Source organism: Ferrimonas sediminum (assembly GCF_900100175.1).
GTDB lineage: Bacteria > Pseudomonadota > Gammaproteobacteria > Enterobacterales > Shewanellaceae > Ferrimonas > Ferrimonas sediminum.
The window spans coordinates 1-113033 of record NZ_FNEM01000011.1; the positions used below are offsets into that span (position 1 = coordinate 1).

A 113033-nucleotide genomic window follows, 5' to 3' on the forward strand; every position below is an offset into this window, starting at 1 on the left:
ACCCTGCCCTGTCACCTCAACGATTACCTGGAACTGGTGGAGTTCACCGGCCGCGCCATCAGAAACGATAAAAGGGCAGCCATCCCGGCGTCCAGCGACACACTCCTGCAACGGCTCGACATCGATTTAGACAGTTGGTTGGAGCTCACCGAAGGCTTTGAGTACCAGTTTTGCCACCTGGCAGGCCGGCTTCACAGCCTGCAGCACTGCCGACAGACCGATGGTATGCATCGAATCCGGGGCTCGGGCAACGCCAGGCGCTTACTGGGTGCCTAGCCGCTACTTTTCACACCATAAAACCCAACGATTCTGACTCTGTTGGAAGAGTGCGGATGTTCTGCATTACAAAAAAGGGGGCTGTAAAAGCACCGATACTCAAATTTCACAACATCGCCATAGTCCAGCGTGCTCCATTGTTCACTTTGCCTTAGTGTTTGACCTTCACGTTAATCTGAACTTTTAATCTGGGTGTCTGTTTAATTGACGTGGGTGTCTGTTTAATTGGTCTGATTAATTGCTGTTTCTGGCGGTTGTATCGTTACCCGCTCTGGGGCATGGCCCCGGCCGGAGCATCGATGATATAGTGTCGGCAAGATTCACCGATGAGAACGCCGATGGCCGTAATCCCTAAAAACTATGCCTCGCTGGAGCAAGGCTACCGCGACAAAGCCCTGAAACTGTTTCCCTGGGTCTGTGGCCGCTGTGCCCGTGAGTTTGTGTACTCCAACCTGCGTGAACTGACCGTTCACCATATCGACCACGACCACACCAACAACCCCAACGACGGCTCCAACTGGGAACTGCTGTGTTTGTATTGCCACGATCATGAGCACTCCAAATACACCGACGCGGCTCAATACGGTTCGACTGTTGAAGCCGGAGCCGATCTCAAACACGAGGCGGCTACCAGCAACCCCTTCGCCAACCTCAAAGCGATGATGGAAAAGAAAAACGGTTAATGTGCCGTTACCGCGGCGCGTTCAGTGGAACGCGCCCGTTGCCGCACCGCAATCGCCGGGACGCCAGCGACTGACCGATGTCGTTACCGTTTTTCGCTGCTACCTAGCCCGGAGTTAATCGAACGTGCCCCGAACCGGGTAGTTTTTATCGCGGATAAAATCGATGCCGCTTAACAGCACATCGATCTCAGGCCGGGCGAAGGGGCCATTGGAGATGTCCAAAATCTGAACCTCATTGCGGTCGTTAATAATGAACACACCAGGCTCGGAATAGAAGTGATTGGTCTCGCCAACCGAGAGAGGGCGAGAGATATATAGCCCGAGCTCCCGCATCATCTCTACGGTTAAACCGTAGGTCACCGGGTAGTTGACTTTCAGCTGCATGAAGTGTTCCAGCGCCTGTGTTTCGTTGTCGGCAGAGGTGGCGACAATATCCACGCCCAGCTTTGCAAAGGCTGCCTTGGCCTCGCCGATTTTCCTCAGGTACCGGGTACACATCGGACAGTGGCCGCCACGATAAACCACGACCATTTTCCAATTGGTCTTCTTTTCCGGAACACCCAGGTTGATTCTACCGCCACCCAGTTTTGGCAGTTCGATAGAGGGAAACTGAGACCCGCCTCTGACCTTGTTTGACATCATCACCTCGTCTTTCCCCCTGATTTACCAGTGATGAAATCACCTTGGTTTCATCACTGTTCGATCATTCGCAGCATCCAAAACACCACCGCTCAGGGCAGCGATGCCGGGTGATGTGCGAGCTTTCCACCTCCACACTCTGATGACAGTGCAGCCGATGCCAGAACCCCATCAGGGTTGAAGCTGAAACAGCTCGAATTGTAGGGCGATAACAGAAACCATAATAGATACAAAAGTGGCGTATTTATGCATAACAGATGATACCTGGAACTGTTATGATCGCGGTTACCCGCGTAAAAGTGTTGATGAGAGGCTGATCTCCGTGAAAAAGTACGAGGAGCTCATAGAGCAGATCCGCAGGCAGATCCAAAATGAGATCTGGCAAACCGGAGAGAAGCTCCCCTCCCTTAGGAAGCAAGCCGAACTGTCGGGAATGAGCCTGATGACGGTGGTGCACGCCTATCAGGTTCTGGAGAGCCAGGGGTGGATAGTGTCCCGGGCGCGATCTGGCTATGTGGTCGCCCCAAAGATTGAAAACAGTGACTCGACGCCCGCGAATGAACCGGTTCAGCAAACGGAGTCGGTCGACATCAACGACTTTGTATTTGAAGTGCTGCAAGCCAGTCGTACCCCCAACATCACCGATTTTGGCAAGGTGTACCCGGACCCAACGCTCTACCCGCGTCAACATGTAAACAAGTCTCTGATCAGTACCGCACGCAGCCTGTCCGCCTCCAGTGCAATGGATAACCTGCCACCCGGGAACCTGGAGCTGAGGCAGCACATCGCCAAGCGCTATGCCGCTCAAGGAATGACGGTGCACCCAGATGAGATTGTGATCACCACCGGCGCGCTCGAGGCGCTGAATCTGAGCCTGCAATCGGTTACCCAACCGGGCGACTGGGTGGTCGTGGAATCTCCCACGTTTTACGGCGCACTGCAGTCACTGCAAAGACTGAACCTGAGGGCGCTGTCGGTAAGAACGCACCCAACCGACGGCATTGATCTGGAGTCCCTTGAGAATGCCCTGCAATCCCACCCGGTTAAAGCATGCTGGTTAATGACCAATCACCAGAATCCCTTGGGATTCACTCTGTCGGTGGACAAGAAACAGCGTTTAATGGCCTTGCTGGCCAAGTATGACGTCTACCTCATTGAAGACGATGTCTACAACGAGCTCCATTTCGGCAGCGATAAGCCTCTACCGGCAAAAGCCTTTGATAGCCACGGCAAGGCGCTGCACTGCTCATCGTTTTCCAAGTCGTTAGTGGCGGGGTTTCGTATCGGTTGGGTCGCAGCGGGTAAGATGGCCGTGCCCATTCAGAAACTGCAGATGATGAGCACCCTCTCCACCAGTGCGCCGATCCAGATGACGCTGGCCTCCTACCTTTCCACTCGCAACTACGAAAGGCATCTGCGTCAGCTACGCAGAACCCTGGAACAGAGAAAATTTGCCACCTGGCAGGCTCTGCGAAATCACCTGCCTGCACAGGTGAACATCAATTGCTCCGACGGCGGCTACTTCCTTTGGCTTGAGTTACCCGGAGGGCTAGATGCTACCGAACTCTACCGACGTGCGTTGCAACAACACATCTGCATTACTCCCGGCAAAATGTTTTCTGCCGGCGATTTTCATAATCACTGTTTTCGTTTAAATGTCTCTTTCGAGCTCACAGACTCAAGGTTGAACGCGATTAAAACCTTGGGCGAACTCATTAGAATCATGGTAACGACGCTTCCCCAGACCGCCAGAGATCCCGGTAACGCTCCAACCCCATAAGGGGAGAAAAAAAAGCAGGACGACCCAAATGGATCATCCTGCAAAATGGCGGGTTTCCGATTTTGAGCAGTAGGAAATCAGCCCGAGAGACCGCCCCTAACAGGGCGTAAAAAAAAGCGTGAGAGAGTTAGATTAGAATTCCACTTTGATAGGCCACTCCTTCTGTACGCGCTCCTCCAGGAAGGTTTTCTTCTGTGCATCGAGTTTGGCTTTATCCAGACCCACCAGCACCTGAGCTTTTGCTTTGGTTGAGAAGTCAGGGAAGCTCACTTTGGCCACGCCATGCTTCGACAGAACAGTCTTGAGTGCCGCGCGGGCGTCTTTACCAATCTTCTTGGCTTTGGCCAGCTCTGTCAGGGCAAGCTCCGGGTTGTGAGCATGGATGCCGTGAGAGGCAATGGCGTAGTCCCAGTACCACTGGGCGTGACGGATAAGCTTCAGAGCGCCCTTCATTTCCGCTTCGGTCGCCCCGGCCTTCCAGGCTTCACCGGCTTCGAAGTGCGCCTTTACGATGACCTCTTCAGCAGCCAGCTGAGCCTTGTGAACCGCTTTTTTGTTCATGGCAATGGTGTCAACCAGCTCGGCCTTGGTGTCGTGGCAGTTGGAGCAGGTCTGGTCGAAGTTGTCGATGGCGTTGCCAACGTTGTGCTTGGTGAACTCTTTACCGGACGCACTTTCAACCTTAGGCATGTGGCAATCGATACAGGTCACGTCCATCTCGGCGTGTACCGTTGGCTGCCAGGTTTCCCACTCAGGGTGCTGAGCTTTCAACATCGGAGCTTTGGAGATCTTATGAGTCCAGTCCTTAAAGTTCAGGGCATCGTAGTAGGCCAGCATGGCATCGGGGTTCTGACCGCCATCCCATGGGAACTTCACTTTCTTATGGTCGGTACCATCGAAGTAGTATTCCACGTGGCACTGAGCACAGGTCATGGCTGCCTGAATGTTCGGCTCCTGGTCTTCAAACTTTTGCCCCGCAGCAGCGAAACCCCGCATGGCAAAAGGACGGGCGGGAGTGGGCTTGCCGGTGTCGGCGTCATGGCAATCGGCACAGCCTACGTTGTTACCAATCTCGTGACCGGTGGCGCCCCATTTCTTATCGGAGAAGTTGCCTTCGCCAATCTTATCGTACATACGACCGAGATCCGGTGTCTTACAACCCCAGCAAGAGGCTGGCATCGGCCCCTCAGAATCGGTCATTGGGCCGCCGGTACGCAGGCTGCGAGTCAAATCAGCCACAGCGAACTGGTGACCACGAGGCTTGTTGTAGTCCTTGGCAAAACCATAACCGCCATAAAGAATCACGATCATCGGATCGTGTTCCAGAATGTCGCCCTGCTCCGTGGACTCAATGGTGGATGCCCAAGACGCATACTGCTCGGGATATTTCTCCTTCCAGGTGATGTTGTTGGCATCTTCAGGGGCGTTTTTAGCCAACGCCGAACCACTAATAACGGCGATGGCAACGGCTACAGCGAGTTTATTCAGTTGTTTCATATCATCCTCTCCGAGGTTTTTTTTATCTTTCGGCAAGAATCATAGGGAGGGGTTTGAATCGCATGCATACCCCTTTGGGGGTATTGGCCGGGAAACCGATTTAGGATCACTGTATAGGCCATTTTTTGCTGAAATTAGTTTGAGTTTTTGAAAATGTTTACCGCCACCAAGCAAAAAGTTAGATGAGAGGGTGTGACGACTTTAGGGGGCCATACTTATCAAAAATTTGAATAAAAAGACGCTCTTGCCGGCAGGTGCGCTAAACCGTATTGCAAGACCATTGCCAAGGTCTTGCCGCGGTTCGGGGGCAGAATCTTACGCCACTTCAATGTTCGTTTAACTGGTGCCATACGCCACCGTTACCGCGGCGCGTTCAGCGGAACACGAACGCGCCCGTTGCCGCACAGCAGCCGGCGTGACGCCAGCAACAGCGTCACCGCCGTCGAGACCGACACCATCACCAAAATCGCCACCATAATGACAATCTGGTATTTGATCGCCACCATGGGGTCGGTTCCGCCCAAAATCTGACCGGTCATCATGCCCGGCAGTGATACCAGACCGGTGGTGCTGATGGTCGCCAGCAACGGCGCCATCGCCTGGCTGAGGGCCGATTGTAAGAACGGTTGCACCGCCTGCGGTGGGGTTGCCCCCAGCACCAAGGCCCCCTGATACTCTCCCTGACGCTCGCTCAGCGCGGTCAAGAAGCGCTGCAAGGCCATGATGTTGCCACTGAGGCTGTTGCCCAGCAACATCCCGGCCATGGGGATCAGATACTGGGCGTTGTAAAACGGCTGCGGCCTTACCAGCCCCACCACCATCAGAAACAGCACCGGCGCCAACGCCAGCCCCAGGCCCAGCACCACCGGCATCAGCACCAATGAGCGTGGCAGATGGGTCTTGCTGACCACCGAAGAGGCCCCAATGAGCACCATCGCCAGCAACCACAACAGGTTCAGGAGCAGGCTATCGAGGTCAAACAAATACTGCAGGTACAGGCCCACCAGAATCAGTTGAGCCACCATACGCGCCACCGCCCATGTGCCCTCCGGGCCAAGTGACAACCGGAAGTGACGATTGATCCACAGCGGCACCAATAAAATGGAGAGAAACAGCAGCAGTTGCCACCAGGCAATGTCGATAACGCCGGCCATGAAAACGCGTTCCTGTACGTATAAAGGAGCATGATATGGGAAGGTATGCCCTATTGAAGCAGCTACACCTCGTAAAAAGCAATTGAATTTACGCCAGTCTGACCCAAGATTAATAAAGCAGTGACAGTAATTTAGTGAAACCCTGCGGTGACAGCACCGGTCTGTATTTACAGTAATAGCGCCTTTCTCTTACACAGGAACGAGGAGTTGCCATGACCCGAGACTACTCCATACTGCAGAGCATCAAGATCAGCGTATTGTTCATTGCCGCTTTATGGGGAGTGCTGGTTCTGGACAGCGTGTTTACCCTGCATCTGGGCCACCTCGGGGTCTACCCCAGGGTCGAGATTGGACTGATAGGCATCGTAATGGCACCGCTGATCCATGGTCATGCGGAACATCTGGCGGCCAACAGCCTGGGACTGCTGGTGCTGGGTTCGGCGCTTATCTATGGCTACCCGAAATCACGCTGGCCGGTCATCATCATCATCTGGCTGGCGTCAGGGTTCGGGGTCTGGCTGTTTGGCCGTTCCAGCTTTCACTTTGGCGCCAGTGGCCTCACCCACGGTCTGTTTTTTTATCTGTTTTTTATCAGCCTGCTCAGACGGGATCGGCGCTCCATCGCTCTAATGATGATCGCCTTCTTCATGTTTGGCGGCATGTTGATGAGCATCTTCCCCAGGGATCCGGAGATTTCGTTCGAATACCACCTGTTTGGTGGCCTTGCCGGCCTCGGCTGTGCCCTGGCATTTCGCCACTGGGATCCGCTACCCGAGGCGAAAAGCTACTCCTGGGAGAAAGAGACCGACAGCAACGAACACGATGCCATCGGTGATCTGTGGCAGCAGTCGCCCGAGGACGCCGCAACCCGGCAGGGCAAACCCGGCGAGCCGGGCCAGAAGCCGTAATCAGGCAGGCTCTGCGACGGCATCGACTGCCGTATCTCCCGACTCGACACCGGCACCGTCCAGCCACTCCACCACCAGGCTGGTAAAGCGTTCTGGCTCCTCGGCCATCACCCAGTGGCCGGTGGGGAAGGCTTCGACCCGATTTCCCACCTTCGCCGCCATCTCGGCCTCCCATTTACGGGAGTGGAAAGTGACCTTCTTATCGGCGCCATAGATAAACAGCAGCGGACACTCCACCTTTAGAGGCAATATCCCCAGCGGCTTTTTGGCAAAGGTGTGACTCCACTTCCACCAATAGGAGTAAGTCATGCCGCTGTGAATGCTGGACGGCTCCCCCGGGGCCTTCAGAATCGACGCCATCTTGCGGGTCATGGCATCACCGATGCCGCCGCCGATGTTCCAGGCGGTAGCCAACCACAGCTGGTAGCCGGCAATAAACAGCTTGGCTTTGGTAGGGATCTCGTGATCCCGGGAGCCCGCATCACCGATGTCTACCGCGACAATGCGCTTCACCCTTGTGGGGTGACGAAGGTAGTACTGATAGCCAAAGACGCAGCCCCAGTCATGAATCAGCAGCGTTACCGGCTTTTCCGGGCTGACCGCATCGACAATGGCCGCGATCTGGTCGATCAGCGCCTGCAGGTCATACATCTTACGAACATGGCCGCGGTCGTAACCCGGCAGCGTGAAGCGAATGCAGCGGTGATTCTGCTCCAGCGCCTCCACCTGACGGTCCCACAACCTGTGGGTATCCGGCCAGCCGTGAATCATCACCACGGTGTCGTCACCCTGCCCCTGTTCCAGCACCTCAATGCCATTCACGTTAATTCGTTTTTCCATCATTCCATTCCCTGTGACACATTAGAGTTATTACTCTAATTCCATTCCGACCACCAAACCTTGATCTGGATTCGATTCGACCTTTAAAAAAACACAACCAATATCAAAGCCTTAAGCCGGATACAAAAAAGGCGGCCCGTGGCCGCCTGTTCGCATCACTCCGCCTCAGCGGGTCAAGAACCACTCAAAATGGCTGTGGCTCTTGAGGGCCTTGGTCGAGCCTTTCAGGCTGAACGGGTAGCCGCACAACGTAAAGCTGCCTCGACGAGCGATCTGCCGAATCAATATCTCGGTATCCATGGGCGAAAAGGCCGCCAGATAAAAGCCGTCCGCTTCCACATCCACCCGGTAGGGCCGATAAGCGCTGTCGTCATTGAATACCAGCTCGGCGCAGCTGGTGTCGCCTTTGGCCGTTTCCAGCGACCACAGCTCGCCAAGGGGTGCCTCGTCCCCCTGCCAGCGCACGCTCAAGGTTCCATTGTCCAACCACAGCCAGTATTGATCCGGCATCTCCAGTATCGCTTCGGCTCTGGGCTTGATCACTTCAGGCTCCGGCGCAACCTCCGGCTGGGTGGCGGTGTCGCTGGCCGGCGTCGATTCCCAGCTCAGCTGACCGGCCCAGGGGACCAGCATCGCGGTGATCAACAGCAAGGCCATGGCTGCTTTCAGTGCCAGCGGCAACCCGACCAACGCAGTCAGGGAGCGGCGCCACAGCGTCAGATAGAGTTGATGGGCGTCCGGCAATTCATCCTGAACGGCGGCAGAAACAGACGGTGGTGTTTCCAGCGCCTCCCCGCCGAGCAGTGACGGTTCGACCCGGCGGGAGTACAGGGCGTCGCCGCGATCATCGGCCATCATTGGTCCGTGATAGCCGCCCATCATGGGCTCACTGCCGCCCTTACCCGGGCGCAACGCCAGCTGCACGGTGGCCAGCAGCCACACCAGCGCCATAGTAATGAATACCGTCATGGTCAGATAGGGCATGGCGACTATCAGCACCAGCGAGGTAGCAACCGGTATAACCACCGGCCAGCCCGTCAATTCTGCATCACGGCCCCGGCGCCAGGCGGATTCCTTAAGCACGGGGTACAGTGACAGGGCCACCAGCAACGCCACATAGGGCGCTACAAGAGGCAATGCCAGAAACAGGCTGATGATCACCAGAGAGGCAAACAGGCCGCCAGCCTGAATGGCGACGAACCGAAGCGGGTTGTCCTGACCCTGGTGGCAAAAAAGAGTTTTCAATGAGGTTCCCAAAACACTGTCCAAACTACCCTTACAAGGGTACCGAAATCTGGCAATACTGTCAGTGTAATTTGTCACCAGTCAAATCCTTCGGCCACCGGGGCCGCCGCCTGACACCGGTAACTCGACAATTGGCGCCGGTATGGTTTCTGCAACTACACTTACAACTTATTGCTTCATTGAGGGATTATATGATCAGAGCCTGGCTTTTGACGCTGGTTATGGTGACCAGCCCCATCGCTGCCGATCCCCAGGTCGCCCCACTGCCGGCCACCCCCAGCGACGACACCTTTGCCGATGTCTGGCCCATCATGGCATCCCCGATGACCGGTGATCTCGATGCCATGATCGCCCGGGGGGAGATTCGAATCCTTACCACGTTCAGCCTCGGCTGGTACTACATAGACGGTGGCCACCCCATGGGCATCACCTACGAGAATGGACGCAATTTCGAGGCGTTTGCGCGGCGCATCCTAGGAGCACCGGCCAAACTGCTTAAAGTCACTCTGATCCCGGTGCGGCGTGATCAGCTCATCCCCTACCTGGTGCAGGGGTACGGCGACCTGATCTTTGCCAACCTCACCGTGACCGAGCGCCGTCAGGGCCAGATTGCGTTTTCGGCGCCGATCAGCGACGACACCCAGGAGCTGATCGTTACCACCGCAGAGTTTGGTGAGGTCACTTCCCTGCACCAACTGGCCGGCAAACAGGTCACCGTGCGCCGCGAGTCCAGCTATTATGACAGCCTGATGACCATGAACGAGAGACTGAAACGCAAGGGACGCACCGAAATACAGATCGATGTCGCCGACCCCAGGCTGGAAGATGAAGATCTGCTTAAATTTGTCAGCAGCGGTGTGTTCCAGGCAACAGTCGTCGACAAACACAAGCTGCCGGTATGGCTAAAACGCTACCCCAACCTAATCACCCTCGACGCCGTACCGATTCGCACAGACGCCCAGGTGGCCTACGGCCTGAGGCAGCACAGTCCGCAACTGCAATCACTAATGGACCGTTATGCCACCACCTACCGAACTGGCGGCCACACGGTCAACGTACTGCACCACCGCTTTTTACAGGACGATCGCTGGCTGACCCACGCCCGCTCCTCCAATAACCTCGACACACTGGCCCAGTTGCAGCAGTGGTTTCAAACCTACGCCGAACAGTATCAGTTCGACTGGGTGCTGCTGGCCTCCTTTGCCTACCAGGAATCAAAGTTCAAGCAAACCGCCCGCAGCAGCGCCGGTGCCGTGGGCATCATGCAGGTACTGCCCTCCACCGCCGCCGACAAACAGGTGGCCATCAAGGACATACATAAACCGGAAAACAACATCCATGCTGGCACCAAATATCTATCGGTGATCCGCAGCCGCTACTTCGACGATGAGGCCCTGAGCCCCTTTGACCAGATGATCTTCAGTATCGCCGCCTACAACGCCGGCCCCAACCGCATCAACCGGCTAAGGCAACAGGCGTCGCAGCGGGGGCTGGATCCCAACCGTTGGTTTGGTAATGTTGAGTATCTGGCCGCCGCCCGAATTGGATCCGAAACCGTCAACTACGTGGCCAACATCTATCGCTATTACATTGTTTACAAACGGGGCCTGAGTGAACTGGGGCAGAAGCGTCAGTTGCAGCGGGCGATGGAGGGAGGGGGCAACAGCGGCAGTTTGCCCTAAACTGAAAAGGATCATCACTAACAACAATAGTGAATGGAATCAATAAGGAGTGAGTTTGAATTCAATTTGGGACCACAGAAAAGCATCGACCAGGTTGTGGGCTGTCATGCCCGCCTTGGTGCTTGTGTGTCCCGCCGCCGTCGCCTCCTCCGTTAACCCCAACCAGTGCCAGCCCGAACAGGTGGTGATCACCACCAACAATGTATTTGAACAGGAAGAGAGTGGCTTCACCTGGATGCACGAATGGGCCAACTGGCTGCACCTGGTCACCCGTCCCGTTACTGTCGAAGACCAGATTCAGGGATTCGAACTGTGCAGCGCCGATGAAGATCTCTACGAGGTTGAACGTCACCTGAGGGAGCTGAGCTACCTGCGCAGCGCCACCGTCACTCGTAAAATGGACGCCGGCGAGGAGCGGTTGGTGGTGGAAACCTGGGACACCTGGTCACTGCTGCCCAAATTCGACTTCTCACGCCAGGGGGGCGAGTCCAAGTTCGGCATCGGCATCATTGAGTCGAACCTGCTGGGGTTCGGCGCCCAGACCGAGTTGGCCTACTTCTCTGAAACCGACCGCACCGGCTACATCTTTGATCTGCAAACCGGTCTGTTTCAGGGCAACCACCTGTCGACTCGAATCACCCTTATCGACTCCGACGATGGCGAGCGCAAGTTCCTGCAACTGAAACGGCCGTTCTACTCCATGGACAGCCGCTGGGCCGCTCACCTGTCTCTGGATCAGGATCAGCGAGAGAACCAAGTCAAGCAGGGCGGCAACACCATCAACGAGTTTGCCGTGGAGTTAGACAACCACGACGTTTCAATGGGCTGGTCCAATGGCCGAATCGGCGACCATACCCTGCGCTGGCAAATGGGATTCCACTACTGGGATCAGCGGTTTGAGGCCATCGAAGAGACCACCTTGGTGCCCGAGGACCGCAAACAGCAGCAGCTGTGGCTGCAGCTGGGGTTGCTGGAGGATCACTACGCCGAGGTGTACAACCTGTACCTGATCAACAAGGTCGAAGACGTTAATTTCGGCATCAACAGCTGGCTCAGGCTGGGATGGGATTTTGAACACGACGCCCCGGCATTGACCACCGGCTTTCAGCGCGGCCATCAGATAAATGGTCACCAACGCTGGTTTTACTCCCTGTACCTGCAAACCAGCCCCATCGACAACCACAGCTACCGAACTCTGGCCAGTGCCCGAACCGAGTGGTTTTATGCCCTGGCCGACCAGTGGGCCTGGTTTAATAAAGTGGAGGTGGTGGCCAGCCACAATCAATACCTGGACGAACCGGTGGCATTGGGCGGAGATACGGATCTACGGGGCTATCCGGTACAGTTTCAACACGGCGACCATACCGCGTTGATGACCAACGAGGTGCGCTATTATCCTGGCATCACCTGGTATCAACTGCTGGAGGTCGGTGGAGTGGTGTTCTGGGATCTGGGGCGCACCTTTGGCAACACCCCCTATCAACCTGAGAACAGTGAGCTGCTGCAGAGTGTCGGTATCGGCATGCGCCTGTACTCCTCCCACTCCAGCGACAACGTCATTCACATGGACCTGAGCCACCCCATTACCGACCAGCAGGGGGTCGACAACATCGAATGGCGACTGCAGGTCCGCAGCTACTTCTAGTTCAGACTGGCCACCACCTCGGCGGCCTGACGAATAGCGCGCTTGGCATCCAGTTCTGCCGCCAGTTCAGCGCCGCCCACCAGGATGTAGGGAATCTGCGCCGCTTCCAGCTCCGGTACCAGGCCACGATTGGATTCCTGGCCGGTACAGAGCACCACATGATCCACCTCCAGCACCTTATCCTGACCATCGTGATGAATGTGCAGCCCCTGATCATCCACCTTCAGGTACTCCACCCCGGACATCATGGTCACGCCGCGATCCTTAAGGACGGTACGGTGAATCCAGCCGGTGGTCTTGCCCAAGCCTTTGCCCGGCTTGGTGGTTTTACGCTGTAACAGGGTGATCTGCCGAGCCGACTCAAAGGCGGTGCTGTCGCGCTCGGTCAGGCCGCCCCCCTGGGTGTATTCCGGATCGACACCCCACTGCTTCAACCACACCTTGGGGTGCAGGGTGGCGGACTCATGAGCTTCGGACAGGAATTCACCCATATCGAAACCGATGCCACCGGCACCCATTAAGGCCACCCGCTGGCCCACTTCCACCTCGCCACCGAGTACCTGCTGATAGGTGACCACCTTTTTATGATCCACTCCATCGAGTTTCGGCACCCGCGGCGTCACCCCGGTGGCCAGCAACACATGATCAAACGCCTTCAGGGTGTCGGCGTCGGCACAGCAGCCGAGCTTGACCTCGACTCCGAGGCGATTCAGGCGCTGACGGAAATAGTCCAGCGACGCCTTAAACTCCTCTTTACCCGGGATCTTACTGGCCAGATTAAACTGACCACCCAGGGTATCGCTCTGTTCAAACAGGGTGACGCTAAAACCGCGCTCGGCGGCGTAACAGGCGCTGGACATGCCTGCGGGGCCCGCGCCCACCACCGCCACCCGCTTGCCGGAAGCCGTGGGCTCCAGTTTCAGTTCGGTTTCGTAACAGGCAAAGGGGTTCACCAGACAGGTGGCCCGCTTCAGTGAGAAGGTGTGATCCAGGCAGCCCTGATTGCACCCGATACAGATGTTGATGTCTTCGCCTTCTCCCCGTGCCGCCTTGTTGACGAACTCCGCATCCGCCAGCAGCGGCCGGGCCATGGAGACCATGTCCGCCTGACCACTGGCGAGAATCCCCTCGGCCACCTCCGGGGTATTGATTCGGTTGGTCGCCACCAGCGGCACGCTCACCTCCTTGCGCATCCGCTCGGTGATGAAGGCAAACGCCGCCCGGGGCACACTGGTGGCGATGGTGGGGATGCGCGCTTCGTGCCAGCCAATACCGGTATTGATGATGGTGACGCCGGCTTGCTCCAGCCATTTCGCCAACTGCACCACCTCCTGCCAGTCATTGCCGCCTTCCACCAGATCCAGCATCGACAAGCGGAAGATGATGATGAATTCCGGGCCGACGACCTCACGAATCGCCCGCACCACCTCCAGGGGAAACTTGGCGCGCGCCTCAATCTCCCCGCCGTACTCATCGGTGCGCTTGTTGGTGCGATTGCACAAGAACTGGTTCAGCAGATAACCCTCTGACCCCATCACCTCGACGCCGTCATAACCGGCTTTCTGAGCCAGTTTGGCCGAGCTTGCGTAATCTTTTACTGTGCCCTTGATCTGGCGAACGCTGAGCTTGCTCGGCTTGAACGGGTTGATGGGGGCCTTAATCTTGCTGGCGGAGACACTGAAGGGGTGGTAGCCATAGCGGCCGGCGTGCAGTAACTGCATGCAGATTTTGCCGCCCTCGTGATGGACCGCATCGGTGATTTTCCGATGTCGGGACACCTGCCAGGGGAACGACAACTGACTGGAGTGAGGGGCCAGACGGCCGCGGAAGTTTGGAGAGATCCCCCCGGTAACAATCAGGCCTACGCCGCCTCGCGCCCGTTCTGCAAAGAAGGCAGCCAGTTTATCGAAACCGCCCTTCTCCTCCTCCAGTCCGGTGTGCATGGAGCCCATTAAGACGCGGTTTTTCAATGTGGTGAAGCCCAAATCCAGAGGCTCTAACATGTGCGGGTAAGACATCGCTCTACCTTTAAACATCCATTTAAAACAGGTGTCCAGATTACCTTGGGGTGATCAAGATCACAACAGTTGTATAGGTGTTTGAATAAAAAGGGTTACAATTGAGTAATGCAACTCACGGAAGGGTTTTGTAACATAGACAATGATGCTATTAGAACATTGTTCCACCTGCCGGCGGTCAAATCGGCCCACCGCAGGCGCAGCACAAAACCGGTCAGCACCACTTTACTGACCGTATTATAGAAAAGGATTGCGACACCTATGTCTCAAAAACGACCGCTGTTGGTAAGAATATTCCGTTTTATCTGGTCCGCCTTTAACGGCATTCGCCGAACCATCATCAACATTGTGTTCTTCGGCCTGCTTGCGGCCATCATTATCAGTATGAGCCAGGATAAGGCTCCGACCGTTCCGGAAGGCGCCGCATTGGTGCTGAACCTGAATGGCAATCTGGTTGAGCAGAAAAAAAATCTCGACCCGATGGAACTGCTGGCCCGCCAGGACGACGATAAAGAGCAGGAGATCCTGCTCGACGATCTGCTGATGACCATTGACCAAGCGGCCAGTGACGATCGCATCTCAGCCATCGTACTGCGTCCCGGAGGCGTGTCCGGTGGCATCGCCAAGCTGCAACAGGTCGGCGAGGCCCTGCAGGCCTTCAGTGCCAGTGGCAAACCGGTCATCGCCCAGTCCGGGTGGTATAGCCAGAACCCCTACTTCCTGGCCAGCTACGCCGATGAAATCCAGCTCAACCGCAGTGGCATGGTGTCCATCGAAGGCATGGGCATGTACCGCCTGTTCTACAAAGAGTTGCTGGACAAGATTGGCGTGAAAACCCACCTGTTCCGGGTCGGGAAATACAAGTCATTTGCCGAGAGTTACACCCTGACCGAAATGTCAGAGCCGGCCAAAGAGGCCAACCGTGCCCTGCTCGGCGACATCTGGGGCCACTATAAGTCCACCATTCACGCCAATCGCGACCTGGAAGATGGCCTGTTTGACCGCGACCTTAAGCAACTGGAAACCGCCCTGAAAGCCTCAGGTGGTGACTTCAGCCAGTACGCTTACGACAACGGCCTGGTGGACTCACTGATGACCTCGGTGGAGATGCGCGATGCTCTGATTGAGCGTTTCGGCACCCTGGCGGAAGACGACAGCAAATTTAACGGCATCGGCTGGCAGGACTACCTGAGTCAAATTCCGCCCAAACTGGATCTGTTGACCAGCGATACCCAGGTGGCAGTGGTGGTCGCCCAGGGCACCATTTTGCCGGGCAATCAACCCCCGGGAACCGTTGGCGGCAACTCCATGGCCAAACTGCTGCGTGAAGCCCGCGAAGACAACGCCATCAAAGCCGTGGTGATTCGGGTTGACAGCCCTGGTGGCAGTGTGTTTGCTTCGGAGCAGATCCGCCAGGAGATTCTGGCCCTGAAAGCCGCCGGCAAAACCGTGGTGTCCTCCATGAGCTCGGTGGCGGCCTCCGGTGGCTACTGGATCTCCGCCAACACCGACCGCATCTATGCCATGCCGTCGACGGTTACCGGCTCCATCGGCATCATCGGCATGATTCAGACCTTTGAAGACACCGCCGCCACCGTTGGCGTCAACATGGACGGCGTCGGCACCACCGAAATGTCTGGTCTGAACGTATTCTCACCGCTTCCGGAGCAGTTCAAGTCCATCATGCAGATGAACCTGGACAAGGGCTACCGCGACTTCATCGAGCTGGTCTCCTCGGCCCGGGGCCTGGATCTGTATCAGGTTGAAGCACTGGCCCAAGGCCGGGTCTGGAGCGGCATCGCCGCCAAAGAGCTGGGCCTGGTGGATGAACTGGGCGATCTGGACGACGCCATTGCCGGCGCCGCCGAAATCGCCGGACTGGAGAGTTATGATACCGTGGTGATCGAGCAACCCGTCAGCCCGGAGCAGGAGTTCCTGCGCGAGTTTCTCGGCAGTGCCGGCATCGAACTGCCCAGCAGCGGCACCCCCCTGCTGTCTCAGTTGAAGCACCAGCTACTGGATCCCCTGGAGCAGCGTCTGTCGCTAAGCGACCCGGCCAACACCTACCTGCTTTGCCTGGAGTGCGGCGAGCTGTAACAGCCCGGGATCCGCGCGAGAAAGGCCTCCATTCGGGGGCCTTTTTGCTATCTTGAAAAGGCGCGTTATAATCCGCCCATTCTCGCTAAGGCCTCTGACAATAATGACAAAAAAACGAATCTACATCGCCTACACCGGCGGTACCATCGGCATGCAGAAAACCGACCAGGGCTATGCGCCAACCGCCGGTTTTCTGACCCAGCGAGTCAAGGCCAACCCGGAATTTCAGCGCCCGGAGATGCCGGAGTTTGCCATCACCGAATACTCGGATCTGATGGACTCGGCCAATATGACGCCCCAGGACTGGCAAACCATCGCCGACGACATTCGCGACCACTACGACGACTTCGACGGTTTTGTGATTCTGCATGGTACCGACACCATGGCTTTCACCGCCTCGGCCCTCTCCTTTATGCTGGAGGGACTGACCAAGCCGGTGGTGGTGACCGGTTCACAGATCCCCTTTGCCGAGCTGCGCTCCGACGGCCAGCATAACCTGCTGAACGCCCTGTACCTGGCCGCCAGCCACCCGGTTGGCGAAGTGTGCCTGTTCTTCAACAACAAACTGTTTCGGGGTAACCGCACCACCAAGGTACACGCCGACGGCTTCGATGCCTTTGCCAGCCCCAACCTGCCGCCGCTGCTGGAAGCGGGGATTCACATCAAGCCCAGCCCCGGCGTCCAGGCGCTGTCCGCCAGCGGTCCCCTCAAGGTCCACCCCATTACTCCGCAACCCATCGGCGTGGTTACCCTGTACCCAGGCATCGACTCGACTGTGATTGGAAACATCCTCAAACAGCCGGTCAAAGCGCTGATTTTGCTCTCTTTTGGCGTGGGTAATGCGCCACAGCGACCGGAACTGCTGCAGCTGTTTCAGGATGCCCGGAATCGGGAGGTGATCGTGGTGAACCTGACCCAGTGTCTGCAGGGCAAGGTCAATATGGCTGGCTACGCCACCGGCAATGCCCTGTCCCGGGCCGGGGTGATCAGTGGCTTTGATATGACCACTGAAGCCGCCCTGGCTAAATTGCACTTCCTGCTAAGCCAGCCGCTGAGCTTTCAACAGCGACTGGAGGCGATGGAACAGAGCCTACGGGGCGAGCTAAGCAACTGACCCCTACCCCGGCCTCATTCTCGAGTGAACCCATCGACTTGAGGGGCGCGGTAGGGGACGCCATGGCGCCTCTATGGTCTCCGGAGGGAAGACTCTTCGAAAAATCCGGCTCATTGACCACCGGCGCCCGCCGGTGACTCAATGGGATGGAGGGTCAATTCATCGCGAAACCGGCCGGGGTTGTCGCTCTTAACACAGCTTTGTTAACGCCACCGCAGTCAGTACAAACAGGGGGATGTTGGAGAGTACAAAAACCGCAAACCGCACCTCGATGCGGTTGCCCAGCGACTGCACCAGGCTGTGAACCACCCGCAAAACCACATAGCTCCAGGCCATGGCCAGCACCAGCGCACCGCCATCACCGAGACGCTCCAGCACCAGTACCAGCGCATAGAACAGCAGCGGCTGTTCCAGAAGGTGATTGTAATTGTCCGCTTTCCATCGCACCGGCGGCGGAAGTTCGGCCATCTGCTGACCAGTGGGGGCCTGAGGATCCAGTCGCATCCTGGCCCGAAAAATGGCCGGGATTCGAGTGGCGTACATCCACAGCCACATAATCAGCGTCCAGGCGACCAGTACCACAAGTGGCAGCAGCAGCGACGAGTGACTCTCCATGAAACCTCCCTGTCAGTATTGAATAAGACGTATCCTGCGCCTAGCTGAGCAGCTCATATTTTGGCCGCCGAAATCAAGCCTGAGACCACAAAAAGCCTGCAATTGCAGGCCTTTCATCGTGGAGGAACTCCGGACTCAGGATCACTCTTTATCGATAAACGCCAGCCACTGCTCCAAAGCCTCGATCAACATTCGACGCTCGAACCGACACACCTCATCGCTAAACAAGTTCTCCAGCACGGCGTCATCGCCGTCCAGTAGCAGGCAGTGGGCATTGCCACTGACCTCTCCTACCGAGTGATCCGCCAACGCCAGCAACTCTTTGGTGGCCGCCACATCCGCCTGAACATCACTGGTAAGAAACTCCGCCAGCATCACAGGTTCATTCTCGACTTCGGCCCGGGCCATCCCCTGTTGATCTCGATACAGCTTCATGACCACCCTCTACTGATAAATGGGGTACGCAGTGTTAATGTTGCCTTTGGGACAATGACTTTGCCCTTGATTACACATATAGCCCTCAATGGTGATCCCATCCACTGTGCCGGACCATTTTCCATACTCTGGTTGATCCGACGCACGATAGGCCTTAATGATGGCGTCGACCACCTGGTCGTGGCTCCAGCTATCGGGGTAAAAGGTGCTGTTGGCCCGTTTATCGGTCCAACCCTGCCCGTTGCACAGCGCCACCTGGCCCCGATAGATCCCCTTGCTGTTGGGCTGCGCCGTCACCCTGATCAGCCTGGCACCCTGAGGATCCTTACCGCCGCTGCGGCTATGGAACCCCACTGCCCGGCCCTTTTTATTGATCTCGCCGGTAATCACATGGCCAATATTGACCGCAGGCCGGGTGTCACTCCAGCGGGTGTGATTCTGCTGGCAGTCGTCGGCCAGGGCCGGTTGCCACCCCAGTACCACCCATGCCATCAGCCCGATGAACCATCCCTGTCTCATCCCGTCTCTCCTGTGCTGGGAACACTCTTGCCTTTAAGAATGGAGCCGGATTGCCATCGACGCCACTGGCAAATGTCCGGTGGCAGTGTCAGCTTTTCCACCTGTGGCGCCGGACAATCACACTGCCACAGAGCGGGATCAAAAAGGCGTGCCCGAAGACACGCCTTTGCCATTGCGTCTGGTTCAGCTTCCTAGCCTGCCGGTGCGACAAACGCCTCGGTGCCCCACAGTGGCACCGTCGACAGGCTGTGTTTGTAACTGCCCTTGGTTTCCTTAGTGCTGTAGGCGATGTACAGCAGAGTCTGGGTCTTCTGATCCAGGATGCGGCGGATTTTCAACGTCTTAAACAGGACGCTCTTCGACTTCTTAAATACCACCTCACCGGACTTGCCGGTGTCGATCTGACTCAGCATGGCCGCGGTAATGGGGCCGGTCTGACGACAGGCGATGCCCATGTCACTGGGATCGGCAAAATCCAGGTCGGCTTCGATGTTGGAGATGTGACAGGTGACGCCGGTAACCACCGGATCCTGCAACACTTCAACCTTAATGTCTTTGGTGGTGAACAGGCCCAGGGACACGTCGCCCACTTCGTTGTTATCGCAGCCACTTAACAGCAGGGTCGCGGCCAGGGCCGCCCAAACTGGTTTCATCGGTTACTCCGGTTTGATTCGGGCGATCTGCTGGTCATCAAACTGATGCTTCAGCACGTCTTTAGGCAGGTGGTTGATCTCGCCGTCTTTACCGACGGTCAGATGCTGATTCTCGGTATTGTGATTGGATTGCCACACGATCAGTGCCTGCATCGCCGCTTCCCGCTGGGCGTCGCTGACCAATGCGCCATCGGGCCATTTGCCAATCTCAACCGCCGTTTGCAGCCGCGAGGCCAGCTCGTCGTTCATGCCGGCGGCCAGTTGTTGCCACTCCATGCCTTAACTCCTCTTATCCAGTGCCAGGCGTACCCGGGTAACCAGGTAGCCCACAAACCCTGCCGCCATCAGACCGATGCCGGTGGGCTGGCGCCAGTTGGCAGCCGCTTCTCCGCCCCAGAACCACAGTGCAAAGCCGCCAACGAACGCCAGCAGGGCCACAAAGCTGTGATTCATCAATTGGGTGCGTTTATTGATGGCGGAGATACGTTGAGCCGATTCAATGGATTCGGTGTCTGCGGTCAGATCCACCTTGCAGTGGGTGCAGCTTTTGGCCTTATCGGAGATTCGTTTACCACAGGCGGGACAATCAATTAATGCCATTTCCACTCCTTTGTGTCTAAGTTTACGGCAATGGCATAACAGGGGGTGAGCCGTAAACAGCAGTGCGCCGCCTACTATTACAGAGGCGGCGCACAAGGTAAAGCCCTGTGGCAGCAGATTCCGGCCTAGTCGTTGGCCGACTTGGCCTCTGCGTCCCCATGCTTCACATCCGGCGAGGTACGCCAGTAATCAGCCACGGTTTGCTTCATCTCTTTGGACAACAGCAGCAAGCCCACCAGGTTCGGTAGCGTCATCAGCACAATGGACACCGCTGCCAGGTTCCAGACAACGGTGGTATCGGCCACCGCGGCCACCATGAAGCCAGTCACATAAAATACCCGGTAGGTAAGAATCCAGCGACTTCCGAACAGGTAGGTCACCGCCCGATCGCCATAATAGGACCAGGCGATGGCGGTGGAGAAAGCGAACAGCAACAGACCGATGGACACCACATACTGGCCGTAGTCACCGAAGTACCCCCGGGTAAAGGCCTTGGTGGTCAGTTCGGCAGAGTGGATCAGCGACCGCCCCTCAATGCTGACATCCAGATCCAGTGGCTTGCCCTGGCTGATCTCCAGGTTGCCACTGAACGGGAACCCCTTCACCGTATAGCGCACATCCTCGGCCACAGAGCGGGCCGCAATCAGAGTAAAGTCCTGATTCACAGCTTCGCCATCACGAATCACGATGACTCCATTGTAAGCGTTCACCTCGCTGTCCGCGCCGGTCAGGTAGTGGAACAGTTCGGTCTTGTCCACATCGCTGCTGTCGCTGTAGTGGCCACTGATGTACTCGATGTCGGCGGTCTGGAAGCTGTTGTAGTGCTTCTCGGTCCACACGCCGGAGGAGAGAATCACCATCCCGGTCAGGGTACAGACGATGATGGTATCGATAAAGGGCTCAAGAATTGACACCATCCCTTCGGAGACCGGCTCATCGGCGCGGGCGGAGGCGTGGGCAATGGGCGCACTACCCTGACCCGCTTCGTTGGAGAACAGGCCACGGTTAACCCCGCGGTTAAAGGCATACGCAAAGGTGGCGCCCAGGAAGCCGCCGGTGGCGGCAGAGCCGGTAAAGGCATCGGCGAATACCGACAGGAATGACGGCACCAGGTTGTCGATATTGAAGAAGATCACCGACAGCGCGCCGAGGACATACAGCACCGACATCGCCGGAACCAGGGTCGAGGTCACCTTGGCGATACGGCTGATGCCGCCGAGAATCACCAGCGCCAGCAGCACCGACAACACCCCACCGGTCATCACCGGCGCAATGCCGAAGGTGGCTTCCATGCTGACGGCGATGTTATTGACCTGGGGCATATTGCCGGTACCAAAGGAGCTGACGATGGTCGCCAGGGCGAAGATCACCCCCAACCACTTCATGTTCAGCGCCTTGTCCATGAAATACATCGGGCCGCCGGCCATGGTGCCGTCGTCGGTCTGCTCCCGGTATTTGTGTGACAGAGTCACCTCGACGAACTTGGTGGTCATGCCCAGAAAGGCGGTCATCCACATCCAGAACAGCGCCGCCGGGCCACCGAGGAAGATCGCCAGCCCTACGCCACCGATATTACCGGTACCGACGGTGCCGGACAGGGCCGTCGACAGCGCCTGAAAGTGGCTAGTGTCACCAGGCGCACGCTTATGATCGTGCTTACCCGCGACAATCTGCCAGGCCCGGCGGAAGTAACGGATCTGCGGAAAGCCCAGGTACAGCGTAAAGAACAGACCGACACCCAGCAGCACCCAGGGAAACCACGGGGCTGATCCCAGAATGCCATCAAGAGACAGCAGAAAGTTGTTGATTGCCTGCAAAACGAATTCCTTATTATTGTGTTCGGCCACTCCAGGCCAGCAAAAGCTACGTCGATTTTCGGGCTATCTCGGACAAAGGTTCTGGTTGTCCTTAGGGCAAAACGATCGAATGCCGCCTTATTTGCCAATAGAAACACCCTGTTACGGAGCTGTTAAGGTTCTACACTATCAACAACAAATGGGCAGACTCAAGAAACGACCGCCGCGGTGGGGCTGGGCATTGTGCCAGACTACCGCCAGCAGACAGCAGGTAGTGCTGACACTTGGGCCACAGGCCCGGAATCCCTCGCTAAAGCCGAACAAATGGCGGGGTTTGCTCCAATTGCGACAATCTCAATTTTCCTGTTCCAACGAGGCGTTTTCCGCCGCCGCCTGCAGAGTAAAGCCACCGGCCGGCGTGGTGTGGCTCAACTTTGCCGCCACCTCGAGAATGCCGTCCAGCAACGGGCTGTCCTTACGGTAGGCCAGATACACCGGCCTCTCGATCAGGCTGTTGGCGACCACAAGGTGCAATTGACCACTGTCGAGAAACGGCTGGGCCATGGAGAGTGGCAGGTAGGCGGCGCCGCCCCGGCTCAGCAACACATCCAGCGCGATGCGGGCCCCAGACGTGCGCATCGATGGTGCCCTTAGGTTCGGGTGCAGACGGGCATGTTCCTGGGAGAACTCCAGCCCCCAATCCAGATAGACGTAGTCCTGACTCACAGCCTGTTCAGCGGCCTGACTGCGGGTACTGACCAGCACCAACGGCAATTGCGCCATCTGCCGACACTCCAGCAACTCCGATTTAACCGGCTCAAACAGGATTCCCATGTCCAGGGTTCTCTGCAATAAGGCCCGGTTAAGCTGATCCTGACTCAAGGTCTCAGCGCAAAATGCGTACCCGGTCAGGGTCTCGGTGATCACCCCCAGGCAATGCTGCAGATAGGCATCCCAGATATTGGGGGTTCCGGCGATGGTGAGCTGAGCCTGCTCCTGACGAGTCAATTTCAAATCATCTCTGGCCTGCTGCAGGGTGCTGACCATCACCTCGGCGTAACGAACCAGTCGTTCTCCCGATGAGGTCAGGTGAATGTTGTTACGCTGGCGTACAAACAACGTGGTATCGAAATACTCCTCCAGCTGTTTGATGCGGGCACTGACCGCAGCCTGGGTAATGTTAAGCCGATCCGCCGCCCGGCCGAAGTGGCGTTCTCTGGCCACTTCCAGAAAGGTTGTGAACCCTTTTACGTCCATTTTTTACCTCACTCAATAATAGCGAAATAGTAACAACGGAATTTTGTCGTGACGATAGAAATATATCGTTTTTCTTTTCTCCCTCAGCGCCCTATCTTGCGCCCATTCTCCACTTAGGAGTAGCCCATTCCCCTTTGAAAGGGCTTCATTCAGATAGGGTCTGACTATGTATGACAGTGAATTCAGAGCTGGCGTGCGCGACTTTGTCGACACTCGTCGCTTTGGCCGAGGTTTTCACCGCAGTGGTGATTTCACCATTAAAGAGAGCGAACTGCTCACCCGCTATGGCCACACCATGGTCCAGCTGGCCAGTGGGGCGTTGATGCCAGAAGGCGAGCAGGAACATCGATTTGTGACCGTGGTGGCCGGTCTGCGTTCGCCCACCTCGGCACTGGAGAGGGTATGGTTGAAATACCTCCGGCTGAGTGGCTGCCGCCGGCGCCTGTTCAGTCTGCAGGACAGTCGGCCCGTGCCACCGCCCTCAGACCCGAATCTGTTTTTTGACGACTGAATTGAGTAACCCATGAATATCTGTTTTTTGATGTACCCCTGGAACCGTATCGATCCAGCCTTTGACTCAACCCTGCGCCTGATCCACGAGTGCGTAGTTCGCGGCCACACGGTGGCAGTGACTACCCCCAACAGCCTGACCATGCGCGAGTCCACCGTCTATGGCTTTTGTGACGTGATCACCAATGGCAAAGGGGTATCCGACAAACCGGAGCGGTTTTACGCTCAAGCCCAGCTTAAACGGGCAAAACTGCCAATGGCAGGGTTTGACTGCATCTTTATGCGTGCCAATCCGCCACTGGACACACTGGCGCTCAATTTCCTGGACTCGGTGAAACAAGACACCCTGATCATCAATGATCTGGAGGGGCTTCGCATCGCCAACAATAAGCTCTATACCGCCGGCTGGAACGGCGCTGCGGGTCAGTATATTCCCACCACTCACGTGTCAAAGAACAAAGAGTATCTGCAACAGGTTCTGACGGAAAACCAGGCCGACAAGATGATTCTTAAGCCACTGAATGGCTTTGGCGGCGAGGGCGTGATCGTCATTGAAAAGCGGGCCCAGCAAAGCATCAGTTCCCTGCTGGATTTCTACATTGGCAGTGGCGACCGCACCCATTACGTGATTCTGCAGGATTACATCGAGGGCGCCGAAGAGGGGGACAAACGGATCCTGATGCTTAACGGCGAGCCCATCGGAGCCATGCGCCGGGTGCCCGCCGCCAACGACGTGCGATCCAACATTCACGCCGGTGGCAAGGAGGTAAAGCACAGCCTGACCAAAGAGGAGAAGCGACTGTGTGCCACCGTCGGTCCGCAACTGGTTCGTGACGGCCTCTATTTTGTCGGTCTGGACGTTATCGGTGACAAATTGCTGGAGGTCAACGTGTTGAGCCCCGGTGGCATTACCCGAATTAACAAACTGAATCGCACCCGACTGCAACGTCAGGTCATCGACTGGATGGAAAACATCGTCCACAGCCGGGAGTTATTGTTACAACGTAAGACCATTTACCGCCAGGCCATTAATGATGCAAACGTTATCGCTGTCTGAGGCACTGAGCCTGATTGAGCGCCGCCAGCCCTTCCATGCCGAGGTCGAGGGCGTGGCACAGCTGAAAATTGAGGCCTACCTGCCAATAGTCAGCTGTGCCATCCATGCCGGGCACAGGTTGAGCCCGGCGCTGGCCAGCCAGTGTCTACTGACCGATGAAGAACGCCGTTTCGAAGAAGATCCGGCCACCGATACCCTAATCTCCGCCCAGCCCATCACTCTGGTGGGCTGTGATTCCCGGTTCGAGTACGACCTGAACCGGGCCCAGGCGCTGTCGACCTATTTTAAGTCGGCCTGGAGCAAACCGGTATGGCGGCGGCCGCTGTCGGCACAGAAACGAAGCCAGTGCCAACAGAAACACCGGCGCTTCTATCAACTGTACGACGGCCTTATTGCGTCTTTGGAGAAGCAGTTCAGCCATGTTCTGGTGTTTGACCTGCACAGCTATAACTACCAGCGGATTGAGCGCAAAGTTCCGGTATTTAACATCGGTACCGGCCAGATCGACATGGAGCGCTGGGGAACGGTGGTGCAAAGATTTAACCGGGAGCTGGGGCGGGTTCGACTGCCGAACCTGAGCGTCGAGTCCAAGCTGGACGACGTGTTTCAGGGGCGAGGCTACCTGATTGCCCATACCACCGCCCGCTTTGACCGCACCCTGGTGCTGCCGACCGAAGTCAAAAAGGTGTTTATGGATGAGCACTCCGGCGAGCTGTACCCTCAGGTGATGGAAGCGCTGGCCCTGGGGTTGAAAGAGGCGTTTACTCAGACCTCGGCTCTGTTTGAGCGTCAGTTTAATCGTCGTCGCCACGCCAGCAAACATCAGATGCTGGCTACGCGAATCGACCCTAAGGTGGTGGCTCTGGACAAAGCCCTGTACCAACTGGCCAAAGGCATGGAAACCCTGCCTTACATTAATCCGGTGAACCTGCAGCAGGAGAAGCAACGCTACCTGGCGAACCCAAAAGGCTATTGCCCCAGGTTCCGGTACCGGCAGCAGCGCCTGAATCCGTTTGAGTTTCGGGAACAACTGTACCGGTTGCCGTTCGACAGCATCAGTGATGCGGGCGTACGCCAACTGTATCAACAGGTGGCCGACAATCTGTCGATGCGGGTGGAGTTGCTCACCTCGGTGGGCAGTGACCAGTTTCGTTACAACAGCCTGAGGTATTACGGCAAGCCCGATGAGCGCACCCTGAAACAGGCGGGATTTCTGTTACAGGCCGCGGCAAAGCCAGAGGCCGACGAGCCAAGGTTAACGGTGCAGCAGGTGTGTGAGCAGCTTCGGGGTCATGCTCAGCAGCTCGGTATCGCCTGCCGGGTTCAGGCCAGCGGCACTCTGGCCGCTAAGGCGATGGTAATGAGTGAAAAAGCCAGCCTGATGATCAACCGGCACGCCCAGTTTACCGAGCGTGAAGCGCAGGCGTTGGCCCATCATGAACTTGGGGTTCACATGACCACCACCATCAATGGCCGGGCGCAGCCACTTAAACTGCTGTCACTGGGGTTGCCGGGCTTTACCGAAACTCAGGAGGGACTGGCGATACTGGCGGAATACCACAGCGGCTGCCTGACGCTGGGCCGGTTAAAGCTGTTGGCGGCACGAGTGATGGCGGTGGACTCCATGCTTAGGGACGATCATCTGCCGACCACAGTCAACCGTCTAATGGAGGAAGCCGGACTGGCTCAGGACGATGCATTCATCGCGGCGGCCCGCGCCTATCGCGGCGGAGGCCTCACCAAGGACTATCAGTATCTGAGCGGATTTTGCACCATGCTGACACTGCGTCAGCAGCGGGATTTGAGTCCTCTCTATACTGGAAAATGCGCACTGGCCTATCTGGAGATTCTGGAGGAGCTGTGTCAGCGGGGTTGGCTGCATTCGGCGATGCCGGTGACGCCCACCTCCCCGGCTCAGCGCGAGCCGGTCATGGCCTTTGTGCTCGACAGCCTGACCCAGGCGGCCTGATACATCAATCCCCGCTTTCGGGCGGGGATTCACTGGGCTTACCCCGGCGACTTAGTTATCATTCGGGTATGACTGATATTAAGGCTCCGCACATGATTATTAAGGATAACACCGTCGTTTCCATCGCTTACACCCTGTATCTGGAAGATGGCCAGAAGGTCGACGTAGTGTCCGCCGACGACCCGGTGATCTATACCCACGGCAGTGGCATTCTGGCCGAAGGCCTGGAGCAGGTGCTGCTGGGTCACAAAAAGGGCGATGAACTTAAGGTAACCCTGACCCCGGATCTGGCCTTTGGCGATCACGATCCGCAGATGGTGCAGACGGTGCCTGCCGACATCATCAAAGGGGCCGACGAACTGAAAGTGGGGATGCAGATCGCCGCCGACACCGATCAGGGACCGATGGAGCTGACCCTGACCGCCGTGGAGGGAGACACCATCACTCTGGACGCCAACCATCCGCTGGCCGGTAAAACCGTCATCTTTGACGTCAAGGTGTGCGATGTGCAACCGGCACAAGAGGACGACAGCGCCCCACTGCAATAAACACCGCAAGACCGAAGTGAAGCGGGTCTCAGGACCCGCTTTTTTCGTCTGCTGTGCCATGGTAACGACTACACTGATAGTGTTCCGTCCTCACACAGGAGGTGACCCATGGGTGTCGCTATCAGTGTCATTGATTATCTCGAAGAGCTGGGGGTGCAATACCAACTGGTTCCTCACGCTCACAGCCAATCTTCCATTCAATCTGCCCTGTCTGCCGGGGTCTCAGCCAGGCAAACGGCCAAGTCCGTGATGCTGGAAGACAACGAAGGCCGGCGGGTGATGGCGGTGATTCCCGCCGCCAACCGGGTAGTGATTCAGCAATTGAGCCAACAACTGAAGCGGGAGCTGCATCTGATCCCCGAGTCCAAATTGAAGGGCCAATTTGACGATTGCGAACTGGGTGCCCTGCCCGGCGTCGGCGACCCTTACAACGTACTGGCGGTGTACGACGACGCCCTCGAAGGTGAAGATCATGTCTATCTGGAAGCCGGCGATCATGAACACCTGATCCGCATCAGCAACCAAGGCATGAAAGCATTGATGGCCGATCATCCCCACGGCCGTTTCAGCGCCACCGCGGTCTACAATGAAAAACCCAGACGAGCCTGGGACTGGCAGTAATCCGTGACGGGGCGGTGGTCGCCGCCCCACTTGCCTCCATGGAGTCAGCCCGCAGTGGCTCAGTTACGCTCAGAGGGATTGCAGCGTGTCAGTAAAGACTCGAAAAACTCGCTGCCCTTTCGACGGGCAAAGGCGATATTGCGCTCCGGAATCGACTCGGGCTCCTCATAGCTTTCAAGGGCCTTCTCCATGCTGGCTTCCCGAATCAGATGGATCAGCGGCAGCGGAGAACGGTTGGTATAGTTAGACGGGTCGTCTTGAGGCTCGCCATCGAAGCAGTAGTCCGGATGAAAGCTGGCCAGCTGGTAGTGACCTTCGTAACCCTGCTCTACCAGCAGCTCCGACGCCAGTGCCACCAGATCCAGGTAGGCATAGAAGCCCTCGAAGCCCCGAGGCAGGATGCACAGGGTGGTCTCGGTGTCGGGGTGGGAATCCAGATACTCGCATTCCGCCACCAGGTTGGCCAGCACCGCCTTTACCTTGGTCTGCTCAAACACCGCATAGCGAATGCTGTTTCGCTCCACTTCTCGACGGGCAAAAGGGCACAGGTTGTACTTCATGATCACCCGCTCTACCCAACGCCGTGTGGCAACAATCGACTCTGTCTCTGGCACCCTTAACTCCCTGTGGCTCTTTGCGGCAGTCAGGCTGCCCAATCAGCGCCAGCATACCACAGCAGGGTGATCCGGATCACACCCTCACAGCAACAGCATGCCACCATGGCTGACCACCGCCACCGAGGTCAGGCTCAGCCGCAGCGTCCGGTAACCCGGCGGTTGCCGGCCAATCCAGCGATCGGCGGCCAGCATTACTGCAAACGCCAGCGCCAGGACGCCTAGCGCCACCGGGACCGGCGCCAGTACTAACGCCAACCAACCGACAATGCTGGGCCACATGGAAAAGTGAATTTGCCAATTGCCGGATCCCAGCAGCAGCCCCTGGTACCAGTGAATGCCACCAAGAAACGACAGAATGATGGCGCTGTACTGCAAAAAACCAGTCTGCGCCTGAACGGAATCAATGACCCCGGTCATCAGCAGCAGTGGCAATGTAACGAAGGGAGTCAGCCCGGCGATTCCGAGCCAGAGAGCATGGCGAGACATAAGCGGCTCCAGATGGCAGTGTCGCTTATCAGTACGAACGCCCCTTAGACCCGGATCTGTGTTACTGGGTTACCATTTTGGCGATCGCCTCGGCTTTTTCTTCGTCGGTCATCTGCGACGGTGGCGGCGTCAAAATCCCCTTCTGGTAACCCGGCCGAGCAGCCAACTCCTCCATCCAGCGCTGCAGATGCACCAGGCCGTCTATCTCAATGCCACTCCACTCATGAGTCCTCACCCAGGGCCAGGTGGCCATATCGGCGATGCTGTACTCTCCCGCAAGATAGGGCGTCTTCGCCAGTTGACTGTCCATCACCTCGAACAAGCGACGCCCCTCCTTTTGATAACGCTCGATGGCCGCCGAAATGGTTTGCGGAAAATAGCGATAAAACACATTGGCCTGCCCCATCATCGGCCCCACGCCCCCCATCTGAAACATCAACCACTGCATCACGACCGAACGCTGCTTGGCATCGCTGGGCAGAAACCGGCCGCTTTTCTCAGCCAGGTATAACAGGATGGCGCCGGATTCAAACACCGCAAAATCATCGTTGCTGCGATCGATGATGGCGGGAATCCGACCATTGGGGTTGATGGCCAGAAACGCCGGCTGCTTCTGATCCAGGGCACTCAGATCCAAAGCATGCACCCGGTAATCCAGCCCCATCTCCTCAAGGGCGATGGAGATTTTATGGCCGTTGGGGGTGGCGGCAGTATAAAGCTCAATCATGACAACTCCTGGTTAACTGAATGCGGGACGGGCGGCCACCAGAGAACGCCAGCGGTCAATGTTGGGGTAGGGCTGCGCCAGGGCAAACTTGACTCTCTCCATGAAAGCGAAGAGCGCCCAGGCGGTAATGTCGGCTACGGTGAAGCGCTCACCAGCCAGGTAGGTGCTCTCTCCAAGGCGCTGTTCCAACTTGGGCAGAAACTCATCCAGTCGCTTTCTGGACTCCTCACCCCAGGCCTCAACACAGCGCTCTCTGTCTGCGTAGACACCGCTGAGATTACGAAACGCCTGAAACGCCGGAACCAGGCCCTGGTGTTCAACGATTCGGGTCCACATCTCCACCTGCCCCTTCTCCAGCGGTGTGGTGCCAAATAATGAGTGATCGCCAGGATGCAGCGCATCGAAGTAGCGGCAGATGGCGATGCTCTCACACAGGGTGGTGCCGTCATCCAGCTCCAGTACCGGAATCCGGCCGTTGGGGCTGAGTGCCAGAAACGCGTCGGACAGATTCTCTCCACCCCGCACGTCCACCTGCACCCTTTCGATATCCAAATTCATCTCTGCCAGGAACAGGCTGACCCGCTGGGCACTGGGTGTCATCGAGGCCTCATAGATTTTCATTGCAGAACCTTTATCTGAACGTTCGTTTAGATTAAAATCTATCCATTACAGAACGAACGGTCAACTATTAATTTCAGCGGAGGAGCCGTGGCCAGACAGTGTCAATTCGATCATCATCAGGTGCTGGAGCAGGCGATGCAGCTGTTCTGGAAACAGGGGTACGAAGCCACTTCGGTGGCCGACCTGGTCACCCAGTTACAGATCAACCGGTTCAGCCTGTACAACAGTTTTGGCGATAAGCAGCAGTTGTACCACCTGTCGCTGCAGCACTACCTGGATCAACACTCCCTGCCCCGACTTAAGCCACTGTTCCAACCGAATGCGGATCTGTCGACCCTGACCGACTTCATCAACCAGATGGCTGCCGATCCTGACAATGCCTGTCTCGGTTGCTATATCCAGGCGGCACTACTGGAGCGCCGACACCTGGATCCTCATGTCAAAGAGCTCGCTGACCAGCTGTTTGCCGCTGTGAGGGAGGGATTCGAACACTGTCTGCTGCAGGCACAGCAACAAGGACAGATCGCCGCAGGCCGTCACATAGCTGAGCTCTCGGCCTGGCTGCTGCTGCAGATACAAGGGATTCGAGTGCTGCTGCGGGCGGGTCAGCATGACACCCTGGCGTCGGCAGTGAAGCAAATTGTTACGTTTTTAACCCGCCCCTGAATCGAGTCATTCAGGTGCAGTTAAGCGGCTCCCGGTCTATCCTGTTAACCAACTGATTCCGTACAAGGAACTCCCTACTATGCGAAACACTCTGCTCGTCGGCGCCGTCGCGCTGACCGCCACCCTGGCCGGCTGCGCCACCGCCCCGGAGACTCACACCCTCGACGGTGAAGTGTTCTATCGGGAGCGGATTGCCATTCCCCAGGACTCGGTGGTTAAAGTTGCCCTGCAGGACACCTCAAAGATGGATGTGGCCGCCGAAACCCTGGCCAACACCCAGTTCAAGGCGCAAGGAGGCCCTCCTTACGCCTTCTCACTAAGCTACCCGGCCAAAGCCATCAAAGAGGGGATGCGCTACACCATCAGCGCCCGAATCGAGTCACCGGACGGCCAGTTGATGTTCATCAATACCCAGTCGGTACCGGCCTTTGACACCCAGCCCCTAAGTGTATTGGTGAGCAAAGTGGCCGCCCCCGCAACCACCGCCCTGACCCAGACCCAGTGGCAACTGACCGACATCAATGGCCAACCTGCCGATCTCGGCATGGGCGATAAGGCGGTGAGCCTGATGCTCAGCGACGATGGTATCGCCTCTGGTTTTGCCGGCTGCAATCGCTATCAGGGTCGATTCGAGTCCGGGTCCGAGGGCATTCAGGCCGGTCCGTTCGCCGTGACCCAGATGGCCTGCCCCTCCGGTATGGAGCTGGAGCACCAATTTCTGACCACCCTGGATAAGGCCGATTCCACCAAGGTGGTGGGCGATACCCTGTTGCTACTGGACAGCGGTGGCAAGGTGTTGATGAGTTTTAGCGCCCGCTAACCCGTTTCGTCATTGCTGCCGCCGTTCCACTGCCTGGCGGCAGCAGTGACCTTTTCCTCCACAACCACACCGTTTTCCTTCCTGTAGCCCGTATACTGATCACTCCAAAATGATCCAGCATGGAGTGCTAGGATGACCCTCTCTACCCTTGAAGGTGGTTGCCTGTGCGGCGCCATTCGCTACCGTACCTCGGCCGCGCCTTTTGCCGCGGAGTATTGCCATTGCAGCCAGTGCCGAAAGGCCGTCGGCGGGGTCGCTGTGGCCTGGATGGACTTTAATCGCAATCAGGTTCGCTGGCAGAAGCAGATCCCGACCGAGTTCGCCTCGTCGGAGCACGTATTTCGGGGGTTTTGCTCCCAATGCGGTACCAGCCTGAGCTTTCGGGATGATCGCTACCCCGACTATCTGACCCTGTCGGTCGCCTCTCTGGATGATGTCAATCAGGTGATCCCCACCTACCACATCCACACCGATAGTCAGCCGAACTGGTTGAGCATTGATGACGAGGGTCCGCGCTATGGTCAAAACCGCGGCGACCACTCCGGTGGTTGAGCCCCGACTTGCTAAAAAGACAGGGAGCCGTGCCTGTTGTTGAATTAACCGGGCTCGCCCCGGTCAAGCTCCCGCGTGCCAATTAACACATTAACGCCAGAGAAACGGCCCCCTCGATGCCATTAAATCATGTTCAAGAAACTTATTAAGGCTAACCTTAGCACCTCCCACTCTACAATTAAGGCAACACAATCCAATCGCCATTCTTAAACGACAGTTGACCGGAATTAAATTTACCAATTAACAAATACCGACAGCAAGTCTATAAAAGCATTGGTAATAATATAAATTACTAACTATTATCCATTATTATACGATAAAACATCACGGCGCCACGTTAGTAAAATCTGTTGCTCCATCATTCATTCCAACCCGGTATCCCCCCTTAACCAGCAACCGAAAATCACCACCCCCAACTCCAGCATAAAACCATTAAAAACAAGCGCTTACATAACAATAATGTACTGCGCGCTCGAATGGTTCACAACAATATCCAAATCTAAAAAAACAAAAATGCATACATCAGTTAATGTAATTTCACATATTAAAAGTGTGAACATAGTCACTGCCAATTAAATTAGTACAATGTTAATTTAGTGCTAACTAAATTAGAGCCGCAAATAACCAATTAAAGAGGAGGTAGCCACAAAGCAACACCGATAGTTAAACAACAAATAGTGCCGCCACACATAATCAACAAAGTACACGGCGGCAACAAAAACTAATATTGTCGACCTTTATAAGCGACATGGAGAATTTTGATGAAAACGAACCGACTGCTGGCCATCAGTGGGCTGTTTCTGTTCACGCTGGCATTACCGACACACGCCGCCAAGCCCATTGATTTCGATGGCGATGGCGTAAAAGCATCCGCTGATTGCAATGACAATGATGCCTCCGTCTGGGACCTCAACTCCTGCGGCCAGTGCGCCATTGAGCCCGTAAACGGATGTGCCGTAGACAACCCCCACTCCAACTTGAGCTGGACCGATTACCCCAGTGGCTGTATTAACTGCCATGATGGCGGTGAAGGCGGTAGCCAGTATGAAGAGATGTTTGGCTCCACCCACTACCAGTGGACCGGCGAAACCCCAGACATGACCAACCAACCCGGCACCCTGCAAGGCAAATTGACCAACGGCGTAAACAGCTATTGCATCAATATTGAAGGTGACTGGCCGGTATGTGGCTCCTGCCACGCAGGTCGTGGCTTGAAGCCCGGCGAAGGAGACACCAGTGCCAACGTCGACTGCCTGGTGTGCCACAACAAGGACTACGCCCTCAATCGCGTGCGCAAATCCGATGGCTCCCTGGGCCCTGCCGACGGCACCGCCCAAGCGGATCTGGACGGCTATGTACAGAACATCGCTCCGCCTGAGCGCACCAACTGCCTGAAGTGCCACGCCTATGCCGGTGGCGGCGATGGCGTTAAGCGCGGTGACCTCTCCTCCGCGTTGATGGCTAACGGTGACGCCCACTTCGACGTTCACATGAATGTGACCGGCGCCAACCTGCAGTGCCAGGATTGCCACAAGTTTGAGAGCCACCGAGTGATCGGCAAAGGCTCCGATCTGCGACCCACCGATGACATCGTTCGTGGCTCAGAGATCAATTGTGCCAACAGCGCCTGCCACGACGGTATGGACTCCGGAACCGGCCACGCCAGCTCCGGCCGCCGCGGAGAGCCGGATCGCCACGTGCCTCGCGTAGCGTGTCAGTCCTGCCACATCCCTGCCTACGCCAAGGATCTGGGTGCGCCAAACCATATGCCTACCGAGATGCACCGTGACTGGCAGTTCCACCACGACGGGACTCCGGCCGATGGCGTATCTGGCCCTGGCCACCCACACACCGACAAGCTGGCGAACCAGGTACCTGAGATCCGTTTCTGGAACCGTAAGAGTGACAACTACCTGCTGGGCGATCTGGCCAAGGTGGATCCCGAGACCGGGCTCTATCCGACCTCCCGCCCTCTGGGCTCTGTCAATGACGGTAAACTCACTCCATTCAAGTACAAGACCGCTCACCAGCCCATGACCAGCGCAGACGGTCGCATGATCGCCCTGGACACCTTTGAATACCTGAAGGCTTCCGGTGACGTAACCAAAGCGATTGAGAATGGCCTGAGCAACATGGGTTACCCAACCAATGAACCCTACGAGTGGATCGAAACCGACACCTTCCAGATGATCAACCACGGGGTCAACCCAGCCAGCGACGTGGCGGACTGTACCCAGTGTCACCAGGAGTCTCTGGATCTGACTACCGACTCCAAACTCGATACCATGGGCTTCAAACTTAAGGGCCCCAAAGAGCAGGTGTGCGCCCAGTGCCACGACGGCAGCAAGAACCTGCCCCGCACTTGGGATCGTATGCATAACCACGTAGAGAAAGGCTCCGGCATCGGTTGCTACTTCTGTCACGACGTGCAGCGCCCCGAGCGCAACCTGTGCGGCCCTTGTGATACCAGCTGCTCTGGCGAGTTTGTGGATAATATCCCGTATCCGCACCAGTGTAACTGAGCGTCTAGCCACCCTTAGACACCGTCCGGGAAGCGCCGTCGTAACGTATCCCAACCCGTAAGGGCGGCACAGTACCGGTTACATTCAAAGCCCCTTTAACAGGGGCTTTTTTAATCCAGCTCCGCTTTTTATCGACGCCCGCGGCAATCGGCTTAACCCGAAATGAACATTACGGTAATATGCGGTCACACAAAAAAGTTCCATATTTGGGAGAAAGAGATGAAACAAGCATTGATTGCTTTGGCTTTAGCGGCACTGGTTAGCGGTTGTAGCCCGGAAGTGGGCAGTGAAGCCTGGTGCAAGAAGATGGAAGAGACGCCCAAGGGTGACTGGACCGCCAACGAAGCAACGGACTACGCCAAGCACTGCGTATTTTAGAGAGAACGGGGCGTGCAACGCCCCGTTTTCTTTTCCCCGCCATAAGTGGACTTTCCCCTACAACTCAATAACAATCAATGCAGGTACCCGGCCTGGAGCTCCGAATGGCGGCGCTTGTTCTCCCCCTGATCATCATCATCGCACTGCTAGCATTGCAACTATTTCGCTACCAGCAGAAACTGCAGCAGGCTCAACAACAGCAAAACCGGCTGAAGCAGATTCTGGATCACGCCGGCGCCTGCATCTACACCAAAAACCGTTACCAGTGCTACACCTACGCCAACAAACCCTGCCTGGAAATCTTCCAGATTGACGAAAGCCAGCTGCCCGATTTCAGTGACAGCCACTACTTTCCCCTGGATACCCAGGAGCAACTGAAGCAGATTGACCAGAAGGTTCTGGATCAGGGGCAGGCCAACCAGGAGGAGGTGATCGTCGAGCGCGAACTGGGTAACCCCACGGTCTATCTGGAAACCAAGCATCCGCTCAAGGATCACGAGGGAGAGATCAACGAACTGGTGGGCATCTCCACCGATGTCACCGAACTGTGGCGATTGAAACAAGCCCTGGAGATGCAGGCCAATATCGACCCACTCACCGGCATCGCCAACCGATTGAAGCTGGATGCCATCTTTCAGACCGAGATCGATCGGGCAAACCGCTACCAGACACCGCTGTGTGTGTTGCTGGGGGACATCGACCACTTCAAAAGGGTCAACGACAGCCATGGTCACCAGGTGGGGGATCGGGTGCTGATCACCGTCGCCCAACTGATTCAAAGCAGTCTGCGCAGCTCGGATCACGCCGGTCGTTGGGGAGGCGAGGAGTTCCTGATCATCTGTCCGCAAACGGAGCTGGGTCAGGCAAGGCGGCTGGCTGACCGTATCCGTCTGGCGGTGGCCGGACACCAGTTCGAGAACGACTGCCAGCTCAGCATCTGTTTCGGCGTCGCCGCCTTCAACCAGGGTGACAGCGTCAGTTCCCTTACAAGTAAAGCCGACAAGGCACTCTACCGAGCCAAGGAGAGCGGCCGCAATCGGGTGTGCCAACACGTCCAGTAGTCCCGGTACACTGGCTAGGGTGGCATCGCTGGCCTATGCTCAAAGCAACCATCTGTATCCTAAGTAGATATTATGAGACTTCTGCCGCTGGTTTTACTGTTTTCGCTACCACTGTCCGCCCGCCCCTTCGACCCTGGCTTCAGCGTCCGAGTCGGCGGCTTCTGGGCAGAGGTGGACTCCAGTTTCGGCGCCAAAACCACTATAAGCAACACGCCAATCCGCATCGATTTTGAGTCGGACCTGGCGCTGGAGGAATCCAAGTTCAGCCCCTTTATCGAGCTGACCTACCGCTTCGACGACACGAACCTGTTGGCATTAAACTACCTGTCTCTGCATCGCAGCGCCGAGAGCCGCTCGACGGAGCAGAGCTACGAGTTCGAGTGGGAGGGCAACCGCTATAGGGTCGACTCCGGCGCGCGTCTGCGCTCCCAGCTGGATGTGGATATCTACCAGCTGGTCTACAGCCGCACCCTGTTTCAGGGCAGCGACTACAGCATCATGGGCACCCTTGGGTTGCATCTGATGGATATATATGCCGAGCTCGACGGCGAGATCAAGTTAATTGGGGAAGGCGGCGAAGAGGAGGTAGCCGACCGCGCCTTCGGCGAGATCACTGCCCCACTACCGGATATCGGATTGATCGCCGGCTGGAGCTTTGCCGATGGCTGGTTGGTGGCCCTGCATACTCAATATCTCAAGGTCTCGTTCGACGATATCGACGGCAGCCTGCTGGACCTTCGCCTGCAGTTGACCCATTACATCGCGCCCAACCTGGCGCTGGGCCTGGCCTGGCAGCACTACGAACTGGAGGTGGAGGAGAAACGCAGCTACTCTAATGTCGACGTCATCTTCAACTACCAGGGTCCGTCGCTGATGATCCATTACGATTTCTAGGCCGACCATTCCGGTAGACGACACAATCTCCCTCACCGGGTTCGCGCGTTGCCCTCAGATTCCATTCAGGTTGAGATACAGCGACAACAACCACTCCGGCATGTACCCCACCCGCTTCGATATCACGGTGCCATGTTCATCGACAATCAGATAGGTGGGATAGGCCACCACATCCAGATAACGGGACAACTCCTGACTGCCGAGCAACACCTGCTCGGGTGCCTGATCGGCAAACGGAGTCAGAAAGCGTGAGACCTCGTCGAGACTGGTGTAGGACAGCGCCACCGGCACCACATTTTTCCCCTGTTGCTGCCACTGCGCCAGATGGGGAAAGGTGACTTCGCAGATGGCGCACCAGGGCGCAAACAGATACACCAACCGGTGCCCGCCGCGGCTGATATCCGAGGAATGGCCACTGGGTTGCCACTGCCCCTGCTGCCGACTCAATTCCGGCAAGGTGATCGCCGGCATTTGATCGGACACCGGTACCATCATCAGGCTACGAATCCAGCCCCCCAGCCACAGCGCCAGCAGCACCATCACGGCCAACTGTGCCCCCTGGATCACCCATTGTCGTTTAATCACTGTCTTCCTTTATAAAAAACGGCCTATACCCTAATGATACAGACCGCCTAATCGAGAGGGAATTTCACCGGCTCAGTCGGTTTTTCCCAGCCCGAAGTGCAGGAACGTCTTATCGGTGGCCATTCGGCCTCGATGTGTACGCTGTATGAAGCCCTGCTGAATCAAAAACGGCTCGATGACGTCTTCGATAGTCTCCTTCTCCTCGCCGATGGCCGCCGCCAGGTTGTCCAGCCCTACCGGCCCGCCGGCGAACTTCTCGACGATGGTCAGCAGCAGTTTACGGTCCAGGAAATCGAAGCCTTCACTGTCCACATCCAGCACGCCCAGTGCTTCGGCTGCCACTTGCTTATCGATGCTGCCCTGGTACTTCACCTCGGCGAAATCCCGCACCCGCCGCAGCAACCGGTTGGCAATACGCGGCGTGCCACGGCTGCGTTTGGCCACTTCGATGGCCCCCGGCTGGTCCAGTTCCAGATTCAGCACCTGGGCACTGCGGCTGACGATGGAAGTCAGATCGCCGACGTTGTAGAACTCCAACCGCAGCGGAATGCCAAAGCGCGCCCGCAGCGGCGACGTCAGGGCTCCGGCCCGGGTGGTGGCACCGATCAGGGTAAAGGGGGGCAGATCCAGCTTGATGGAGCGGGCCGCCGGCCCTTCGCCAATCATGATGTCCAGCTGATAATCTTCCATGGCAGAGTAGAGAATCTCCTCCACCGCCGGGCTGAGCCGATGAATCTCGTCAATAAACAGAACGTCGTTGGGTTCCAGGTTGGTCAACATCGCCGCCAGATCGCCGGCTTTCTCCAGCACCGGTCCGGAGGTGGACTTGATGCTGGCGTCCATCTCATTGGCAATGATGTTGGCCAGGGTGGTCTTACCCAGCCCCGGAGGACCAAAAATCAGGGTGTGATCCAGCGCCTCACCCCGCTGACGGGCGGCGGCGATGAAAATCTCCAGCTGACTGCAGACCTCCTTCTGGCCGGTGTAATCGGTGAGTTTTTTCGGCCGCATGGCCCGATCGATGACCGATTCCTGAGTGTCCTGCTCTTGTGGGGCAATCAGCCTGTCTGCTTCAATCATCCAATCGCTCCTACATCATCGCCTTGAGGGCATCTTTAATCAGTTTCTCGGAGCTGGCACCCGGGGCATGAACCTTATCCACGGCCTTTTTCGCCACGGTAGCCTTGTAGCCCAGGGCTTCCAACGCGGCAATGGCATCGTCGGTGGCATCCGGCGCGGTGATGAAGGTATCCTCCACTGCGTTGCCCAGGGCAAAGCTGTCGGCATTGGGGGTCGCCAGCGAAGCGGCAAAATTTTTCATCCGGTCGCGCATCTCCACCACCAGCCGTTCGGCGGTCTTCTTGCCGACACCGGGCACCTTGGTGATGCCGGTAATGTCTTCCCGCTGCACCGCTGCCACAAACTGCTCCGCCGACATCCCGGACAGGATGGCCAGCGCCATCTTCGGGCCAATGCCGTTGGTCTTAATCAGCTCCCGGAACAAGGCCCGCTCCTGCTTGGTGGCAAAGCCATACAACAGCTGGGCGTCTTCACGCACCACGAAGTGGATGGACAGCACACAGGGCTGCCCCAGATCCGGCAACTGGTAGAAGCTGGTCATGGGCAACTGCACTTCATAGCCAACGCCATTGCAGTCGATCAGCACTTCCGGTGCCTGTTTTTCAATCAGAATTCCGCTAAGTCGTCCAATCACATTGTGTCTCTTTATCGTAACCGGCCACGAACACGGGCCGTAACTTTCCCTGCCATGGCTACCATACTCTCTCGGGTATGGCTGTGGCAAAGGGCGATGGCCAGGGCATCGGCGGCATCGGCCTGCGGGGTCGCAGGCAGCTTAAGGATGCTCTTCACCATGTGCTGAACCTGGGACTTCTCCGCCCCGCCGGTGCCCACCACCGCCTTTTTGATCTCGGTCGGACTGTACTCGCTGATAGGCAGGCCCAGGTTGGTGGCGGCCACGATGGCCACCCCCCTCGCCTGCCCCAGCTTTAGCGCCGAGTCCGGGTTGCGGGCCATAAACACCCGCTCGATGGCGAACTCATCGGGCTGAAACTGGCGCACCAACTCGCTGACGCCATCGAAGATGCACTTGAGGCGCTCGGGCAGCTCACCGTCCGGGGTACGAATACAGCCACTGCCAAGATAGCTGTGGCTTCGCCCCACCTTTCGAATCACACCGTAGCCGGTGATCCGTGAGCCGGGGTCGATGCCCAGGATGATGGTCATTCGTCGAGCTGCTCCATGATCTCGTCGGCGATGTCGGCGTTGTGATACACCTCCTGAACATCGTCATGATCTTCCAGCACATCGATCAGCCGCAAAAACTTTGGCGCGGTGGCCGCATCCAGCTCCGCCTTGGTGGAGGGAATCATGGTCACTTCGGCGTTCACCGATTCCAGCCCGGCGGCATCCAGGGCGTCTTTTACGGCACCGAACTCCACCGGCGTGGTGTACACGTCGATGCTGCCGTCGTCGTTGGTGTCGACGTCATCGGCACCCGCTTCCAGGGCGATCTCCATGATCTGCTCTTCATCGGCACCTTCGCCGTAGGAGATAACGCCCTTCTTCTCGAACAGGTAGGACACCGACCCGTCGGTACCGAGATTACCGCCGGACTTGGTGAACGCGCTGCGCACGCCGGAGACGGTACGGTTGCGGTTATCGGTCATGGTTTCTACCATCACCGCGGTTCCGCCGGGGCCGTAACCTTCGTAGATGATGGTTTCCAGCACCTGGCCATCCAGTTCACCGGCACCGCGTTTCACCGCCCGATCGACGGTGTCGCGAGTCATGTTGTTGGACAGCGCCTTGTCGATGGCCGCGCGCAGGCGTGGATTGGAAGCCGGATCCGAGCCCCCTTCGCGGGAGGCCACGGTCAGCTCACGAATCAGTTTGGTGAAAATCTTACCGCGCTTGGCGTCCTGTGCCGCCTTGCGGTGCTTGATGTTGGCCCACTTACTGTGACCTGCCATAATTTTTCTCCTGTTACCGGAACCCGGTTCCGGCCTGAAACAATAAAGCTGCCCGCAGGCAGCTTTGTTATTCGTCTTACTGGTCCTGCTTCGGTTCCTGTTTCACCAGGTCGATGGCCAGCTCCTCCAGCACATCCGGATTGGCCGGGCTGGGCGCATCGGTGAGCGGGCACGCCGCCGTGGTGGTCTTAGGGAAGGCCATCACGTCACGGATGGAGGTGGCACCGGTCATCAGCATCACCAGACGATCCAGGCCAAAGGCCAGACCCGCATGCGGTGGCGCCCCGTAGCGCAGTGCTTCCAGCAGGAAGCCGAACTTCAGCTGGGCTTCTTCGTCATCAATACCCAGAATGCGGAACGCGGTGGCCTGCATCTCCTGGTCGTGAATACGCACCGAACCACCGCCCAGTTCACAGCCGTTCAGCACCATGTCGTAAGCATCGGAGATGGCCGCTTCAGGGTTGGCTTCCAGCTCTTCTGGTGTCATGTCGCGCGGCGCGGTAAACGGATGATGCAGCGCATGGAAACGGCCGTCGATCTTCTCAAACATCGGGAAGTCCACCACCCACAGCGGCTTCCACTCATCCACGGTCAGGCCGAAATCTTCACCGGCTTTCAGGCGCAGCGCGCCCATGGCGTCGGTCACTACCGAGTAGCTGTCGGCACCGAACAGCAGGATGTCGCCGGCTTCGGCGCCATTGCGCTCGACGATGGCGTTGATGATGTCGTCGGTCAGGAACTTGGCCACCGGAGACTGAACTCCGTCGATGCCGTTGCCGGCTTCATTAACCTTCACCCAGGCCAGGCCCTTGGCGCCATAGATGCCGACGAACTTGGTGTAGTCGTCGATCTGCTTACGGGACAGCTTGGCTCCACCGGGGATGCGCAGAGTCGCGACACGTCCCTGAGGATCGTTTGCCGGGCCGTTGAACACCTTGAACTCGACGTCCTTCAACAGGTCTGCCACGTCCACCAGCTCCAGCGGGTTACGCAGATCCGGCTTGTCGGAACCGAAGCGGCGCATGGCATCGGCGTAGCTCATGTGCGGGAACTCAGGCAGATCCACGTCCAGCATCTTCTTGAACAGCGTGCGAATCATCGATTCGGTGCTGGCCATCACCTGCTCGGCGCTCATGAAAGAGGTTTCGATATCGATCTGGGTGAACTCAGGCTGACGGTCGGCCCGCAGGTCTTCGTCCCGGAAACACTTGACGATCTGGTAGTACTTGTCCATGCCGGACATCATCAGCAGCTGCTTGAAGATCTGTGGTGACTGCGGCAATGCAAAGAACTCGCCCTTATGGGTACGGCTTGGCACCAGATAGTCACGGGCGCCTTCCGGGGTTGCCTTGGTCAGAATCGGCGTTTCCACATCCAGGAAGCCGGCATCGTCCATAAAGCGGCGCACTTCGGAGGTCACCTTGGCACGGAAGATCATCCGTTCGGTCATCTCCGGGCGACGCAGATCCAGATAACGGTACTTCAGACGCAGGTCTTCGTTGACGTCGGTATTGAAATCGATGGGCAGCGGCGCCGCCTTGTTCAGGATGGTCAGCTCTTTACCCAGCACCTCGATGGCACCGGTGGTCATGTTGGCGTTCACCTGGCTCTCGGGACGAGCGCGCACCAGGCCTTTGACCTGAACACAAAACTCACCGCGCAGGCTGGAGGCGGTTTCAAACACCTCAGGCAGGTCAGGATCGTAAACCACCTGAACTATGCCCTCACGGTCACGCAGGTCGAGGAAAATCACACCACCGAGATCACGGCGGCGGTTTACCCAACCGACCAGGGTAACTTCTTGGCCCACCAGGGCTTCAGTAACGAGTCCACTATAATGGCTGCGCATCGACGGATCCTATCTAAGTTGTTGGCAGTACGGAAGCCTTGCGCGTTCGCCAGGCCCATACCGGAAAAATTCGGCAAAACCGCGATTATAAAGAAAAGTCACCACTTTAAGAAGTCGTGGTTCCCTTTGTTTGGGCTTAGTTGCTCAGTTCACAAGCAGATGAACAGATTTGCAGCAGTTTGCAGTGGAAATACAGCGTCTATTATCAGTTTACTTGCTGGCGTCAGGCGTCGGCACTACAATCGGCGCGTCACCTGAAGAGAACCGTTCCAGAATGCCAAAGCACGATAAGATTTTTGCGACCCCGCAGCAAGATATCCCTGACTTCCGTTTCAATGAGCAGGTCGTTTCCGTTTTCCCCGATATGATCTCCCGCTCGATTCCCGGCTACGGGGCCATCATCGATGGCATCGGCGCCATCTGTGCCCGGGTGGCGCAGGATCGCACCCGGCTCTATGACCTGGGCTGCTCGCTGGGGGCGGCAACCTTGTCTATGCGCCGCCATGTGGGCGACAACCAGTGCCGCATCATCGCCGTCGACAACTCCGAGGCGATGGTCAGCCGGGCTCAAGAACACCTTAACGCCTTCGTCAGTGGCACCGATGTGGAGCTGGTGTGTGCCGACATCCGCGACGTGGCCATCGAAAACGCCTCGCTGGTGGTACTGAACTTCACCCTGCAGTTTTTACCACCGCAAGATCGCGCCGATCTGATGAAGAAGATCTATCAGGGCCTGGTGCCCGGCGGCGTGGTCATTGTCTCTGAGAAACTGCGCTTCGAAGGCGAGCGCCTGCATCAGTTGCTGGATGAGATGCACCTGGACTTCAAGCGGGCCAACGGCTACAGCGAGCTGGAGATCAGCCAGAAGCGTACCGCGCTGGAAAATGTGATGAAGCCAGACAGCAAGCAACAACATTACCAACGTTTCAAGGACGCCGGTTTCAGCGAGTACAGCAGCTGGTACCAGAACCTGAACTTTACCTCGCTGATGGCCATCAAATGATCGAGTTTAAACAGTTCTTCCAACGCATTGCCGACTCAAAACTCAGCCACTGGCTGGAAACCTGCCCCACCCAGTTGAGCCAATGGCGTAAACTGCACGCCCACGGCGACTTTCCAAAATGGGAAAAGGTGGTGGCCAAGATGCCGACCATGGCGCTGGATCAACAAGACATCAAGACCCAGGTAAAATTTGGCAGCGGTGCCCAACTGGATGAGGGCCGCACCCAGAAATTGCACAACCTGCTCAAGTTTTTTCACCCCTGGCGTAAAGGCCCCTACCATCTGCACGGCATCCACATCGACACCGAGTGGCGCAGTGACTGGAAGTGGGATCGGCTGCTGCCCCACATCAGTCCGCTTAAAGGCCGGACCGTACTCGACGTCGGCTGCGGCAGCGGCTATCACATGTGGCGCATGCTCGGCGAAGAGGCCGAACTGGTAATCGGCATCGACCCGTCGGATCTGTTTCTGGCGCAGTTTTCTGCCGTTAAGGCCATCGCCGGCAACCCGGACAGCATTCACCTGCTTCCCCTGGGCATTCAGCAACTGCCGGAACTGCGGGCATTCGATACCGTGTTTTCCATGGGGGTGCTGTACCACCGCACCTCTCCTATCGACCACCTGCTGCAGTTGCGAAACCAATTGAACAAAGGCGGGGAACTGATTCTGGAAACACTGGTCGTAGAGGGGGACGAAAACACCATACTGGTGCCACCAGGGCGTTACGGCAAGATGAATAACTGCTGGTTCCTGCCCTCCTCAAAGGCTTTAAAACTGTGGCTTGAAAAATGCGACTTTAACGACGTCCGTATCGTCGATGAGGCCGACACCACTTTGGGCGAACAGCGGCAAACTGACTGGATGACTCATCAATCGTTACAAGATTATCTGGATCCGACCGATCCCAGTAAAACTGTCGAGGGACATCCGGCCCCCAGACGTGCCATACTGATCGCCACAAAATAGAACAAAATCATGAATATCGACCTTACCAAAGGATAAGGAATCAGAGATGAAGATGAATCACCTGCTCGTAACCTTCGCGACGTTGTCCCTGCTGGGCGGCTGTGCGAACCTCAATGGCGAAAAAGAGGCCGCCAAGCAAGCACATCTGGATCAGCTGGTTAACCAGCAAACCGACCAGCTGCAGACTCTGATTGTCGATACCTGTACTCCAAAGGCGGATCCCAACCAGCCCTATATGGAACAACTGGTGACCGATATGGCCGGAGTCAATGCCCAGCTGACCGCGCTGGTGGAGAAACAGGCCGTTCCTGTGGTGACCTGCCCGGAAGTCAGCACTGAGTCTCCTATTGGCGACAAGCTGATACTGGGTGAAGTCGAACGCACCTACGTGCAAGAGGTCGGCATGGAGTTTGAAACCCGGGTCGACACCGGTGCCGAATCCTCCTCCATCGATGCCCGCAACATCACCCTGTTTGAGCGCGACGGCAAACAGTGGGTGCGTTTTGATGTCCCTAACCGCGAAGCGCCGGACACCGAAGCCAAGACCATTGAAGCCAAGGTCGAGCGCATCGCCCAGATCAAAAAGGGCGCCGCCGACGGCAAACAGGAGCGCCCGGTTATTCGAGCGCGACTGAAGATCGGAGACTACGTTGCCGACACCGAGCTGAACCTGAACGATCGCAGCCACCTGGACTACCCGCTGCTGCTGGGACGCAAGTTCATTAAGGACATCGCCGTGGTGGACGTTAGCCGCAGCCATGTCCAGAGTAAAAAACCGGCCAAAAAGCCTGCTAAACCCACTGAATAACGGACCTGTTCCCAATGGCCTCTAAGAAACCTTTCTATTTTCTGGTTGCGCTGCTGCTGTCCCTGGGCATCGGCTCCTCGATCTATCGCCATGTCGTTGACGGCATTCCTCTGGTGCCCGGCGCTCAGACCACCAACTGGACCGTAGAGGCGCGGGTTGCCTTCCAGGCCAACGGCCAACCCATCGAGGTGTCGCTGGCCCTGCCGGAGGACCCCGGCTTTGAGATCCTGTCCGAAAGCGCCGCCTCGCCCGGTTATGGGCTCACGGTCGCCCGCCAGCAGCAAGCCCGCCGTGCCGTGTGGACCAAACGGGAAGCCATGGGCCAACAGGAGCTGTACTTCACCGCCAACCTGGTGGCCAGTGGCCGCTCCGACCTAACGGAGTCGGTACCGCCACAGGAACCGTTGGCAGAAACCTGGGCCGAAGGCGTGGACACCGCCGCCCAGGCGCTGATCGACCTGGCCTGGAGCCGCAGCGCCAGCAATCTGTCGTACGCCCAGCAGATCGCCAAGATGCTGTCCGAAACCGAACAGGCCCAGAATGTGGCTCTGCTGCTGAGCCACTACAAACCGGAAGAGCTGATGGTGCAGCTGTTGCACTCCGCCAAGATTCCGGCCCGGGTGGGTCACGGCCTGCGACTGGAAGATGGTCGCCGCCGCCAATCGCTGGTGCCCATTGTCGAGGTGTATGACAACGGCCTCTGGCACCTGTTTGATCCCCTGACCGGCACCAGTGGCCGCGAAGAAAACATGCTGCTATGGCAACGCTCCAGCGCCTCGGTCCTGGATATCACCGGCGCCGCCAACTCTACCGTGACCTTCTCCATTATTCGGGACACCCGCCCGGCGATGGCCACGGCCCTGGATATGATGACTGCCAAAGGGCTGGCGTCGTTCTCACTGTACTCCCTGCCTCTGGAAGAGCAGAGCCTGATTCGAGGCCTGATGCTGGTTCCCATCGGCGTGTTGGTGGTGGTGTTCCTGCGGGTGCTGGTCGGGCTGAAAACCTCGGGCACCTTTATGCCGGTACTGATCGCCCTGGCCTTTATCCAGACTACCCTGCTTACCGGCTTGGTAGGCTTCTTGCTGATCGTTGCCGTCGGTCTGTACATTCGTGGCTACCTGTCCAACCTCAACCTGTTGCTGATATCGAGGATCAGCGCGGTGGTGATCGTGGTGCTGGGCATCATCGCCGGCTTTACAGTACTGGCCTACAACCTGGGGTTAACCGAAGGGCTGACCATTACCTTCTTCCCGATGATCATCCTGGCCTGGACCATCGAACGGATGTCGATCCTGTGGGAAGAGGAAGGCCCGAAAGAGGTGGCGATCCAGGGCGGCGGCAGCCTGCTGGTGGCCACCATTACCTATCTGTGTATGGTTGCACCTCTGGTGCAGCACTGGGTGTTTAACTTCCTGGGCATCCATCTGGTGATTCTGGCCGGCGTGCTGATGATGGGCCAATACACCGGCTACCGCCTTCTTGAGCTGCGCCGCTTTAAGCCTCTGGCGGGAGACGATTGATGCTGTTCTGTCACCCATCCAAGCTTAAAACCAAGGGCATCATGGGGATGAACCAGCGCAACATCTCCTACATTGGCCGCTACAATCCACGCTCGCTGTATAAGCTGGTGGACGATAAGCTGCGCACCAAGCAGATCGCCCTGAAGGGCGGCATCGACGTGCCGCATCTAATCTCGGTGATTGGTGAACAGCACGAGATCAGGGATCTCACCAACCGCATTCGCGGCTTTGCCGGCTTCTGCATCAAACCGGCCCAGGGTTCCGGCGGCAAGGGGATTCTGGTGATCACCAAGGTGTCCGAAGGGCGCTTTTTCAAACCCTCCGGCGGTGAAATCACCCTGGCCGAGATGGAACGCCATGTCTCCAATATCCTGGCGGGCCTGTTCAGCCTGGGAGGCAAAAATGACGTGGCGGTGATCGAGGCCCTGATTCAGTTTGATCCGGTGTTTGAGGGCTACTCCTTTGAAGGGGTGCCGGACATTCGGCTGATTGTTTTCAAGGGCTACCCGGTGATGGGGATGCTGCGTCTCTCTACCGCCGCCTCCGACGGCAAAGCCAATCTGCACCAAGGTGCGGTGGGCGTCGGCATCGACATCGCCACCGGCCGCGCCCTGCGGGCGGTGCAGTTTGACCAGCCGGTGACCCATCATCCGGACACCAACAAACTGCTGTCAGACATGGCAGTTCCACACTGGGATCGTTTGCTGACTCTGGCGGCAGGATGCTATGAGATGTCCGGGCTGGGCTACTTGGGCACCGACATGGTGCTGGACACCGAGCGGGGCCCGCTGCTGCTGGAACTCAATGCCCGCCCGGGACTGGCGATTCAGATCGCCAACGGTGAAGGGCTGTTGCCACGACTTCAGCAGGTGGAGTCACTGCCCGCCCATCCCGTGGACGTGGCCACTCGAATCGCCCGTTCCAAGGAGTGGTTTGGCCGTGAAAGCCAACTGGGTCAAACCGCCTAGGGCGCTGCTCCTGTCCGGATTGCTGGTAAGCCCGTGTGGGCTTGCCAGCGACACTCTGGATCTGTGTCAGAAACTGATTCGCCCCCCCGAGTCCCATACCGTCATTCGGCAGCAACGTTATCTGGCCCAGTTAGTGCAACTGACGGATCAACTGCGCGCCGTCCCGGCCCGGGCACAAGAACTGGCCCAGTGCCACCATCTGGCCAGCAAAGCCCTGGCAACCCTGGAACATCAGCCCAGCCAGCCGGTAACGCAACTGACCGCAGAGGCGGCCTACCTAAATCTGACCACCACCAGCAAACGCCAGTTGCGCCTGGATCGGGTTGGCTGTCAGACTGCGGAAAGTGTGGATCAGGAGGAACTGCTGCCACTGCGACGCCAGGATGTCGGCCGCTACCTGTATCAAAGCCCGAGCGAACGCTGCAGCCAGTACGTCTGGCTCGGCTGGGAAAACCGCGGCGGCGACGACACCCTGCTGCTACTGGATCGCATTCTCAAGGCTGCCAGCCTCCATGCCAAGGCGCAGGGGTATACCAGCAGCATCCGGCATACCTTGGCGGGCAACTACCTCAGCGATCCCCGACAAATCGCCGACTGGCTGCAGTCTTTGCCAGTTTCGAATCGGGAGTTGCCCTGGCAACCCCATGCCGCTCCCCGCTACCTGAATCTCGATCCCCGTCAGCTGAGCCGGGCAGCCTTTACCGCCCTGACCCACACGCTGGGGCTGACTCTTGCCGCACTCGATGACGACAGCTGGCAGGTATGGGACCAACGCCGATATCTGGGTGTGGTAACGCTGACGCCGGGCAAGCGCACCGGGCTCAGGGTCATTCAACGCCACATCGTCGGCCACCATTTCGGTGTTGCCGAAGTGGTCTACCGCAGCAAATCCAAGTGGCGCGATAGCCATGTGGAACAGCTACTGGCGCGTCAGTCCCAGGCGCTGTATGCCCTGGCTGGCCAACCACTGACCTCCCACCAGGGTGAACAGTGGGAAGCGGATCTGCACGGACTGACTGCCGCCCTTGGCGAGGCCCTGGGTCACAGCGTCCCGTTTCGAGATCAGCTGGGTCCCCTACCCCCGACAACGCCCCGCGGCTACCGGGCCGGTGAACTGTTTGACGCCGAGATGGCGTTGGCGGTCTGGCAACAGGACAGCCTGGATGAAGATCAGTTGCTGGCCACCCAGTCCAGGCTATTCCAGCACTACTTTGGCCAACCTGCCCCCCCCAACTGGCGCTGGTGGAACGCCCGCCCGCAACTGATCCGCCAGGGTCCGCTGTTGTACCGCAAACAGCTGAGCCGCCAATTGGCGGCTCAGCTCATCACTCGATGGCAGCAGGGGCAACTCAGTGGCTCACAGCTGTGGCGCCGACTCTATGTCAACACCAACCACCAGGCCATGGCGCCCACACTGGACGCCATGGGCATCGAGTTACACCAGCGCCAATAGCTTTTCCTGCGCCTGATCAACCACGCCGGCATCCATGGCCACCCCACCGGCAGACACCAGAGACACGTCGGTAATACCGACAAAGCCCAGTACGGTTTTCAGGTAGGTGTCGTTGTGGTTCAGATGGGCCATCGGTGTACCGTCGGCGTAGTCGCCGCCGCTTGATGCGACGATCACGGCTTTACGACCGGCCAGCTCCCCTTTCGGGCCTTGCTCTGTATAGTTAAAGGTACGGCCGACGCGGCAGATCTGATCGACCCAGGACTTCATGCCCACCGTCACAGAAAAGTTGTGCATCGGCGAGCCCAGTACCACCTCATCGGCGGCAAACAGTTCATTCACCAGTTCGTCTGACAAAGCCACCGCTTGCTGCTGTGCCTCGCTGCGCTGATCTTCCGGAGTATAGAAAGCACCGATGGTGTCCTGGCTCAACTGGGATATGGCATTGCCGCTGACGTCACGGCGGATGATGCGGCTGCCTGGGTTGGATGCCAGCCAGGCATCGGCGTACGCGGCCGTCAGTTTACGGGTGTTGGAGGTGGCGGAGTTAGGGCTGGCATCTACAATCAACAGGGTTTTCATGGTCTGGTATCCTTGTTCGGTATCTCTATGGGATTGCTGACTATATTAATTGCAGGAAACAGAAATAAAATTGCATAATATCGGTCAAACCTATCTAAGGATTAGAACTATGTACCGGCCTCATTCGACCCTGGAGCAGTGGCGCATCCTCCAAGCTGTGGTGGATTATGGTGGTTATGCCCATGCCGCCGCCGCCCTGAACAAAAGCCAGAGCTCCCTCAACCACGCGGTGGCCAAGTTGCAGCAGCAACTGGGCGTGCAGCTGCTTCGCGTCAAGGGGCGTAAGGCTGAGTTGACCGAAGAGGGCAAGGTACTGCTGCGCCGCTCCAGACAACTGACTCAACAGATTGAGCAACTGGAACAGTTGGCCAGCAACATGGAACAGGGCTGGGAGCACGAGCTGATCATCTCCCGCGAAAGCATCTACCCGTCCCAGTACCTGTTTGATGCCCTATCCCGCTTCTATCCGGAAAGCCGGGGTACCCGCGTCACCGTCATCGACAACATCATCAGCGGCAGCAGCGATGCCATCATCAACCGCAGCGCCGACCTGGTGATCACCGGTCATGTGCCCCCCGGTCATCTGGGCACGCCGTTGGCGATGATCCAAATGCTCCTCTGCTGTCACCCCAACCATCCGTTGACCCGTGAACAGACCGTGGACTCCGGGCGACTGGAGCGAGAGTTGCAGATTGTAATTCGGGACACCGGCACCGCCGCCCGCGACAGCGATAAAGATGTCGGTTGGTTGAAAGCCAAGGAGCGCTGGACCGTCAGCCACTTTTTCGATGCCATCGACATTCTGAAACAGGGTGTGGGGTTCTGCTGGATACCGGATCACATGGCGTCAGAAGCGCTGGCCAGTGGCGACCTGGTGTCGTTGTACTCCAGCGTCGAAAAACACCTGATCCCCCTGACTCTGGTGATTCCAAACCAGGATAACCTGGGACCGGCCGGCAAGCGCTTTGCCGAGATCCTGAAACAGTGCAGCCCGCTGACCAGCACCCAGCCCATCGCTGGCACCACCACCTCGGCTCGGGGGCCGGATTTTGACGCCTGAGCACCAGGTTTACAGGGCCGGCGAAACCAAATCGCCGCCACTGCATTGCTGATCGCCGAGGCCGTCAATCAACCATTGATGTAACTGACGCACCGCCGGGCTCAGGCAACGGCGGTCATGCCGGCGCCCACCGCCTGTAGGAGACGGGAAACACGAAAGGCAAAAAATTGTCGTTGAGGGGGGCTAGGGAGTAACGAAAAGAAAAAAAAGGGCACCGGAGTGCCCCTGCCGCTGAGAAAACCTGCCTCTAGTGACCGGTAAGGGCCCGGTCCCAGTCCTTCCATACCGGCGTCAGCCCTGCCGCCTCGATGGCGCTGGCCACCCGTTTCGGTGACCGGGCATCATCAATGGAGAACTGGGCCAGATCCTCGCTGGTGTCGGCATAGCCCCCCGGCCGGGTGCTGGATCCCGCGCTCATGGTGGTCGGTCCCAGGGTCATCACATGGTCCCTGAAGCTGGCCGACTCCCGGGTCGACAGCGACAACTCCAACTCCGGTCCAAACAGCCGCAAGGCACAGATCAGCTGCAACAGTTCGCGCTCCCCAAGCGGGCTGACGGGCTCCACCCCGCCGGTGCAGGGCCGTAACCTGGGGAAAGAAACCGAATAGCGACTGCGCCAGTAGCGGCGCTGCAGGTAATCCAGGTGCAGGGCCACCATGGCCGCTTCCACCCGCCAATTGGCCAAACCGAACAGCGCGCCGATGCCGATTTTATCCACGCCGGCTTCACCGAGTCGATCCGGCGTCTCCAGTCGATAACGAAAGTCCTGCTTGTTACCGCGCAGATGGTGCCGGGCATAGGTAGAACGGTGATAGCTTTCCTGATACACCATCACCGCATCCAGTCCCAGTTGCCTGAGCTCACGGTAGTGTTGGGCTTGCAGCGGCTGCACCTCCATCATCACCGTCGAAAACCGGGCCTTGATTTTCGGCAACACCCGCCGGAAGTAATCCATCCCCACCTTGGTCTGATGTTCACCGGTTACCAGCAGGATGGCATCGAAGCCCATTGCTTTGATGGCATCCATCTCCCTGCCCAGCTCGTCATCGGTGAGGGTGTGACGTTTAATGCGGTTGCTCATGGCAAAGCCGCAGTAATCGCACTCGTTGGCGCACAGGTTGGACAGGTACAGCGGCACATACAGACCCATGGTGTTGCCAAAGCGCTGGCGGGTCAGCGCCTTGGAGCGCGTGGCCATCGACTCGAGATAGGGCGCGGCCGCCGGCGAGACCAGCGCCATAAACCCCCGCCAATCCAGTCTGGGACTCGCCAGGGCCTGCCTGACCTCGGCCTCGGTGGTGGCATTGATGGTCAGGGCCAGATGCTCCCACTGCTGCTGTTGCCACAGATCATAAAAGCTCATGGGCTACCCCAGAAATCCGGTCAGCGGGCTGGAGGCGTTGGCCTCGGCAGAAACTTGACCCAACCCCGCCTCATAGGCCTGGCGCCCGACCTGCACCGCGCCTTTGAACGCGCGGGCCATGACCACCGGATCCCGGGCAACGGCGATGGCGGTATTCACCAACACCGCGTCGGCCCCCAACTCCATCGCTTCGGCGGCATGGGAAGGAGCGCCAATCCCGGCGTCCACCACCACAGGGACGCCAGCCTGTTCAATAACGATCCGTAAGAACTCGCGGGTGGTCAGTCCCTGATTGCTGCCGATGGGCGCCCCAAGCGGCATCACTGCGGCACAACCCACCTCCTCCAGCCGTTTACACAGCACAGGATCGGCATGGCAGTAAGGCAACACCACAAAACCTTCCCGGCACAGTTGCTCCGCCGCCTTGAGGGTTTCAATGGGATCCGGCAGCAGATAGCGGGGATCCGGATGGATCTCCAATTTCAGCCAGTGGGTGCCCAGGGCCTCACGGGCCAGGTGCGCCGCGTACACCGCTTCCTCTGCGGTCTTGGCCCCCGAGGTGTTGGGTAACAAGTCGACCCCTAACTCCCGAATCGGGCCATACAAGTCGCCACGGCCACCACTGAGGTCGACCCGCTTCAGTGCCAGGGTAACCAGTTGCGATTCACTGGCCGCCAGGGCGTCGACCATCAGCGCGTCTGAGGAAAATTTTCCGGTGCCACTGAACAACCGGGATTCAAAGGTTTTATCGGCAATGGTTAGCACATCAGCCTCCTGCAATTACGCTGAAAATATCGACGCTGTCGCCGTCATTAAGTGGGGTCTGTGCCCACTGTGTCCGGGGCACGATGCGGCTGTTGACCGCCACCGCCACACCGGGCTGTTGCTGATTCAGTTGCGTGAGCAACCCGGACAGGGCCATGGGATCGATAGCCATGGGCTCACCGTTGACCTCGAGCTTGATCATTGCGGTTCTCCACACACAGAACATTGCGGCTGCCGCGTCAGGCCAAACGAGCGCCAACTCAGGGTGTGAGCGTCAAAACGCTGCACCTGGTCGACAGGTACCGTAAGCCCAAGTAAACATCGGATGGCGATCAGCGCCTGCATACCGGCCACCGCCGTTAATACCGGTCCGGCCACCCCCGCCTCGCGGCAACTTTTGGGCGTCAGCGTCTCCGACGGCGGACTGAAACAGGCAAAGCACGCCCCTTGGCCATCCACCAGTTGAAGTTGCCCCTGCCACCCCACCGCTGCTGCGGTGACCAACGGCAGCCCCAGTGCGACACAGTGGCGATTGATGCAGTGACGGGCGTCGAGGTTATCGGTGCAATCCAGCACCAGATCCACCCCCTCAAGCAGCGATGGTAGTGACGCGTCATCGGCCATTGCCACCACCGCCTCGACCCGCAGGGCCGGATTGTGTACCTCGGCCCAGGCCTTGGCCGCCCGCACCTTGGCCAGACCCTGCTGCTGTGGCTGGTACAGCCATTGCCGTGGCAGGTTAGACAGAGATACGGTATCGGCGTCAATCAACCGCAAGCGGCCGACGCCGGCTCCAGCCAGGTTGACCAGTGCCGGCACCCCCAGGCCACCGACACCGATGATGGCGACGCACTTCTCGGCCAGCGCCTGCTGGCCCCGTTCGCCCCAGTCCGCCAGCAGCAGTTGACGGCCAAATCGCAGGTATTCGTCATCACTCAACATACAGTGCCTCCCGCTCACATCGCCCCTGCTCAAACGCCTGGTACAGCCCCTCCAGCGCCCGGTTGACGTCCGGCGCCTCGGTCACCGCCCGCACCACCGCCACGCTGCCGACGCCGCAGCGGGACACCGTTTCAGCCAGGGAAAGATCGATGCCGCCGATGGCCACCGTCGGCCAGCGGCCCGCCAACAAGCGGTTGTATCGTGCCAGTCGTGTCAGCCCCTGGGGCCGGGACGGCATCTGCTTGGTGGTGGTTGGAAAGATGTGGCCAAGGGCGACGTAACTGGGGTTGAGCTGCACCGCCCGCAGGATTTCGAAATAGCCATGGGTCGATAGCCCCAGCTTCAGTCCCGCCCGAGCGATGGCTTCCAGATCCGCATCCACCATGTCTTCCTGCCCCAGATGCACGCCGTAGGCGCCGTGCTTTATGGCCAGTTGCCAATAATCGTTAATGAACAGCCGCGCCCGACAGCGTCGGGCCAGTTCCACCGCCCGTTGAATCATGGGGTCCGCCTGTTGGTCATCCAGCCCCTTGACCCGCAACTGCAGGGTTCGCACCCCCTGGGCCAACAACCGCTCGACCCAGGCAACGGAATCCACCACCGGATAGACCCCCAGGGTGAGGGTGTCGCACCGTTCAAAGGGGGTCAGCGGTTGACGGAACGGGCCGTCGAAACCGAATTGCCGCTCCAACGCGTCCCCCGCCAATGGCACCCGGGGAAACGCCGACATCTGCTCCGGCCAGCCGGTGCGTGCCAGCGGTCCCTGCCCCTGCCCGGGCCGGTAACTGTGGCTAATGCCCTGATGCAGATAGGCCCGGGTCAGCACCAGGGCGTCCTCCCGGTCATAGCCCAGCGCCAGGAAACTGGCCAGGGCCGACGCCAGGGTGCAGCCACTGCCATGGGTGTTCACGCCGGACAGCCGCTCACCATCCATCAGAAAGTGGCGGTCGGCGTCCAGGTAGAGATCGACGCAGCGGCCGGGAATCAGATCGAAATGGCCCCCTTTGGCCAGGACGGCCGACGCCCCCTGCGCCAGCAGCGCCCGGGCCGCCTCGGTCATCTCCAGTGGCGACTGGATCGAGCGGCCGGTCAGGGCCGCCAGTTCGTCGCCGTTGGGGGTCACCACATCCACATAGGGCCACAGCGGGGTAAACCGGGGTTCGGCACCGTCGCGGCCACTGAGTCTGGCGCCGGAGGAGGCCACCAAGACCGGATCCAGAATGATCACCGGCCGCCGCTCTCTGGCTCCCAGCCAATCCGCCAGCAGCTGAATCTGTTCATCGTCGGCCAGCAGGCCGATCTTGATGGCGGCCGGGGGCAGATCACTCCACAAGGCATCGAGCTGGGCCACGAAGGTGGCGTTGCTGACCCGCTCTACGGCGGTGACGGCCACCGAGTTCTGGGCGGTAATCGCAGACACCACACTGCAGCCGTGGCAGCCGAGATCGGCCATGGTGTGCAGGTCTGCCTGAAGCCCGGCCCCGCCGCCGCAGTCGGAGCCGGCAATGGTCCAGACGATGGGACGCGCCGTCTGGCTTGCCCCGCTCACGACTGCGACTCCAGCTCATCTTCGTCACTAAGGGCATGGTACAGCTGGCCGCCCTGCTGTCGGAACGCCTCGGACTGCTGCGCCATCCCTTTGACAATCTCAGTGTCATCCTGCAGTTCGATCACCTGGGCCAGAGGATCGCCACTGCCGTTTTTGGCGGCGTAGTCTCGCACCTCCTGGGTGATCTTCATGGAACAGAACTTCGGCCCGCACATGGAACAGAAATGGGCCACCTTGGCGCTTTCCTGTGGCAACGAGGCATCGTGATAGGCCCGGGCGGTCTCCGGATCCAGTGACAGGTTGAACTGGTCCTCCCAGCGGAACTCGAACCTGGCCAGCGACAGGGCGTTATCCCGAATCTGGGCCCCGGGGTGGCCCTTGGCGATGTCGGCGGCATGGGCGGCAATCTTGTAGGCGATCAGCCCCTGTTTCACGTCCTCTTTGTCAGGCAACCCCAGGTGTTCTTTGGGGGTGACGTAACACAGCATGGCGCAACCATACCAGCCAATCATCGCCGCACCGATGCCGGAGGTGAAGTGGTCGTAACCCGGAGCGATGTCGGTGATCTGCGGCCCCAGGGTGTAAAACGGCGCTTCGAAGCACTCCTGCAACTGCTTGTCCATATTGACCTTGATCAGTTGCATCGGCACATGGCCCGGGCCTTCGATGATGGTTTGCACATCGTGTTTCCAGGCAATTTTGGTCAGCTCGCCCAGGGTTTCCAGCTCGGCAAACTGGGCCCGGTCGTTGGCATCGGCCACGCTGCCGGGGCGCATGCCATCCCCCAGAGACAGGGCGACGTCGTACTGGGCGCACAGCTCACAGATGGCTTCAAAGTGCTCATACAGGAAGTTCTCCTTGTGGTGAGACAGGCACCATTTGGCCATGATGGAGCCACCACGGCTGACGATGCCGGTGACCCGCTCGGCGGTCATGGGCACATAGCGCAGCAGCACGCCGGCATGGATAGTGAAGTAATCCACCCCCTGCTCCGCCTGCTCAATCAGGGTATCGCGGAAGATCGGCCAGGTCAGATCTTCGGCAATGCCATTGACCTTCTCCAGCGCCTGGTAGATGGGCACAGTGCCGATGGGTACCGGACTGTTGCGAATGATCCACTCGCGGGTTTCGTGAATATGACGACCGGTGGAGAGATCCATCACGGTGTCGGCGCCCCAGCGACAGCTCCACACCAGCTTCTCCACCTCCTCTTCGATGGAGGAGCTGACCGATGAGTTACCGATATTGGCATTGACCTTGACCAGGAAATTACGGCCGATGATCATCGGTTCCGCTTCAGGGTGGTTGATGTTGACCGGAATGATGGCCCGACCGGCGGCCACTTCACTGCGTACAAACTCGGCGGTGATGCGTTCAGGCAGGTTGGCACCAAAGCTCTGACCGGGTTGGGCCTGGGTCAGAATCTCATTGCGCAGCCGTTCTCGACCCAGGTTCTCCCGAATCGCTACATACTCCATCTCCGGGGTAATCACCCCGTTCCGGGCATAATGCAACTGGCTCACATTGGCCCCGGCTTTGGCCTTGCGGGGGTTAGGCAGCTGCTCGAAGCGCAGATGGTCAAAACCGGCATCCGCCAGCCGCTGCTGGGTGTAGTCCGAACTCACGGATGCCAACTCGGTGGTATCTCCACGCTCCAGAATCCATTGACGGCGCAGTGGCGCCAGCCCGGCTCGCACATCAATGTCACTGGCGGGATCGCTGTAGGGGCCGGCGGTGTCGTAAACCGGTATAGGGTCGTTGTCACGGGTAATGGGGTTGGCGCGGTCGCCGCCGATCACCGACGGCGTCAGGGTCACCTCTCGCATGCCGACACGCAGATCGTCACGACTGCCGGTCAGGTAGAGTTTTTCTGAATTGGGAAAGGGGTGGCCCTGCAGGCCATCGAGGTAACGCTGGGCGTGTTCACGGTTATTACGTCTGGTCGACATAAGCAATCTCCAAAAAGTTAGGGGAAATTGCTTGTCGGACGGGTTCCTGAAACGAGAATTCAGCCAGGGTAGTACCCGAAAAATCCGGGATCACTTGTAAGGGATTTCGGGCACGTTCTGGCTGTAGCTTGTTTTCCTACGCAGGTACTAACCTGTTCAGGTTCCACGGATTCCGCAATGCGGTCTCAGCCCTAGGGCACTCCGACAAGACCCGGGAAGTATAGGAAGTTGGTAAACCGGAAACAAGTCCCGACTATCAGGTTTGTTACAACCAGGCCGACCGCGCCCCGGTGCTCGAACCGCCCTTAACTGCTGTACCGGCGGCACTGGCCCAAAGGATCCGGACTCAACGGCCCGCGGCCGACGCCTGCAGCAATTCGGCCATTTTCTGATGCACCAGATTGATGGCTTTCAGGGGGCGAATCATCACCTTAAATTCGGCGATCTGGCCGTCATCGTTCCAGGTAATCAAGTCAACGCCGTTGATCTCGACACCATCGACCTCGGTAACAAACTCCAGCGACAGGCGGTTGCCGCCATCGATTTTGTTCACGTAGCGGAACGACGGCGTCATCAGAATTGAAAATGCCGCCTGCAGGTAGGCGCAGGTGATCGCCTTGCCCCGCTGCGGGGTGTGTACCACCGGGCTGTGAAAACACACCTCGTCCGCCAGCAATTGCGGCAGGCTCGATACGTCACCGCTGCTTATCAGAGTATTCCAGCGCTCCATTGGGGTCATTTTTTTCTCCATCCAGGATGTTGACTCATATTCCAACCATCAAGATTACCGAAGATCACCCACATTTCAATACAGATACCAACAGATTGCATCGGTAATAACTATTGTTTTCCAGCGCAAACAGGGTGCCATTAGCGGGGTAAATAGCGATATCCCTCTGCGCAATTTGTCCGCGACACGCCGTATCTCTTGAGAGCAAACCTTTGACGGTTTATTCTACCCCGCTAATTATAAGGAGTTTGCCCATTGAGCCCCCTGCAAGAACGTTCCGTTTTTCTGTTTGACCTCGACAACACCCTGTACCATCCCGAAGCCGGTATCCTCGATCAGGTCGGATCGCGCATGAAGCATTATGTTGCCGATAAACTGGCGCTGAGCCCGGAGCAGGCCACCGAGCTCTGCTTTGGTTACTACCACAAGTACGGCGGTACCCTGCGCGGATTGCAACAACACCACCCGGAAGTCGATCTGGACGATTTCAGCGTCTATGCCCATGACGTCGACACGTCAAAACTGCATCACAACCCCGCTCTGGCAGAACAGCTGAACGCCCTGTCGCAAAAGCGGTATATCTTTACCAATGCGGCCCTGCCCTATGCCCGTCGCCTGATGGAGATCATCGGCATCGAAGACTGCTTTGATGGCATCTTTTCGGTCGAGGATACCGGTTACAAGATGAAGCCCGATCCCCATGCCTATGAGCAGATCGCCCGCAAATTTGGCTTTCAAGGCAGCGACGCGGTGATGTTTGACGATCAACCCTCCAACCTGGATACCGCGCAAACCTTTGGTATTCGTACCGTGTTGGTGAACCGCCCGGATGTAAGTCAGCACAATGCCTGTTACGCCACCAGCTCTTTGGCTCACTTTTTGCGCAAACTCAATCAGATCCAGCCCTGACAGCGCAGGCCAGCCACAAAAAAGCAGATAAGTGCAGCTAACATTGCTGTGTAAGTGCACTATGCCCTATGCTGAATGAAGCGCTATGGTTCCCCCCGATGAGGGTGAACACCGTTTGATTTTGCATTTTGGGATCGCACATGGACTGGCAGAGACCGACTTGCCCCTCTTCGGGGCAACGTGAATGCCCCGCCTCTCCGAGTCGGGGGCAGACTTATGACTTCTCTTTGGGATAATCTCAGCCGCCGCTTTCAGCGACAATACGGCCAGGCTGCCCATGCCCTGTATCATGCCCCGGGCCGGGTCAACCTGATGGGCGCCTCCACCAGTGCCCAAAATGGCTTTGTACTGCCCTGCGCCATTGGGTTTGGCACCACGCTAATAATGGCACCGACCCGAGGCAACAAGGTTAATGCCGGCCAGAGCGACGACCCGTCACAGCAAGTCAGCTGGGATCCGGATCATTTTCCGCCCACGTCAGATCGAGATCCAATGTGGATCAATCACATTCAAGGCGTATTAATGGCGCTCAGAGCCCGGGGCTACCGGCTGACCGGTCTGAATATCATGGTGCATGCATCCCTGCCTCCCGGGGTGGCCCTTGAAGACAGCGCCTCGTTGGGGGTAGCATTGACCTATGGCCTCAATGACCTGTTTCACCTTGGGCTGTCGCCCCAGGGCATCGCCCAGGTCAGCCAGCAGGCAAAACGGGAGGTGAATGCCCGCCAGGACAGTCTCGTGGATCCCTTGATCAGTGCCATCGCTTCCGAGAATCACGCAACACTCATTGACTGCAAAACACTCAGTTGGCAAGGCATCCCCATGCCGGACTCTGCGCACCTGGTGGTGTTCAATATCCAGGGCGGCATGAGCCCGCACTGGCACCTTGAGCAGGAGCGTCAACGGCAGTGTTCACAGGCGGCGTGCTACTTTAACCAGCCGTCCCTGAGAGAGGTGTCCCTCGACCAACTCAATGCCGGCCGCCAGCAGATGCCGCCGCAGCTGTTCCGACGAGCCCGCCACGTGATCAGCGAGAACCAGCGGGTACTGGCATTGGCCGATGCATTGGTGCAGCAGGATTACCGAGCCATAGGCCAGCTGATGGCCAGCTCACACCAATCGCTAAGCGGGGATTTTGAGCTTGCCAGTCCGGCCATCGACGCCCTGGTCGGGATCACCCGTTCGGCACTGGGCGATCAGGGCGGCGTTCGCATGAATGGCATAGGCTGCTACGGAGATGTGGTTGCGCTGATGCCTGAGACGATAAAATCAGCGGTTATTAAGCAAGTTATGCAAGAATATCCCAAACAATCCGAGCTTTATGCTACCTTCATCAGCACAAGAGCCAGTTCAGGAGCCTGTCGTGTCCGTTAAGATCACCCCACTGTCCCCCTGGGAGCATTACCGCGTCGGTGAGCTGCCAAGAATTCAGATTGAAAATGACCATCTGCGCCTGGAGGTGCTGGCGCTGGGTGGCATCGTACGCAAACTGGAACTGAAGCGACCGGATGGCCGCTGGCAAAACCTGGTACTGGGCTGCGACAGCGCGGGCGATTACCTGTCCCAGAAAGCCTGCCTTGGCTCTGTGGTGGGCCGCTGGGCCAACCGAATCGCCAATGGCCGCTGCCTGGTAGACGGTTACGAGCTGGAGCTGGATGCCAACCTCTATCCCCATCATCTTCACGGTGGATTGGCGGGATTTCACCACAAGGTGTTTTCCCTGACACCCATCGACGATGGCATCAAACTGACCCTCACCAGTGCCCACGGTGAAGCCGGCTTCCCCGGTAACCTGCAGCTGGAGGTGTTCTATCGCCTAAAAGGCAGCCAGTGGCTGGTTACCATGAACGCCGAGGTTGACCGCCCCTGTCCGGTTAATCTGACCCAGCACAGCTACTTTAACCTCGGCGGCCCCATCACCGGTTATCAACTGTACAGCAACGCCCCCTACATCGTCATGACCGACAAGGAGGGCATTCCGGTGACACTGGAGGAGACCAGCCGCAACCCGCTGGATCTCAACCCCAACCCCACTATCGGTGAACTGATGGACCAGCCATTAGAAGCACTGCGCCAGGTGGGCGGACTGGATCACTGCTACCTGTGGCCCGACGACGATGCCAAGGTCAAGCCCCGGGCGCAACTGCTGTCGCCGGCCTCCGGCATTAAGCTGACGCTTCACAGCGATCAACCCGGCTTGCAACTGTACACAGGTAACCACCTGGGGGGCACGCCGGCCTACGATGGCAAGTGCTACAAACACCATCAGGGTATGGCACTGGAACCCGGTCTGTGGCCCGATGCCCCCAACCAACCCGGGCACACCAAGGGGATATTGCGTCCTGGTGAGACCTATCAACACCATACGGTATACCAGTTCGATAACGTCTAAGCCCCTACCCATATTGAAAAATCCGCCAACTGGCGGATTTTTTTTGCCCAACTTGTTGTACACAACTTGCTAACTTGTACAACTATGGTCTAGGTTTATCCTTAAAGTTATACATAAGGAGAGGCTATGTACAAGTTTGATCGGCACCAAATTCAAGTGGGGATCAGCGCCTGTCTGTTGGGACAGAAAGTACGCTTTGACGGCGGCCACAAACAGAGCCGCTTCTGCCAGGACGACCTGGGCCAGCATGTGCACTTTCGCGCTATCTGCCCCGAGGTAGCCATCGGTATGGGCACCCCTCGCCAAACCATTCGGCTGGTGGCCGCAGACAAGGTTCGAGTGAAGGCCTCGGACGGCAGTTTTGACGTCACCGAGCCCCTAACAGAGTTTTCCCGCTCTACATCGGCCACCCTGGGCTATCTCAGCGGCTATGTGTTCTGCGCCAAATCTCCCACCTGCGGCATGGAGCGGGTCAGCCTGTATCAACCGGACAGCAACAACTCGGTCCGGGAGGGAATCGGCGTGTTCGCTCGGCGGATCATGATCGATCATCCCAACCTGCCGGTTGAGGAGAACGGCCGCCTCAATGATCACAACCTCAGAGAGAACTTCGTCACCCGGGTGTTTGCCTATCACGACTGGCAGCAACTGCGCCATCAAGGCCTCAGCGCCGACGCTCTGTACCGATTTCACGCCAGATACAAATACCTGCTGATGGCCCACGATCTGCAAGTGTACAAGACCCTGGGGCGCGAACTGGCAGACGCCGGCTCTGATCTGGCCCCCTTTGCCAACCGCTATGAGTCTCAGTTTATGGGGGCGCTGAAACAGCACGCCAACCGAAAGGCTCACACCAATGTTCTGCAGCACATTCAGGGCTACCTGAAGCGGGAGCTGAGCAGCAAAGAGCGCGTAGCCCTGGCAGAGTGTATCGATAAGTATCGCCGCGGCCTGCTGCCGCTGCTGGCCCCGATCTCTCTGCTGAAACACTACATGACCCTGTACCCCAACTCCTACATCAGCGATCAGGTTTACCTGAATCCTCACCCGGAAGAGATGCAACTGCGTTATGAACACTGATTACACCCAGGCCCGCTACCCGATCCGTGAGGTTTCGGCCCGAACCGGCGTCAACTCGGTCACCCTGAGGGCCTGGCAGCGGCGCTTTGGCCTGCTGAACCCACAGCGCACCGCCAAAGGACATCGCCTCTACAGCGAACAGGATATCGACACCATTGAAACCATCGTCGGCTGGCTGGAGAGAGGGGTCGCCATCAGCCAGGTCAAACCCCTGCTCACCACCCCAAATGCCGACGTCGACGCCGACCACTGGCAGCAGCAGATCGATGGGTTGATGACCCAGGCCCTCAATCTCAACGGAGAGAGCCTGCAGCAGCAATTGGATCACCTGACGGCCATGTACCCCTTTCCACTGGCCAGTAACCGGGTGCTGCGCCCCTGGCTGGCCCAGTGGCCTAAGCAGATTCAGGGCCGTCCGGATGCCGATGCCCTGGACAGCTGGTTGCACACCCAGTTATCGCTGAGGCTGTCGACCCGGTTTACCCTGACCAACCAGAACAACCCGGGGCCCGCCATCGCACTTATCCACCTGGAGACGACGCCCGCCATCGTCAGTCAATTGCTGGATCTGGAGTGGGCGCTGGCCGGAGTCAGGATTCAACCGCTGCCACTGACCAATCTGGCGAGTTTACCGCTCATCATGGACAGGCTATCACCAAGGCCACTGCTGCTAAACCTGGGGGCTAAACCTCAAACCGCCGACATCAAGGTGATCCGGCAACTGAGCCAGTCGGGCCACACCCTGCTGCTAACCGGCGAATTCGCCGGGATTCACAGCCAAAACCTGGCACTTCCGGCAGCCCCTTGCCACAAGGAGGCCCTGCTATGACGGTGATCTGGTTCCGGCGCGATCTGCGCATCGAAGACAACCCGGCGTTAACGGCGGCAGTAGCCAGCGGCCGTCCGGTGATTGCGCTATACATCAGCTCTCCCGCCCAGTGGCAACACCATCACGTGGCGCCGATACAGCTGGATCTGACCGAGCGGGCACTGAATCTGCTGAGCCATCAACTGGCCGGCATCGGCATTCCACTTCACCATCTGGTGGTGCCCTGGTACCGGGACATTCCGGCGGCGCTGCAGCAGTTTTGCCATCAACACCAGAGCCAACGGGTGTTTGCCAATCGCGACCATGAGGTCAATGAGAGCCAGCGGGATCAGCAGGTCGCCGCCAGCGGCGTCGAGCTGTCGCTGCATCACGGCGACTGCCTGGTGCCGCCTGGCAGCGTCACCACCGGCAGTGACACCATGTATCGAGTGTTTACCCCGTTTCGACGTCGCTGGCTGCAAAAGGTGCAACTCACCCTGGCAGATCCCCTGCCCGCGCCGGTGGCCGGCCCGCCCGTGGCCTCCTCCGCTCTGATTCGATTACCGGTGGACAGCGTTTGCAGTGGCGCCTGGGAGGTCAGCGCCGAAGGGATCGGTCGCTTACTGGCCGAGTTCGTTGACCACCGAGTGGATCATTACCATCAGCAGCGGGATCTGCCCGCCGTGGATGGAACCAGCAGGTTATCTCCCTACCTGGCGCTGGGGATGATTTCGCCGCGACAGTGCCTGCACCAGTTGCTACAGCGCGCCCCGTGGGCCTTGGAGCACAGCGCCTCCGGCCCCTTCACCTGGCTCAGTGAGCTGGCGTGGCGGGAGTTTTACCGGCACCTGATCGTGGCCTGGCCTAAACTCTGTAAAGGTAAAAATTTCAATCCTCTGGGTGACAATATTCAATGGAATGACCGTCCCGATCTGTTTCAGGCATGGTGTCAGGGACGCACTGGCTACCCACTGGTAGATGCCGGAATGCGGCAACTGCAGCACACCGGCTGGATGCACAACCGCCTGCGGATGGTGACCGCCAGTTTCCTCAGTAAAAACCTGCTGATCGACTGGCGATTGGGGGAGCGTTGGTTCTCACAGCACCTGATCGACGGCGACTTTGCCGCCAACAACGGCGGCTGGCAATGGTGCGCCAGTACCGGTTGTGACGCCCAGCCCTACTTCCGCCTGTTCAACCCGATCAGGCAGAGCGAAAAATTCGATCCACAAGGGGATTTTATTCGTAGATACGTCCCAGAGTTATCTGATTTAGATAACAAAATGATTCACATGCCGAGCGACCGACAGCGGCCTGCCGATTATCCGGCGCCGGTGGTGGACTATCGCCAAAGCCGCGAGCTGGCACTGTCCCGCTTCTCGGTGATGAAAAAAGGAAAGTAACCCATGAACTCAGCGGTCACGCCCATCACAGATGACACCGACGCCTCGCTGGTAGCGCGCTTCGTCGCCCTGTATCAGCGACTGGACTATCAGTCTCTGTCACAGTTAACCAGCGTCTACGACGACGACATCGAGTTTATCGACCCACTGCACCGGGTCCGTGGCCTGACACAGTTGACCCGCTACTTTTCAAGCCTGTATCAAAACCTTCAGCACAGCAGTATCGAGATCACCGACCTCCTTCATGGTGCCAACGAAGCGGCGCTGTACTGGCGCATGACCCTGGTTCACCCCAGGCTCAACCGTGGCAAAACGGTGCTGGTTGAGGGGCACAGTCACCTGAAGTATTCCGATCGGATCTACTACCACCGCGACTATTTCGATGCAGGACAGATGCTGTATGAGCAGTTGCCTCTGCTTGGCCCTGTGGTCAAAGCCGTGAAACGCCGGGCCGGTCAATGAAACGGGTGGTGATCACCGGAGCGACCTCCGGCATCGGCAAGCAACTGGCGCAGGATTACGCCAATCAGGGTTGGCAGGTGTTTGCCTGCGGCCGCAATGCCACCGCTCTGGAGGCGCTGGGCCGTCATTCAAACATCAGTACCCGTCAGTTTGATCTGACCGATGCAGAGCAAACCCAGGCCCAGTTATCGAACCTGCCCGGACTGGATTTGGCAATCCTCAACGCCGGCAGCTGTGAATACATCGATGATGCCCAGCAGTTCGACGGCGCTCTGCTGGCCCGGGTGATGACCACTAATGTGCTTAGTGTCGGCTACTGTCTGCAAGCCCTGCTGCCCCAGCTCCAGCCAGGCAGTCGCCTTGCCCTGATGGGCTCCATCGCCAGTGCCCTGCCCCTGCCGCGCGCCGAAGCCTATGGCGCCAGCAAGGCCGCCATTGCCTATCTGGCCCGAACCCTGGCCATCGACCTGGCCCCATCCAACATTGGCGTCAGTCTGATTACGCCTGGATTTGTCCGTACCCCCCTGACTGATAAAAACCAGTTCGCCATGCCGATGCGCATCGAAGTGGCTGATGCCAGCAGGCGTATTATTCGCGATTTGGCCAAGGGAAAAGCCCAGATCCACTTTCCGAAACGATTCACTCTGTTACTTAAATTGTTCGGTGCATTGCCACAGAGCCTGTGGCAAACCATGGCCTTAAAGGGACTTAAGCAATGAAAAAACGGATCGCCATTATCGGCAGCGGCATCTCCGGTCTGACCTGCGGTCACATGCTGCACCGCCACCACGACATCACCCTGTTTGAAGCGGCAGACACCCTCGGTGGCCACACCGCCACCGTCGAGGTGAAAGTCGACGGCAGAAGCTGGGCCATCGACACCGGCTTCATCGTCTTCAACGATCGCACCTACCCCAACTTCCGCCGCCTGATGGCCCAGTTGCGAGTGCCCAGCCAGGCCACCGAGATGAGTTTCAGCGTCCACAACCCGACCTCCGGCCTGGAGTACAATGGCCACAGCCTGTCGACGCTGTTTGCTCAGAAACGCAACCTCCTGAGCCTGCCCTTTCTGACCTTGATTCGCGAGATTCTTCGCTTTAACCGCCTGTGCAAAACCGAGCTGCGTGATAACACCCTGGGCAGCGACGAAACCCTGGGCCAGTTTCTGGCGGCGCATCAATTCAGTGACTACTTTGCCGAGCACTACATCCTGCCCATGGGCGCCGCCATCTGGTCTTCCAGCCTGACTCAGATGAGAGATTTCCCGCTGCTGTTCTTCATTCGCTTTTTTGATAACCATGGCCTGCTAAACATCAGCAACCGGCCCCAGTGGTACGTGATTCGCGACGGTTCCAGGGAGTATATCGGCCCGATGATCAAGGGCTTTGAACAACAGATTCGTCTGGCAACGCCTGTGGCCTCGGTCACCCGTCTTGACGACGGTGTCGCGTTGACGCTGGACGATGGCGGCAAGGAGGTTTTCGATGAGGTTATCTTTGCCTGTCACAGTGATCAGGCCCTGGCGCTGCTGGCCGATGCCAGTGAGCAGGAGCAGCAGGTACTGGGCGCCATTCGTTACAAAGACAATCAGGTGGTGCTGCACACCGACACCAGCCTGCTGCCCCAACGGCGCGCGGCCTGGGCCGCCTGGAACTATCGTCTTAACCGCGATCCCGGGCTGCCGGCACAGGTCACCTACAACATGAACATCCTGCAGCGCCTGGAGCAGAGCGCGCCGACCTTCTGTGTCACCCTGAACCAGGGCGCCGACATCGATTCGGCCAAGGTACTGCGCACCTTTTCCTATGCCCACCCGGTCTTCGACCGAGCCAGTCTGGCGGCACAAGCACAGCGAGACAGCATCTGTGGTCAGCGCCGCAGCCATTTCTGCGGTGCATACTGGTACAACGGCTTCCACGAAGACGGAGTCAGGAGCGCATTGGATGTGTGCGCCAGGCTGGGGATCACCCTATGACTCTGCACAGCGCCCTTTATCGAGGCTGGGTCGGCCATCACCGGCTCAGACCGGTCAACCATCGATTCCGATATCGGCTCTACACCCTGGCCATCGATCTCGATGAACTGCCGCAGTTGGATGCCATCAGCGGCTGGTTCGGGGTCGACCGCTGGGCTCCGCTTAGCCTCCATCAACGCGATTACCTCGATGGACAGGGGCTGACTCGACGCACACTGTGGCAAAAAGTGACTCAGCTGGGCGGAGAGAATCTAGGCGGAAGGGTGCTGTTTGTGGGCCAGGGGCGCTGCTTCGGTCTCTACTTCAGTCCGGTGAACTTCTTCTACTGTTACGATCAGCAGTCGCAGTTGCGTTACCTGCTGGCCGAAGTCAGCAATACCCCCTGGAATCAGCGCCATTGCTATCTGGTGGACGTGACCCGGCAAAGTCCCACCCCCAAAGCCTTCCACGTCTCACCGTTTATGCCGCTGCAGATGGAATACCATTGGCGAATAGGCCCGCCCGGGGAGCAACTCAAGCTGCAGATGGAAAATCATCAGCAGGGCAAGGCTTTCGTGGTCAGCCTGAAGATGCAACGGCACCCATTCGACGCCGCCCAGCTGCGCCGTACACTGCTGGCCATGCCGGTGATGACCCTGAGTATGCTGGCCTCCATCTACTGGCAAGCCTTGAAACTGTGGTTAAAGCGCGTTCCTTTCATTCCCCATCCCGGGCAAGCTTCGGAGAAATAACATGGACAAGACCCTGACTCGAGTGTCGCCCAACTGGCTGGACACCACAGCAAAACGCACTCTGTTTGCCCTGCTGCCGCGACTGCGCGGCGGCTGCCTGGTGATTCAGGATCAGCAGGAGCACCAGTTTGGTGATGCCAACAGCCCGCTCAAAGGGGTGATTCGAATTCATCACCCCAGAGCCTATCGGCAGATTCTGCTGGGTGGATCCATTGGCGCGGGAGAGGGGTTCATTCAGGGCCACTGGAGCAGCCCGGATCTGGTGGCCGTCGTTCAGGTAATGGCCAGAAACCTTAAGGTGCTGGAAGCGTTGGAGTCGCGACTGTCCTGGATAACCAAGGTGTCCAATCTGCTGACACACCGACGTAACCACAACAGCAAAGCCGGGTCAAAGCGCAACATTGTCGCCCACTACGATCTGGGCAACGATCTGTACCAGACCTTCCTGGATAAGCAGATGGTTTATTCCAGTGCCATCTACCCTCACGACGGTGCCAGCCTCGAGCAAGCACAGACCCACAAACTGGAACTGATCTGCCAGCGACTGCAACTCAAGCCTGGCGAAACCCTGCTGGAGATCGGCACCGGATGGGGCGCGCTGGCGATCCACGCCGCACGCCATTATCAGGTTCAGGTGACCACCACCACCATTTCCGACGCCCAATATGAGTATGCGCGCCAGCGGGTGGAGCAGGAGGGATTATCGGAACGCATCACCTTGCTGAAACAGGACTATCGGGAGTTGCAGGGACGCTACGACAAACTGGTGTCCATTGAGATGATCGAAGCGGTGGGCCATGAGTACCTGAGCACCTTTTTCAGCACTTGCCGCGCCCGCTTGCATGAGCACGGCCGCATGCTGATTCAGGCCATTACCATCAACGACCAGCGTTACGATGCCTATCGCCGCGGAGTGGATTTCATTCAGCGGTACATCTTTCCCGGCGGCTGTCTGCCTTCCATCGAACGTCTGAGCCGCCACATCGCCACCGACACCGACATGGTGATCAGTGCCCTGCACGACATCGGCCAGGACTATGGGCGGACGCTTAAGCACTGGCACCAGCGCTTCAATCAGTCGCTACCGCAGATTCGAAACCTGGGCTATCAGGAAGATTTTATTCGAATGTGGCAGTTCTATCTCGGCTACTGCGAAGGCGCATTTTACGAGCGCAGCATCAGCACCGTGCATCTGGTGGCCAACAGACCGCTGTACCGGGGCCGCCCCTGAGCGGCGCCCCTTTGGCAGCGGTCACAGCCAGCGCCGCACCCGCCGGCAATAGTGGCGATATTCGTCACCAAACAGCCGCTCCATGGCCCGCTCCTCAGGTACGATCTGGAACCGGTTCATGTACAAGACAAACAGCGGTACCGCAATCAGCGCCAGCCCGTCCGCCAATGCCAATACCCAGGCACACAAACACAGCAGCAATGCCAGGTACATAGGGTTGCGGCTGAAGCGGTAGACTCCGGCCGTCACCAACTGCGACGCCTCACCGGGCCGGGTCGGGTTCACCGTAGTACGGCGGCGACGAAACCCCACCACCGCGGTTAATCCGAGAGCCAGCGCCAGGGTGACCAGCAGCAGTGGCACAGCCAGCGCCAGCATGCCTCCCAGATTCATCGGTAAGAACGCACACTGCGCCAGCCACCAGGCGACAACGCCGTGCAGCAACACCACCGCCACCGGCGGCAATCGAAGTTCCAATTCCTGCATCTTTCATCCTTGAACTCATACCGGGTTGGCCGTGACTCAACGCCGGGGTTGTTTCTTCTCCAGCCGGCTCAGCTCCGCATCAAACTCGTCCGGGAACAGCACCACGCCCTCCTCCTGTTGATGGGGAAACGCGATAACCGCCAGCTCATCCTGCTCCAGCCCGCGGGTCCAGCGGCTGTGCCATTTCGCCAGAGAGATCGGCTCGGCTTTGCAGTGCGACCACTCGCCGGTCGCCCATTGCTCCGCCAGTTGCTGATGAGGCCAGACCGGCACCCCATCCTCATCTTCGGTATTAAACATGACCGAGCCATATTCATCAATCAACAACCACAGGCGACGGGTGTCAACGGCGGTTTTCAGCAGATACTGCAACCGTTGCTCGGCATCAAAGCCATTCAGCTGTTGCATCAGTTCGGCATCGATGGCATTGGACATCGTTCTCTTTCCTTACAAAAAAATGCCACCGGCTCTCGGCCTGGTGGCACAGATTAAACATTACGACCGCCCTGGCCGAAACCGTCGCCGTTATCGGGCCTCGTAAGCCGATAACGCGGTCTCAAGGGCATCGATGTCGTTGTTACACAACAGCGGCTTCAGCGTTTCAAACTTCGCTTCATCCCACTCATAAATTCCCAGCGCCAGCAAGCGTTCGATGACCGGTTGCTCAAACCGCGTTTTGATCACCTTGGCAGGCGAACCACCCACCACGGTATAGGGTGGCACCGAACGGGTCACCACACTGTTGGCCGCCACCACCGCCCCTTCACCCAGGGTTACCCCCGGCATGATCATGGCACGCATTCCGATCCAGGCGCCACTGCCGATGTGGGTGTCTCCCTTCCCCTGGTAGGCCTCGGTGATGTGCTCCATAAAGGGGTACAGACAGAACCAGTCCGTCCTGTGGGTATGATTGCCCCCCATCAAAATCACCGCTTCGGCACCGATGCAGACGCAATCGCCGATGTACAGTTGATCCACGGGCCAGGGGGGCAGGCGATCACGGGTCTGTTCATCACCATGGAGGTAACGCACCACGCTGCGCTCAAAGCCCTCGTCCCAGAAATCGCTGTAATAACTGCGGGTGCCGGTAATGTGGATATGGGGATTCTGAACCGTCTGGTGAAGTAACTCAAACCGGGTCCAGTGTTTTTGATTCTCAGTCATCAGGGTCTCTCATTCACTAATTTCGTGTGTCTCCCTATCGGGAGGATTTAAATTAGAGGAAAGGAAACGCTAACCAATTCGGGGCTGTTTAAGACGAGGGTTCATCGTCGGTCACTGCTGCTTGCCAACACTCAGGGGAACCAGTTTACCACTGATAGTGATAGCCAACCATTACTCCTTGCCATCAACGGCGCTGACGTCCACCTGGACACCGGCCAGCCTCAGTGATGACGGTCGGTCCGGCGACACAAAAATACTGGTCGATAACCGGTTGCTGCCGGACAGCATCTCGGTGCTGACCTTAATGCCGGCGCTGTTTTCCTGGGTTAACGCCATAAAAACCAATCGCCCGCCGTTGCCCAATTCGATCACCTCAGGCTCTCCGCTGATCAGGCCGATGTCATAACCACCATAGTCGGAACTGATCTGCACCCGGGCGCACGGCTCCTTTGCCATCGCCACTATCGGTACCACCGCTGCCAAGAGTACGCTCCACCGTCTCATCACCACTCCTTGTCCCTACGCATGCTGTCACCGATTAACATTCACCCTAACGCAAACACTCGGCGATGCCTATGGCAACGGGATGAGACCATGGTCGAATTGCCATGAAGACAATTCATGCTGGCTAATCAGGGGATATAAGTGCCGATTAGGGTTGGCATTGCGGTGACCTCAGGGCACACCGCAACCAAGGCTATTTTCCGTCATTAACCAGGGTGACATGACGTTGCGGGAACGGAATCTCGATGTTATTGGCCTGGAGCGCCTTAAACAGGGCCAGATTGGTCTGAAACTTAATCTGGTAATACTGGGTGTAGGGCACCCAGTACCGCACCCCAAGGGTAATGGCACTGTCGCCAAAGGCGTTGATGCCAACCTGGGGCACCTGGTGCTTATCCACCTGCGGGCTGTCGCCCAGTACCTCCAGCAAACAGCCGATGGCCTGTTCCGCGTCGCTGTCATAGGCGATGCCAATCTCCGTCTCCACCAACAGGGTCTCGAATGAGTTGTGCAGCACCTCGCCGACAATGTGCTTGTTGGGAATGCTGATCAACTGGCCATCTTCATTGGTGAGCATGGTGAGCCCCAGCTGAATCTCTTTCACCACCCCGCTGACGCCCTGGACTGTGATGGTGTTGCCCACCACAAAGGGACGGGTAATGATGATGGTGATGCCGGCGGCGTAGTTGGACAACATGCCCTGCAGCGCCAGCCCTGCCCCCAGTGACGCGGCACCGATGGTGGCCACCAGCGGCGTTACACTGATCCCCAGTTTACCCAGGGCGATGATGCCAATCAGCACAATCACCAGCACTTTGACGATGTTGGCCACGAAGGTCGACAGGGTCACGTCGATCTCATGGCGGGTCATCAGTGCCAGCACCGCCTTTGAAACCTTGCCACCTACCCACACCCCCACCAGGAAGATGACCATCGCCCCCAGTAACTGGAAGCTGTAATTAACCAGAAATTCAGTGACCAGCCGATACACGGTTTCCATCTGTGCCAGTTCCTGGTCCAACATGCTTTCTGCCATTGCTCGTTTCCCCCTTACTCGATCCCGGTGGCCGCACCCTTAAAGGTTAGCCAACGCTTTCCACTTCCCCAACCTCGGAAACCCGATAGTTGGCCGCCAGTCGACTGACACCCAGGCCATTGACCTTGCTCACTTTGATCTGCACACCGATGCGCTCTTTCATCGCCTCGATGTGGCTGATGACACCGATCATCTTACCCGATGCGTTGAGGGCATCCAGGGCATCGAGGGCGGTATCCAGAGTCTCCCCGTCCAGGGTGCCGAAGCCCTCATCCAGGAACAGCGAATCGATGCTGGTCTTGTGGCTGACCAGATCCGACAACCCCAGCGCCAGCGCCAGACTCACCAGAAAACTCTCGCCGCCGGACAGGGTTCGAGTATCGCGAACCACGTCTCCCTGCCAGGTGTCTTTAATCTGCAGCGCCAGATCGTCGCCGAGGCGACGGCTGAGCTGATAGCGGCCATGCAGGCGCTGCAGCTGCAGGTTAGCCAGGTACACCAGATGATCCAGCGTCAGTCCCTGGGCAAACTTGCGGAACTTGTCCCCTTCGCGGGAGCCGATCAGGCTGTTGAGGTGCGCCCAGTCATCGACACTGGCTTTACTGGCTTCGATCTCCGCCAGCAGATCGGACAACGATTCCCGACGGCGGGCGTCCTCATCCAGCTGCTGCTTGACCTCGCCCATGGCACTGATCAGCATTCGGCTGGACTCGCTCAGTTGGGCCATGGAGTCGTTGATCTCCGCCAATGTCAGTGTCGGTGCCAGCGCCGGCGGCCGTTGGTCACGGTGTGCCGTCAGCCGCAGTTCCGACTCCTTAACCAGGGCTTCGCAGCCGGCCTGATCCCGCTCCAGCTGTTGCTTCAACTGCTGCAGCTGCGCCTTTTGCTCCGGCTCCAGCAGCGCCTGCTCCAGCTGGCTCTGGCTGGCGAACATCGACAGCGCCAGCTCGCCCTGCAGTGCTTTTCTTGACTCGGTCCAGCGATCGGTCAGCTTGTGGCCGTCCTGCTTGAGCTGCTCGCACTGCCCCTGCAGCTGGGCACTCTGTTGCTGCGACTGCTGTTGCAGCTGCTGTTGCTGCTGCAACTGCTCGGAGGCAGCGGTCAGGGCCTCGGCCACACGCTGGCGTTCGGCGTCCACCTCGGTGTCACCAAACAGCTCCGTGCGCTGGGCCCTGAGCTGCGACTGCTGCTCGGCTGTCGTCGCCAGCACTGCCTCGGCGCCCTCTTTCTCCAGCGCCTGCAGCTGCAGTTTCTCCTGCGAAGACGCCAGCTTCTGCTCCAGCCCGGATCGCTCGGTTACCAGTTGTTGCTGAGCCTGGCTGGCCAGCTGCCAGCGCTCCCAGGCCCGGGTCTGCTCAGCCAGCCACGCCTCAATACCGTCATCACCGGGCAAGGCCATTCCCAGTTGTTGCAGCTGAGGCTCCAGGGTTTGCAACAACTGGGTGCTGTCGACCTCAACCTGCTGCAACTGGGCGGTAAGCGACTGATGCTGCTGCTCCAGCGTGGCCACCGCAGAGCGGGCCTGGTTCAGGGCCAACTCCTGCTGATGCTTGGTTTCTGCCGCGTCGGCGGCCTGTTGCTGTGCCTGCTGTTGAGCCTGCTGCAGCTGGGCCAGTTTGGCCAGTTGCGCCTCAATCTCGGCCTTTTGCTGCTTACAGCGCTGCAGGTAGGTCTCCAGGCGCTGGCTGTCGCGAATGCTGGGGCCGCTGCCGATATTGAGCGCCAGGCACTGCTGCTGCCACTGCTGCTCCAGCTCCGCCAACCGCTGGCCGGCTTGCTGATGCTGCTCATCGGCGGCTTGCAGCGCCTGCTGGCCGTGCTCCTGGCGGGTTTTCAGCTCGACGCCGTCACTGCGCAGGGTTTCCACCTGGGCCTGTAGCACATCCCGGCGGCGCTCGGTGTCGCTGATCTCGATGGCCTGATACTCGGCAATGGCCGGATGCTCGGTGGCCCCGCACAGGGGGCAGGCCTGGCCGGACTGCAGCTGTTGCCTCTGCGCCTCCAGCGAGGCGATCTTGCGCTCCTGCTCCAGCAGGGTGGTGACATCCTTAAGCTGCTGCGCCTGAGCCTTATAGTCCTGGCGCTTGTGCTTAAGCTGGGACTCAATCTCGGACTGGGCTGCTTTCAGGGTCTGGCGGGACGCCTCCAGCTCACCAGCTTGCTGACTCTGCTCCCCAAACTGTCGGTTTAGCTGCGTCAGCTGCGCCCGGCCATCGACCCCCTCATCCAGCTGGGTCAACTTGTGCCGCAGTGCCGGCTCGTCCATCTCGGTCTGCGCCTGGGTCAGCGCCTGCTTCGCCTGTTCGAGCACCGTTTGCGTCTGCTGCCAGTCGGCCTGGCTCTGCTCGCACCGGGGCGCCAATGACTGGGCGGCCTGCTGTTGTTCGGTCAGGCTGACGGTAACGCTGGACAGTTCTGGCTGAAGCTTCTTCTGTTGCTGCTGCCACTGCTGCAGCTGATTCAGCTGGGTCTGCCAGGCGGACAGATGGCTGCCCAGCTGACTGTGGTGCTGGTGGGCCTGCAGATAGGTTTCACTGTGGCTGAGCTTCTCCAGCAGCCGGGCCAGGGCCTGGTCACTGTCCTGCACCCGCTCCCTGGACTCCTGCCAGGCGAGGCGGCGTTTCTCCAGCTCCACTTTGGCCTGCTGGTGCTGGCTATTCAGCTGCGCCAACTGGGTGTCGATAGGGATCACCTTGGCCAGCAGCGATTCACACCGCTCCTTGTCGGCCTGGGCCTTTGACAGCGCCTGCTGCGCCGCCAGATACGCCTGTTGGGCCTTCTCGCCCTCCAGCTTCCACTGCAACAACGCTTTTTTGCGACTCTCCAGCTCGCGGTTGTGCTCCGCCACGGCCAGCTCATGCTGGCGAACCTCGTTGAGGCGCGGCCGTAACCGCTCGGCGGGTTCACTGCGGGCCAGCGTGGTCAGGGCCGGTTGCTGCTGCTGTGCCTCATCCTTACTCTTCTGCAGCTGCGCCTGGGCCTGGGTTTTGGCCGCGTCCAGATCCGCCTCGGTCTGCAGCCAGCGCTGCTGCCCTTTCAGCTCGGTGATCTGCACCTGCAGCCCCTGCTCCTTGAGGCGATCGGCGCCGCGGCGCGACTGCAGTTGCTCCCGCTGCTCATCGCTGAGCAGGTCCACCCCTTCGGCGCGGGCCTTAAGGGTCTCCAGCTGCTGGCGAGCCTGTTTATGGTTCTCAAACACCTGCTCGGAGATGCGGCCGTAGATCTCGGTGCCGGTCAACTCCTCCAGCAGTTCGGCCCGCTCGTTGGCGCTGGCATTGAGGAAGGCGGCAAACTGCCCCTGGGACAGCAACATCGATTTGGTAAAACGGGCAAAATCCAGGCCGGTGAGCCTGGACACCAGCTCCAGCTTGTCTTTGATCTTCTCCGCCAGGATGCTGTCGTCCGCCACCCGGGCCAGCTCTACCATCGGCGGCTGCAACTTGCCATCGGCGGCCAGGCGGGCGCGGCGTTGGCTCCAGTACGCCCGGTAGGCCTCCCCTTTCACCTCGAACTCCACCTCCGCCAGGCATTCGCCACAGCCGCGGGTCATCAGTTCGTTCTGGGTCGGGGACACCGACAGCCTCGGTGTCTGGTGGTACAGCGCCAGGCAGATGGCGTCCAACAGCGTGGTTTTCCCTGCGCCGGTGGGGCCGGTAATGGCAAACAGGCCGTTGCTGGCAAACGGCTCCTGAGTGAAATCGATTTTCCACTCCCCCTTGAGGGAGTTGAGGTTCTTAAACCGCAGCGACAGAATTTTCATGACGACGCCTCCTGCTCGGTGTCGGTGTGTTGCAGCTGTTCCACCACCTGTGCGAACAGGGTATTGAGCCGCTCTTTTCGCACCTCGCCCTGATCGCCATCAAAGGTTTCATCCTGCAAACGGCGGGCAAACACCTCGTCGATGCTCAGCTCCGCCAGCGTCTCCTTCTGTTGCTGCTCCAGAGCGCCGCGCTGCTGGCCTCGGGCCCGCCTGAGCAGCAGCACCTCCACCGGCAGGTCGGCAATCAGGGCTTCGATGCGCTGCTGAAGATCGTTGAGGTAGTCGTCGCTGACCACCTCGATGTCCAGCCACACTGGCGCAGAGCCGTCATGATCGGCAAACTGCTGCAACGACTCCTGAATCTGGGCCAGGTCGCCCTTGACCACCGCCATGGGCTGAAAACGGGGGATCTCCACCGGGGTGACCGAGCCCAGCCGGCCCTGGTCGAACTCCACCATCAGCACCGACTTGGCGCAGGAGAGCTCGTCAAAACTCAACGGAATGGGGGAGCCGCTGTAGCGAATGTGCTCAGATTCGGTGACCCGCTGGCTGCGATGGATGTGGCCCAGGGCCACGTAATCGGCGCCGGGAAACTGACTGGCCGAGAATGCGTCCAGGGTGCCCACATAGATATCCCGCACCGACTCGCTGCAGGAGGCACCAATGGTGGTCAGGTGGCCGGTGGCGATGATGGGCAGCGCCAGATCCAGCTCGGCGCGGCGCTGCTGCGCTAACGCAAATACCTGCTGGTAGTGATCGGCGATCCCCTGCTGCAGCGCCTGGCGCTTTTGCTGGTCGTCCAGGCCGGCGCTGCTGCGCATCACATCACGGGGACGCAGAAACGGCACCGCGCACACCAACGCACCCACCTGCCCCTGTTTGTCTTTTAGCTCGAGCACCTGCTGACCGAGGTCATCGGCGGGCGCGGCGACCACCTGGGTATTCATGTACGCCAGCAGTTCACGGCTCTCATTCAGGGTGGCCACCGAATCGTGGTTTCCGGCCAACACCACCAGCTGACAGCCCTGTTTCTGCATCGCCACCACCAGCGCATTGTACAGCTCGCGGGCATAGGAGGGCGGCGTGCCGGTATCAAAGATGTCACCGGCAACGATAACAGCATCGATACTCAGTTCATGAATCTGGCCCATCAGCCAATCAAAGAAGGCGAAATGCTCTAGTGCCCGGCTTTTATTATAAAAGTGCTGACCCAGGTGCCAGTCAGAGGTGTGGAGTATGCGCATCAGGTTGGTCGCAAAGCGTAATGGAAAAACAAAAGGATACCCCTAATCCGGACTCGGATACAGGGTGTGGAACATCAATATTTCGGACTCACGGCCCTCATGAGTCCGAACCAGTGATTACAACCGTTTTACAAACCCTGTCCCGTCCAGGGCCCGCTTGGGGGTTACCTTGATGACCGGCGTGCCCAGGTACAAAAAGCCGACAATCTGATCCTCGCCGTCCACTTTCAACGCCCGGCGCACCACAGGGTCGGTGGCATAGCTGCCGGTGCGCCAGATTCCGCCCAGCCCCTGGGCCTGAGCCGCCATCTGCATCGCCATCACCGCACAGCCGGCGCTGAGGTGCTGCTCCATGGCCGGCACTTTTGGGTGCTCGCTCACCCGCGACACCACGGTGATCACCACCGGTGCCCGGGTCGGCAACAACCGTGCCCGCGCCAGCGCCTCGCCCTGCTCTCCCCGGGCCTGGGCCGCTTCAAAAAAGATCTCCCCCAACCGGTTCAGCCCCTCATCCTGGGCAAGAATGAACTCCCAGGGGGTCAGCCCGGCGTGATCCGGCACTCGCGCACCGGCATTGAAAATCACATCCAACTGCTGAGGCGTGGGCGCAGGAAGCGTCAGGCGGGGGCTGGAGTGTCGAGTGGTCAGGAGTGTCAGGGCATCCATTGCCTTTCCTTAATTGAGAATCAGTTACCAGAATACTCTACCAAAGTCAGGCGGGGTTTCCTAAATCGAAGTCACCTGGCTGCCAAAGCGGGATTTGACCATCGAACCAAGTGACTGGGCTGGATTGCGCCACAAACTGGGACCACTCCCCTTTAAACCAATCGCGTAAAGGTGTAGCGTTAACGCCCGAAAAATCAGTTAGATAGCTGAGCACACAGTTACAGTGGCGCGTATTCACACTCGCCACATGGCGGAGCTCGGCCAAGTATCCCATTTGCGAATGCCATTACCCTTTAATTTCAGCAATTTAGAGGTTTGCATTCACTAACGCGCAGGCGAGCCAAACCTCTGTCCATCCACACAGGATCAGCGGAGCGCCGCTTTTAAGCGAGCCGGATCCGCCTTTCGTGCTGTGGCGATAACGGCCATGTCCGGTATAAAGCGCTTAATAACAACAATTTCGCCCTGGTTCCTGGCAACCCGCATGGAATGATAGGCGGCGGGTTTCGAAAGATAAAAGGCGGTAAAGCCGCCGCATAATAAGCTGTTTTGGGCACGCCAGATCAACAGTATAGCCCAACATTACTGTATGTTTATACAGTAATGTTTGGAGCTAATAGCTCATACGTCTAGCGATGATTTCCCATTTATGACACGCTTGAAGCGCAGCCGTACACGGAGAAGCGAGCTTGCTCGCGGATACGGCTTGGCAAGCTTCAAGCAAAGGATAAAACCATCGTCGCCTGCTGGCGGCTGAGCGCACGACAAGTTGGGCACCGGTAGTTCCAGCCCGAGTGGGCGTCGACTTTAGCGGTTGTCTCTACTACCCAAAACAAGCAGCACAAGCGGACGCTGAAAAACGCGCCGCTTTGCCGAGCGTTATGTTTCTAAAGGTAAAATATGGATATTAATCGTATCGCTCAGATAATCTGCTCTGTGGCTGAGAGTGAAAATAAAGAACTATCTGATATTGCACAGGAAGGTATATTTCATATGCCTGAGTTAGCTTTTGCATATGAATGCGGTAAGGCAATTATCAAAGAATCAAAGAGTATCTTTGGTGAAACGACAGTTGAATGGTGTAGGGAATGTGATCTTAAAAATGGCGGACCAACTGATTTAGTTTTTAAATTGGATTCTGGTTATATAGTAGCAATTGAATTTAAGTTGCGAGATACGACGACGGCATATCAAAACGATATTGAAAAACTTGGTCGGATAAAAGAAGAAAAGTGTATTCGATTATTTTGTGCTTTAGTTGACGTATTTAAGCATCAATTACCTGACGATGGTCGCCAAGCACACATTGAATGTTTAGCTAATTATCAAGTAAAGCCACTTCATAAAGTAACGTTCGATACCAAACAAAGTAGGTATGTTAAACCTGTATCTTGTGTAGCGTGCGTTTGGGAAGTTGGTCAGTCGTTGTAGGTCGAAACATAACAATCGCATCAACACGATTTGCTACACTCGGCGTTGTCAGTTTGCCTTTAGTTACAGTGACTAAGGCGGTAAAATTCAGGTAAGTCTGTATAGTAGCAAACGTGTTATGCAGGCGTTAGGCGATTAGGAGAGTTCCTTGTTCGAAGTTGGTAAAATCTATAACCGTCGCTCTGATATTCACGGTGTATACAAAGGGCAACAGTATGGTGGTATTGTTACGCCAGCTAATCATCCTTATGTATTTATATTTACAAGTGATGCTGGTGAAGAGTTCGGATATTCTGATGGTTTCGGCCCTGATGGTACGTTTAGGTATACAGGCGAAGGCCAAGAAGGTGATATGCAGATGGTCAAAGGTAATTTGGCAATCTTCGAGCACCAGAAAAATAAAAAAGAAATCTTGTTGTTTGAGTCGACGACAAAAGGCTTTGTGCGTTTCGTCGGGGTGTGTAGTTACATTGAACACCACATCGAGCTGCGACCAGACAAAAATGGTCAGCTTCGAGATGCTTTCATTTTTCACTTGGACGTACTTCCGCAATCAAGGCTTCCGGGCGTGGTAAATGGAAAGGCTCCTTACTTAATCAAACCGACAAAAAGCAAATCACTTAAGCAATTGCGCGATATTGCTACAGCTGTGACCCCGAGCAATGTGGACGTTAAAGAACAAGTTGCTCATGTCCGGTATCGTAGTGAGGCTATAAAGTTATATGCTAAAAAGCGTGCAAATGGGGTTTGTGAAGGTTGCAGAAGTAAGTCACCCTTTGAAACTAAGGCAGGACCTTATCTAGAGGTCCATCATTTAACCAGGCTTGCTGACGGTGGCGCTGATTGCCCGGAAAATGTGATCGCTCTATGTCCTACGTGTCACAGGAGAGCGCATTATTCAATCGACAACAAAGAGTTTAACGAACAGTTGTTAAGAATGGCCCTTAGCATCGAAGAAAAAATCGCCTAACCAAGGCTCTACACGGACACCCATCTTTAGAGATTGGCTAACGCGCTGATTAAAGTGCGTTATCTGACGATTAAAGGCTCTACACGGACACCCATCTTTAGAGATTGGCTAACGCGCTGATTAAAGTGCGTTATCTGACGATGATAAAGTGGGTGTCTATGTATGGCTTCTATGTATGGCTGGTGCAGGGTCAAGCCGATGCCATCCGTTTTAAGCCGCTATGGCCTGCCTCCGGATGGCGTTCCTCGTGCTCCTCAAACTGCGGCTTCCATCTCCACCAACTGCGACTGGTCATCATCGGAGTGTTGGCACCTAATTGCCCAAAACTCGTCCCGCACCCGTTTAAAAGCAGCCAGGATTCTAGGGTCAAATTTACCGGGGCACCCATGCAGTATCTCTTCTTCTGCCTGCCGTTTGGTATAGGCCTGCTTATACACTCGCTTGGTTACCAGCGCATCATAAACATCGGCAAGTGCCATCATCCGGGCACAAAGGGGAATCGCGTCTCCGCGCGCCCCCTGCGGGTAACCGGAGCCGTCCCAACGCTCATGATGGAAATAGGCAATATTCCGGGCATAATGTAAGAAGGTTCCTCCTCCCTTTCCACCGGAAAAACGCGTCAACACCTTGATGGCACTGTCGATGGCATCACGGCCATAAAGCGTATGCCTTTGCATCTCTTTAAACTCATCTTCTGTCAGTTTACCTTTTTTCAGCAGTATCCGATCAGGCACCCCGACTTTTCCAATATCATGCAGTGCCGCAGAACGACAGATAAGATCAATTTTATCTTCGTGCAGCTGATCTGCGAAATCCGGATGCCGCGTTAACTCGTTAGCGAGAACCCTCATATAACACTGAGTTCGCCAGATGTGCTGACCGGTTTCATCATCACGGATTTCCGCAAGCGTTGCCAGGCTATGGATAATGGCATTCTTGGTTCCAACTAACTCCGCTGTCCGTGTCTGAATTCTCTTCTCCAGGCTTACATTCACCGCTTTTAACGATCTTTCTGCGAAAATCCTGCCACTCGCGGCCAGTGCCCATAGCCATGACAACAGCACCAATAACGGCAGGCCCAATAAGACCAGGTATACAAATACGGCTTTTAGAACCTTTTCGGCTCCCCCCAATAAGGAGTTGTCGTATCGCATGACCAACCACCATGACGCCGTCTTTTCGACGTGAATCTCTCTTTTCGGATCCAGAATCGGCGGATACTGAATAAGGGCAAACTCGAAACGGTTGTCCCCGGATAACAGCGTCCCCTGCTGCAACTTCTCAAACTCGGCCCAGACTTCGGGATACTGCTCCGGGAATCTATGATTATTATTAAACATAAACCCCCACTCCAGATCATGGCGGTCATTCATCAGCCAGTAGCCATCACCGTTAAGCAGCATGGGTTCGCCCGGTAATGACTGCATCTGCTTACGCATGTGGCCTATCACCCCTTCGGCCAGGTAGTTGATCACCACCATGCCGCTAAGCTGCCCCAGCGAACCATAGAATGGCTGTACGAAACGGATCATTGGCTTATGGGGAAGCTCAACCTGCCCATGCTCCATATTGAGATCCAGGGGGGACACATAGATACTGTTGTTATTCAGGCGCAGCCCCTGCTGCACATAATATCGGGACGATTTATTCTGTAGTTGGGAAACAGGAACCACGCCAGGCTCGCCGTTATTGTAATCGACCCGCACCAACTCCTGGCCGGTACCGGAGATCAACCGAATCTGGTCATAGATTTTATGTGTCTTTATCGTGTTAGCAAATAACCGCTCGACACTCTGGCGGTGCTGAGGGGAAGGTAACTGGAAGAATTGGCTGACACTGGCATTATTGACAAGAAAGTTCAGATCGCCATAAACCGTAGAGAAATCATTAATTGCATGTTCACGGGCCACCTCGATGACGGTTTGGGTATGCCCCCTGAGCCTTGAGGCCTCGATCCCATGTCCGACCCTGAGAGCAATAAACAGCAGGCATGATGCGATCACCACCATCAGCACCAACGCCTTTAAAAACAGATTCCAAAACAGCGAGCGTTGCTCCAAACGATCCGTTGACTGAACCTCAGACCCGTTCGCCTTGTCAAAACCTACCGAAGAAGACAACTGCTTGCTCAAATTAAACATAACAAGCCCAATTCACACCACAGTTTAAATAACCAAAAAGAAAGTCTCTTCTTTTCCCATTTGAGTATTGACGCAGATAGTTGAAAACACATTCTAAACCGCATTCATTGGCGATTCTTTCGGTTCACCGCTCCGGGCCACTGAGTCATCACTGCCAACCGTGTTAGGATGGGCGCCCCACCAGCAAAATTGGAAAGATCATGCCCCACTTTGTCATGGAGTGTTCCCAGGATGTATTTGAGCAATACGGTGAAGTCGACGTCATAACCGATATTCACCGTATCGCCATGGACAGCGGCCTGTTCAACGAAGCCGACATCAAGGTCCGGGTTCGCCCTTTCTCAACCGGTCTGGTTGGCGGGACAGACGCCCCCTTTATCCACGTGTTCGCCTGGATCATGGATGGACGCAGCACCGGCCAGAAGGCCGCTTTATCGCGGGCCATGGTCCGTCTGCTGAGTCAGCGCTACCCCAACGTCGCCAACATCGCCATGAACGTGTCTGAGTTTGAGAAAGCCAGTTACTGCAATCGGCGCATGCTCGGCTAACCAGCGTCAAGCCGAACGGCCCGGTTTCAGGTACCCTTCCACGTCCACCTCATCGATCTGCGCCTCAGACAGGTACTCCCTGGCGTACTTCAGGTACACGCCACTGGACAGGAACAGCGCAAACACCTCCGGATCCACGTGCTCATCCAGTACCATCTTGTGCAGAATGTCGATGGCGACACTCAGGGGTTTGGCCTTTTTGTAGGGCCGGTCGTCGGCGGTGAGCGCCTCAAACACGTCTGCCAGCACCAAAATACGCTCACCGACAGACAAATCCTCAGCCTGCAGCTGTCTGGGGTAGCCGGTGCCCTTCAGGGTTTCATGGTGAGTTGAAGCAAACCGCGGAACATTGGCCAGCTCAGGTGGAAACGGCAGGCTCTCGAGAATTTTGATGGTGCCAACCATATGTTCATTAATGCGAAACCGCTCTTCGCTATTCAGGGTGCCTTTACTGACACACAGATTGTACAGCTCGCCCAGGTGATTCTGCAGTTCCGTCGGCTCCAGGGTAATCCCCAGTTTCGGGTCATAGTCGGGCTGGCGTGGCCAGGGAACGCGATGCTCAGGTTTGTCTGCCAGCAAGGTCTCTACCACCGGCAAGGTATCAGAGGCAGGGGCGAGACGGCGCTCCTCCATCGGCGACAGGCCGAGTCGGTCGTCGAAATGCCGGATCCAGGTTTGGGCGCCGATCTGCTGCAAACGCTGCACTTTATCGTCGCCCATGAACTCGCCGCCGACGTTGCAGGTGGCCACAAACTCAAACTCCTGCTGCAGTTTCTGCTGCTGACCGCGCTTACGAGCCAGTGCGGCCTGGTCGTCACCGGGCCGGGCCAGTCGTTCCTGCAGATAGGCGATCTCGCAGTCACGCCACAGTACCTCAAACCGGGTACGAATCTCATGGATGCGGTTGTAGTTGGCTTCCAGCTTACTGCCCTTGTCCACCACGTGTTCCGGAGTACTGATCTTGCCGCAATCATGCAACCAGGCAGCCAACCTGAACTCTCGATATTTGTCTTTATTGTCGATGGAAAAATCGTGAAACGACGGGGCGGCGCTGTTACTGGCTTCTTCAGCCAGCATCAGCCCCAGCTCCGGAACCCGCCGGCAATGCCCGCCAGTGTAGGGGGATTTATCATCGATGGCCTGGGCGATCACCTCAATAAAGGAGTCCATCAACTGTTGTTGCCGGGCCTCATGGGTGGCAATGGCGGCAGACATCTCCACCAGGGAGTCCGCCAGATCATCGACCTCCTTGATCACCGAGTGCCGTTTGCTGACCAGATGATACTGGCGCCGTTTTATCTTGCGGTTTTCCGCCGCCAGATCCCGTATGGGGTTGACGATGGGGTTCGCCAGCAGATAACACAGCGGCAGCATCAACAGGATAATCAGTGAGCTGACTGCGATGGAGAGGTACACCTCCTGACGACTGGCCGCCAGCACTTCATCGACATCCAGCACCAGACCAAAATAGCTGTCGTGACCGTAGCCCAGGGGGGCGATGAGCACAAAGCTGTCACGGCCATCGAGTGACATCTCCACCAAGGTTCCATGGCGGGCAGGCTCTGCAGCCAGGGTCGTGAGGGCCTGATAGGGCACGGTGCGTGACAAACTCGCTTCGGTGGCGTCATTAGGATTAAGCCAGCGCTGCTCCAGATAGGCGCGGTCTTGATCACTGACTTGGGCCAATGCCCGGTTCATCAGCGGCGCCAGTGGTGCCAATTGAGGCTGGAACACATAGCGCAGATCCGAATCAAACGAGATGGCGCCAATGTCGATGCCGGCATGAATCGTTAACCCCGTCAGATAAAACACCCGTTGGTGGTAGTTCAGGGTCACTTCGGTCTCCAGTGCCGCCTCGGCCTTCCCCTCGATCACCGCCCGCATCGCTTCGGTCACCGAGGCCACCTCCAACACATCGATCTGTGGATAGTGACGACGAATCTCCGACACGATGGACCAGCCCGCTGGTACGGCGATCACCTGGCCGCTCAAATCGGCCAGGCTTGAATAGACTGGCGATTCACTGCGCGTTGCCAGGGCCATCGGCATCGTCACCAGTGGATCGGAAAAGATGCCCCAGTCCCGGTTCTCTTCGGTGCGATACACCGGCGTCAGCACATCGATGCGCCCGGCATGAAAGTGTTCGGTTAACTCAGACCAGGAGAAGCCGTTGATGTACTCCAGATTTAACCCCAGGCTGTCGGCCAACATTCGGGTCAGTTCCACCACATAGCCCCTTGGCTGACCTGAAATCGTGTAATCCAGCGGGGCCCAGTCCCGCTCATTAGAGACGGTGATCGGGCTAATGGAGTTCAGATAGGCGCGCTCACTGTTACTTAACGGTACCGGTGCCAATGCCCGCCGCTCTTCGGCAACCACCGCCTGATTAGACGCAAGCAAGCGGCCATCGCCGACGAACAGGAAGGCTTCTCCCCCCCCAATGGGCGTGCCGATATTGAGTTGAGAAGACAAAAAGGCCGACATGGTGGACAAGGCGATGTCTACCGCAACCACTGCACCACTGTCGGCATTTTTCATGGAAAAGGTCTGACCCGGAGCCTGCAGATGCTGAAAAAGGTAGGGTTCGGTACGTTTCACCTGGTAGGTCGAGGCGATCTGAAACCAGGGCCGGGTGCGGGCATCGTACTCCGATACCGCTTCGGTTTGACGCAGGACCCGAAGCGCATCATCCAGAAACAGGGTCTGTTTAATGCGCTGCCCCTGACGATCCCGAACGATCACTTTAACAAAGCGGTCTACCAACGATGCACCCAACTGCTGCCGTATCTGCGGACTGGCTTCCAGGTTGATGAGCTCATAGAAGTCGCCATTGGCCAGCCCCAGATAGACCGCATAAAATTCGCCATTGTTTTCCAGCAGGCTGGCAAACAGGGAATCCACCTCCCCCACCTGAACCCGGCCCTCTTTAAGCAGCGAGGCATTGTGCACCAGCAACTCCACGCTGTGGGCGGCTTTGGTACTGACACCGTTAACTCGCTCCCGGGTGGTGTTGGCCAGCATCGTCGCCTGGGTCGTCACTGCTTCGGTGGCCATTTTGGAGGCAAACAGATACTGCAAACCGATGGCACAGGTGGCGGTGACCAGGGTTCCGATGACAAACACAAACACCACGGTGACCCGAATGGACACGCCTTTCGGCGTAGAAGTGGTCATAGGGCTGTCTCCCTCTCCGTTAATCCATTAATAGAGTGGCGTGACGCAAGCCATCTTGAGAACAGAGTGGGGAAACGGAGGTGAATGTATGCCCGCGTCCAAGCCTGCTCACAGTCTCTGACCTACGGCTCTAAAGCTAACTGGAAATAGGTGACTTGAGAAGGGATAGGCGACTATTAATCAAACAATTATTGAGTCGGAAGGAAGCCGCTGCTTAGGGTTAACGGTGCCGCGCCGGCAATCCCCGGCACGGCAACTGGAAGGGCTAACGCGCTTTAGGACCCCAGAAGTGGTCCAGGCTGGTGTATTTGCCGCCACCAAGAAAATAGAGTGCCAGCAGCATCACAAAGTAGGTAATGGAAAACTCGATGCCGTTGTTGAGAATCACCAGCTTGCCGGACGACGTCAGCCAATCGTAATTGCCGTACTCCTGCAAAATGGCCCTGGCCCGGTCCAGTTTTTCCGGCGCGGCCATCACCTGGTCGTTGGCCAGCCAACTGGAGGCATCGGCAATGGCCAACCAGCCATTTTCCCAGTGCACGGTAAACGCCGCCACCAACATGGTCACCATCAACGGCAGGCTGATAAGGCGGGTAAACAAGCCGACGACCAGCAGAATACCACCAAAGAACTCGGTGCCGGCCGCCAGTCCGGCCATCACCTCCGGAAACGGCAGCCCCAGCCCCCACTCCGGATTGCCAAACCAGGCGGCGGTATCTTCAAAATGGCTAAGCTTGTTGTAGCCCGCCTGAATAAAGATTGGGGCCAGATACAGTCTAAGGGCCAAAGGCGCCAGCCCTTCCAGGAATTGCGTTGCGCGAAAGAATCCTTGCCACAGGGAGGTCAGAGCCTGCATATCCATATTCCTTTAACTTTGACTACTGACTGAGTAGACCGGAACCGTCCCCTCCGACTTTCAAAAAAAACTATTTTTTCGATAAATCAGCGAGATCATCTATCAAGGATCCTAGTTGATGATTGAGTCTTTTGCGTTGTTTTCCTGTCAGGCTGTCGTTGATCTCCACCAGCGACTCGGCGAACCGATGCTGATTGACGCTCAGCTGGTCTTTGTATTCCTGCGGTCGCACGCTGTCCGGGTTGACCAGCAGCACCGCCAGATCACGCCTCAGTCCCGGCCCGTCGGCGCGATCGATCATCGCCTGCTGAAAGCGCTTCTGCCACGCTTCCCGGTAACTGACCCACAAATCCATCGACTGATGCCGTTGACGGTTGAAATCGTCCACCGCCTGAGCCTGCATCGGCGTCAACTTACCGACCCAACGCTTCAGGCTTTTGGCCATGCGCTTGTTGGAAATGACCACCCGGTCGTCCAGATCCCGTTTCAGATAACGATCGATGTCCTTCTGGTTCTCTTTCCTGATCGCCGTCATCATCTGGGTCACCTGCTGGTCACTGAAAGACTGCAGCAGCGGCACCAGTTTGGGCAGCAGATGGTCAAAGATGTGAAACCAGTGCTGCTCCAGCTCGGTAATATGGGCCTGGGCGTCCTCGGCACTGAAACCGTGATCCAGCTGGGTGCGCAACCGTTGCAACTGGGCATGATACCTGGGCAACTCACTGTAACGGTGCCACTCCATCAAGTCGTCGATCATGGCTTGCAACTGGCGCTCCTGGCCACGATCGAGATCGACGTAATCCTCGACCTGCCACTCGATAATCCAGTCCAGCCAGTTGTAGACAAACTTGGTGCTACAGCCGCTCAGAACCACCGCCAGAGCAACGATCACCACCCATCGAGTCTTCACACTCCCCTCCTTGTCAGCACCACACCGTACTCCTTCGATATCAGACATCTATCAGTTGGAACCATCGGTTTCCCCAAAAGTTCCATGGCGGCCAGCGCCGCCACGTTAAGCTCGGGTCGGGATTCAAACTCGATAGATGCAGACCGCTGCGCCTCGGCGGTGGGGCCATCCACGGTGTTGGGGCGATTGAGGGTAACGACCCGGACTGGGCCCTGACGGGCGATGTGCACCGCCGCTGTTGTGGTTTCCATGGCATCCTGCCTGTAAGGTCCTTAAAGGTTCAACCTAGCGGATCTTCACCATGAATCAAGCGCCGCTCAATCCTCGCAGGCACCGAGCAGTTGCTGATAACGGCTCAGCCAGGTCTGCAGCTGGGCCAGATCGCCCCCCTGCTCCATGGCTTGCCGGCACCAGTCGATGCTGGTGGCCAGGTACAGGCGACGGGCGGAGGCCAGCGCCCGATACTCGGCGTCATTGAGCGTAAGACCCAACGCGGCGTAATACCCCTTCAGCACCAAACTCCCGACCTCGGCGCCCCACTCCACGTCGAGACAAGCCAGATCCCACAGCGGGTGGCCCCAGCCGGCGTATTCAAAATCGATGAGTCGCAGTGCGCCGTGCCGACACAGCCAGTTACCCCGGCCGGGATCGTGATGGCACAGACCGGCGGACAAGGCGCTGGCGAGCAGCTGGGCCTGCCACTGCTTTGCCGCTGGCCAGCGCTCTGAACACAGGTTGGCGGCGTAGTCCCAGGGCGCCGGCGCGGCGGGCAGGCGGTGAAACGCCAGCAGCACCGATATCGCCTCACTCGGGGGCAGTGTGTCGGCTGCCTGTCCCCAGCGCCGCATGACACAGAAGCGATGGGCCGGATCCCAGTGGATCAGCTCCGGCGCCAGCCGCTGTTGACACGCCAGGTGCCATAGCGCCGCTTCGCGACCACGATCGACGCCCATTGTGGCCCAGGTATCATGAACCCGCATCAGGGTCTCCTGCGCCGGGCCGATGACCTCGAACAGTCCGTTGGCACTGCCGCGATCAAAGGGGCGCAGGCTGAAGTGCTCATAGCCCTTGAGTCGATGGAGCAGGGTTTCAGGCCGCAACGGCATTGCCCTGAGTGCGGTAGGCACTGCGCCAACTGAAATAGCTGGCCAGCGCCAAACCGACGTAGATCACAAACAGGCCACTGGTCAGAACCAACCCCTTACTCATGTACAGATAGATGGACACCAGATCGATCACCACCCAATAGAGCCAGTTTTCCACCACCTTGCGTGCGGTCATCACCGTACCCACCACCGCAAAACAGGTGGTGGCGGAATCCAGATAAGCCAGATCCGCATGGGTGTAGTTGTCCATCACGTAGCCCAGTCCCAGCGCCGTCAGCGCCGTCAGCCCAATTAGCCGTACATGGGTGCTGGCCGACCAGGTCTGGTAGCTCAGTCCATCGCCGCGGCCGCCGTAGCGCCACTGCCAGAATCCGTACAACGCCATCAACAGGTAGTAGCCGTTAAGCACCGACTCCATCAGCAGCGACACCTCCCAAAACAGGACGGTGTAGATCAGGGTGCTGAAAAACGCCGCCGGCCAGCACCACAGGCTACCGCGCATGGCAAACAGCAGGTACGCCAGGGCCAGCACGACGGCCAGCCCCTCCCACAGGTTCATGGCACTGGCCTGAGCCAGTGCCTCGGTCAGGGCATCACTCACTGTGGTCAAGGTCAACACCACCAGGAATGAATTTGCACACAAAGACCCCTTTGCCCCACTGCTCATGGGCCGCCTTCATCTCGGTGGCCAGCAGCGCCATCACGGTGTCGTAATCGCCGCCAATCTGGGTACTCATGGCGTTGGTTTTACGCTGAATCTCGGGATAGGAATCCATGCGGGCGATGAACCACTGAATCGGCGCCAGATAGTTATCCTGAAGCGGATACAGGCTGATCTCTACTGACAACTGCATTGCCAACTCCTTAGAAATAGTCGTAGTTGAAGGTCACGCCGAACTGCTGAGGATCGCCGTAACGGATGTACTGCTTATCAACCCACCCCTGATCCGGCTCGTTACCGAAGTAGAAGCCGCGCACACCGTATTTCTCATCGGTAAGGTTACGCCCCCACAGGTACAGCGACCAGCTGTTGGCTTCATAGCCGATTTTGGCATCCAGCACCTGGTAGGGGTCGGACACCGAGTCGTTGCTGTCGGAGTAGTAGAATTCATCTTTACCCGACAGGTTCACATTGGCAAACCAGCCCTGATCGTGGCGATAGGTGGCGCCAACGGCAAACTGGTAGTTGGGCGCATGGGCCAGCTCGCGGCCGCTGAGATCCCGGAAGCTGTCCTCGCCGAGCTGCAGCACGTAATCACCGTACTCGGTTTCCAGCCAACCCACGCTGCCGTGCAGCTGCAGCGCCTCGGTCACCTGGTAGTTCAGCTCCAGTTCGGCGCCGTAGTTGTTCGAGTCGGTGGCATTGCTGGTGTACAGCACAAAATCACCACTGCCCGGCTCCTGAACCGACGCCTCCACCTGTTGATCCTGGCGATCCATGTAGAACAACGCCAGTGCCGAGGTCAGCGCGCCGTCCAGCCAGTGGCTTTTCAGCCCGACCTCGTAGTTGTACAGGGTCTCGGTGTCGTACTGGGTTTTGTCGGACAAGAATTTCGGCAGCCCCATGTTGAAACCGCCCGCCTTGTAGCCCCGGGCAATGCGGACATAGCCGTTGTGATTCTCATTGAACTGATAACTGGCAGACAGGTGACCGCCCCACATCGATTCGTCGGTGTCGAAGGCTTCCCCGGTGCTGTCGCGGTAGCTGGCATCACGCTGCTCCAGACGCAGACCGGCGGACAGGGTCCAGCGCCCCAGACTGCTGTCCAGCTGGCCAAACACCGCCTGACTGTCGGCGTCGTAATCGGAGCTTTGATCCGAGAAGTAGCTGCCGCTGGCGTCATAGGCTTCGGTAATGGCCAGGTAGTTGGCCTCCTCCAGGGTGTTGGCGTAAACCCCCACCAACCAGTCGGTGGTGCCGCCGAAGATGCGCCCCGCTTCCCGGGAACTGAGCCGCAGCTCCTGGCTGAGGGTATCCCGCTTCAGCGCCTTGCTCCAGTTGTAGACATAGACACAAGGCTCGCCATAACAGGTGCGATCGGCCCAATAGTCATCATTGGCCCAGTCGCCGTCATAGGCGTGGGTGGCGTGGGTGTTGCTCCAACTGGTAATGGCCCGCAGCGCCAGGGCGTCATTGATGTCGTAGTTCAGGTTCAGCGACGCGCCGTTGGTGCGCTGAGAGTCCTCCCCCGGGTTGTCGGTAATGGTGTCAAAACCGTTGTTGTCCAGGGTCCAGGCGTCGTAGCCGTTGTCCAGATCCGCGTGCAGGAAGGTCAATTTTGCCTGCAGCCGGTCGGTGGGTTGCCACAACAACTTGGTTCTCAGGGTCAGCTCATCCCGGGCGTTGGTGTCCTCCCGCCCCAGGTAGAGATTGTCACGAAAGCCGTCCTGCTGGTTGGAGTGCACCATCACCCGGTAGTTGAGAGTGTCGGTGGCCGCGCCGGAGACGTAGCCGCCATAAGTCTGCTGATTGTCCTCGGCCAGGGTGGCGGTCAGGCCAGACTCAAATTCGTCGCTGGGATCCATGCTTTTCACATAGATAAGCCCCGCCAGGGCGTTGGCACCGTACTGGGTGCCCTGAGGCCCGCGAAGCACCTCCACCTGCTGCAGGTCATACAAGCTGGCGGCCATACCCAGGCCGGACAGATCGATGTCGTCCACAATAAAGCCAACCGAGCTGTTGGGCGCGCCCTTGTAATCCTCCTGCTCTCCCACACCTCGAATCTGGAAGTAGCGGGGACGGGAGGTGGCGCCCGACCAGTTCAGGTTCGGAATCGAGTCCAGGATCTGTTCGAAGTGTTCTCCGCCTTCATCTTTAATGGCCTGGCTGTCGACCACGGTGGCCGAGCCGGGCAACTGCTCCAGCTCGATGTTGCGAAGATCGGCGTTAACGGTGATGGTTTCGATCTCTTGGGCGTGAACCGCAAAGGAGACCGCAAGGGCAATCAGGGAAACTTTGGTACGCATGACTTTTAGACGTCTCATTAAAACTAAAAGGGATACGACCGGATTTTGGGCAGGGATATCAAAGGTTAGACCTTTCCTACGCCGGTATTATCCGGATCAGGTTCGCGGGTTCTCCAGTTGGAATCTCAGTATCTGTCGTGATACACCCCGAGGCAGCGACCAGTATATCAGAGTTGTAACAACAGCGAACTCTGAATCGAGCCTGAACCAACTTTACGACCAATAATTCACCACATCATGGCCTAATAACGATAGCCGGTGACGAAACTGATCCGTTTCAACATTGTAAAATTCGCGATTTTTGCATAGCTTGAAACTTACCGAAACAGTACAGGCACAGAAGCCGGATGCTGCAAAGCGCGCTCAATACAGGAGTCTGAGCCCAGATGGATTGCCGCCCCAGGCCATAAGCCTGAGTCCAAAAGAAAAAGGAACATCTGCAGATGAAGATAGGGATTGTCTGTCACCCCAGTATCGGGGGATCCGGGTTGGTGGCTACCGAATTGGGACATGAATTGGCCCGCCTCGGCCATGAGGTGCACTTCATCTCCAGCGCCCCCCCGTTCAAACTCAGTCGCAACCAACCCAATGTGCATTTTCATCTGGTTGAGGCCATCCACTACCCCCTGTTTCAGGATCCTCTCTATACCTTTGCGTTAACCGCCAAGATCGTCGAGGTCGTCAACCAGTACCAGCTGCACGTGGTGCACGCCCACTACTCCATCCCCCACTCCCTGTGCGCCTACCTGGCCAGCGAAATTACTCGCAGGCCGTTTCCGGTCGTCACCACCATTCACGGCACCGATGTCACACTGATCGGCCAGGATCGACCCCTTTACCCCCTGAATCAGTTCAGTATCAACCGCAGCACCTGTGTCACCACCGTCTCGAACTTCCAGCGGCACTACATCCAGCGCCATTTCCAGGTCGACACCCCCATCGAAGTCATCCACAACTTTATCGACCTGCATCAATTCCGTCCGGACAACCCCGAAGTCGTGCCCCGGGCGACCCTGGCCGCGGATGATGAAAAAATTGTCATGCACCTGTCCAACTTTCGTCCGGTAAAAAACACCCAGGCGGTGATCAGTGCCTTTGCTGGCCTAAACAATGCCGTTTCTGCCCGGCTGGTGTTGCTTGGCAGCGGCCCCTGTCTGGAGGCTTGTCAAATTCAATGCCATCAACTGGGGATCAGCGACAGAGTCAGCTTTATCGGCGATATCCGCAACGTCGAACACTATTTGCCCCTCGCCAACTGCGTAATTCAGCCCAGTTACCGGGAGTCCTTCTGCATGGCGTTACTGGAAGCCATGGCCTGCGGTGTACCCACGGTCAGCAGTGATGTGGATGGCATCCCCGAAGTCGTCGAGCATGGGGTCAGCGGTTACATGGCCCCCGCCGACGACATTGAGGCCCACAGCCGCCACCTGCTGGCGATACTCACCAATCCGCAGCGCCAGCATCAATTCGGCCAGGCGGGACGCCACCGTGCCGCCGAACGTTTCAATCCCGCCGAAAAAGCCGAACGGTATCTACACTGTTACCGTCAGGCCATCGCCACTTGCTCCGCTAAAACAGGAAGCCGCTAAGTTATGACTACTGCCACTGCCCAGGCGCCTAAAGCCGGAATGAGCATGTCGACCCTGGTGTTACTGTCGTTTGCCGCAGGCATTGGTGCCGGACTGTTCTTTGGCGAAACCCTGGCCTGGATGGCCTTCATCGGCGATGCCTTCGTCAAGCTGCTGCAGATGACCATCATTCCCTACATTATGGTGTCGCTGATCTCCAGCCTTGGCAATCTGTCCTACCATCAGGCCCGCAGCCTGGCGATGCATGTGGGAAAACTGATGCTGGTGATCTGGGCCCTGGGACTGGTGACCATGTACCTGGTACGCTTTACCTTTCCCCAATGGCAGGCGGGCGACTTTTTCAGCTTGTCGGTGTTACAGGATCCCCAGGCCATCAGCCTGATGGATCTCTACATCCCCGCTAACCCGTTCTTTTCCATGTCCAACAGCTACATCCCCGCCATTGTGCTGTTTTGTGTCGCCACTGGCATCGCCCTGATCGCCATCGATGATAAAGAGGCACTATTAAAACCGATGCAACTGCTGGGAGAAGCGTTCAATAGGGTGACCCAGTACATCGTTAAATTGATGCCGGTGGGGATCTTCGCCATGACCGCCTCCACGGCCGGAACCATGGATATCGACGAATTTCAGCGCCTGCAGGTCTATTTTGCCGCCCATGTTGTGATGACACTGATCCTCACCTACTGGGTGCTGCCGGCCATTCTGGCGGTAATGACGCCATTTTCTTACCGGGACATCGCCGGCATCGCCAAAGACGCGATGATCACCGCCTTTGCCGCCGGAAACATCTTCATCATTCTGCCGCTGCTGATTGAGCGAACCAAACAGCTGTTCCGAAAATACAACATCGGCAATGACGAAACCGACGATTACGCCAATGTCATCATTCCGGTGGTATTCAGTTTTCCTAATCTGGGAAAACTGCTCACTCTGGTGTTTGTGCTGTTTGCCGCCTGGTTTGCTGGCAGCGACCTGGATTTTGCCACCTATCTGCCGATGGCTATCAACGGCCTGATCAGCCTGTTTGGCAGCGTCTACCTGACGGTACCCATGCTGCTCGACTCGCTGGAACTGCCCTCGGATCTGTTTCAGCTGTACATGGTCTCCAGCCTGTTCACCAGCCGATTTACCTCATTGTTGGCCGCCATGAACCTGTTCATTCTGGCGGTCGGCGGTACTGCCATGCTCTCTGGCCACGCTCGCCTCAACCCGGTGCGGCTGATGATCTACGCCGGCTTAACCCCTGTGGTTCTTGGGGCCGTACTGCTGGTTACCGCGGCCGCCCTGGATAAGGCGGTAAACACCGACTACGTCATGGACGAAGTGGTGGCCCAGATGCGATCGGCCCAAAGCCTGCCGGAAGAGGTGAAAAACTACCAGCCGGAGCAACTGGATCCGACCTCGGCGCCGCGAACTCTGGATCAGATAAAAGCCAGTGGCGTACTGAAAATCGGCTACAACCCGCTACAGGTGCCCTTTTCGTTCTACAACGCCAATAACGAGTTGGTGGGGCTGGACATCGAAATGATGAAAAAACTGGCCTCCGAGATGCAGTTGGACATCGCCTTTATTCCCTACTCATCGACCTCGGTGCTGGACAACATCAATAACGGCACTTTTGATATCGTGGTCTCCGGGCTGCAAATGACCACCAACCGCATCCAGTATGTGGGCTTCACCAACCCGGTGCTGACCCTGCATTACGCCTTCGTGGTCAAAGACTACCGCGCCGACGAGTTTGACACCGATGAACTGATCCGCCGCGCCGGCCGCCTCAGGGTCGCCTCGGTGGGCAACTATGACATCATTCCGGCACTGGAGAGGAAATTTCCCAACCTGGTGTTTGAGCGCATCGAGTCGGATCTTCTGTTCTTTAAAGATGATGGCCAGAATTTCGACGCGCTGCTGATCAGCCTGGAAGCCGGCACCACCTGGACCATGCTCTATCCCAGCTACACCACCCTGTACAACCGGGAGGAGGTCAAATCTTTCCCGGTCGCCTATGTGGTTGCCCGCAACAACATCGAGTTGCAACTGTTCCTCAACAGCTGGTTGGAGATGCAACAGGCGTCCGGCTACGTCGACACCCTCTACAACTACTGGATTCTGGGGCAGAACGCCAAGCCGAAACAGCCGCGCTGGTCGGTACTCAAAGACGTACTGGGCTGGGTGGAACCGTCGCCATAAACAACACCGCCGCGACAAAGCGCGGCGGTGGTTGCAACGGGAGCGAAAGCCCTATTCGTCGACGATGCGCCGCACAGCCACTTCAAACTCCACCGCCTCGCCAGTCAGGGCCAGTGCGCTGATCTGACGTCGCTCGCCGCCGGCCAGGTTCAGCTGCTGCCAGCCATCGGTGGCCGACTCCAGCGCTTTGCCGGTGGCATCGAAGAACACGAAACGGTACTGCAGATACAGATCGCCGGAGGCTTTGGAGGTCAGCTCGGCCCGTGCCTGCAGCCGACCACCGACCATGGCCCGATTCAAACCAGACAAGGACAGATCCCGCCCCAGGTTACGGTTGTTCACCTTCACTTCGGTGTCATTGGAGCGAGCCATCAGGCCTGAGGTGGTGGTGGTGCAGCCGGCCAATACCAGTGCAGATACGACTATCAGGGTCCATGGGCGCATCGACGATCTCCTAATCTATCAAAAAATGAGCACGGGCAGTCGAGATAGGCTGCTTACGATTAGTCTGCCAACAGCTTACCGAAACATTGGCAACACGGCGACCCTGGCGGGTGATCTTACATTCAGCGTAGGTTTCTCTGGCGTAACCGGCACGCAGGTAATCGATAGAGAAGTCGACGATTTTAGGCACCCGGGAGGTGTGCAGCGCCACCATCAACTGTACCATGGCCGACATCTCCATGAAGCCGGCAATCACGCCGCCATGCAGTGCCGGTAGCATCGGGTTGCCCATGTTGTCACCGCAATTCGGCAGACGGAAAACCAACTCCTCCCCCAACTGGTCACAGTTCATGCCCAGATGCCTGGCATAGGGAATGATGGCCAGCAACTCGGTGTAATCCCGATCGGCAATCGCCTGTTCAATAACCGGTTTAATGTCCACCATTACCCTTCTCCCTCACCCATCAACGCACTGCGGAACGACTCGGTTACCAGCTCTGGTCCGATGCGCATGAAGGAACACACTACCTGTGCAATGGGGTCATCAATGGAATCCTGATAGGCCATGCCCCGGGTAAAGGCCACCGACGAGGTCAGTTTGAAACACTCCACCATGGCAAACACCGGCTCACCGGGCTTGGCCGCTTTCATGTAATCCACCCTCAAGTCCAGCGTAGGACAAAGTTCAAGCTGCCGCTCCTTGGCAAAGATGGAGCAGATCACCGCCGCACCGGAGGCGGTATCCATCAAGGTGGTGATCACCCCGCCGTGAAGCACCTGGGTCTCCGGATAGCCCACCAGGGAGTCGTGGTAAGGCAGCTTCAGCAACACGTGGTGTTCACTGGCCTCCAGAGCCTCGATATTGAGCTTGCGACATTGCGCCAGCTCACCGACAAAGCGGCCGGCCAACTCGGTCAATGGGAAAAATTCGGGGTTAACCGGTTGCATCACGCCTCCCCTCTGTCATCAACAGAGTGGAAACCATCCCGATGCGCAGATACAGCATACATAGTGCGAAGAATTCCTTATCGTTTGCCTTTTACTCCAGGTGCTCGGGGCACCATCAAAGCAAAGTACCTCTTGCTTAGGACTCCCGGCCATGGCGGCCGCGGAGGAGGTCAGAGAATATCATTACTGCCTGGGTCAGGCCACGCCACGGCGGCAGAAAGCCCGCCCTGCGTGCGCCCCTCGCTGGCAAGCTAACGCTACGCTTTAACGCTACTCAGCCAGTGTGGCCAGCACTTGCTGGCACAACGACTTCAACTGCTGAGCCTGCTCCGGGGACAACTCAACCTTACAGCCCACCTGCTCAGGAATGCGGGCGGCGCGCTGCTTCAGCGCCATACCGGCGTCAGTGATGGAGATAATCCGCACCCGCTCGTCCTGCTCACTGCGTCGCCGCACCACCAGCCCTTTAGATTCCAACCGCTTCAGCAGAGGTGTCAGTGTGCCGGAGTCCAGATGCATCCGCTGTCCCAGCGATTTGACGTTGAGCGACCGCTGCTCCCACAGCAGCATCAATACCATGTACTGCAGGTAGGTGATGTCCAGCTCCGCCAGCAACGGACGATAGGCGCGTACCACCGCATTGGCGGCGCTGTACAACGGGTAGCAAACCTGATTATCAAAATTAAGCTGTGGCAGTTCGCCGTTGGGGGTAACCATAACCACTCCGGGGAATAAAACATTGTGCACAATATACTTGTCATTGATGAAAGTCTCAATTAAGATTGTGCGCAATTGAATTGCGAACACTTAAATATGGAGTCTCCCATGTTCGACCATTACCTCTACGCCCAGGCCGGTTTGCTGCTAATGCTGGCAACCATGTTTGCCCAGACCACCATTGCCATCGTGGCTCACCGCCGGCAGAGCAACTGCATCCCCGGCGTTGTGGCAGACTCTCTGGGGCATGAGTCTTTCGTATTTCGAAGCCACCGCACCTATCAAAATTCGCTGGAAAACGTGCCTATGATGGCCGCCACCGTACTGCTGGCGATGTTCATGGGGCTGGATGCCGAAACCCTGGCCATTTTGGTGTGGATCTACGCCCTGGCCCGACTGGTACACATGGCGCTGTACTACGCCATCGCCACCGAGAAAAACCCCAGTCCAAGAAGCTATTTTTTCATCATCGGCTTTATCACCAACCTGGTGCTGCTGGTGATGATCGCCCTGCATTTGCAGCAATAGAAGCCCATGGCGGAAGAGGTAGGCAGATGCTGTCACTGATACCCGCCGGCCTCTTGCAGCACAGTGGCTACCTTGCCGCAACGGCTGCCGAAAGCCCATTTACCGACGAAGCTTCAACAAGGCAGCAGAATGTCACTAACATTAAAGTTGCTTTATCTTTAATGTTAAAAACAATACAGTCGCTGTATCAGGTTAAATTTTAAACGTTACCGCCCCCATCGGCGCGGCACAGACTCAGGCGTACGCTCATGATTCTGCACCACTACCCTCTCTCCCCGTTCGCGGAAAAATGCCGCCTGATGCTCGGCTATTCCGGCATCAAATGGCAATCGGTGCTGACTTCGCCCATGCCACCCCGCCCCGTGGTCGATGCTCTGGCTGGCGGCTACCGGCGGATCCCGGTAGCCCAGATCGGTGCCGATATTTTCTGTGACTCCCGCTTGATCGCCGAAGAGATCGCCGAACTGGCGGGAAAGCCGGAACTCAGTACCAAAGAGATCACCGACACCCAAATCCGCTTTATTGATTATGCAGAAAAACAGGTCTTTTTTGCCGCCATCGGATCACTGCCACCCAATCGAATGATGAAAGTGCTGCTGACACACCTGTCCCCCCTGCAAGCCATGCGGTTTGTCTGGGATAGACTCGGTATCGCCAGAGAAACCGCCTCTCAGGGCGACAAGCCTTCGGCGCGTCAATTCAGGCGCTACCTGAAAACGCTGGACCAGCAGCTGCAGTATCCGTTTTTTTTCGGCAACACCGTACAGCATGCGGACTTTGCCCTGTACCACGCCCTGTGGTTTGTGGTGGAGGTAGGCCAACAGCCGCTGCCGCCACAACTGCAACGACTGTGTAGCTGGTATCAGCGCATGCATCAATTCAGCCATGGGCAGACTTCGAACATCAGTGGCAAGGACGCGCTGGCCATGGCTTCAGCCTCTCAGCCACGGGTTATTCCCGCTTCGCACGCCGTCGATCCTCTGGTTGGCAAATCCGTCAGTCTGGCGCCCACAGACTACGCCAGGGATGAGGTTAAGGGAGTGCTGGTCGGCAGCAGTCGCCATCGCTGGATTGTGAAACGAAACAGCGACAAATACGGCACCCTTCATGTCCACTTCCCCAAGCAGGGGTATCAACTTAAAGAGCTGGATTAGCTAATTTTTCGACAAACTGACCAACGCCAACTATACCTGTTGAGGCGAATGACCCTCTTTGTCCAGGCCAGAGGAATCTCGCCTGGAGTGCGTCAACAGGCTGGCATTGACATCGAAAGATGGAACTTGGTTAAGTGTCTGTTTAGCTAGTGTGCAATAGCCTTGCTGACCTATTTTGTTCACGCCCTGAGCAACCATCAATAATCAGGAGGCATCCATGCACCTTCGCTCGCCAAGAACGCTGGCCCTGGCCCTTAGCTCGACTCTGTTATGGGGCTGTGCCACCGGGGATTCCCCCCAGGCCAAGAAAGCCAACGCTCACAAAGAAACTCAATCGGCCCTGTCGGAGATCTTCACTCAGCATCCCGGTGCTCGCAGCGATCTGGATCGCGGCATCGCCTACCTGGTGTGTACCGGCAGCGACAGCTACCTGTTTGCCCTCTCCAGCGGTGGCGGAATTTGCGAGTTGAATGAAGGCGGAAGGCTCTCCTACTGGCGTTTCGCATCCGCCGGCGCCGGTGCCGGAATTGGCTGGAAAAAAGTGGCCTACATGCAGATTTTTCTCAACCAGGACGCCCTGGCCCGATTCAAGGAAGGCGGCTTTGACGGTCAAGCCAGGGCGGAAGCCAGCGCCAACGTGGACGATACCAACAGCCAGGCCTCGGCCAACCAGTCCGTAGACGTAGACGGCATCATCACCTATCAGGTTAATTTGATGGGCGCAGCCGCTCAGGCGACGGTACAGGGGTTTAAGTACTGGCAAACGGACTTTACCGAAGACTTTATCGAGAATGACGGCTAGCCTGAACGCAGCCCCGTTCACGACCAGCACCGCCCCCCTTCACTTCCCGGGTTCGTCCACGGCAGAGCCGTGGACGATGGCCTGCCCATCGAGGTCGGGGCTCACGATGCCAATAAAAAAGGAGCCTAGGCTCCTTTCATCTGTACTTTTCCGGGTTAAAAACCCATTACAGTGACAACATCGGCCCCAGGGGTTGACCGCCCAACAGGTGCATATGGATATGGAACACCTCCTGACCGCCATGTTGGTTGCAATTCAGAATCACCCGGTAACCGTCCTCATCGATACCGGCCTCTTTCGCCAGTTTCGCCGCCACGGTCATCATTCGGCCCAGTGCCATTTCATCGGCGGCCTTCACATCGTTGAGCGTGGGGATAAGGGTATTGGGAATGATCAGCACATGAGTCGGTGTGCGTGGGTGAATGTCTCGAAACGCCGTCACCAGATCGTCCTGGTACAGGATATCCGCAGGGATCTCACGACGGATAATTTTGGAAAAGATGGTTTCCTCAGCCATTACCGGCCCCCAAGTTGTTCAGATTTGTCCAAGTATGTCAGTATACTTGCCAATGCTGAGTTAGGGAAACCGACGTTTCAATTGCGCCTGTCTCCGGCGTACGGCTCCCGAGGCCCGCTCATAGCCTAAAGCCATCATGACCCCGACCAGGTAGATGGCGATAATGGCCAGAAACGGCGCCGCCAAAGGGCCTAATGTGTCAATTAAATCAAACAAAGCCGGAACCTGCCCTTGTCAAACTCGGGAAATTACCCAGATACTATTGAGAAAGGGCCATTAATACTCCGATGATGATCAAAAATCGCGGAATCGTCCCATTTTCGTTTTTAATGCACTGTAAGGAAGTCAGTACACCATGATCCAGTACCGCATCTGCCCCATCGATCCGTTGGCCCACCTGTTTGAAGTCGAACTTCGCGTAGGCCAATCCCACAAAGGACAGCGGCTGTCGCTGCCCGGCTGGATTCCCGGCAGCTACATGGTGCGCGACTTCTGCCGTAACCTGATTGAAGTCAGCGGCTTCGATCAGCAGCAGGCCATTGAGCTTAAGCAGTTGGACAAACAAAGCTGGGAAGTCCAGCAGGATTGCCACGACCTGATCCTGCGTTACCAGGTCTACGCCTGGGACATGTCGGTACGCAGTGCCCACCTGGATCAAACCCATGGTTTCTTTAACGGCACCAGCGTATTTCTGAAGGTGGAAGGCCGGGAAGCGGAGCCGGTGGAGATGCAGTTGTTGGCCCCCGAGGGCGCTCAATACCGCCACTGGCGGGTCGCCACCGCCATGACCCCGGCCCCCGGCAATCAACGATACGCTTTCGGCTCTTACGTGGCTGACAACTATGATGAGCTCATCGACCATCCGGTAGAGATGGGGGAATTTACCCTGGCGAGTTTCGACGCCTGCGGTGTGCCGCACGACCTGGTTCTGACCGGGCGCCACTGGGCCGACACCGATCGCATCTGTGCCGATCTGAAGAAGATCTGCGAGGCTGAAATTGCCCTGTTTGGCGGCACCGCGCCCTACGATTATTACCTGTTTATGACCACTGTGGTCGGTTCCGGCTTTGGCGGACTGGAGCACCGTGCCTCCACCGCATTGGTGTGCGGCCGTTCCGATCTGCCCGCGGTCACCGAGACTGGCATGACCGAGGGTTACCGCACCTTCCTGTCCCTGTGCTCCCATGAGTATTTTCACAACTGGAACGTGAAAAGGATTAAACCCGCCCGGTTCGTACCTTACGAGCTGGATCAGGAAAGTTACACCACTCAATTGTGGGCCTACGAGGGCATCACCTCCTACTACGACGACTGGCTCACCTACCGCGCCGGTTGCGTCGACCGCGACGATTATCTGGTGATGCTCGGCGAATTGATGACCCGGGTAACCCGAGGCCAGGGGCGGTTTAAACAGACCCTGCAACAGAGTTCGTTCAATGCCTGGACCAAGTTCTACAAACAGGATGAAAACGCTCAGAACGCCATTGTCAGTTACTACACCAAGGGCGCCCTGTTTGCCTTGTATCTGGATCTGAACATTCGCCTGGAAACCGATCACCGCCACTGCCTAGATCACCTGATGCAGCGTCTGTGGCAGGATTATGGCAGCCAGGGGATCGGCACCGAGGATGACACCCACCAGAATCTGGTCAGTGAACTGATCGGCCGTGATGCCAGTGATCTGTTTGCCTGGTTGTCCAGCACCGAGGATCTGCCGCTGGCACCGCTGCTGGCGCAGTTTGGGGTGCAACTGACTCAGCGGGCCGCATCGGGCAATGACGACAAAGGCGGCAGCGACAACTCCGCCCTGGCCGTCGAGCTGGGCGCCAAATACACCAGCGCTCCGCTCGGGGTCAAGCTGGTCAATGTGGTTCAGGGCGGGCCGGCACACCGGGCCGGTCTGGCGGCCGGCGACGTACTGGTGGCCGTCAATGATCTGCAGGTTGATACCAAGCTGGACAAAGCCCTGGAGCGTTATGGCGTCGGCGCCCAACTCAGTTGCCATTGGTTCCGCCGTGATGAGTTGATGACCGGCACCCTGACTCTGACCCCGGCGCAACCGACCACCTCGGTGCTGACGGTGGTGGACGACAGTCGCCTCCGGGGCTGGCTCTAAGCCCCCCAAAGCCGGAGCCTGCTCCGGCTGAATGTCGACGATGTTAATTACCCAGTCACCCCATACCGACTTCAGCAGCTTTGCCACCGCACTGGGGCTGAGCCCATCGGCGCTGCAACAAGGGCTGGCTCGCTGTCAGTCCCTTGAGATAGCGGCCGGCCGGCCCCTGTTGGCCCAGGGGGAAGCGCAGCAATTTGGTTTCTTCCTGATGCAGGGGATACTCAGGGCCTGTCACTACTCCAGCGGTGGCGAAGAGCGCTGCAAGGAGTTCTATTTTCCCGGTGAGCTGTGTTTTCTGTACGCCAGTTGGCTGGACAAGAGTCCGGCGCTGTACCAGATAGAAACCCTGACCCCAGCCAAACTGCTTAAAGTTCCCTTGTCATTGCTGGACCAACCCGACTGGCAGGTATTGCACCTGCCGCTGTTGCGCCAGCAGCTGCTGTACAAGGAGCAAAAGGAGGCACTGTTTCTGCTTCACAGCCCGGAGGAACGGTATCTGGCCCTGAACCGGTTGTGGCCCCATTGGCATCAGGTGCTCAGCCAGGCCCAACTGGCGCGTTACATCGGCATCAGCCCCATCAGCCTGTCGAGAATCAAGCGGCGCATTAACTTAGGTTAATGGCAACGACGGCACGGGGTGCCACACTGTGGCCCATCGTTGATTCACCGAGCCCGTAATGTCGTCCTACCTGCTTTCTCAATGCCTGGTCACCGTGGCCATTGTGCTGGATCTGTGTTCTTTCCAGTGCCGGCAACGCCACTGGGTACTGCGCTGCTTATGCCTGTCGACCCTGCTGACCGCCATCCACTTTGCCCTGCTGGGTCACTGGACCGGCGCCCTGTTGATGGCGCTGGCGTGCGTCCGTTTTGCGGTGTCGCTGGTGACCACCCGGCCGTTTTGGTGCTGGGTGTTTCTGCTACTGACCCTGCCTCTGACCCTGCTGAGCTGGGCCGGATTACCCAGCCTGCTCAGCGCTACAGGCAGCGCCCTGCAAACCCTGTCCGCATTTCAGCGGGACGATAAACGACTGCGCCTCGGGATGATCGCCGGCATCAGTTTCTGGCTGGCTCATAACATCGTCATCGGCTCACCGATGGCCATCGCCATGGAGAGCCTGTTTATCACCAGCAACCTCATCGGGCTGTGGCGCTTCCATCGGCCGGCCAGCTTTTCGGTTTTCAGGCGAAAGTCACCAACGCTTGCTCCTCCCTCGGAGTAACCCTTTTGTCGCCTCATAAACCACGGCTGTCGCATCAGCCGTTTTTCATGGCCGCTCGCGAGTTAAAATCCTTAATTATCAGAATAGTAGGCCAAATCTAACCCGCATAACGGCAACCGCCCCTGCTCCGACCTGTCGCTGAAACAACAAAAACCGAGGTTTTTTCCGATCGATTCCTTGGCCTTTGGCCAGCAAATTTGATACAAATTTGACTACGGGTTTCGATACCAGTTGCTGAGCTTCCGGATTTCTGGAATTTGTGCCGAATAGGGCCATACTTGATAGCTCAGTGGGTCAAGGAGGTAACTGATGCACTCAAGCAAGTCTAATCTCAATACCCTGTTACACAGCCGGTTTAAGGACGCCCAGAACATCGCCGAACTGCGAGAACGCCTCCGTGACATCGAAGAAGAGTTGCATTTGGTGTTCGCCGATGAGCTGGCACAGTTTGTAAGTCATAATGACGAACATCAAAAAGTTTCCTGAAAACCGTTCCTCAGTGTAAACGCCTCGCCAATGCGGGGCGTTTTTGTGTCTGCGATTCGGGCAGGGTTTGCTATACTCGCCCGCTGCTTATTCATCAGACCGAGTGCCACACTATGAACTTTCCCCTTTTGGGCATCAATGACCCCTTTTTTCATGCCCTGCAGACCCTGGGCTATAAGGGGCCAACCAAGGTTCAGGCGGCGGTCATCCCGCTAATCTTCAACAGAGAAGACCTACGGGTACAATCGAAAACCGGCTCGGGAAAAACCGCCGCCTACGCCCTGCCAATTCTGCAGCGCCAAAGTGAACGTCCGGCCTCCGCTGTACGCACCGTCTCCACCCTGATTCTGGTACCCACCCGGGAGCTGGCTTCGCAGGTATCGGTGACCATGAAGCAGTTTGCCCGGGCACTGCCGGGCGAACTCAAGGTCACCGCCGTCTATGGCGGCGTTAAGATTAACCCGCAGATGATGGCTCTGCGAGGCGGCGCCGATGTGGTCATCGCCACCCCGGGCCGGCTGTTGGATCTGGTATCCAGCAACGCCCTCAAACTCGGCAAGGTCGACACTCTGGTGCTGGACGAAGCGGACAAGATGGTTAATGCCGACTTCAAGGCGGAACTGGATGCCATTATCGCCCTGCTGCCACGCCAGCGACAAACGGTGATGATGTCTGCGACCTTCCCGCCCGAAGTCGATCTGCTGTGCGATGCCCTGCTGAACACCCCCAAGACCGTCGAAGTCTACGATACCCCTATCGAACAACATGAGGTCGAGGTTCGCGCCATTGAGGTGGATCGCAACCGGCGCAATGCCCTGTTACAGTCGCTGATCGACCACCACAAATGGCACCAGGTCATGGTATTTGTAGCCAGTAAGCGCACTGCCAATAACCTGGCCAGCAAACTGCATAAAGCTGGCTTCGACGTCGATACTCTGCACGGCGACATGACCCAGGGTGCCCGCAACCGCGCACTGGCCGATTTTCGCAGCGGCGAATTGCAGGTGCTGGTAGCAACGGATCTGGCGGCGCGGGGCATCGACATCATCGACCTGCCCTGCGTCATCAACTATGACCTGCCCCGCTCGGTTTCCGACTATACCCATCGCATCGGTCGCACCGGCCGTCAGGGCAGCACCGGCACGGCCATCAGCTTTCTTGGTGTTGATGACGACCATGGCTTCTCGGTCATTGAGAAGAAAAAGGGCTACACCGTCAAACGGGAACAGATCGCCGGCTTCGAACGGCTGATTACCACTCCCGCTGACAACGTTCAGGGTAAGGCCCCGGTGAAGGGGAAACGGATGAGTAAAAAAGATAAGGCCCGGGCAGAAGCAGCCCTGCGGGCCAAGGGCAACCCGGGTTGATTAACCCATTAGCCGGCGCCTCGCGCGCCGGTTAATGGACTGCCCGGTACACGGCGCTGTGGCCTTTGACCCACTCGCCCTGTTTCAGGTAGTACGCCTGCTGCAGCATCTGGCCGTCCACCAACCGTACCTCCGACTTCACCTCGGCAATACCGTCTCCACTGCCAGCCACCTTTTCATGGAAATAGAACACACCATCTTCGCTGTAGGCCTTTCCCCGAGTGTAGAATCCGGCCGTGGTGAAGTAATAAAAGACAATGCTGCCGGCCTGTGCGTCCCACACCATCAGGGTTTCACCCTCATACTGGCCCTGGTTCAATGAGTGGGTAATGCGCACCGCTTTGCCTTGCAGGGCCGGCTGCCATTGAGACACGTCGATCACCGGTTTTTCCGGTGTCGAGTCAGAAAACTCGCCCCGCCACACTTTGCCCAAAAACGGCCGCAGCGGCTCCAGATGCGGATCCAGATCCCAGCAGTAAGCCGGCAGCGCCAGCGCCATCAACACACAGGCAATCAATACTCGCATCAGGCGGTTCTCCGTTGTTGGCTAAAGTAACGCTCCATGGCCTTTTGCCAACGCTGCATAAACTGCGCCCAATAGGACTCTGTCAGGTTCTCCAGCGCAGACGCACCGCGGGGACTGAGGGAGGTGTAGCGATAATTCAGTTGAATCAGGCTGCCTTCCGGGGCCGGAAAGACGCGAATCAGGATGCGGGTGGCCATATGATCGGCAACGGTTTTCAACAGCTCCAGCACCCCCTGGTCGGCACTGGCCTGCACCACATACCAAACGGCATGTCCGGCAGGATCCTGAGTGGTGAACACGCAATCTGGCTCGATTGCCCCGGAGTTGGTCCACACCAGCAGTGGATCCCAGCCCGGCACCCACTCACGCTCACGCACCGGGCAAAACAGCGGAAAAACCTCTTCCACCGGCCGGTTACTGCGGATCTCGCCGCTAAACGCACGGGACTGTCTGGGACGAACAATCATAGGGGCTCCAAAGTACGGCGGTTGAACCACACTTTCTGCCCGCCGGATGCGGGCAGAAAATTCAACTACTATGGAGACTATAGCAATAAATTAGAAAGAGATAGCTAACTGTTGATCGCTTCCATGGCGGCCTTCCTGGCGCCGAAGACCTGACCACGGCCATCCACTTTCAAGCCGAGATCATGGATGTGGCCATCCTTCAGACCATAAATCCAGCTGTGTACCGTCAGTTCCTGGCCCCGATCCCAGGCAGCCTTGACGATGGTGGTCTGGCAGACATTGGCGGCCTGGTCGATAACGTTCAGCTCGCACAGGCGGTTGGCCCGCTCCTCTGCGCTCAGGTCATCGAGCACCAGCTTATGATCCTCGTAGGTATCACGGACGTGACGCAACCAGTTACTGGCCAGCCCCAGATAATCCGCTTCCATGGAGGCTTTAACGCCGCTGCAGCCGTAATGACCACACACAATAATGTGCTTCACCTTCAGAACATCAATGGCAAACTCAATCACCGACAAGCAGTTCAAATCACTGTGCACCACCACATTGGCAATGTTGCGGTGAACAAAGATCTCGCCCGGAGCCAGATCGATGATCTGATTCGCCGGCACCCGGCTATCGGAGCAACCGATCCACAGGTACTCGGGATTTTGCTGCTGGGCCAGTTGGCTGAAAAACTCAGGGCTCTCTTCCTGAATTCGGTTCGCCCACTCACGATTTCGCTGGAACAGATGCTCTAGGTTGGACATGAAATTTTCCTGTTTTTCATAAATGCCGGCAAATTATACCGACAAAATAGCCTTCAAGTGGTCGAAACAGCAACCCCAATCATTCGCTTTTTTGGCACATTTCAAACGGTTAACTACCATTAAACCAACTTGTCTCACATTTTCGGGTGGCTTAGTGAGTCCCATTCAGCTCCGCCTTGCTCGTCATCACGACATTGCCGCCATTCAAAGCGTGCGACTGTCGGTAACGGAAAATCGCCTCAGCCATCCGGGCTCTGTCACCGACACCGAGGTGCTCAACTACCTGAGCCGGCGCGGTCGAGGCTGGGTCTGTACTATGGAGCAGCGGGTGGTGGCCTTTGTGATCGCCAACGGCAGCGATGGCAGCATCTGGGCCCTGTATGTGCTACCCGAGTATGAAGGCCGCGGCATCGGCAAACTTCTGCTGGCCAGGGCCTGCCGCTGGCTGTTTGCTATCGGGGTCAAAGCGATTCGTCTGCGTACCGACACCAATAGCCGGGCCCACGGCTTCTACCAGCACCTGGGCTGGCAGGCCCGCCACCGCCCTGCCAGCGGCGACGTCACCCTGACCCTGAAACGGCGGCCGCTGCCGGTGCGTTATGGCGCCAGCCGCTCTACCTGCCACTGGTCCGCCTCGCGGCTGTAGAGGAAGCGGTCATGCAAGCGACGATCGCCCCCCTGCCAAAACTCCAGGCTATCGGGGCGTACCCGGTAGCCCCCCCAGAAGTCCGGCAACGGCACCTCGCCCTTGGCAAACTTCTGCTTTAACTCCAGAAACTTGGACTCCAGTACCTGGCGCGCCGAAATTCGGCTGCTTTGCTGGGACACCCAGGCGCCAATCTGGCTGTCTTTGGGGCGAGTGACAAAATACTCCAGCACCTCGGTCTTGGAGAGCTTTTCCGCCCTGCCGGTAATGTGCACCTGGCGTTCAATCTCATGCCAGGGCATCAACAGGCTGACCTTAGGATTGGTGGCCATGTGCTTGGCCTTGCGACTGCCAAGGTTGGTAAAAAACACCATGCCATTGTGGTCAAAGCGCTTCAGCAACACGATTCGCTGGTAGGGCTGGCCCTCACTGTCCACCGTCGCCAGGCTCATGGCGGTAGGATCGCTCAGGCCGGACTCGGCGGCTTGCTCCATCCAACGCTCAAACAGGACCAGAGGATCCTGGGGCAGATCTTTGCGTCGCAAACCGCCTTTGAGGTATTCACGACGTACATCACTTAAATCAGCCAAAACAACCTTTCCTTGATATCTACATTCACTTTCAGGCGACCGGCGCCAGTCTGTTATACAGTGTACCGGCTCGCCAGCCGTTGTCTAAGCGCCGGTTTGGCGACTGCGCTGAATCCGGTACTGCTCCGGGGTGGTGCCAGACAGGCGGCTGAACATGGTGATGAAGGCCGACGGGCTGCTGTACCCCAACTCCAGTGCCACCTGATTGACCTTCATGCCGGAACGCAACATCCCCAGGGACGCCAGGAAACGACGCCGTTGACGCCAATCAGAAAAGCTCATTCCCAGCTTACGCTGAAAATGGCGGTTTAGCGTCCGCTCGGTGGAATACACCTGCGCCGCCCACTGGCTCAGGGTTCGTTTGTCGGCCGGGTCCAACTGCAGGGTGGTTAAAATGGGCTTGATCAACGGGTCCTCACTCAGGGGCAGGTAGGCCACCATCGGCTCGGCCTTGGCCAACTGATCCACCATCACCTGGGCCAACCGGCGATCGGCCTCACTGTTGGCGTACTCCTGTTTGCGGTCGGCAAAATCCTCAATAATGGCCCAGAATACGCCGCTGAGCCGAATCATACAGGCCTCCTGCGGCAGCTGTGCCGATAACTCCGGGCACAGGTACAGGGCCCGATAGCTCACCCGTTGGCGGCTGTAACTGGTGTGTTCCACCAGAGGTGGAATCCAGATGGCGTACTGAGGCGGCGACAGAAACGGCCGGCCATCGACGCTGATCTCCATCACCCCGGCCACCACCACATTGAGCTGGCCCCAGGCATGGCTGTGTGGCAGAAACGTGGTATTGGCAGAGATGTCTTCCTGATGCAGATAGATATCACTGGTGGTTGCTTCAAAAGGCAGTGGATAGCGCTCCAGAAGCGATGCCCCGTTCGCCGGTTCCATGTAATTTGACCTAAATCTCAGAAAACTGTCCTGACAGCATAACATCATGTCCGATTTTCGTTATATGGTTTTTTGAAGACAGGGTAGAATGCCGCCATTATTCGTTCGAGATCTGTTGTGGAGTCGTTGCCTGTGAGCAAATCCGCGTATCTGTTTCCCCTGATTGCCGTGGTGGCATGGGCGGGAAACGGCATCGTCAGCAAGATGTCTGTGGGACTGATTGATCCCGCGGCCATCGCCTTTTATCGCTGGATGATTGCCGCCAGCATTTTGCTGCCTTTCGTGTTGCCCACCTTGTGGCGACAGCGAAAACTGGTTCAAAAACACCTGTTTAAGCTCAGCATTCTCGGTGGGTTGGGTATGGTGGCGCTGCAAACCCTGACCTATGTGGCGGCGCAAACCACCTCGGCCACCCACATCGCCCTAATCGGCTCAGTGGTGCCGATGATGGCGATGTTGTGGAGCATTGCCGTGCTGCGCGAGCAACCCACCCAGGGGATGGTGGCCGGTTCGCTGCTGTCGTTTTTGGGGCTCTCCTACCTGATCACCGAAGGACACCCCCTGTCGCTGTTTCAACATCAGCTGAATCACGGCGATCTGTTGCTGCTGCTCGGCGCCACCTGTTACGGCCTCTATGGCGTACTGATCAAACGCTGGCAACTGCCGTTCTCGACCTGGCCATCGCTGTTTTTGCAGATGGCCATGGGCGCCATCTGGCTGCTGCCGGTGTTTCTGACTCAGGCGGATAGCACCATTACCACCCAGGCGCTGCCCCTGGTGCTGTTTGCGGCCATCGTCGCCTCCCTGCTTGCCACCTTTGCCTGGCTGAAAGGGCTGGAGCACCTGGGTCCGAATAAGGCCACCAGCTTTATGAACCTCAACCCGATTATCGGCACTCTGCTGGCTGTGGGTCTATTGGGGGAAACCCTGTCTCTGCACCACTATCTGGGCGGCAGTTTGACCCTGCTTGGGGTATTGATGGCCCAGCGGCTCAAAACCCCGTTACGACTGCGGCGCAAACGCGCTCCGGCAGCCTGAGGCTGTTAACGCGGCGTAATTAAAAAAGCCAGCCCCTTGAGGCTGGCTTTTTTCTAGGCTCAGGCTTACAGTTTCACGCCCAGCTGCAGCATGGCACCACGCTCGTCGTCATCACCAAACTGCCCGGCCAGATCCAGACTGATGGTATCCCAGGGGGAGATCCCCAGCCCCACGGTCAACAGATCGCCGTAGTTACCGGACAGGTCGGTCTGGTAGCCGGCCCGCAGTTGCAGATGGGAGAAATCCACCTCCATGCCGGCACGGGCGTACTGACGGGCCAGCAGCAACTGCGGGGCATCGCCTTCAACCACAAAGGACTCATCCTCGATAAGATCCAGCTCCATGGTGCCGGTGAACATCCCCTGGCTCCAGGCCACCGCCCCGGCCACAGTGGGGTCCAGAGAAACCTTATCACCGTCGATGTTCTTGATGGACTGTTTAATCAGGTTGCGGGCCACCAGCGCAAAGCTCCAGTTGCCGTAAGGCTTGTAGATCCCCAGATCCATATTGAACGCAGTTTTGTCGTTCATGTACTGATCGTCGAAGTAATCGTCGTTATCGTAGTTGTTAATGTTGGCGGTATAGAGGTAGCTGTCGAAGCGCTGGTACTTGGCGGCGAGGCCGAAGGCAATGTCGCCGACCCGGGGCAGGTTCGCCTGATGGGCAAAAGAGAGTGCCAGCTCACTGACCGCCACCGCGTGGGCGATGCCCTCAGATTTGAGGTTATCCGGATCAAAGACACCGGAGGTCAGCGCATCGTTAACCAACTGGCCATCGGCATCGTCGTAGTTAAAGTCGCCATTAGCCACCACGTAGCCGCCGATGGTCACACCAAAACCCAGCGACTTACTGGGCACGTACACGCCGAAGTCCACATTGGCTTCCCCCACCAGGGTGGTGTCATCCAAAGCCTGCAGCTCCTTGATCAGGGCGTCGGCATCCGCCTGAGTCGGCGGGTTGGCCGGATCCATGGCGTCGATCTTGGCTTCAAAGGCATCGATGGCGTCCTGGGTGGCATCCACCTGATCGAGCGCATCCTCATACTCTTTGGCCAGGACACCGGCGCCCAGCCTCAGGTACAGGTCATCGCTGTCTTTAAACTTGGTCAGCAATGCCGGGTTCAGCGGCGCACGGGTAAAGTCACCACTGGCAATGCCGGTGTTGGCGGCACCACCGCTCTTTGCATCCATACCCACAACAGCCACAGCAGGCGCGGCAACGGCGGCCAGCGCCAGACTCAATACGGACAGTTTCATCATCTCATCCTAGTTTTATAATAATGGTGGTATTGCGATTGCCCTGAAGCAATCCACAGACGGCCCGGTTGCCGGTCGACAAGGTTGCCGGCACTCCTGAGCCCATGGCATCGATCTCCTACCCTGTCGATAAGGCGACCGTATGCCCTCCCCAATTAAGGTTCAGCACGTTGCTGACCTCACATTTGTTAAACCGCTGAAACGAAAACACCCCGCCGAAGCGGGGTGTGTTACATCAGC

At 57.7% G+C, this 113033-nt stretch carries 114 protein-coding genes, 1 pseudogene and 2 riboswitches; of the genes and pseudogenes, 54 read left to right on the top strand and 61 right to left on the bottom strand.

What is annotated here, in order from left to right; translation table 11 throughout:
- Positions 1 to 276, top strand: a pseudogene (locus BLT77_RS20300) (transposase); the annotation flags it as partial.
- A 338-nt stretch (positions 277 to 614) separates the two neighbouring features.
- Positions 615 to 959, top strand: a complete 345-nt coding sequence (locus BLT77_RS12725; protein WP_028114889.1) for a YajD family HNH nuclease — start codon at positions 615 to 617, stop codon at positions 957 to 959.
- Between the two features lie 114 nt (positions 960 to 1073).
- On the opposite strand, the gene BLT77_RS12730 is transcribed toward BLT77_RS12725, so the two are convergent.
- Positions 1074 to 1601 (bottom strand): redoxin domain-containing protein, encoded by a 528-nt coding sequence (locus tag BLT77_RS12730; RefSeq protein ID WP_090365811.1) that lies wholly within the window; start codon positions 1599 to 1601, stop codon positions 1074 to 1076.
- 319 nt (positions 1602 to 1920) lie between these two features.
- Between BLT77_RS12730 and BLT77_RS12735 the strand changes: the two genes are divergently transcribed.
- The gene (locus BLT77_RS12735; RefSeq protein WP_090366121.1) at positions 1921 to 3378 is read left to right on the top strand and encodes an aminotransferase-like domain-containing protein; all 1458 of its coding nucleotides are present in this window, start codon (positions 1921 to 1923) and stop codon (positions 3376 to 3378) included.
- 132 nt (positions 3379 to 3510) lie between these two features.
- On the opposite strand, the gene BLT77_RS12740 is transcribed toward BLT77_RS12735, so the two are convergent.
- Both BLT77_RS12740 and BLT77_RS12745 read right to left on the bottom strand, forming a co-directional pair.
- Positions 3511 to 4875 (bottom strand): ammonia-forming cytochrome c nitrite reductase subunit c552, encoded by a 1365-nt coding sequence (locus BLT77_RS12740; protein WP_090365814.1) that lies wholly within the window; start codon positions 4873 to 4875, stop codon positions 3511 to 3513.
- Between the two features lie 359 nt (positions 4876 to 5234).
- Positions 5235 to 6029, bottom strand: a complete 795-nt coding sequence (locus tag BLT77_RS12745; RefSeq protein ID WP_090365817.1) for an ABC transporter permease — start codon at positions 6027 to 6029, stop codon at positions 5235 to 5237.
- A gap of 212 nt (positions 6030 to 6241) precedes the next feature.
- On the opposite strand from BLT77_RS12745, the gene BLT77_RS12750 reads away from it, so the two are divergent.
- A complete protein-coding gene (locus BLT77_RS12750) occupies positions 6242 to 6937 on the top strand; it encodes a rhomboid family intramembrane serine protease (protein ID WP_090365819.1) in 696 nt (231 codons plus the stop codon).
- Here the strand turns inward: BLT77_RS12750 and BLT77_RS12755 are convergent, their stop codons facing one another.
- Positions 6938 to 7780, bottom strand: a complete 843-nt coding sequence (locus BLT77_RS12755) for an alpha/beta fold hydrolase (RefSeq protein WP_245709941.1) — start codon at positions 7778 to 7780, stop codon at positions 6938 to 6940.
- A gap of 162 nt (positions 7781 to 7942) precedes the next feature.
- Entirely contained in the window at positions 7943 to 9022 is a 1080-nt protein-coding gene (locus BLT77_RS12760; RefSeq protein WP_090365823.1) for a hypothetical protein, read from the bottom strand.
- A gap of 191 nt (positions 9023 to 9213) precedes the next feature.
- On the opposite strand from BLT77_RS12760, the gene BLT77_RS12765 reads away from it, so the two are divergent.
- Both BLT77_RS12765 and BLT77_RS12770 read left to right on the top strand, forming a co-directional pair.
- A complete protein-coding gene (locus tag BLT77_RS12765; protein ID WP_176819304.1) occupies positions 9214 to 10704 on the top strand; it encodes an MltF family protein in 1491 nt (496 codons plus the stop codon).
- 106 nt (positions 10705 to 10810) lie between these two features.
- On the top strand, positions 10811 to 12349 hold the full coding sequence (locus BLT77_RS12770; protein ID WP_090365829.1) for a ShlB/FhaC/HecB family hemolysin secretion/activation protein: 1539 nt from the start codon (positions 10811 to 10813) through the stop codon (positions 12347 to 12349).
- On the opposite strand, the gene BLT77_RS12775 is transcribed toward BLT77_RS12770, so the two are convergent.
- Positions 12346 to 14367, bottom strand: a complete 2022-nt coding sequence (locus BLT77_RS12775; protein ID WP_090365831.1) for an NADPH-dependent 2,4-dienoyl-CoA reductase — start codon at positions 14365 to 14367, stop codon at positions 12346 to 12348. The genes BLT77_RS12770 and BLT77_RS12775 overlap by 4 nt on opposite strands.
- A 261-nt stretch (positions 14368 to 14628) precedes the next feature.
- On the opposite strand from BLT77_RS12775, the gene sppA reads away from it, so the two are divergent.
- Both sppA and ansA read left to right on the top strand, forming a co-directional pair.
- Positions 14629 to 16464, top strand: coding sequence for a signal peptide peptidase SppA (gene sppA / locus BLT77_RS12780; protein WP_090365834.1), 1836 nt, complete (start codon positions 14629 to 14631; stop codon positions 16462 to 16464).
- Between the two features lie 103 nt (positions 16465 to 16567).
- The gene (ansA, locus tag BLT77_RS12785; RefSeq protein WP_090365837.1) at positions 16568 to 17578 is read left to right on the top strand and encodes an asparaginase; all 1011 of its coding nucleotides are present in this window, start codon (positions 16568 to 16570) and stop codon (positions 17576 to 17578) included.
- A gap of 189 nt (positions 17579 to 17767) precedes the next feature.
- Here ansA and BLT77_RS12790 read toward each other — a convergent pair whose 3' ends face one another.
- The 8 genes from BLT77_RS12790 to BLT77_RS12825 all read right to left on the bottom strand — a co-directional run bounded on the left by BLT77_RS12790 (position 17768) and on the right by BLT77_RS12825 (position 23453).
- The gene (locus tag BLT77_RS12790; protein ID WP_090365839.1) at positions 17768 to 18193 is read right to left on the bottom strand and encodes an MAPEG family protein; all 426 of its coding nucleotides are present in this window, start codon (positions 18191 to 18193) and stop codon (positions 17768 to 17770) included.
- Positions 18194 to 18334: 141 nt separating this feature from the next.
- Entirely contained in the window at positions 18335 to 18628 is a 294-nt protein-coding gene (locus BLT77_RS12795) for a hypothetical protein (RefSeq protein ID WP_090365841.1), read from the bottom strand.
- Between the two features lie 9 nt (positions 18629 to 18637).
- Entirely contained in the window at positions 18638 to 19147 is a 510-nt protein-coding gene (locus tag BLT77_RS12800; RefSeq protein ID WP_090365845.1) for an EndoU domain-containing protein, read from the bottom strand.
- 191 nt (positions 19148 to 19338) lie between these two features.
- Positions 19339 to 19800 (bottom strand): CreA family protein, encoded by a 462-nt coding sequence (locus BLT77_RS12805; RefSeq protein WP_090365847.1) that lies wholly within the window; start codon positions 19798 to 19800, stop codon positions 19339 to 19341.
- Positions 19801 to 19803: 3 nt separating this feature from the next.
- Positions 19804 to 20076 (bottom strand): YeaC family protein, encoded by a 273-nt coding sequence (locus BLT77_RS12810; protein ID WP_090365850.1) that lies wholly within the window; start codon positions 20074 to 20076, stop codon positions 19804 to 19806.
- Between the two features lie 3 nt (positions 20077 to 20079).
- Positions 20080 to 20400 (bottom strand): zinc ribbon domain-containing protein, encoded by a 321-nt coding sequence (locus BLT77_RS12815; RefSeq protein WP_090365853.1) that lies wholly within the window; start codon positions 20398 to 20400, stop codon positions 20080 to 20082.
- A 125-nt stretch (positions 20401 to 20525) separates the two neighbouring features.
- Complete coding sequence (locus tag BLT77_RS12820; RefSeq protein ID WP_090365855.1) at positions 20526 to 22217, bottom strand: alanine/glycine:cation symporter family protein; 1692 nt, start codon at positions 22215 to 22217, stop codon at positions 20526 to 20528.
- A 333-nt stretch (positions 22218 to 22550) separates the two neighbouring features.
- Positions 22551 to 23453 carry a LysR family transcriptional regulator gene (locus BLT77_RS12825; protein WP_090365858.1) on the bottom strand — a complete coding sequence of 301 codons (903 nt, stop codon included), beginning with the start codon at positions 23451 to 23453 and terminating at the stop codon, positions 22551 to 22553.
- A gap of 166 nt (positions 23454 to 23619) precedes the next feature.
- Between BLT77_RS12825 and BLT77_RS12830 the strand changes: the two genes are divergently transcribed.
- The 5 genes from BLT77_RS12830 (at position 23620) to BLT77_RS12850 (ending at position 28158) form a co-directional block, all read left to right on the top strand.
- Positions 23620 to 23964 carry a MaoP family protein gene (locus BLT77_RS12830; protein WP_090365860.1) on the top strand — a complete coding sequence of 115 codons (345 nt, stop codon included), beginning with the start codon at positions 23620 to 23622 and terminating at the stop codon, positions 23962 to 23964.
- Positions 23965 to 23976: 12 nt separating this feature from the next.
- Positions 23977 to 25020 (top strand): glutathione synthase, encoded by a 1044-nt coding sequence (gene gshB / locus BLT77_RS12835; RefSeq protein WP_090365863.1) that lies wholly within the window; start codon positions 23977 to 23979, stop codon positions 25018 to 25020.
- On the top strand, positions 24995 to 26989 hold the full coding sequence (locus BLT77_RS12840) for a flavohemoglobin expression-modulating QEGLA motif protein (RefSeq protein WP_245709942.1): 1995 nt from the start codon (positions 24995 to 24997) through the stop codon (positions 26987 to 26989). The genes gshB and BLT77_RS12840 overlap by 26 nt, the downstream gene beginning before the upstream one ends.
- A gap of 92 nt (positions 26990 to 27081) precedes the next feature.
- Positions 27082 to 27537 carry an FKBP-type peptidyl-prolyl cis-trans isomerase gene (locus BLT77_RS12845; RefSeq protein ID WP_176819305.1) on the top strand — a complete coding sequence of 152 codons (456 nt, stop codon included), beginning with the start codon at positions 27082 to 27084 and terminating at the stop codon, positions 27535 to 27537.
- Between the two features lie 108 nt (positions 27538 to 27645).
- On the top strand, positions 27646 to 28158 hold the full coding sequence (locus BLT77_RS12850) for an aminoacyl-tRNA deacylase (RefSeq protein ID WP_090365871.1): 513 nt from the start codon (positions 27646 to 27648) through the stop codon (positions 28156 to 28158).
- Positions 28159 to 28217: 59 nt separating this feature from the next.
- Here the strand turns inward: BLT77_RS12850 and BLT77_RS12855 are convergent, their stop codons facing one another.
- The 4 genes from BLT77_RS12855 to BLT77_RS12870 form a co-directional block, all read right to left on the bottom strand.
- Complete coding sequence (locus BLT77_RS12855; RefSeq protein ID WP_281241975.1) at positions 28218 to 28772, bottom strand: DUF1415 domain-containing protein; 555 nt, start codon at positions 28770 to 28772, stop codon at positions 28218 to 28220.
- A gap of 84 nt (positions 28773 to 28856) precedes the next feature.
- Positions 28857 to 29261: a DUF3429 domain-containing protein gene (locus tag BLT77_RS12860; RefSeq protein WP_090365875.1), complete on the bottom strand. Its 405-nt coding sequence runs from the start codon at positions 29259 to 29261 to the stop codon at positions 28857 to 28859.
- A gap of 61 nt (positions 29262 to 29322) precedes the next feature.
- A complete protein-coding gene (locus tag BLT77_RS12865; protein ID WP_090365877.1) occupies positions 29323 to 29988 on the bottom strand; it encodes a glutathione S-transferase family protein in 666 nt (221 codons plus the stop codon).
- Positions 29989 to 30000: 12 nt separating this feature from the next.
- On the bottom strand, positions 30001 to 30609 hold the full coding sequence (locus BLT77_RS12870) for a glutathione S-transferase family protein (RefSeq protein WP_090365880.1): 609 nt from the start codon (positions 30607 to 30609) through the stop codon (positions 30001 to 30003).
- A gap of 87 nt (positions 30610 to 30696) precedes the next feature.
- Here BLT77_RS12870 and BLT77_RS12875 point away from each other — a divergent pair, with 87 nt between their 5' ends.
- The 7 genes from BLT77_RS12875 to BLT77_RS12905 all read left to right on the top strand — a co-directional run bounded on the left by BLT77_RS12875 (position 30697) and on the right by BLT77_RS12905 (position 37502).
- On the top strand, positions 30697 to 31275 hold the full coding sequence (locus BLT77_RS12875; RefSeq protein ID WP_090365882.1) for a TetR/AcrR family transcriptional regulator: 579 nt from the start codon (positions 30697 to 30699) through the stop codon (positions 31273 to 31275).
- 79 nt (positions 31276 to 31354) lie between these two features.
- Positions 31355 to 32095, top strand: a complete 741-nt coding sequence (locus BLT77_RS12880) for a YbaY family lipoprotein (protein WP_090365885.1) — start codon at positions 31355 to 31357, stop codon at positions 32093 to 32095.
- A 132-nt stretch (positions 32096 to 32227) separates the two neighbouring features.
- Positions 32228 to 32647, top strand: coding sequence for a GFA family protein (locus tag BLT77_RS12885; protein ID WP_090365888.1), 420 nt, complete (start codon positions 32228 to 32230; stop codon positions 32645 to 32647).
- Between the two features lie 761 nt (positions 32648 to 33408).
- Entirely contained in the window at positions 33409 to 35169 is a 1761-nt protein-coding gene (locus BLT77_RS12890) for a hypothetical protein (protein WP_090365891.1), read from the top strand.
- Positions 35170 to 35388: 219 nt separating this feature from the next.
- Positions 35389 to 35547, top strand: coding sequence for a DUF3012 domain-containing protein (locus tag BLT77_RS12895; protein ID WP_090366125.1), 159 nt, complete (start codon positions 35389 to 35391; stop codon positions 35545 to 35547).
- A 104-nt stretch (positions 35548 to 35651) separates the two neighbouring features.
- The gene (locus BLT77_RS12900) at positions 35652 to 36608 is read left to right on the top strand and encodes a sensor domain-containing diguanylate cyclase (protein WP_176819306.1); all 957 of its coding nucleotides are present in this window, start codon (positions 35652 to 35654) and stop codon (positions 36606 to 36608) included.
- Positions 36609 to 36680: 72 nt separating this feature from the next.
- The gene (locus tag BLT77_RS12905; RefSeq protein WP_090365895.1) at positions 36681 to 37502 is read left to right on the top strand and encodes a hypothetical protein; all 822 of its coding nucleotides are present in this window, start codon (positions 36681 to 36683) and stop codon (positions 37500 to 37502) included.
- Between the two features lie 54 nt (positions 37503 to 37556).
- Here BLT77_RS12905 and BLT77_RS12910 read toward each other — a convergent pair whose 3' ends face one another.
- The 6 genes from BLT77_RS12910 to aspS all read right to left on the bottom strand — a co-directional run bounded on the left by BLT77_RS12910 (position 37557) and on the right by aspS (position 42929).
- Positions 37557 to 38087, bottom strand: a complete 531-nt coding sequence (locus BLT77_RS12910) for a TlpA family protein disulfide reductase (protein ID WP_090365897.1) — start codon at positions 38085 to 38087, stop codon at positions 37557 to 37559.
- A gap of 72 nt (positions 38088 to 38159) precedes the next feature.
- On the bottom strand, positions 38160 to 39167 hold the full coding sequence (gene ruvB, locus BLT77_RS12915; protein WP_090365900.1) for a Holliday junction branch migration DNA helicase RuvB: 1008 nt from the start codon (positions 39165 to 39167) through the stop codon (positions 38160 to 38162).
- Between the two features lie 10 nt (positions 39168 to 39177).
- A complete protein-coding gene (gene ruvA, locus BLT77_RS12920; RefSeq protein ID WP_090365902.1) occupies positions 39178 to 39801 on the bottom strand; it encodes a Holliday junction branch migration protein RuvA in 624 nt (207 codons plus the stop codon).
- Positions 39802 to 39812: 11 nt separating this feature from the next.
- The gene (ruvC, locus tag BLT77_RS12925) at positions 39813 to 40334 is read right to left on the bottom strand and encodes a crossover junction endodeoxyribonuclease RuvC (RefSeq protein WP_090365905.1); all 522 of its coding nucleotides are present in this window, start codon (positions 40332 to 40334) and stop codon (positions 39813 to 39815) included.
- Complete coding sequence (locus tag BLT77_RS12930) at positions 40331 to 41080, bottom strand: YebC/PmpR family DNA-binding transcriptional regulator (protein WP_090365908.1); 750 nt, start codon at positions 41078 to 41080, stop codon at positions 40331 to 40333. The genes ruvC and BLT77_RS12930 overlap by 4 nt, the downstream gene beginning before the upstream one ends.
- 76 nt (positions 41081 to 41156) lie before the next feature.
- Positions 41157 to 42929, bottom strand: a complete 1773-nt coding sequence (aspS, locus tag BLT77_RS12935) for an aspartate--tRNA ligase (protein WP_090365910.1) — start codon at positions 42927 to 42929, stop codon at positions 41157 to 41159.
- Positions 42930 to 43203: 274 nt separating this feature from the next.
- Here aspS and cmoA point away from each other — a divergent pair, with 274 nt between their 5' ends.
- The 6 genes from cmoA to BLT77_RS12965 are packed head-to-tail and all read left to right on the top strand — an operon-like array spanning position 43204 to position 49649.
- Positions 43204 to 43932: a carboxy-S-adenosyl-L-methionine synthase CmoA gene (cmoA, locus tag BLT77_RS12940; protein ID WP_090365913.1), complete on the top strand. Its 729-nt coding sequence runs from the start codon at positions 43204 to 43206 to the stop codon at positions 43930 to 43932.
- On the top strand, positions 43929 to 44897 hold the full coding sequence (cmoB, locus tag BLT77_RS12945) for a tRNA 5-methoxyuridine(34)/uridine 5-oxyacetic acid(34) synthase CmoB (protein WP_090365916.1): 969 nt from the start codon (positions 43929 to 43931) through the stop codon (positions 44895 to 44897). The genes cmoA and cmoB overlap by 4 nt, the downstream gene beginning before the upstream one ends.
- A gap of 46 nt (positions 44898 to 44943) precedes the next feature.
- Positions 44944 to 45705 (top strand): ATP-dependent zinc protease family protein, encoded by a 762-nt coding sequence (locus BLT77_RS12950; protein WP_245709943.1) that lies wholly within the window; start codon positions 44944 to 44946, stop codon positions 45703 to 45705.
- Between the two features lie 14 nt (positions 45706 to 45719).
- Positions 45720 to 47228, top strand: coding sequence for an inactive transglutaminase family protein (locus tag BLT77_RS12955; RefSeq protein ID WP_090365918.1), 1509 nt, complete (start codon positions 45720 to 45722; stop codon positions 47226 to 47228).
- Complete coding sequence (locus tag BLT77_RS12960; protein WP_090365919.1) at positions 47228 to 48196, top strand: alpha-L-glutamate ligase-like protein; 969 nt, start codon at positions 47228 to 47230, stop codon at positions 48194 to 48196. The genes BLT77_RS12955 and BLT77_RS12960 overlap by 1 nt, the downstream gene beginning before the upstream one ends.
- Positions 48168 to 49649 (top strand): hypothetical protein, encoded by a 1482-nt coding sequence (locus tag BLT77_RS12965; RefSeq protein ID WP_090365920.1) that lies wholly within the window; start codon positions 48168 to 48170, stop codon positions 49647 to 49649. Before BLT77_RS12960 ends, BLT77_RS12965 begins: the two co-directional genes overlap by 29 nt.
- Here BLT77_RS12965 and BLT77_RS12970 read toward each other — a convergent pair.
- Positions 49632 to 50231 carry an FMN-dependent NADH-azoreductase gene (locus tag BLT77_RS12970; RefSeq protein ID WP_090365922.1) on the bottom strand — a complete coding sequence of 200 codons (600 nt, stop codon included), beginning with the start codon at positions 50229 to 50231 and terminating at the stop codon, positions 49632 to 49634. The genes BLT77_RS12965 and BLT77_RS12970 overlap by 18 nt on opposite strands.
- 109 nt (positions 50232 to 50340) lie before the next feature.
- On the opposite strand from BLT77_RS12970, the gene BLT77_RS12975 reads away from it, so the two are divergent.
- Entirely contained in the window at positions 50341 to 51291 is a 951-nt protein-coding gene (locus BLT77_RS12975) for a LysR substrate-binding domain-containing protein (protein WP_090365923.1), read from the top strand.
- Positions 51292 to 51538: 247 nt separating this feature from the next.
- Here BLT77_RS12975 and thiH read toward each other — a convergent pair whose 3' ends face one another.
- From thiH to BLT77_RS13010, 7 genes are all read right to left on the bottom strand, one after another.
- Entirely contained in the window at positions 51539 to 52654 is a 1116-nt protein-coding gene (gene thiH, locus BLT77_RS12980) for a 2-iminoacetate synthase ThiH (protein ID WP_090365925.1), read from the bottom strand.
- A gap of 3 nt (positions 52655 to 52657) precedes the next feature.
- Positions 52658 to 53419 (bottom strand): thiazole synthase, encoded by a 762-nt coding sequence (locus BLT77_RS12985; protein WP_090365928.1) that lies wholly within the window; start codon positions 53417 to 53419, stop codon positions 52658 to 52660.
- Between the two features lies 1 nt (position 53420).
- Positions 53421 to 53621, bottom strand: coding sequence for a sulfur carrier protein ThiS (gene thiS / locus BLT77_RS12990; protein ID WP_090365930.1), 201 nt, complete (start codon positions 53619 to 53621; stop codon positions 53421 to 53423).
- Positions 53618 to 54361 carry a HesA/MoeB/ThiF family protein gene (locus BLT77_RS12995; RefSeq protein ID WP_090365931.1) on the bottom strand — a complete coding sequence of 248 codons (744 nt, stop codon included), beginning with the start codon at positions 54359 to 54361 and terminating at the stop codon, positions 53618 to 53620. Before BLT77_RS12995 ends, thiS begins: the two co-directional genes overlap by 4 nt.
- Positions 54351 to 55910 (bottom strand): thiamine phosphate synthase, encoded by a 1560-nt coding sequence (gene thiE / locus BLT77_RS13000; protein ID WP_245709944.1) that lies wholly within the window; start codon positions 55908 to 55910, stop codon positions 54351 to 54353. Before thiE ends, BLT77_RS12995 begins: the two co-directional genes overlap by 11 nt.
- Positions 55907 to 57859, bottom strand: coding sequence for a phosphomethylpyrimidine synthase ThiC (gene thiC, locus BLT77_RS13005; protein WP_090365934.1), 1953 nt, complete (start codon positions 57857 to 57859; stop codon positions 55907 to 55909). Before thiC ends, thiE begins: the two co-directional genes overlap by 4 nt.
- A 115-nt stretch (positions 57860 to 57974) precedes the next feature.
- Positions 57975 to 58073: riboswitch (TPP riboswitch) on the bottom strand.
- A gap of 132 nt (positions 58074 to 58205) precedes the next feature.
- Positions 58206 to 58598: a nuclear transport factor 2 family protein gene (locus tag BLT77_RS13010; protein WP_090365937.1), complete on the bottom strand. Its 393-nt coding sequence runs from the start codon at positions 58596 to 58598 to the stop codon at positions 58206 to 58208.
- A gap of 246 nt (positions 58599 to 58844) precedes the next feature.
- On the opposite strand from BLT77_RS13010, the gene BLT77_RS13015 reads away from it, so the two are divergent.
- The 11 genes from BLT77_RS13015 (at position 58845) to BLT77_RS13065 (ending at position 69580) form a co-directional block, all read left to right on the top strand.
- Positions 58845 to 59498, top strand: a complete 654-nt coding sequence (locus tag BLT77_RS13015; RefSeq protein WP_090365939.1) for a pyrimidine 5'-nucleotidase — start codon at positions 58845 to 58847, stop codon at positions 59496 to 59498.
- Positions 59499 to 59714: 216 nt separating this feature from the next.
- A complete protein-coding gene (locus BLT77_RS13020; protein ID WP_090365942.1) occupies positions 59715 to 60872 on the top strand; it encodes a galactokinase family protein in 1158 nt (385 codons plus the stop codon).
- Positions 60862 to 61890, top strand: coding sequence for an aldose epimerase family protein (locus BLT77_RS13025; protein ID WP_176819307.1), 1029 nt, complete (start codon positions 60862 to 60864; stop codon positions 61888 to 61890). Before BLT77_RS13020 ends, BLT77_RS13025 begins: the two co-directional genes overlap by 11 nt.
- Positions 61891 to 62016: 126 nt before the next feature.
- Positions 62017 to 62970 (top strand): YbgA family protein, encoded by a 954-nt coding sequence (locus BLT77_RS13030; protein WP_090365946.1) that lies wholly within the window; start codon positions 62017 to 62019, stop codon positions 62968 to 62970.
- Positions 62960 to 63799, top strand: coding sequence for a MerR family transcriptional regulator (locus tag BLT77_RS13035; protein WP_090365951.1), 840 nt, complete (start codon positions 62960 to 62962; stop codon positions 63797 to 63799). The genes BLT77_RS13030 and BLT77_RS13035 overlap by 11 nt, the downstream gene beginning before the upstream one ends.
- Positions 63796 to 65181, top strand: a complete 1386-nt coding sequence (gene phrB / locus BLT77_RS13040; protein WP_090365955.1) for a deoxyribodipyrimidine photo-lyase — start codon at positions 63796 to 63798, stop codon at positions 65179 to 65181. The genes BLT77_RS13035 and phrB overlap by 4 nt, the downstream gene beginning before the upstream one ends.
- 3 nt (positions 65182 to 65184) lie before the next feature.
- Positions 65185 to 65643 (top strand): nuclear transport factor 2 family protein, encoded by a 459-nt coding sequence (locus BLT77_RS13045; protein ID WP_090365958.1) that lies wholly within the window; start codon positions 65185 to 65187, stop codon positions 65641 to 65643.
- Positions 65640 to 66362, top strand: coding sequence for an SDR family NAD(P)-dependent oxidoreductase (locus BLT77_RS13050; RefSeq protein ID WP_090365961.1), 723 nt, complete (start codon positions 65640 to 65642; stop codon positions 66360 to 66362). Before BLT77_RS13045 ends, BLT77_RS13050 begins: the two co-directional genes overlap by 4 nt.
- Positions 66359 to 67618, top strand: coding sequence for an NAD(P)/FAD-dependent oxidoreductase (locus BLT77_RS13055; protein ID WP_090365964.1), 1260 nt, complete (start codon positions 66359 to 66361; stop codon positions 67616 to 67618). The genes BLT77_RS13050 and BLT77_RS13055 overlap by 4 nt, the downstream gene beginning before the upstream one ends.
- On the top strand, positions 67615 to 68349 hold the full coding sequence (locus BLT77_RS13060) for a DUF1365 domain-containing protein (protein WP_090365965.1): 735 nt from the start codon (positions 67615 to 67617) through the stop codon (positions 68347 to 68349). Before BLT77_RS13055 ends, BLT77_RS13060 begins: the two co-directional genes overlap by 4 nt.
- Position 68350: 1 nt before the next feature.
- Entirely contained in the window at positions 68351 to 69580 is a 1230-nt protein-coding gene (locus BLT77_RS13065; RefSeq protein WP_090365968.1) for an SAM-dependent methyltransferase, read from the top strand.
- A 21-nt stretch (positions 69581 to 69601) separates the two neighbouring features.
- Here the strand turns inward: BLT77_RS13065 and BLT77_RS13070 are convergent, their stop codons facing one another.
- The 8 genes from BLT77_RS13070 to BLT77_RS13105 all read right to left on the bottom strand — a co-directional run bounded on the left by BLT77_RS13070 (position 69602) and on the right by BLT77_RS13105 (position 78440).
- Positions 69602 to 70066, bottom strand: coding sequence for a methyltransferase family protein (locus BLT77_RS13070; RefSeq protein WP_090365971.1), 465 nt, complete (start codon positions 70064 to 70066; stop codon positions 69602 to 69604).
- 36 nt (positions 70067 to 70102) lie between these two features.
- Positions 70103 to 70501: a DUF2750 domain-containing protein gene (locus tag BLT77_RS13075; RefSeq protein ID WP_090365974.1), complete on the bottom strand. Its 399-nt coding sequence runs from the start codon at positions 70499 to 70501 to the stop codon at positions 70103 to 70105.
- Between the two features lie 90 nt (positions 70502 to 70591).
- Positions 70592 to 71230: a CatB-related O-acetyltransferase gene (locus BLT77_RS13080; RefSeq protein ID WP_090365977.1), complete on the bottom strand. Its 639-nt coding sequence runs from the start codon at positions 71228 to 71230 to the stop codon at positions 70592 to 70594.
- Positions 71231 to 71401: 171 nt separating this feature from the next.
- Entirely contained in the window at positions 71402 to 71734 is a 333-nt protein-coding gene (locus BLT77_RS13085; RefSeq protein ID WP_143026630.1) for a hypothetical protein, read from the bottom strand.
- 193 nt (positions 71735 to 71927) lie between these two features.
- On the bottom strand, positions 71928 to 72770 hold the full coding sequence (locus BLT77_RS13090) for a mechanosensitive ion channel family protein (protein WP_090365983.1): 843 nt from the start codon (positions 72768 to 72770) through the stop codon (positions 71928 to 71930).
- Positions 72771 to 72816: 46 nt separating this feature from the next.
- Complete coding sequence (locus BLT77_RS13095; RefSeq protein ID WP_090365986.1) at positions 72817 to 76530, bottom strand: AAA family ATPase; 3714 nt, start codon at positions 76528 to 76530, stop codon at positions 72817 to 72819.
- On the bottom strand, positions 76527 to 77774 hold the full coding sequence (sbcD, locus tag BLT77_RS13100) for an exonuclease subunit SbcD (protein ID WP_090365988.1): 1248 nt from the start codon (positions 77772 to 77774) through the stop codon (positions 76527 to 76529). Before sbcD ends, BLT77_RS13095 begins: the two co-directional genes overlap by 4 nt.
- Positions 77775 to 77891: 117 nt before the next feature.
- Positions 77892 to 78440 carry an NAD(P)H nitroreductase gene (locus tag BLT77_RS13105; RefSeq protein ID WP_090365991.1) on the bottom strand — a complete coding sequence of 183 codons (549 nt, stop codon included), beginning with the start codon at positions 78438 to 78440 and terminating at the stop codon, positions 77892 to 77894.
- 900 nt (positions 78441 to 79340) lie between these two features.
- On the opposite strand from BLT77_RS13105, the gene BLT77_RS20045 reads away from it, so the two are divergent.
- Together BLT77_RS20045 and BLT77_RS13110 are read left to right on the top strand one after the other, a co-directional pair.
- Entirely contained in the window at positions 79341 to 79871 is a 531-nt protein-coding gene (locus BLT77_RS20045; protein WP_143026631.1) for a hypothetical protein, read from the top strand.
- Positions 79872 to 80019: 148 nt separating this feature from the next.
- Entirely contained in the window at positions 80020 to 80841 is an 822-nt protein-coding gene (locus BLT77_RS13110; protein ID WP_090365994.1) for an HNH endonuclease, read from the top strand.
- Positions 80842 to 81095: 254 nt separating this feature from the next.
- Here the strand turns inward: BLT77_RS13110 and BLT77_RS13115 are convergent, their stop codons facing one another.
- On the bottom strand, positions 81096 to 82982 hold the full coding sequence (locus tag BLT77_RS13115) for an HD-GYP domain-containing protein (protein ID WP_090365996.1): 1887 nt from the start codon (positions 82980 to 82982) through the stop codon (positions 81096 to 81098).
- 200 nt (positions 82983 to 83182) lie between these two features.
- Between BLT77_RS13115 and BLT77_RS13120 the strand changes: the two genes are divergently transcribed.
- Positions 83183 to 83530 carry a 5-carboxymethyl-2-hydroxymuconate Delta-isomerase gene (locus tag BLT77_RS13120; protein WP_090365999.1) on the top strand — a complete coding sequence of 116 codons (348 nt, stop codon included), beginning with the start codon at positions 83183 to 83185 and terminating at the stop codon, positions 83528 to 83530.
- Positions 83531 to 83536: 6 nt separating this feature from the next.
- Here BLT77_RS13120 and BLT77_RS13125 read toward each other — a convergent pair whose 3' ends face one another.
- The 8 genes from BLT77_RS13125 to BLT77_RS13160 all read right to left on the bottom strand — a co-directional run bounded on the left by BLT77_RS13125 (position 83537) and on the right by BLT77_RS13160 (position 92546).
- The gene (locus tag BLT77_RS13125) at positions 83537 to 86707 is read right to left on the bottom strand and encodes an HD domain-containing phosphohydrolase (protein WP_090366001.1); all 3171 of its coding nucleotides are present in this window, start codon (positions 86705 to 86707) and stop codon (positions 83537 to 83539) included.
- 265 nt (positions 86708 to 86972) lie between these two features.
- On the bottom strand, positions 86973 to 87563 hold the full coding sequence (locus tag BLT77_RS13130) for an HvfX family Cu-binding RiPP maturation protein (protein ID WP_090366004.1): 591 nt from the start codon (positions 87561 to 87563) through the stop codon (positions 86973 to 86975).
- 70 nt (positions 87564 to 87633) lie between these two features.
- The gene (locus BLT77_RS13135; RefSeq protein WP_090366006.1) at positions 87634 to 88473 is read right to left on the bottom strand and encodes a DUF6279 family lipoprotein; all 840 of its coding nucleotides are present in this window, start codon (positions 88471 to 88473) and stop codon (positions 87634 to 87636) included.
- A complete protein-coding gene (locus BLT77_RS13140; protein WP_090366010.1) occupies positions 88470 to 88724 on the bottom strand; it encodes a hypothetical protein in 255 nt (84 codons plus the stop codon). Before BLT77_RS13140 ends, BLT77_RS13135 begins: the two co-directional genes overlap by 4 nt.
- Before the next feature lie 66 nt (positions 88725 to 88790).
- Positions 88791 to 89579 carry a phosphotransferase gene (locus BLT77_RS13145; RefSeq protein ID WP_090366013.1) on the bottom strand — a complete coding sequence of 263 codons (789 nt, stop codon included), beginning with the start codon at positions 89577 to 89579 and terminating at the stop codon, positions 88791 to 88793.
- Positions 89563 to 90138 carry a nicotinamide riboside transporter PnuC gene (pnuC, locus tag BLT77_RS13150; RefSeq protein WP_245709948.1) on the bottom strand — a complete coding sequence of 192 codons (576 nt, stop codon included), beginning with the start codon at positions 90136 to 90138 and terminating at the stop codon, positions 89563 to 89565. The genes BLT77_RS13145 and pnuC overlap by 17 nt, the downstream gene beginning before the upstream one ends.
- Before the next feature lie 34 nt (positions 90139 to 90172).
- A complete protein-coding gene (locus tag BLT77_RS13155) occupies positions 90173 to 90433 on the bottom strand; it encodes a YkoF family thiamine-binding protein (protein ID WP_090366018.1) in 261 nt (86 codons plus the stop codon).
- Between the two features lie 10 nt (positions 90434 to 90443).
- Positions 90444 to 92546: a TonB-dependent receptor gene (locus BLT77_RS13160; protein ID WP_090366020.1), complete on the bottom strand. Its 2103-nt coding sequence runs from the start codon at positions 92544 to 92546 to the stop codon at positions 90444 to 90446.
- A 56-nt stretch (positions 92547 to 92602) separates the two neighbouring features.
- Positions 92603 to 92706: riboswitch (TPP riboswitch) on the bottom strand.
- A 283-nt stretch (positions 92707 to 92989) separates the two neighbouring features.
- Between BLT77_RS13160 and bshA the strand changes: the two genes are divergently transcribed.
- Positions 92990 to 94135 carry an N-acetyl-alpha-D-glucosaminyl L-malate synthase BshA gene (bshA, locus tag BLT77_RS13165; protein WP_090366022.1) on the top strand — a complete coding sequence of 382 codons (1146 nt, stop codon included), beginning with the start codon at positions 92990 to 92992 and terminating at the stop codon, positions 94133 to 94135.
- Between the two features lie 3 nt (positions 94136 to 94138).
- Positions 94139 to 96325 carry a cation:dicarboxylate symporter family transporter gene (locus tag BLT77_RS13170; protein ID WP_090366024.1) on the top strand — a complete coding sequence of 729 codons (2187 nt, stop codon included), beginning with the start codon at positions 94139 to 94141 and terminating at the stop codon, positions 96323 to 96325.
- 51 nt (positions 96326 to 96376) lie between these two features.
- Here the strand turns inward: BLT77_RS13170 and BLT77_RS13175 are convergent, their stop codons facing one another.
- From BLT77_RS13175 to ohrR, 4 genes are all read right to left on the bottom strand, one after another.
- Positions 96377 to 96769, bottom strand: a complete 393-nt coding sequence (locus BLT77_RS13175) for a YcfL family putative periplasmic lipoprotein (RefSeq protein WP_090366027.1) — start codon at positions 96767 to 96769, stop codon at positions 96377 to 96379.
- A 10-nt stretch (positions 96770 to 96779) separates the two neighbouring features.
- Positions 96780 to 97214: a PaaI family thioesterase gene (locus tag BLT77_RS13180; RefSeq protein ID WP_028111923.1), complete on the bottom strand. Its 435-nt coding sequence runs from the start codon at positions 97212 to 97214 to the stop codon at positions 96780 to 96782.
- Entirely contained in the window at positions 97214 to 97717 is a 504-nt protein-coding gene (locus BLT77_RS13185; RefSeq protein ID WP_090366030.1) for a PaaI family thioesterase, read from the bottom strand. Before BLT77_RS13185 ends, BLT77_RS13180 begins: the two co-directional genes overlap by 1 nt.
- Positions 97718 to 97987: 270 nt before the next feature.
- Positions 97988 to 98434, bottom strand: a complete 447-nt coding sequence (ohrR, locus tag BLT77_RS13190; protein ID WP_090366032.1) for a transcriptional regulator OhrR — start codon at positions 98432 to 98434, stop codon at positions 97988 to 97990.
- Between the two features lie 108 nt (positions 98435 to 98542).
- On the opposite strand from ohrR, the gene BLT77_RS13195 reads away from it, so the two are divergent.
- From BLT77_RS13195 to BLT77_RS13205, 4 genes are all read left to right on the top strand, one after another.
- Positions 98543 to 98962, top strand: a complete 420-nt coding sequence (locus BLT77_RS13195) for an MAPEG family protein (protein ID WP_090366034.1) — start codon at positions 98543 to 98545, stop codon at positions 98960 to 98962.
- Positions 98963 to 98988: 26 nt separating this feature from the next.
- Positions 98989 to 99165 (top strand): hypothetical protein, encoded by a 177-nt coding sequence (locus tag BLT77_RS20305; RefSeq protein WP_176819308.1) that lies wholly within the window; start codon positions 98989 to 98991, stop codon positions 99163 to 99165.
- A 45-nt stretch (positions 99166 to 99210) separates the two neighbouring features.
- Positions 99211 to 100116, top strand: a complete 906-nt coding sequence (locus BLT77_RS13200) for a glutathione S-transferase family protein (RefSeq protein WP_090366037.1) — start codon at positions 99211 to 99213, stop codon at positions 100114 to 100116.
- Between the two features lie 217 nt (positions 100117 to 100333).
- On the top strand, positions 100334 to 100918 hold the full coding sequence (locus tag BLT77_RS13205) for a lipid-binding SYLF domain-containing protein (protein WP_090366040.1): 585 nt from the start codon (positions 100334 to 100336) through the stop codon (positions 100916 to 100918).
- A 166-nt stretch (positions 100919 to 101084) separates the two neighbouring features.
- On the opposite strand, the gene hinT is transcribed toward BLT77_RS13205, so the two are convergent.
- Positions 101085 to 101435, bottom strand: coding sequence for a purine nucleoside phosphoramidase (gene hinT, locus BLT77_RS13210; protein WP_090366042.1), 351 nt, complete (start codon positions 101433 to 101435; stop codon positions 101085 to 101087).
- A 60-nt stretch (positions 101436 to 101495) separates the two neighbouring features.
- A complete protein-coding gene (locus tag BLT77_RS20310) occupies positions 101496 to 101651 on the bottom strand; it encodes a hypothetical protein (RefSeq protein WP_176819309.1) in 156 nt (51 codons plus the stop codon).
- A gap of 139 nt (positions 101652 to 101790) precedes the next feature.
- Here BLT77_RS20310 and BLT77_RS13215 point away from each other — a divergent pair, with 139 nt between their 5' ends.
- The 5 genes from BLT77_RS13215 to BLT77_RS13230 all read left to right on the top strand — a co-directional run bounded on the left by BLT77_RS13215 (position 101791) and on the right by BLT77_RS13230 (position 106624).
- Positions 101791 to 103551, top strand: coding sequence for a M61 family metallopeptidase (locus tag BLT77_RS13215; protein WP_090366045.1), 1761 nt, complete (start codon positions 101791 to 101793; stop codon positions 103549 to 103551).
- A gap of 31 nt (positions 103552 to 103582) precedes the next feature.
- Positions 103583 to 104170, top strand: a complete 588-nt coding sequence (locus BLT77_RS13220; protein ID WP_245709945.1) for a Crp/Fnr family transcriptional regulator — start codon at positions 103583 to 103585, stop codon at positions 104168 to 104170.
- Between the two features lie 58 nt (positions 104171 to 104228).
- Positions 104229 to 104771: a YgjV family protein gene (locus tag BLT77_RS13225; protein ID WP_090366050.1), complete on the top strand. Its 543-nt coding sequence runs from the start codon at positions 104229 to 104231 to the stop codon at positions 104769 to 104771.
- Between the two features lie 309 nt (positions 104772 to 105080).
- Positions 105081 to 105257, top strand: a complete 177-nt coding sequence (locus BLT77_RS20315) for a hypothetical protein (RefSeq protein ID WP_156896927.1) — start codon at positions 105081 to 105083, stop codon at positions 105255 to 105257.
- A 113-nt stretch (positions 105258 to 105370) separates the two neighbouring features.
- Positions 105371 to 106624 (top strand): DEAD/DEAH box helicase, encoded by a 1254-nt coding sequence (locus BLT77_RS13230; protein WP_090366053.1) that lies wholly within the window; start codon positions 105371 to 105373, stop codon positions 106622 to 106624.
- A gap of 31 nt (positions 106625 to 106655) precedes the next feature.
- On the opposite strand, the gene BLT77_RS13235 is transcribed toward BLT77_RS13230, so the two are convergent.
- The 3 genes from BLT77_RS13235 to can form a co-directional block, all read right to left on the bottom strand.
- On the bottom strand, positions 106656 to 107150 hold the full coding sequence (locus tag BLT77_RS13235; protein WP_090366055.1) for a hypothetical protein: 495 nt from the start codon (positions 107148 to 107150) through the stop codon (positions 106656 to 106658).
- Positions 107150 to 107617, bottom strand: coding sequence for a hypothetical protein (locus tag BLT77_RS13240; RefSeq protein ID WP_090366058.1), 468 nt, complete (start codon positions 107615 to 107617; stop codon positions 107150 to 107152). Before BLT77_RS13240 ends, BLT77_RS13235 begins: the two co-directional genes overlap by 1 nt.
- A gap of 104 nt (positions 107618 to 107721) precedes the next feature.
- Entirely contained in the window at positions 107722 to 108366 is a 645-nt protein-coding gene (gene can, locus BLT77_RS13245) for a carbonate dehydratase (protein ID WP_090366062.1), read from the bottom strand.
- Between the two features lie 154 nt (positions 108367 to 108520).
- Between can and BLT77_RS13250 the strand changes: the two genes are divergently transcribed.
- Entirely contained in the window at positions 108521 to 109012 is a 492-nt protein-coding gene (locus tag BLT77_RS13250; protein WP_176819310.1) for a GNAT family N-acetyltransferase, read from the top strand.
- On the opposite strand, the gene pdxH is transcribed toward BLT77_RS13250, so the two are convergent.
- Both pdxH and BLT77_RS13260 read right to left on the bottom strand, forming a co-directional pair.
- Positions 108964 to 109602, bottom strand: a complete 639-nt coding sequence (gene pdxH / locus BLT77_RS13255) for a pyridoxamine 5'-phosphate oxidase (RefSeq protein WP_090366067.1) — start codon at positions 109600 to 109602, stop codon at positions 108964 to 108966. The two genes, BLT77_RS13250 and pdxH, sit on opposite strands and share 49 nt — an antisense overlap.
- Positions 109603 to 109686: 84 nt before the next feature.
- Entirely contained in the window at positions 109687 to 110499 is an 813-nt protein-coding gene (locus BLT77_RS13260; protein ID WP_090366070.1) for an AraC family transcriptional regulator, read from the bottom strand.
- Positions 110500 to 110631: 132 nt separating this feature from the next.
- Between BLT77_RS13260 and BLT77_RS13265 the strand changes: the two genes are divergently transcribed.
- On the top strand, positions 110632 to 111537 hold the full coding sequence (locus BLT77_RS13265) for a DMT family transporter (RefSeq protein WP_090366073.1): 906 nt from the start codon (positions 110632 to 110634) through the stop codon (positions 111535 to 111537).
- Positions 111538 to 111602: 65 nt separating this feature from the next.
- On the opposite strand, the gene traF is transcribed toward BLT77_RS13265, so the two are convergent.
- Positions 111603 to 112796 carry a conjugal transfer protein TraF gene (gene traF / locus BLT77_RS13270; RefSeq protein ID WP_090366076.1) on the bottom strand — a complete coding sequence of 398 codons (1194 nt, stop codon included), beginning with the start codon at positions 112794 to 112796 and terminating at the stop codon, positions 111603 to 111605.
- Between the last annotated feature and the right edge of the window lie 237 nt (positions 112797 to 113033).

What these genes read in the sequence shown, in the direction of transcription:
- BLT77_RS12725 (WP_028114889.1), top strand. Translation starts at nt 615, where the DNA reads ATGGCCGTAATCCCTAAAAACTATGCCTCGCTGGAGCAAGGCTACCGC.
- BLT77_RS12730 (WP_090365811.1), bottom strand. Translation starts at nt 1,601, where the DNA reads ATGATGTCAAACAAGGTCAGAGGCGGGTCTCAGTTTCCCTCTATCGAA.
- BLT77_RS12740 (WP_090365814.1), bottom strand. Translation starts at nt 4,875, where the DNA reads ATGAAACAACTGAATAAACTCGCTGTAGCCGTTGCCATCGCCGTTATT.
- BLT77_RS12745 (WP_090365817.1), bottom strand. Translation starts at nt 6,029, where the DNA reads ATGGCCGGCGTTATCGACATTGCCTGGTGGCAACTGCTGCTGTTTCTC.
- BLT77_RS12750 (WP_090365819.1), top strand. Translation starts at nt 6,242, where the DNA reads ATGACCCGAGACTACTCCATACTGCAGAGCATCAAGATCAGCGTATTG.
- BLT77_RS12755 (WP_245709941.1), bottom strand. Translation starts at nt 7,780, where the DNA reads ATGATGGAAAAACGAATTAACGTGAATGGCATTGAGGTGCTGGAACAG.
- BLT77_RS12765 (WP_176819304.1), top strand. Translation starts at nt 9,214, where the DNA reads ATGATCAGAGCCTGGCTTTTGACGCTGGTTATGGTGACCAGCCCCATC.
- BLT77_RS12770 (WP_090365829.1), top strand. Translation starts at nt 10,811, where the DNA reads ATGCCCGCCTTGGTGCTTGTGTGTCCCGCCGCCGTCGCCTCCTCCGTT.
- BLT77_RS12775 (WP_090365831.1), bottom strand. Translation starts at nt 14,367, where the DNA reads ATGTCTTACCCGCACATGTTAGAGCCTCTGGATTTGGGCTTCACCACA.
- sppA (WP_090365834.1), top strand. Translation starts at nt 14,629, where the DNA reads ATGTCTCAAAAACGACCGCTGTTGGTAAGAATATTCCGTTTTATCTGG.
- ansA (WP_090365837.1), top strand. Translation starts at nt 16,568, where the DNA reads ATGACAAAAAAACGAATCTACATCGCCTACACCGGCGGTACCATCGGC.
- BLT77_RS12790 (WP_090365839.1), bottom strand. Translation starts at nt 18,193, where the DNA reads ATGGAGAGTCACTCGTCGCTGCTGCTGCCACTTGTGGTACTGGTCGCC.
- BLT77_RS12795 (WP_090365841.1), bottom strand. Translation starts at nt 18,628, where the DNA reads ATGAAGCTGTATCGAGATCAACAGGGGATGGCCCGGGCCGAAGTCGAG.
- BLT77_RS12800 (WP_090365845.1), bottom strand. Translation starts at nt 19,147, where the DNA reads ATGAGACAGGGATGGTTCATCGGGCTGATGGCATGGGTGGTACTGGGG.
- BLT77_RS12805 (WP_090365847.1), bottom strand. Translation starts at nt 19,800, where the DNA reads ATGAAACCAGTTTGGGCGGCCCTGGCCGCGACCCTGCTGTTAAGTGGC.
- BLT77_RS12810 (WP_090365850.1), bottom strand. Translation starts at nt 20,076, where the DNA reads ATGGAGTGGCAACAACTGGCCGCCGGCATGAACGACGAGCTGGCCTCG.
- BLT77_RS12815 (WP_090365853.1), bottom strand. Translation starts at nt 20,400, where the DNA reads ATGGCATTAATTGATTGTCCCGCCTGTGGTAAACGAATCTCCGATAAG.
- BLT77_RS12825 (WP_090365858.1), bottom strand. Translation starts at nt 23,453, where the DNA reads ATGGACGTAAAAGGGTTCACAACCTTTCTGGAAGTGGCCAGAGAACGC.
- BLT77_RS12830 (WP_090365860.1), top strand. Translation starts at nt 23,620, where the DNA reads ATGTATGACAGTGAATTCAGAGCTGGCGTGCGCGACTTTGTCGACACT.
- gshB (WP_090365863.1), top strand. Translation starts at nt 23,977, where the DNA reads ATGAATATCTGTTTTTTGATGTACCCCTGGAACCGTATCGATCCAGCC.
- BLT77_RS12840 (WP_245709942.1), top strand. Translation starts at nt 24,995, where the DNA reads ATGATGCAAACGTTATCGCTGTCTGAGGCACTGAGCCTGATTGAGCGC.
- BLT77_RS12845 (WP_176819305.1), top strand. Translation starts at nt 27,082, where the DNA reads ATGATTATTAAGGATAACACCGTCGTTTCCATCGCTTACACCCTGTAT.
- BLT77_RS12850 (WP_090365871.1), top strand. Translation starts at nt 27,646, where the DNA reads ATGGGTGTCGCTATCAGTGTCATTGATTATCTCGAAGAGCTGGGGGTG.
- BLT77_RS12860 (WP_090365875.1), bottom strand. Translation starts at nt 29,261, where the DNA reads ATGTCTCGCCATGCTCTCTGGCTCGGAATCGCCGGGCTGACTCCCTTC.
- BLT77_RS12865 (WP_090365877.1), bottom strand. Translation starts at nt 29,988, where the DNA reads ATGATTGAGCTTTATACTGCCGCCACCCCCAACGGCCATAAAATCTCC.
- BLT77_RS12870 (WP_090365880.1), bottom strand. Translation starts at nt 30,609, where the DNA reads ATGAAAATCTATGAGGCCTCGATGACACCCAGTGCCCAGCGGGTCAGC.
- BLT77_RS12880 (WP_090365885.1), top strand. Translation starts at nt 31,355, where the DNA reads ATGCGAAACACTCTGCTCGTCGGCGCCGTCGCGCTGACCGCCACCCTG.
- BLT77_RS12885 (WP_090365888.1), top strand. Translation starts at nt 32,228, where the DNA reads ATGACCCTCTCTACCCTTGAAGGTGGTTGCCTGTGCGGCGCCATTCGC.
- BLT77_RS12890 (WP_090365891.1), top strand. Translation starts at nt 33,409, where the DNA reads ATGAAAACGAACCGACTGCTGGCCATCAGTGGGCTGTTTCTGTTCACG.
- BLT77_RS12895 (WP_090366125.1), top strand. Translation starts at nt 35,389, where the DNA reads ATGAAACAAGCATTGATTGCTTTGGCTTTAGCGGCACTGGTTAGCGGT.
- BLT77_RS12900 (WP_176819306.1), top strand. Translation starts at nt 35,652, where the DNA reads ATGGCGGCGCTTGTTCTCCCCCTGATCATCATCATCGCACTGCTAGCA.
- BLT77_RS12905 (WP_090365895.1), top strand. Translation starts at nt 36,681, where the DNA reads ATGAGACTTCTGCCGCTGGTTTTACTGTTTTCGCTACCACTGTCCGCC.
- ruvB (WP_090365900.1), bottom strand. Translation starts at nt 39,167, where the DNA reads ATGATTGAAGCAGACAGGCTGATTGCCCCACAAGAGCAGGACACTCAG.
- ruvC (WP_090365905.1), bottom strand. Translation starts at nt 40,334, where the DNA reads ATGACCATCATCCTGGGCATCGACCCCGGCTCACGGATCACCGGCTAC.
- BLT77_RS12930 (WP_090365908.1), bottom strand. Translation starts at nt 41,080, where the DNA reads ATGGCAGGTCACAGTAAGTGGGCCAACATCAAGCACCGCAAGGCGGCA.
- aspS (WP_090365910.1), bottom strand. Translation starts at nt 42,929, where the DNA reads ATGCGCAGCCATTATAGTGGACTCGTTACTGAAGCCCTGGTGGGCCAA.
- cmoA (WP_090365913.1), top strand. Translation starts at nt 43,204, where the DNA reads ATGCCAAAGCACGATAAGATTTTTGCGACCCCGCAGCAAGATATCCCT.
- cmoB (WP_090365916.1), top strand. Translation starts at nt 43,929, where the DNA reads ATGATCGAGTTTAAACAGTTCTTCCAACGCATTGCCGACTCAAAACTC.
- BLT77_RS12950 (WP_245709943.1), top strand. Translation starts at nt 44,944, where the DNA reads ATGAAGATGAATCACCTGCTCGTAACCTTCGCGACGTTGTCCCTGCTG.
- BLT77_RS12955 (WP_090365918.1), top strand. Translation starts at nt 45,720, where the DNA reads ATGGCCTCTAAGAAACCTTTCTATTTTCTGGTTGCGCTGCTGCTGTCC.
- BLT77_RS12960 (WP_090365919.1), top strand. Translation starts at nt 47,228, where the DNA reads ATGCTGTTCTGTCACCCATCCAAGCTTAAAACCAAGGGCATCATGGGG.
- BLT77_RS12970 (WP_090365922.1), bottom strand. Translation starts at nt 50,231, where the DNA reads ATGAAAACCCTGTTGATTGTAGATGCCAGCCCTAACTCCGCCACCTCC.
- BLT77_RS12975 (WP_090365923.1), top strand. Translation starts at nt 50,341, where the DNA reads ATGTACCGGCCTCATTCGACCCTGGAGCAGTGGCGCATCCTCCAAGCT.
- thiH (WP_090365925.1), bottom strand. Translation starts at nt 52,654, where the DNA reads ATGAGCTTTTATGATCTGTGGCAACAGCAGCAGTGGGAGCATCTGGCC.
- thiS (WP_090365930.1), bottom strand. Translation starts at nt 53,621, where the DNA reads ATGATCAAGCTCGAGGTCAACGGTGAGCCCATGGCTATCGATCCCATG.
- BLT77_RS12995 (WP_090365931.1), bottom strand. Translation starts at nt 54,361, where the DNA reads ATGTTGAGTGATGACGAATACCTGCGATTTGGCCGTCAACTGCTGCTG.
- thiC (WP_090365934.1), bottom strand. Translation starts at nt 57,859, where the DNA reads ATGTCGACCAGACGTAATAACCGTGAACACGCCCAGCGTTACCTCGAT.
- BLT77_RS13010 (WP_090365937.1), bottom strand. Translation starts at nt 58,598, where the DNA reads ATGACCCCAATGGAGCGCTGGAATACTCTGATAAGCAGCGGTGACGTA.
- BLT77_RS13020 (WP_090365942.1), top strand. Translation starts at nt 59,715, where the DNA reads ATGACTTCTCTTTGGGATAATCTCAGCCGCCGCTTTCAGCGACAATAC.
- BLT77_RS13030 (WP_090365946.1), top strand. Translation starts at nt 62,017, where the DNA reads ATGTACAAGTTTGATCGGCACCAAATTCAAGTGGGGATCAGCGCCTGT.
- BLT77_RS13035 (WP_090365951.1), top strand. Translation starts at nt 62,960, where the DNA reads ATGAACACTGATTACACCCAGGCCCGCTACCCGATCCGTGAGGTTTCG.
- phrB (WP_090365955.1), top strand. Translation starts at nt 63,796, where the DNA reads ATGACGGTGATCTGGTTCCGGCGCGATCTGCGCATCGAAGACAACCCG.
- BLT77_RS13045 (WP_090365958.1), top strand. Translation starts at nt 65,185, where the DNA reads ATGAACTCAGCGGTCACGCCCATCACAGATGACACCGACGCCTCGCTG.
- BLT77_RS13050 (WP_090365961.1), top strand. Translation starts at nt 65,640, where the DNA reads ATGAAACGGGTGGTGATCACCGGAGCGACCTCCGGCATCGGCAAGCAA.
- BLT77_RS13055 (WP_090365964.1), top strand. Translation starts at nt 66,359, where the DNA reads ATGAAAAAACGGATCGCCATTATCGGCAGCGGCATCTCCGGTCTGACC.
- BLT77_RS13060 (WP_090365965.1), top strand. Translation starts at nt 67,615, where the DNA reads ATGACTCTGCACAGCGCCCTTTATCGAGGCTGGGTCGGCCATCACCGG.
- BLT77_RS13065 (WP_090365968.1), top strand. Translation starts at nt 68,351, where the DNA reads ATGGACAAGACCCTGACTCGAGTGTCGCCCAACTGGCTGGACACCACA.
- BLT77_RS13070 (WP_090365971.1), bottom strand. Translation starts at nt 70,066, where the DNA reads ATGCAGGAATTGGAACTTCGATTGCCGCCGGTGGCGGTGGTGTTGCTG.
- BLT77_RS13075 (WP_090365974.1), bottom strand. Translation starts at nt 70,501, where the DNA reads ATGTCCAATGCCATCGATGCCGAACTGATGCAACAGCTGAATGGCTTT.
- BLT77_RS13080 (WP_090365977.1), bottom strand. Translation starts at nt 71,230, where the DNA reads ATGACTGAGAATCAAAAACACTGGACCCGGTTTGAGTTACTTCACCAG.
- BLT77_RS13085 (WP_143026630.1), bottom strand. Translation starts at nt 71,734, where the DNA reads ATGAGACGGTGGAGCGTACTCTTGGCAGCGGTGGTACCGATAGTGGCG.
- BLT77_RS13090 (WP_090365983.1), bottom strand. Translation starts at nt 72,770, where the DNA reads ATGGCAGAAAGCATGTTGGACCAGGAACTGGCACAGATGGAAACCGTG.
- BLT77_RS13095 (WP_090365986.1), bottom strand. Translation starts at nt 76,530, where the DNA reads ATGAAAATTCTGTCGCTGCGGTTTAAGAACCTCAACTCCCTCAAGGGG.
- sbcD (WP_090365988.1), bottom strand. Translation starts at nt 77,774, where the DNA reads ATGCGCATACTCCACACCTCTGACTGGCACCTGGGTCAGCACTTTTAT.
- BLT77_RS13105 (WP_090365991.1), bottom strand. Translation starts at nt 78,440, where the DNA reads ATGGATGCCCTGACACTCCTGACCACTCGACACTCCAGCCCCCGCCTG.
- BLT77_RS20045 (WP_143026631.1), top strand. Translation starts at nt 79,341, where the DNA reads ATGGATATTAATCGTATCGCTCAGATAATCTGCTCTGTGGCTGAGAGT.
- BLT77_RS13115 (WP_090365996.1), bottom strand. Translation starts at nt 82,982, where the DNA reads ATGTTTAATTTGAGCAAGCAGTTGTCTTCTTCGGTAGGTTTTGACAAG.
- BLT77_RS13120 (WP_090365999.1), top strand. Translation starts at nt 83,183, where the DNA reads ATGCCCCACTTTGTCATGGAGTGTTCCCAGGATGTATTTGAGCAATAC.
- BLT77_RS13125 (WP_090366001.1), bottom strand. Translation starts at nt 86,707, where the DNA reads ATGACCACTTCTACGCCGAAAGGCGTGTCCATTCGGGTCACCGTGGTG.
- BLT77_RS13130 (WP_090366004.1), bottom strand. Translation starts at nt 87,563, where the DNA reads ATGCAGGCTCTGACCTCCCTGTGGCAAGGATTCTTTCGCGCAACGCAA.
- BLT77_RS13140 (WP_090366010.1), bottom strand. Translation starts at nt 88,724, where the DNA reads ATGGAAACCACAACAGCGGCGGTGCACATCGCCCGTCAGGGCCCAGTC.
- BLT77_RS13145 (WP_090366013.1), bottom strand. Translation starts at nt 89,579, where the DNA reads ATGCCGTTGCGGCCTGAAACCCTGCTCCATCGACTCAAGGGCTATGAG.
- pnuC (WP_245709948.1), bottom strand. Translation starts at nt 90,138, where the DNA reads ATGAACCTGTGGGAGGGGCTGGCCGTCGTGCTGGCCCTGGCGTACCTG.
- BLT77_RS13155 (WP_090366018.1), bottom strand. Translation starts at nt 90,433, where the DNA reads ATGCAGTTGTCAGTAGAGATCAGCCTGTATCCGCTTCAGGATAACTAT.
- BLT77_RS13160 (WP_090366020.1), bottom strand. Translation starts at nt 92,546, where the DNA reads ATGCGTACCAAAGTTTCCCTGATTGCCCTTGCGGTCTCCTTTGCGGTT.
- bshA (WP_090366022.1), top strand. Translation starts at nt 92,990, where the DNA reads ATGAAGATAGGGATTGTCTGTCACCCCAGTATCGGGGGATCCGGGTTG.
- BLT77_RS13170 (WP_090366024.1), top strand. Translation starts at nt 94,139, where the DNA reads ATGACTACTGCCACTGCCCAGGCGCCTAAAGCCGGAATGAGCATGTCG.
- BLT77_RS13175 (WP_090366027.1), bottom strand. Translation starts at nt 96,769, where the DNA reads ATGCGCCCATGGACCCTGATAGTCGTATCTGCACTGGTATTGGCCGGC.
- BLT77_RS13180 (WP_028111923.1), bottom strand. Translation starts at nt 97,214, where the DNA reads ATGGTGGACATTAAACCGGTTATTGAACAGGCGATTGCCGATCGGGAT.
- BLT77_RS13185 (WP_090366030.1), bottom strand. Translation starts at nt 97,717, where the DNA reads ATGCAACCGGTTAACCCCGAATTTTTCCCATTGACCGAGTTGGCCGGC.
- ohrR (WP_090366032.1), bottom strand. Translation starts at nt 98,434, where the DNA reads ATGGTTACCCCCAACGGCGAACTGCCACAGCTTAATTTTGATAATCAG.
- BLT77_RS13195 (WP_090366034.1), top strand. Translation starts at nt 98,543, where the DNA reads ATGTTCGACCATTACCTCTACGCCCAGGCCGGTTTGCTGCTAATGCTG.
- BLT77_RS20305 (WP_176819308.1), top strand. Translation starts at nt 98,989, where the DNA reads ATGCTGTCACTGATACCCGCCGGCCTCTTGCAGCACAGTGGCTACCTT.
- BLT77_RS13200 (WP_090366037.1), top strand. Translation starts at nt 99,211, where the DNA reads ATGATTCTGCACCACTACCCTCTCTCCCCGTTCGCGGAAAAATGCCGC.
- BLT77_RS13205 (WP_090366040.1), top strand. Translation starts at nt 100,334, where the DNA reads ATGCACCTTCGCTCGCCAAGAACGCTGGCCCTGGCCCTTAGCTCGACT.
- hinT (WP_090366042.1), bottom strand. Translation starts at nt 101,435, where the DNA reads ATGGCTGAGGAAACCATCTTTTCCAAAATTATCCGTCGTGAGATCCCT.
- BLT77_RS13215 (WP_090366045.1), top strand. Translation starts at nt 101,791, where the DNA reads ATGATCCAGTACCGCATCTGCCCCATCGATCCGTTGGCCCACCTGTTT.
- BLT77_RS13220 (WP_245709945.1), top strand. Translation starts at nt 103,583, where the DNA reads ATGTCGACGATGTTAATTACCCAGTCACCCCATACCGACTTCAGCAGC.
- BLT77_RS13225 (WP_090366050.1), top strand. Translation starts at nt 104,229, where the DNA reads ATGTCGTCCTACCTGCTTTCTCAATGCCTGGTCACCGTGGCCATTGTG.
- BLT77_RS20315 (WP_156896927.1), top strand. Translation starts at nt 105,081, where the DNA reads ATGCACTCAAGCAAGTCTAATCTCAATACCCTGTTACACAGCCGGTTT.
- BLT77_RS13230 (WP_090366053.1), top strand. Translation starts at nt 105,371, where the DNA reads ATGAACTTTCCCCTTTTGGGCATCAATGACCCCTTTTTTCATGCCCTG.
- BLT77_RS13235 (WP_090366055.1), bottom strand. Translation starts at nt 107,150, where the DNA reads ATGCGAGTATTGATTGCCTGTGTGTTGATGGCGCTGGCGCTGCCGGCT.
- BLT77_RS13240 (WP_090366058.1), bottom strand. Translation starts at nt 107,617, where the DNA reads ATGATTGTTCGTCCCAGACAGTCCCGTGCGTTTAGCGGCGAGATCCGC.
- can (WP_090366062.1), bottom strand. Translation starts at nt 108,366, where the DNA reads ATGTCCAACCTAGAGCATCTGTTCCAGCGAAATCGTGAGTGGGCGAAC.
- BLT77_RS13260 (WP_090366070.1), bottom strand. Translation starts at nt 110,499, where the DNA reads ATGGAACCGGCGAACGGGGCATCGCTTCTGGAGCGCTATCCACTGCCT.
- traF (WP_090366076.1), bottom strand. Translation starts at nt 112,796, where the DNA reads ATGATGAAACTGTCCGTATTGAGTCTGGCGCTGGCCGCCGTTGCCGCG.